The sequence below is a fragment of the Flavobacterium sp. KY-23415 genome (assembly GCF_055384985.1).
Window position 1 is genome coordinate 1,614,803 of the sequence record NZ_AP044001.1, and the last position, 115,343, is coordinate 1,730,145.

The 115,343-nt window shown below is 30.7% G+C and carries 90 protein-coding genes, 2 tRNA genes and 1 pseudogene (2 of these 93 running past the window's edge); 53 read left to right on the forward strand and 40 right to left on the reverse strand.

What is annotated here, in order from left to right; all coding sequences use genetic code 11:
• Nucleotides 1–332 carry the 3' portion of a hypothetical protein gene (locus tag ACZ49Z_RS07200; protein ID WP_464307506.1) on the forward strand. The gene continues 103 nt to the left of window position 1, outside the view, so 332 of the gene's 435 nt are visible here — the last part of the coding sequence; the start codon falls outside the window, past its left edge; it ends in the stop codon at nucleotides 330–332.
• 7 nt (nucleotides 333–339) lie between these two features.
• Here ACZ49Z_RS07200 and ACZ49Z_RS07205 read toward each other — a convergent pair whose 3' ends face one another.
• The 5 genes from ACZ49Z_RS07205 to ACZ49Z_RS07225 form a co-directional block, all read right to left on the reverse strand.
• The gene (locus tag ACZ49Z_RS07205; RefSeq protein ID WP_464307507.1) at nucleotides 340–468 is read right to left on the reverse strand and encodes a FeoB-associated Cys-rich membrane protein; all 129 of its coding nucleotides are present in this window, start codon (nucleotides 466–468) and stop codon (nucleotides 340–342) included.
• Nucleotides 469–477: 9 nt separating this feature from the next.
• Nucleotides 478–1,266, reverse strand: coding sequence for a hypothetical protein (locus ACZ49Z_RS07210; RefSeq protein WP_464307508.1), 789 nt, complete (start codon nucleotides 1,264–1,266; stop codon nucleotides 478–480).
• A 96-nt stretch (nucleotides 1,267–1,362) separates the two neighbouring features.
• A complete protein-coding gene (feoB, locus tag ACZ49Z_RS07215; RefSeq protein ID WP_464307509.1) occupies nucleotides 1,363–3,471 on the reverse strand; it encodes a ferrous iron transport protein B in 2,109 nt (702 codons plus the stop codon).
• Between the two features lie 4 nt (nucleotides 3,472–3,475).
• Nucleotides 3,476–3,712 (reverse strand): FeoA family protein, encoded by a 237-nt coding sequence (locus ACZ49Z_RS07220; protein WP_464307510.1) that lies wholly within the window; start codon nucleotides 3,710–3,712, stop codon nucleotides 3,476–3,478.
• A 75-nt stretch (nucleotides 3,713–3,787) separates the two neighbouring features.
• Nucleotides 3,788–4,456, reverse strand: a complete 669-nt coding sequence (locus ACZ49Z_RS07225; RefSeq protein ID WP_464307511.1) for an SCO family protein — start codon at nucleotides 4,454–4,456, stop codon at nucleotides 3,788–3,790.
• Nucleotides 4,457–4,581: 125 nt separating this feature from the next.
• Between ACZ49Z_RS07225 and ACZ49Z_RS07230 the strand changes: the two genes are divergently transcribed.
• From ACZ49Z_RS07230 to ACZ49Z_RS07240, 3 genes are all read left to right on the forward strand, one after another.
• Nucleotides 4,582–7,143, forward strand: a complete 2,562-nt coding sequence (locus tag ACZ49Z_RS07230) for a T9SS type A sorting domain-containing protein (RefSeq protein ID WP_464307512.1) — start codon at nucleotides 4,582–4,584, stop codon at nucleotides 7,141–7,143.
• A 72-nt stretch (nucleotides 7,144–7,215) separates the two neighbouring features.
• Nucleotides 7,216–10,029: a M4 family metallopeptidase gene (locus ACZ49Z_RS07235; protein WP_464307513.1), complete on the forward strand. Its 2,814-nt coding sequence runs from the start codon at nucleotides 7,216–7,218 to the stop codon at nucleotides 10,027–10,029.
• 74 nt (nucleotides 10,030–10,103) lie between these two features.
• The gene (locus tag ACZ49Z_RS07240) at nucleotides 10,104–12,167 is read left to right on the forward strand and encodes a M13 family metallopeptidase (RefSeq protein ID WP_464307514.1); all 2,064 of its coding nucleotides are present in this window, start codon (nucleotides 10,104–10,106) and stop codon (nucleotides 12,165–12,167) included.
• 49 nt (nucleotides 12,168–12,216) lie between these two features.
• On the opposite strand, the gene ACZ49Z_RS07245 is transcribed toward ACZ49Z_RS07240, so the two are convergent.
• The 8 genes from ACZ49Z_RS07245 to ACZ49Z_RS07280 form a co-directional block, all read right to left on the reverse strand.
• Complete coding sequence (locus tag ACZ49Z_RS07245) at nucleotides 12,217–13,140, reverse strand: DMT family transporter (protein WP_464307515.1); 924 nt, start codon at nucleotides 13,138–13,140, stop codon at nucleotides 12,217–12,219.
• Between the two features lie 2 nt (nucleotides 13,141–13,142).
• Entirely contained in the window at nucleotides 13,143–13,979 is an 837-nt protein-coding gene (locus tag ACZ49Z_RS07250) for an NAD(P)H-binding protein (RefSeq protein WP_464307516.1), read from the reverse strand.
• Complete coding sequence (locus ACZ49Z_RS07255; protein WP_464307517.1) at nucleotides 13,972–15,399, reverse strand: hypothetical protein; 1,428 nt, start codon at nucleotides 15,397–15,399, stop codon at nucleotides 13,972–13,974. The genes ACZ49Z_RS07250 and ACZ49Z_RS07255 overlap by 8 nt, the downstream gene beginning before the upstream one ends.
• A gap of 14 nt (nucleotides 15,400–15,413) precedes the next feature.
• Complete coding sequence (locus ACZ49Z_RS07260) at nucleotides 15,414–15,764, reverse strand: hypothetical protein (protein ID WP_464307518.1); 351 nt, start codon at nucleotides 15,762–15,764, stop codon at nucleotides 15,414–15,416.
• A gap of 70 nt (nucleotides 15,765–15,834) precedes the next feature.
• Nucleotides 15,835–16,392, reverse strand: a complete 558-nt coding sequence (locus ACZ49Z_RS07265; protein ID WP_464307519.1) for a GNAT family N-acetyltransferase — start codon at nucleotides 16,390–16,392, stop codon at nucleotides 15,835–15,837.
• Nucleotides 16,389–16,931, reverse strand: coding sequence for a YfiT family bacillithiol transferase (locus tag ACZ49Z_RS07270; RefSeq protein ID WP_464307520.1), 543 nt, complete (start codon nucleotides 16,929–16,931; stop codon nucleotides 16,389–16,391). The genes ACZ49Z_RS07265 and ACZ49Z_RS07270 overlap by 4 nt, the downstream gene beginning before the upstream one ends.
• A gap of 1 nt (nucleotide 16,932) precedes the next feature.
• Entirely contained in the window at nucleotides 16,933–17,409 is a 477-nt protein-coding gene (locus ACZ49Z_RS07275; RefSeq protein WP_464307521.1) for a DUF6265 family protein, read from the reverse strand.
• A gap of 88 nt (nucleotides 17,410–17,497) precedes the next feature.
• Nucleotides 17,498–19,024, reverse strand: coding sequence for a GNAT family N-acetyltransferase (locus ACZ49Z_RS07280; RefSeq protein ID WP_464307522.1), 1,527 nt, complete (start codon nucleotides 19,022–19,024; stop codon nucleotides 17,498–17,500).
• Between the two features lie 172 nt (nucleotides 19,025–19,196).
• Between ACZ49Z_RS07280 and ACZ49Z_RS07285 the strand changes: the two genes are divergently transcribed.
• Nucleotides 19,197–19,520, forward strand: a complete 324-nt coding sequence (locus ACZ49Z_RS07285) for a single-stranded DNA-binding protein (RefSeq protein ID WP_464307523.1) — start codon at nucleotides 19,197–19,199, stop codon at nucleotides 19,518–19,520.
• 141 nt (nucleotides 19,521–19,661) lie between these two features.
• Here the strand turns inward: ACZ49Z_RS07285 and ACZ49Z_RS07290 are convergent, their stop codons facing one another.
• The 3 genes from ACZ49Z_RS07290 to ACZ49Z_RS07300 form a co-directional block, all read right to left on the reverse strand.
• Complete coding sequence (locus ACZ49Z_RS07290) at nucleotides 19,662–20,561, reverse strand: histone deacetylase family protein (protein WP_464307524.1); 900 nt, start codon at nucleotides 20,559–20,561, stop codon at nucleotides 19,662–19,664.
• 9 nt (nucleotides 20,562–20,570) lie between these two features.
• Nucleotides 20,571–21,977 (reverse strand): hypothetical protein, encoded by a 1,407-nt coding sequence (locus ACZ49Z_RS07295; RefSeq protein WP_464307525.1) that lies wholly within the window; start codon nucleotides 21,975–21,977, stop codon nucleotides 20,571–20,573.
• 88 nt (nucleotides 21,978–22,065) lie between these two features.
• Nucleotides 22,066–22,761 (reverse strand): HAD family hydrolase, encoded by a 696-nt coding sequence (locus ACZ49Z_RS07300; protein ID WP_464307526.1) that lies wholly within the window; start codon nucleotides 22,759–22,761, stop codon nucleotides 22,066–22,068.
• Nucleotides 22,762–22,919: 158 nt separating this feature from the next.
• Between ACZ49Z_RS07300 and ACZ49Z_RS07305 the strand changes: the two genes are divergently transcribed.
• The gene (locus ACZ49Z_RS07305) at nucleotides 22,920–23,390 is read left to right on the forward strand and encodes a ThiF family adenylyltransferase (RefSeq protein WP_464307527.1); all 471 of its coding nucleotides are present in this window, start codon (nucleotides 22,920–22,922) and stop codon (nucleotides 23,388–23,390) included.
• A gap of 11 nt (nucleotides 23,391–23,401) precedes the next feature.
• A complete protein-coding gene (locus tag ACZ49Z_RS07310; protein WP_464307528.1) occupies nucleotides 23,402–23,545 on the forward strand; it encodes a hypothetical protein in 144 nt (47 codons plus the stop codon).
• A gap of 43 nt (nucleotides 23,546–23,588) precedes the next feature.
• On the opposite strand, the pseudogene metG reads toward ACZ49Z_RS07310, so the two are convergent.
• Nucleotides 23,589–25,661 (reverse strand): annotated as a pseudogene (gene metG, locus ACZ49Z_RS07315) (methionine--tRNA ligase); the annotation flags it as partial.
• A 123-nt stretch (nucleotides 25,662–25,784) separates the two neighbouring features.
• Between metG and ACZ49Z_RS07320 the strand changes: the two are divergent.
• The 22 genes from ACZ49Z_RS07320 (at nucleotide 25,785) to ACZ49Z_RS07425 (ending at nucleotide 48,850) form a co-directional block, all read left to right on the forward strand.
• Entirely contained in the window at nucleotides 25,785–26,744 is a 960-nt protein-coding gene (locus ACZ49Z_RS07320) for a S66 peptidase family protein (protein ID WP_464307529.1), read from the forward strand.
• A 10-nt stretch (nucleotides 26,745–26,754) separates the two neighbouring features.
• Nucleotides 26,755–27,114, forward strand: coding sequence for a YraN family protein (locus tag ACZ49Z_RS07325; RefSeq protein WP_464307530.1), 360 nt, complete (start codon nucleotides 26,755–26,757; stop codon nucleotides 27,112–27,114).
• Between the two features lie 53 nt (nucleotides 27,115–27,167).
• Nucleotides 27,168–27,833: an aspartate kinase gene (locus ACZ49Z_RS07330; RefSeq protein ID WP_464307531.1), complete on the forward strand. Its 666-nt coding sequence runs from the start codon at nucleotides 27,168–27,170 to the stop codon at nucleotides 27,831–27,833.
• Between the two features lie 105 nt (nucleotides 27,834–27,938).
• The gene (gene porW / locus ACZ49Z_RS07335; RefSeq protein WP_464307532.1) at nucleotides 27,939–30,548 is read left to right on the forward strand and encodes a type IX secretion system periplasmic lipoprotein PorW/SprE; all 2,610 of its coding nucleotides are present in this window, start codon (nucleotides 27,939–27,941) and stop codon (nucleotides 30,546–30,548) included.
• A gap of 30 nt (nucleotides 30,549–30,578) precedes the next feature.
• Nucleotides 30,579–30,959: a bactofilin family protein gene (locus ACZ49Z_RS07340; RefSeq protein WP_464307533.1), complete on the forward strand. Its 381-nt coding sequence runs from the start codon at nucleotides 30,579–30,581 to the stop codon at nucleotides 30,957–30,959.
• 350 nt (nucleotides 30,960–31,309) lie between these two features.
• Complete coding sequence (locus ACZ49Z_RS07345; protein ID WP_464307534.1) at nucleotides 31,310–34,153, forward strand: TonB-dependent receptor; 2,844 nt, start codon at nucleotides 31,310–31,312, stop codon at nucleotides 34,151–34,153.
• Between the two features lie 79 nt (nucleotides 34,154–34,232).
• Entirely contained in the window at nucleotides 34,233–34,445 is a 213-nt protein-coding gene (locus ACZ49Z_RS07350; RefSeq protein ID WP_464307535.1) for an AtpZ/AtpI family protein, read from the forward strand.
• Nucleotides 34,446–34,603: 158 nt separating this feature from the next.
• On the forward strand, nucleotides 34,604–34,837 hold the full coding sequence (locus ACZ49Z_RS07355; protein WP_464307536.1) for a hypothetical protein: 234 nt from the start codon (nucleotides 34,604–34,606) through the stop codon (nucleotides 34,835–34,837).
• Between the two features lie 111 nt (nucleotides 34,838–34,948).
• Entirely contained in the window at nucleotides 34,949–36,106 is a 1,158-nt protein-coding gene (gene atpB / locus ACZ49Z_RS07360) for a F0F1 ATP synthase subunit A (protein ID WP_464308052.1), read from the forward strand.
• Between the two features lie 53 nt (nucleotides 36,107–36,159).
• Nucleotides 36,160–36,357, forward strand: a complete 198-nt coding sequence (locus ACZ49Z_RS07365; RefSeq protein WP_464307537.1) for an ATP synthase F0 subunit C — start codon at nucleotides 36,160–36,162, stop codon at nucleotides 36,355–36,357.
• 89 nt (nucleotides 36,358–36,446) lie between these two features.
• Nucleotides 36,447–36,947, forward strand: coding sequence for a F0F1 ATP synthase subunit B (locus tag ACZ49Z_RS07370; protein WP_464307538.1), 501 nt, complete (start codon nucleotides 36,447–36,449; stop codon nucleotides 36,945–36,947).
• Between the two features lie 2 nt (nucleotides 36,948–36,949).
• A complete protein-coding gene (atpH, locus tag ACZ49Z_RS07375; RefSeq protein WP_464307539.1) occupies nucleotides 36,950–37,483 on the forward strand; it encodes an ATP synthase F1 subunit delta in 534 nt (177 codons plus the stop codon).
• Between the two features lie 43 nt (nucleotides 37,484–37,526).
• Complete coding sequence (gene atpA, locus ACZ49Z_RS07380; RefSeq protein WP_464307540.1) at nucleotides 37,527–39,101, forward strand: F0F1 ATP synthase subunit alpha; 1,575 nt, start codon at nucleotides 37,527–37,529, stop codon at nucleotides 39,099–39,101.
• 87 nt (nucleotides 39,102–39,188) lie between these two features.
• Nucleotides 39,189–40,046: an ATP synthase F1 subunit gamma gene (atpG, locus tag ACZ49Z_RS07385; RefSeq protein WP_464307541.1), complete on the forward strand. Its 858-nt coding sequence runs from the start codon at nucleotides 39,189–39,191 to the stop codon at nucleotides 40,044–40,046.
• A 200-nt stretch (nucleotides 40,047–40,246) separates the two neighbouring features.
• Entirely contained in the window at nucleotides 40,247–40,933 is a 687-nt protein-coding gene (locus tag ACZ49Z_RS07390; RefSeq protein ID WP_464307542.1) for a hypothetical protein, read from the forward strand.
• Nucleotides 40,934–40,996: 63 nt separating this feature from the next.
• Entirely contained in the window at nucleotides 40,997–42,118 is a 1,122-nt protein-coding gene (locus ACZ49Z_RS07395) for a hypothetical protein (RefSeq protein ID WP_464307543.1), read from the forward strand.
• A gap of 30 nt (nucleotides 42,119–42,148) precedes the next feature.
• Entirely contained in the window at nucleotides 42,149–43,963 is a 1,815-nt protein-coding gene (locus ACZ49Z_RS07400; protein ID WP_464307544.1) for an OmpA family protein, read from the forward strand.
• Nucleotides 43,964–44,014: 51 nt separating this feature from the next.
• Complete coding sequence (locus ACZ49Z_RS07405; RefSeq protein WP_464307545.1) at nucleotides 44,015–44,785, forward strand: ABC transporter permease; 771 nt, start codon at nucleotides 44,015–44,017, stop codon at nucleotides 44,783–44,785.
• 4 nt (nucleotides 44,786–44,789) lie between these two features.
• Nucleotides 44,790–45,620: an ATP-binding cassette domain-containing protein gene (locus tag ACZ49Z_RS07410; RefSeq protein WP_464307546.1), complete on the forward strand. Its 831-nt coding sequence runs from the start codon at nucleotides 44,790–44,792 to the stop codon at nucleotides 45,618–45,620.
• 9 nt (nucleotides 45,621–45,629) lie between these two features.
• Nucleotides 45,630–46,361: a phytanoyl-CoA dioxygenase family protein gene (locus ACZ49Z_RS07415; protein WP_464307547.1), complete on the forward strand. Its 732-nt coding sequence runs from the start codon at nucleotides 45,630–45,632 to the stop codon at nucleotides 46,359–46,361.
• 4 nt (nucleotides 46,362–46,365) lie between these two features.
• Entirely contained in the window at nucleotides 46,366–47,784 is a 1,419-nt protein-coding gene (locus tag ACZ49Z_RS07420) for an AAA family ATPase (RefSeq protein ID WP_464307548.1), read from the forward strand.
• Nucleotides 47,777–48,850 carry a porin gene (locus tag ACZ49Z_RS07425; RefSeq protein WP_464307549.1) on the forward strand — a complete coding sequence of 358 codons (1,074 nt, stop codon included), beginning with the start codon at nucleotides 47,777–47,779 and terminating at the stop codon, nucleotides 48,848–48,850. Before ACZ49Z_RS07420 ends, ACZ49Z_RS07425 begins: the two co-directional genes overlap by 8 nt.
• A 49-nt stretch (nucleotides 48,851–48,899) precedes the next feature.
• Here ACZ49Z_RS07425 and ACZ49Z_RS07430 read toward each other — a convergent pair whose 3' ends face one another.
• Complete coding sequence (locus ACZ49Z_RS07430; protein WP_464305574.1) at nucleotides 48,900–50,570, reverse strand: IS1182 family transposase; 1,671 nt, start codon at nucleotides 50,568–50,570, stop codon at nucleotides 48,900–48,902.
• A gap of 237 nt (nucleotides 50,571–50,807) precedes the next feature.
• Here ACZ49Z_RS07430 and ACZ49Z_RS07435 point away from each other — a divergent pair, with 237 nt between their 5' ends.
• From ACZ49Z_RS07435 to ACZ49Z_RS07455, 5 genes are all read left to right on the forward strand, one after another.
• Nucleotides 50,808–55,055 (forward strand): hypothetical protein, encoded by a 4,248-nt coding sequence (locus tag ACZ49Z_RS07435; RefSeq protein WP_464307550.1) that lies wholly within the window; start codon nucleotides 50,808–50,810, stop codon nucleotides 55,053–55,055.
• Between the two features lie 173 nt (nucleotides 55,056–55,228).
• The gene (locus tag ACZ49Z_RS07440) at nucleotides 55,229–57,580 is read left to right on the forward strand and encodes a S9 family peptidase (RefSeq protein ID WP_464307551.1); all 2,352 of its coding nucleotides are present in this window, start codon (nucleotides 55,229–55,231) and stop codon (nucleotides 57,578–57,580) included.
• Nucleotides 57,577–58,005 (forward strand): GNAT family N-acetyltransferase, encoded by a 429-nt coding sequence (locus ACZ49Z_RS07445; protein ID WP_464307552.1) that lies wholly within the window; start codon nucleotides 57,577–57,579, stop codon nucleotides 58,003–58,005. The genes ACZ49Z_RS07440 and ACZ49Z_RS07445 overlap by 4 nt, the downstream gene beginning before the upstream one ends.
• Before the next feature lie 5 nt (nucleotides 58,006–58,010).
• Entirely contained in the window at nucleotides 58,011–58,493 is a 483-nt protein-coding gene (locus tag ACZ49Z_RS07450; protein ID WP_464307553.1) for a hypothetical protein, read from the forward strand.
• Nucleotides 58,494–58,542: 49 nt separating this feature from the next.
• A complete protein-coding gene (locus ACZ49Z_RS07455) occupies nucleotides 58,543–59,994 on the forward strand; it encodes a lipopolysaccharide biosynthesis protein (protein ID WP_464307554.1) in 1,452 nt (483 codons plus the stop codon).
• 73 nt (nucleotides 59,995–60,067) lie between these two features.
• On the opposite strand, the gene ACZ49Z_RS07460 is transcribed toward ACZ49Z_RS07455, so the two are convergent.
• The 5 genes from ACZ49Z_RS07460 to ACZ49Z_RS07480 all read right to left on the reverse strand — a co-directional run bounded on the left by ACZ49Z_RS07460 (nucleotide 60,068) and on the right by ACZ49Z_RS07480 (nucleotide 68,959).
• The gene (locus ACZ49Z_RS07460; RefSeq protein ID WP_464307555.1) at nucleotides 60,068–64,876 is read right to left on the reverse strand and encodes a DNA repair ATPase; all 4,809 of its coding nucleotides are present in this window, start codon (nucleotides 64,874–64,876) and stop codon (nucleotides 60,068–60,070) included.
• Between the two features lie 131 nt (nucleotides 64,877–65,007).
• Complete coding sequence (locus ACZ49Z_RS07465; protein ID WP_464307556.1) at nucleotides 65,008–67,020, reverse strand: flotillin family protein; 2,013 nt, start codon at nucleotides 67,018–67,020, stop codon at nucleotides 65,008–65,010.
• A 38-nt stretch (nucleotides 67,021–67,058) separates the two neighbouring features.
• Complete coding sequence (locus ACZ49Z_RS07470; protein ID WP_464307557.1) at nucleotides 67,059–67,709, reverse strand: hypothetical protein; 651 nt, start codon at nucleotides 67,707–67,709, stop codon at nucleotides 67,059–67,061.
• A complete protein-coding gene (locus ACZ49Z_RS07475) occupies nucleotides 67,709–68,413 on the reverse strand; it encodes a PspA/IM30 family protein (RefSeq protein WP_464307558.1) in 705 nt (234 codons plus the stop codon). Before ACZ49Z_RS07475 ends, ACZ49Z_RS07470 begins: the two co-directional genes overlap by 1 nt.
• A 147-nt stretch (nucleotides 68,414–68,560) precedes the next feature.
• Nucleotides 68,561–68,959 carry a type III secretion system chaperone family protein gene (locus ACZ49Z_RS07480; RefSeq protein ID WP_464307559.1) on the reverse strand — a complete coding sequence of 133 codons (399 nt, stop codon included), beginning with the start codon at nucleotides 68,957–68,959 and terminating at the stop codon, nucleotides 68,561–68,563.
• Nucleotides 68,960–69,074: 115 nt separating this feature from the next.
• On the opposite strand from ACZ49Z_RS07480, the gene ACZ49Z_RS07485 reads away from it, so the two are divergent.
• From ACZ49Z_RS07485 to ACZ49Z_RS07515, 7 genes are all read left to right on the forward strand, one after another.
• Nucleotides 69,075–69,686, forward strand: a complete 612-nt coding sequence (locus ACZ49Z_RS07485; RefSeq protein ID WP_464307560.1) for a helix-turn-helix domain-containing protein — start codon at nucleotides 69,075–69,077, stop codon at nucleotides 69,684–69,686.
• Nucleotides 69,687–69,820: 134 nt separating this feature from the next.
• Entirely contained in the window at nucleotides 69,821–70,255 is a 435-nt protein-coding gene (gene dut / locus ACZ49Z_RS07490) for a dUTP diphosphatase (protein WP_464307561.1), read from the forward strand.
• Between the two features lie 112 nt (nucleotides 70,256–70,367).
• Nucleotides 70,368–70,481 carry a GIY-YIG nuclease family protein gene (locus ACZ49Z_RS07495; protein ID WP_464307562.1) on the forward strand — a complete coding sequence of 38 codons (114 nt, stop codon included), beginning with the start codon at nucleotides 70,368–70,370 and terminating at the stop codon, nucleotides 70,479–70,481.
• Between the two features lie 218 nt (nucleotides 70,482–70,699).
• The gene (locus ACZ49Z_RS07500; protein ID WP_464307563.1) at nucleotides 70,700–71,710 is read left to right on the forward strand and encodes a sugar nucleotidyltransferase; all 1,011 of its coding nucleotides are present in this window, start codon (nucleotides 70,700–70,702) and stop codon (nucleotides 71,708–71,710) included.
• A 10-nt stretch (nucleotides 71,711–71,720) separates the two neighbouring features.
• A complete protein-coding gene (locus ACZ49Z_RS07505; protein WP_464307564.1) occupies nucleotides 71,721–73,070 on the forward strand; it encodes a tetratricopeptide repeat protein in 1,350 nt (449 codons plus the stop codon).
• 3 nt (nucleotides 73,071–73,073) lie between these two features.
• Nucleotides 73,074–73,838, forward strand: a complete 765-nt coding sequence (lolB1, locus tag ACZ49Z_RS07510; RefSeq protein ID WP_464307565.1) for a lipoprotein insertase outer membrane protein LolB1 — start codon at nucleotides 73,074–73,076, stop codon at nucleotides 73,836–73,838.
• Between the two features lie 70 nt (nucleotides 73,839–73,908).
• Complete coding sequence (locus ACZ49Z_RS07515) at nucleotides 73,909–75,141, forward strand: murein hydrolase activator EnvC family protein (RefSeq protein WP_464307566.1); 1,233 nt, start codon at nucleotides 73,909–73,911, stop codon at nucleotides 75,139–75,141.
• A gap of 1,487 nt (nucleotides 75,142–76,628) precedes the next feature.
• Here ACZ49Z_RS07515 and mfd read toward each other — a convergent pair.
• Both mfd and ACZ49Z_RS07525 read right to left on the reverse strand, forming a co-directional pair.
• Complete coding sequence (gene mfd / locus ACZ49Z_RS07520) at nucleotides 76,629–79,937, reverse strand: transcription-repair coupling factor (protein WP_464308053.1); 3,309 nt, start codon at nucleotides 79,935–79,937, stop codon at nucleotides 76,629–76,631.
• Between the two features lie 79 nt (nucleotides 79,938–80,016).
• Nucleotides 80,017–80,640: a hypothetical protein gene (locus ACZ49Z_RS07525; RefSeq protein WP_464307567.1), complete on the reverse strand. Its 624-nt coding sequence runs from the start codon at nucleotides 80,638–80,640 to the stop codon at nucleotides 80,017–80,019.
• Between the two features lie 153 nt (nucleotides 80,641–80,793).
• On the opposite strand from ACZ49Z_RS07525, the gene ACZ49Z_RS07530 reads away from it, so the two are divergent.
• Nucleotides 80,794–81,750 (forward strand): NAD-dependent epimerase/dehydratase family protein, encoded by a 957-nt coding sequence (locus tag ACZ49Z_RS07530; protein ID WP_464307568.1) that lies wholly within the window; start codon nucleotides 80,794–80,796, stop codon nucleotides 81,748–81,750.
• Between the two features lie 86 nt (nucleotides 81,751–81,836).
• Here ACZ49Z_RS07530 and ACZ49Z_RS07535 read toward each other — a convergent pair whose 3' ends face one another.
• From ACZ49Z_RS07535 to ACZ49Z_RS07560, 6 genes are all read right to left on the reverse strand, one after another.
• Nucleotides 81,837–82,184, reverse strand: coding sequence for a hypothetical protein (locus ACZ49Z_RS07535; RefSeq protein ID WP_464307569.1), 348 nt, complete (start codon nucleotides 82,182–82,184; stop codon nucleotides 81,837–81,839).
• A 436-nt stretch (nucleotides 82,185–82,620) separates the two neighbouring features.
• On the reverse strand, nucleotides 82,621–83,667 hold the full coding sequence (gwsS, locus tag ACZ49Z_RS07540; protein ID WP_464307570.1) for a grasp-with-spasm system SPASM domain peptide maturase: 1,047 nt from the start codon (nucleotides 83,665–83,667) through the stop codon (nucleotides 82,621–82,623).
• Nucleotides 83,664–83,843, reverse strand: a complete 180-nt coding sequence (locus ACZ49Z_RS07545; protein ID WP_464307571.1) for a hypothetical protein — start codon at nucleotides 83,841–83,843, stop codon at nucleotides 83,664–83,666. The genes gwsS and ACZ49Z_RS07545 overlap by 4 nt, the downstream gene beginning before the upstream one ends.
• The gene (gwsG, locus tag ACZ49Z_RS07550; protein WP_464307572.1) at nucleotides 83,827–84,786 is read right to left on the reverse strand and encodes a grasp-with-spasm system ATP-grasp peptide maturase; all 960 of its coding nucleotides are present in this window, start codon (nucleotides 84,784–84,786) and stop codon (nucleotides 83,827–83,829) included. Before gwsG ends, ACZ49Z_RS07545 begins: the two co-directional genes overlap by 17 nt.
• Nucleotides 84,783–86,390 (reverse strand): hypothetical protein, encoded by a 1,608-nt coding sequence (locus ACZ49Z_RS07555; RefSeq protein WP_464307573.1) that lies wholly within the window; start codon nucleotides 86,388–86,390, stop codon nucleotides 84,783–84,785. The genes gwsG and ACZ49Z_RS07555 overlap by 4 nt, the downstream gene beginning before the upstream one ends.
• Before the next feature lie 62 nt (nucleotides 86,391–86,452).
• A complete protein-coding gene (locus tag ACZ49Z_RS07560) occupies nucleotides 86,453–86,623 on the reverse strand; it encodes a hypothetical protein (protein ID WP_464307574.1) in 171 nt (56 codons plus the stop codon).
• A gap of 323 nt (nucleotides 86,624–86,946) precedes the next feature.
• Here ACZ49Z_RS07560 and ACZ49Z_RS07565 point away from each other — a divergent pair, with 323 nt between their 5' ends.
• The gene (locus ACZ49Z_RS07565; RefSeq protein WP_464307575.1) at nucleotides 86,947–87,315 is read left to right on the forward strand and encodes a helix-turn-helix domain-containing protein; all 369 of its coding nucleotides are present in this window, start codon (nucleotides 86,947–86,949) and stop codon (nucleotides 87,313–87,315) included.
• Between the two features lie 87 nt (nucleotides 87,316–87,402).
• Here the strand turns inward: ACZ49Z_RS07565 and ACZ49Z_RS07570 are convergent, their stop codons facing one another.
• The 9 genes from ACZ49Z_RS07570 to ACZ49Z_RS07610 all read right to left on the reverse strand — a co-directional run bounded on the left by ACZ49Z_RS07570 (nucleotide 87,403) and on the right by ACZ49Z_RS07610 (nucleotide 96,332).
• On the reverse strand, nucleotides 87,403–87,900 hold the full coding sequence (locus ACZ49Z_RS07570; protein WP_464308054.1) for a nuclear transport factor 2 family protein: 498 nt from the start codon (nucleotides 87,898–87,900) through the stop codon (nucleotides 87,403–87,405).
• Nucleotides 87,901–87,934: 34 nt separating this feature from the next.
• Nucleotides 87,935–89,269 (reverse strand): ammonium transporter, encoded by a 1,335-nt coding sequence (locus ACZ49Z_RS07575; RefSeq protein WP_464307576.1) that lies wholly within the window; start codon nucleotides 89,267–89,269, stop codon nucleotides 87,935–87,937.
• Between the two features lie 308 nt (nucleotides 89,270–89,577).
• Nucleotides 89,578–89,651 (reverse strand) — tRNA-Asn (locus ACZ49Z_RS07580).
• A 62-nt stretch (nucleotides 89,652–89,713) separates the two neighbouring features.
• Nucleotides 89,714–89,787: transfer RNA gene (locus tag ACZ49Z_RS07585), tRNA-Asn, on the reverse strand.
• A 71-nt stretch (nucleotides 89,788–89,858) separates the two neighbouring features.
• On the reverse strand, nucleotides 89,859–91,442 hold the full coding sequence (locus ACZ49Z_RS07590; protein WP_464307577.1) for a site-2 protease family protein: 1,584 nt from the start codon (nucleotides 91,440–91,442) through the stop codon (nucleotides 89,859–89,861).
• A 77-nt stretch (nucleotides 91,443–91,519) separates the two neighbouring features.
• Nucleotides 91,520–93,457 (reverse strand): M1 family aminopeptidase, encoded by a 1,938-nt coding sequence (locus ACZ49Z_RS07595; protein WP_464307578.1) that lies wholly within the window; start codon nucleotides 93,455–93,457, stop codon nucleotides 91,520–91,522.
• 49 nt (nucleotides 93,458–93,506) lie between these two features.
• Nucleotides 93,507–94,070, reverse strand: a complete 564-nt coding sequence (locus tag ACZ49Z_RS07600) for a 5-formyltetrahydrofolate cyclo-ligase (protein WP_464307579.1) — start codon at nucleotides 94,068–94,070, stop codon at nucleotides 93,507–93,509.
• On the reverse strand, nucleotides 94,057–95,301 hold the full coding sequence (locus ACZ49Z_RS07605; RefSeq protein WP_464307580.1) for a pyridoxal-dependent decarboxylase: 1,245 nt from the start codon (nucleotides 95,299–95,301) through the stop codon (nucleotides 94,057–94,059). The genes ACZ49Z_RS07600 and ACZ49Z_RS07605 overlap by 14 nt, the downstream gene beginning before the upstream one ends.
• A 59-nt stretch (nucleotides 95,302–95,360) precedes the next feature.
• Nucleotides 95,361–96,332 (reverse strand): succinylglutamate desuccinylase/aspartoacylase family protein, encoded by a 972-nt coding sequence (locus ACZ49Z_RS07610; RefSeq protein WP_464307581.1) that lies wholly within the window; start codon nucleotides 96,330–96,332, stop codon nucleotides 95,361–95,363.
• 60 nt (nucleotides 96,333–96,392) lie between these two features.
• Between ACZ49Z_RS07610 and uvrC the strand changes: the two genes are divergently transcribed.
• From uvrC to ACZ49Z_RS07660, 10 genes are all read left to right on the forward strand, one after another.
• Complete coding sequence (gene uvrC, locus ACZ49Z_RS07615; RefSeq protein WP_464307582.1) at nucleotides 96,393–98,186, forward strand: excinuclease ABC subunit UvrC; 1,794 nt, start codon at nucleotides 96,393–96,395, stop codon at nucleotides 98,184–98,186.
• 20 nt (nucleotides 98,187–98,206) lie between these two features.
• Nucleotides 98,207–100,420 carry a patatin-like phospholipase family protein gene (locus tag ACZ49Z_RS07620; protein ID WP_464307583.1) on the forward strand — a complete coding sequence of 738 codons (2,214 nt, stop codon included), beginning with the start codon at nucleotides 98,207–98,209 and terminating at the stop codon, nucleotides 100,418–100,420.
• Nucleotides 100,421–100,605: 185 nt separating this feature from the next.
• Entirely contained in the window at nucleotides 100,606–101,763 is a 1,158-nt protein-coding gene (locus ACZ49Z_RS07625) for a homogentisate 1,2-dioxygenase (RefSeq protein ID WP_464307584.1), read from the forward strand.
• A 50-nt stretch (nucleotides 101,764–101,813) separates the two neighbouring features.
• On the forward strand, nucleotides 101,814–102,974 hold the full coding sequence (gene hppD, locus ACZ49Z_RS07630; protein WP_464307585.1) for a 4-hydroxyphenylpyruvate dioxygenase: 1,161 nt from the start codon (nucleotides 101,814–101,816) through the stop codon (nucleotides 102,972–102,974).
• Between the two features lie 288 nt (nucleotides 102,975–103,262).
• Complete coding sequence (locus ACZ49Z_RS07635; RefSeq protein WP_464307586.1) at nucleotides 103,263–104,030, forward strand: DUF3108 domain-containing protein; 768 nt, start codon at nucleotides 103,263–103,265, stop codon at nucleotides 104,028–104,030.
• Nucleotides 104,030–104,962, forward strand: coding sequence for a tryptophan 2,3-dioxygenase family protein (locus tag ACZ49Z_RS07640; protein WP_464307587.1), 933 nt, complete (start codon nucleotides 104,030–104,032; stop codon nucleotides 104,960–104,962). Before ACZ49Z_RS07635 ends, ACZ49Z_RS07640 begins: the two co-directional genes overlap by 1 nt.
• A 24-nt stretch (nucleotides 104,963–104,986) precedes the next feature.
• A complete protein-coding gene (locus ACZ49Z_RS07645; protein WP_464307588.1) occupies nucleotides 104,987–106,225 on the forward strand; it encodes a peptidoglycan DD-metalloendopeptidase family protein in 1,239 nt (412 codons plus the stop codon).
• Nucleotides 106,226–106,232: 7 nt separating this feature from the next.
• Nucleotides 106,233–107,870, forward strand: a complete 1,638-nt coding sequence (pgi, locus tag ACZ49Z_RS07650) for a glucose-6-phosphate isomerase (RefSeq protein WP_464307589.1) — start codon at nucleotides 106,233–106,235, stop codon at nucleotides 107,868–107,870.
• 134 nt (nucleotides 107,871–108,004) lie between these two features.
• Entirely contained in the window at nucleotides 108,005–112,663 is a 4,659-nt protein-coding gene (locus tag ACZ49Z_RS07655) for an Ig-like domain-containing domain (RefSeq protein ID WP_464307590.1), read from the forward strand.
• A 62-nt stretch (nucleotides 112,664–112,725) separates the two neighbouring features.
• On the forward strand, nucleotides 112,726–115,343 hold the 5' portion of the coding sequence (locus ACZ49Z_RS07660; RefSeq protein WP_464307591.1) for a T9SS type A sorting domain-containing protein. Its footprint extends 2,548 nt past the window's final position; 2,618 of the gene's 5,166 nt are visible here — the first part of the coding sequence; the start codon lies at nucleotides 112,726–112,728; the stop codon falls past the right edge of the window.

The following is a 115,343-nucleotide window of genomic DNA, read 5'->3' on the forward strand; positions in this document are numbered from 1 at the left end:
TACTTTTGAACACAAAAGAAGCTGTGGCTATTGGAAACGACTATGAAATGAAAATTACCAAATTAGTTTCAGATTCTCGATGCCCTGAGGGTGTAAATTGTGTTTGGATTGGTCAGGTTGAGATGAATATTGGGGTTTATAAATCTAAAAAACTGATAGAAGAAAAAGTAATCTTGGTTACTTCTACTACTTTTGAAGAGAATAAAAAGTGGTTTGCTAAATATATTTTAGGCAATAATAAATCAATTATATCCATTGAAGTAAAACCAAATAGAGTAAAAGATATAGCGATTAAAGAAAACGAGTATTTACTTGAAATTTTAAGTAAATAACTAGTAATTAATGGCAAGCACAATCATCTCCGCAAGAACTTGATTTTTTAGATTTCTTTTTCCAAAGGAATTTTCGAATTAAAAATCCTATTGCAACAGCAAGTGTTATGTAAACTAATATTTTTTGAATGTCCATAATTTTTTTTTAAAAATAAATCCCTGCACCTAAAGTTACAAAATTATAAGTAGGTTCAGCAATTTTTAAGTGTTCAAATCCTAAAGAGAAAAAATAACTTTTCTTATGAAACTTACTTTGTAATTCAAAAGAATTTACAGGATGTGTATTAATAGTACTCCATTTTGCAGTTCCAGTAAAACTAATGTTTCTACTTAAGAAATAATCAGCATTCAATCCGTAGGCAAACCCCGCTTTCTTTACTTCATTACCAATATAAGTTGCTCCAAGGCTCCAACCTAAATTAAACCGATTAAATCTGATTCGATCATAGCAAAGGTTAAATTGAAAAATTGAAAGCCTGTAATTTTTATTATAGATTTTGTCAAATTCGTAAAGTTGATGAAAATCGGTTTGAAGATAAAAATACTGAAAAGGTCTTATTTTTGCTTTTAGATGATTACCAAATAAATTGTTACTATTATATATAAAACTATTCTCTAAATCCAGACGCATTTTGTTTCCGTAAAGAGAATCATTACTATCAAAATTGCCATAGCTTCCTTCTTTAAACGGATAGGGAGAAAGTTTGTTGTAAAGATGTTCTTCTTTGCTGTAATCGCCTATTAATCCATATTTAATTGTACCGTAAGTAATATAGATGAAACCATCAATAATTATATCTGCAAATAAATTATTTGAGGAAGAGGATGAAGACGAATTGTTTCTTGAAGACGATGTTGTTGAAGAATTATTGTTTACTCCAGAACTTTCCGTAAGGGCCTCTTTCGATTTTTCTATCTTTTTTTGACTATTCATGTTTGAATGAAATCCAAAAAAAACAATGACAAAAAAGAGTAACAATTGATTTTTCATAAGAAGATTTTCAATTAATGCAACAAAAACTAAGCCATTTTATTTTAAAATTTGATAAGCTATTAATGCTGTTAAATAGGCAAAACCACTCATAAAAACAAATTGAATCAAAGGCCATTTCCAAGAATTGGTTTCCTTTTTAACAATAGCAATCGTGGACATGCACTGCATTGCAAATGCATAAAAGAGTAATAACGAAACACCCGAAGCAAAATTGAATATTTTTTCACCAGTTGCAGCATGTACTTCAGCAGCCATTCTTTTTCTAATGGTCACTTCTTCTTCACCATGATTCCCAACGTTATAAATCGTTGCTAAAGTACCCACAAAAACTTCTCTTGCAGCAAAGGAACTCACAACTGCAATGCCTATTTTCCAATCATAGCCTAGTGGTTTAATTATTGGTTCGATGGTTTTACCCATAATTCCTATATAAGAGTTTTCTAATTTATAACTAATTGTTTTGTTTTCAATAGTTTCAGAAGAAAGTTCCTCTTTGTTTTTAGCCATTTCTTGAAGGACTATTTTTTCTGCATTTTTAAAGTTTGAAGTTGGTCCATGAGAACCTAAGAACCATAATATTATAGATAAGGCCAAGATAATTTTTCCAGCACCAGTTACAAATGATTTTGTTTTTTCTATAACATTTAAAGCTACATTTCTAAACATTGGAATTTTATAAGAGGGCATCTCGATTACAAAATACGACTTACAATTTAATTTTAGAAAATAGTTTAAAATCATTGCAGAAACTATTGCCATACCGAAACCAAGAAGATATAATAACATTAAAGTTAACCCTTGTAAACTTAAAAAACCAAAAACTTTTTCTTTGGGAATAATTAATGAGATAAGAATGGCATAAACAGGAAGTCTTGCAGAACAAGTCGTGAAAGGAGTAACCAATATGGTAATTAATCGCTCTTTCCAATTCTCAATGTTTCTTGCCCCCATAATTGCAGGGATAGCACAAGCAGTACCGGAAATTAAAGGAACAATGCTTTTTCCAGATAATCCGAATTTACGCATTATTTTATCCATTAGAAAAACCACACGACTCATATAGCCACTTTCTTCTAAGACAGATATAAATAAGAATAAAAATGCGATTTGAGGAATGAAAATCACAATGCCGCTTATTCCAGGAATAATTCCTTCGCTTAATAAGTTTGTAAATTCTCCTGCAGGTAAATGGTTTTTTGTATAGGTACTTAACGATGTAAATGTTTCATCAATAAAATCCATTGGTATAGTGCTCCAATCAAAAATAGATTGGAAAATAAGCATCAGAATACCAAAAAATATTAGATACCCAAAGACTTTGTGTGTTAGTACTCGATCTAGTTTGGCTCTAATATCTGTTGCTTTAGTTTTATCAATCTTCTGACCAATTTTAAGCGTATCGTTAATAAACTGATAACGCTTTATAGTCTCTTTCTGTTGTAGCCTTTTTAAATCACTATGCGATTTGGTAAAAGAGTTTTTAATTTCATTACGTTCTAAGTTTAAGAAATTAACATCTTGTGTAATAACCAACCAAAGTTTGTATAATAGTTGGTTAGGAAAAGCCCTTCTCAAGTTGTCGAAATATTCGGGGTCTATAACAGAAGCATTCAAACAAGGCTCGGTTGATAAAGAGCTATAATTGACTATTAAAGATTTAAGTTCGTCTATCCCTGTTTTTTTTCTAGAACTAACCAATGCAATTTTAGTGTTTAACTCTCTTTCTAGTGTTGGAATATCCAGTTCAATCCCTTTTAACTGCATTCTATCTGCCATATTAATGACAAGGATAGTTGGAATCTCTAAATCTTTTATTTGGGTGAATAAAAGTAAATTACGTTTTAAATTTTCTACTTCAGTTACTACAATCGCTACATCTGGGAAATCTTCATCTTTTTTATTAAGAAGAAGTTCAATAACTACATTCTCATCAATAGAACTAGCGTTTAAACTATAAGTTCCTGGTAGATCTATTATCTTAGCTTTTATGTTTTCTGATAATTTACAAATTCCTTGTTTTTTTTCAACAGTAATACCAGGGTAATTCCCAACTTGTTGATTTAAGCCTGTAAGTTGATTGAATACGGACGTTTTACCCACGTTAGGATTTCCTATTAAAGCAACTTTTATGGTAGAATTTTGCATTAGGTTAAATAGCGTTTTCGGTAATTATTATAATCTCTTTTGCTGTTTCTTTGCGAATAGCAACATGAGAATCATTAATATTAAAATAATAAGGATCGCCTAAAGGAGCAATTTGAATTAGTTCTATTAAATTGCCAGGTAAACAACCCATTTCTAATAATTTTAGCGGGATTTCATCAATGTTAATTTCATCGATTAATCCCTTTTCACCAATTTTTAAATCAGATAATATTTTTTTCAAGCTTATTTAGATTGAATTAAAATACAAAGGTACTCAATAATTAGAAAAGGAATCATAAAATAGGAATAAAAAAAATTATTCCTTATCACAAAGGTATAGAATGTCTTCGTAGAGTTTTTTTACATCTTCTTGATTTGTGCCATCATAGAATCCTCTAATTCGTCTTTTTTGGTCAATTAAAATAAAATTTTCAGTATGAACCATATCATACAATTCTTCTGGTTTACCTGTTTTAACTGCTAAATACGATTTTCGAGCAATGTAATAAATGTCTTTTTTGTTTCCAGTAACTAAGTTCCACTTAGAATCAATAACTCCTTTTTCAATGGCATATTTTTTTAGCACCGAAACACTATCAATATCTGGAGTTACAGAGTGGGAAAGCAGCATTACTTTAGGATTATTTTTTATTTTATCTTGAAGCCAAACCATATTGTCTGTCATTTTTGGACAAATAGAAGGACAAGTTGTAAAGAAAAAATCGGCTACATAAACTTTACCTTCATAATCTTTTTGAGAAATAAGTTTCCCGTTTTGATTGGTAAACTCAAAATCGGGAATAATATGATTGTAACCAATATGTTGTACTGTTGTGTCAACTAATTCAGGATTTACATCTCTTGGATTGTAAATTTGTAATTTTTTCTGAGGTTTTAAAAGTGTATAAATACCAACAAATATGCTTATTAAAATGGCACAAAATGCAACTATAAAACCAAAATGTTTTTTGTTGTTTATTTTCATAGTAGCTACAAAATTAAAATTTTATGTTCGATTTCTAACAAAACAATTGTTAATGTTATAATAATCAAATTATTCTATAAAAATTCTGATTATATTTGTCAGTTACTAAATAAAAATCATAAATAATGAAAAAAACCTACATTTTACTATTATTAACATCATTTTGTGGTTTTGCTCAATTTAATTCTTCTGCACCGTGGAATATAAACAGTGAAACAGCAAAAAAAGGTCAGATGACTATTGATGAAGAGGTTACTTTATTTAATCAATATTGGTCAAATAAAGATAAAAATGTTAAAGGCTCTGGACATAAGCCTTTTATGAGATGGGAAAATTATTGGAGAAATAATACAAATGCTCAAGGGTATTTGATTACACCTCAAGAGATTAGTACTGCGTTTCAACAAAAACAACAAGCAAAATTAAATAAAAGTGCTTCATTACCACCAAGTAATTGGCAGCCAGTAGGACCGTTCACCCATACCAATACAGGTTCTTGGTCTTCTGGACAAGGAAGAGTGAATATTGTCTATGTTGACCCTTCTAATCCAAATACAGTGTATATTGGTACTCCAGCAGGCGGTATTTGGAAATCTACCGATGCTGGAGTTAACTGGACTCCGCTTTCTGATAATTTACCTCAAATTGGGGTTTCAGGAATTGCAGTAGATCACTCAAATTCAAATGTAATTTATATTGCAACAGGTGATAAAGATGCGGGAGATACTTATTCAATTGGTGTTATGAAATCTATTGATGGTGGAGTAACTTGGAATACAACGGGGTTGTCTTTTGCAAATACCAGTTCAAGAGCTGGTGATATTATTATGCACCCTACAAATAATCAGATATTATTGTGTGCTACTAGTCAAGGAATTTTTAAAACTACAGATGCAGGTGCAACTTGGACTAATGTGCAATCTGGAAATTTTGCTCAAGGATCAATTAGATTTAGACCTTTAGTTAGCGCTCACGTTTATGCAGTATCAAACAATAGGTTTTATAAATCTACTGATACGGGATCCACATTTACAAGCACTGCAACTGGTTTACCTTTAGCTACTGATCCCTTAGTTCCTCCTTCAAGAATGATAATGGAAGTAACACCTGCGGATATTGGTTATATTTATATTCTTGCATATTCAGGAGATAAAGGAGAAGTTAGTGGTCTTTTAGGTTTGTATAGATCTACAAATGCAGGTCTAAGTTTTTCTTTAAGAACAAATACAGCTAGTCCAAACCCAACAGATATTTTAGAGTCACGTCAAGGTTGGTTTGATTTAGCATTAGCTGTGTCTCCAACGAATGCAGAAGAAGTATATACAGGCTGTTTAAATATTTGGAAATCTACAACAGGTGGAACAGCTTTTACAAAAATAAACAATTGGGATCAACCAACATCAAATCAATATACACACGCAGATATTCATTATTTAGGATATCATGGAAATAAATTATATTGTGGTAGTGACGGAGGAGTATATGTTTCTTCTGACAATGCAGGTAATTTTACCGATTTAACCGCAACAGCACAAATAGGTCAATTCTATAAAATAGCAGTTTCAAGCCAAACCTCTGCGAATATGGTAGGAGGTTTGCAAGATAATGGAGGCTATGGTTTTAGTAATGGTCTTTGGAAAAATTATTATGGTGCAGATGGGATGGATACTGCTGTGGATCCTACAAATCAAAATAAATATTATGGTTTCACTCAGTATGGGTCGTCTTTAAACATTTCAAATACAGCAGGAGATAATTTATCGAGTCAAGTTGGAGCCCCATCTGCAGAAACAGGAGCAAATGATAGAGGAGGAAACTGGATTACACCTTTGAAAGCAAATGGTTTAGGAGAAGTTTTTGCAGGGTATGAAAGATTATATAGATTAAGTGGCAACAGTTGGGTACAACAAAGTAATGCTGCTATTGGGACAGGAGATATTGACTATATTGAAGTTGCTCCATCTAATGATAATACTATGTATGTTGCGAATGGAGGTCAATTGTATAAAAGTTTTAATAAAGGAATAGCTAATTTCTTGTTTTATACCGCATCTAGCGCTATTACTTCAATAGAAGCACATCATTCGGATGTAAATATTGTATATTTAACAACTAGTGGAACAGGAGGTCAGGTTTTAAAATCTACAGATGGTGGTATTAATTTTACAGATTTTTCTACAGGATTACCAAATATTGCTAAGAATGTAATTGTTCATCAAGGGCAAAACAATAACAATCCTTTATATGTAGGAACTAGTTTAGGTGTTTACTATAGAGATGATAGTATGTCGCAATGGGAACCGTTTGACACTAATTTACCGAACGTTTCTGTAAGAGATTTAGAGATTAATTTAGTAGATTCTAAATTAATAGCTGCTACTTATGGTAGAGGTATTTGGCAAACAGACATACCTCAAGGTTCATTATCTAGTGAAGATTTTAAATTAACAAAAATTAGTATTTATCCTAATCCATCTAGAGGGGTGTTTACTATTGCTCTTGGCAATGTGCAACCAAAATTAATAGAAGTATATGATGTAACAGGAAAAATTATTCTCTCTAAAACAAAAAGTGTTATTACAAATTTCGAAACGAATTTAGATTTAACTTCTGCTTCAAAAGGAATATATTTTGTTAAAATAGATTCTGATACAGGAACAACAACAAAAAAAATTATTAAAGAATAAATTTTTTAAATAGAGTTGACAAAAAGTCAACTCTATTTTTTTGTACTCCATTCATAATTTAACCTTGTGCTTATGAAATATAAAATCAAACTTCTATTTTTTTTATTTATAAGTATTGCATTATTCTCTCAAGATAAAGCAATCCAGAAAAAAATGTATTTTTCTACTGAAAAAATGTCCGCACAAGAAGCAATTGCTGTCTTTTTGAAAGAATATAAATTAAATGGAGATTATGATTTCCGACTATTATACTCAAACATAGACAGAAGAGGTATCGAGCATAAAAAATTTCAACAATATTATAAAGGGATTAAAGTAGAATTCGGAATTTTAATTACTCATTCAAGAGAAGATCAAGTGTTTTTAATTAATGGGGAATTATACAATACCAATACAATTAGCACAAGTCCAAAGAAAAGTGCAAATGATTGTTTTCAAATTGCTATTCAAAAAATAAACGCGAATTCTTATTTGTGGGAAAATGAGATGCAATCTGTATTAATGGAATATAAAAAACCAAAAGGAGAGTTGGTCCTAGTTCCAGATATTAAGAAAAGAGAAGTTAATTTAGCATATAAGTTTGATATTTATGCAACTAGTCCCATTTCTAGGGAAGAAATATATATAGATGCAAAAACAGGAGAGGTGTTATTTTCGAATAAAATTATTAAACATGCTAATTCATTAATTTCTGATAATGATATTTTGAAACGAAAAAAAGAGGTAGAAAACACTATTTTGTTGGTAACAGGTTCTGCTGACACTAGATATAGTGGAACAAAGGAAATTGAAACTACATTTGATGGTACAAATTATATACTGAAAGATCAAACAAGAGGTCAAGGAATAGTCACATTTAATTGTGAGAGTACATTTAATTATCAGAATGTTGATTTTACAGATGATGATAATAATTGGTCTGCAGCTGAGCACGATAATGTTGCGAAAGATAATGGTGCTTTAGATGCACATTGGGGTGCAGCAACAACTTATGATTTTTGGTTAGATATTTTTGGAAGAAATAGTTTTGATGATAATGGAGCAAGTATTAGAAGTTATGTCCATTTTGGGAATAATTATAATAATGCTAGTTGGAATGGATCTTTTATGACTTATGGTGACGGAAACAGTTTTGATATATTGACTTCTATAGACGTTTGTGGACATGAAATTGGACATGCGGTATGTACTTATACAGCTAATTTAGTTTATCAAAATGAGTCTGGAGCTTTGAACGAAGGTTTTTCGGATATTTGGGGAGCATGTATTGAACATTATGGAAGAACAGGGAGTATCCAAAATCCAATTGCTAATTCGGTTTGGCAAATAGGAGAAGATATTTCAAGCACACCTTTACGTTCCATGAGTAACCCGAATTCGGTTAATCATCCAGATACATACTTAGGAACAAACTGGTATTCTGGAGCTGCAGATAATGGCGGTGTTCATACCAATTCAAGTGTTCTTAATCATTGGTTTTATATTTTAACAGTAGGAGAATCAGGAACCAATAATGCTCCAGATCCAGACACATATAATGTTGTAGGTATTGGAATGGAAAAAGCTTCAGAAATCGCTTATTTAGCAGAAAGAGATTATTTAACCCCAAATGCTACTTTCGAAGACGCCAGAAATGCAACTATCGAAGTAGCTAGTTCAATTTATTGTGCTAATAGTAGCGAAGTAATAGCGGTTACCAATGCTTGGTATGCTGTTAATGTAGGGGAACAGTATGTAGCTGTTACAGATGATATAGCTTTGTTTTCTATTGAAAACTCAAACAATATCTCTTGCAGTTCTTCAACGATAACAAGAGAAATAACATTAAGTAATCAAGGTCTAAATGCTATATCAACTGCAACCATTTCTTATGTTTTAGATGGAGATCCAGCAATAGTATCAACATGGAATGGAAATTTAGAACCTTGTTCTCAAATGGTTTATCCTATAACTATAAACGGATTAACAAGAGGAGCCCACACGTTAGAAGTAACCACATCAATTCTTAATGACGGAAGAGCAGAAAACAACACTAAAACCATTTTACTTTTAATAAATGATGAAGGTGTTATTAATCAAATTAATCCATTTACAGACATATCAGATGCTTTAGTTTCATACAATTCGAGTGGATTATCTTCGCAATGGATAAGAACAGAAAGAACTGGAGATGCCTTGGAAACCCCTGGAAATATGGTGTATTCTACAAATGTAACGGGAAATTACCCCAATAATATAAAAACCTATCTGGTTTCCCAATGTTATAATTTATCTGCTGTCACAAATCCTGAAATTAGTTTTTCGATGCAATATGATTTAGAAGAAAACTGGGATCTTGTTTATGTTGAGTATTCAACAGACTTTGGAGCTAATTGGACAGTGCTTGGAGAAATGGCATCGAACTGGTATAATAGTGATAGAACCTCACAAACTACAGGATCAGACTGTAATAACTGCAAAGGAGCACAATGGACAGGATCAGAAATTAATATGACCACATACTCTTATCCGTTAAGTAGTTTAAGTTCGCAAACAAATGTTGTTTTTAGAATTGTTTTTCATTCAGATCAAGCAGTAAATAAATTAGGAGTTAATATTGATGATTTTGTTATAAACGGAACTTTATCAAGTGTGAATTTTGAACAGAATATTATTAAAATTTATCCTAATCCCTCAAAAGGAGTTTTTAGTGTTTCTTCAAACAATATTAAATTAAATGCAATTGAAGTTTTTGATATAAGTGGAAAACTTTTATTCAGTATAGACAGAAATTTAGAAAGCACACTAGAAACAAGTGTAGATTTAAGAAACATTTCTAGTGGAATTTATTTTATTAAAGTGAGTTCTGAAAATGGAATTTTTTCTAAAAGAATTGTTAAAGAATAGTGCTTGTTTTTAGTACCTAGCTCAAAAAAAGTATATTTGTCGTTAAGACTACTTTAAAAAAACTAAACAATAAAATGAGAAATTATATTTTTAAAGGAAGTATTTGCTTCCTTTTTTTAGCATCTTTATTTAATTCCTGTAAGCCAAGTCAACCAGTTCAAAAGGCTTCGGTTGGAATAAATACGAATCATATGGATAAATCGGTGCGACCAGCAGATGATTTTTTTAGATTCGTGAATGGTAAATGGTTAGATAATACTGAAATTCCAGCAGACAGAACAAGATGGGGAAGTTTTGATGAACTTCGCAAAAAAACAGACGAAGACGTAATGCTAATTCTTAAAAAAGCATTAGTAGACAGAACAATTGATCCAAATTCTGATCAAGGGAAAGCCATAAGTCTTTATAAATCAATATTAGATACAGAAACGAGAAACAAACAAGGGATAACTCCTTTAAAACCTTACTTAGAAAAAATTGAAGCTGTTAAAAATTCAAAGGATTTAATTACTCTTATTACAGAAATGGAAAAAGAAGGAGGATTAGGTTTTTTGGGAACTTACGTTGGAACCGATGCAAAGAATAGTACTAGAAATGTAGTTTATTTAGGTACAGGAAGTTTAGGATTGCCAGATAGAGATTATTATACATCAGATGCAGCAGACAATAAAGAAAAAAGAGAAAAATACCAAGAGCATATTGCAAAAATGTTATTGTTTTTGGGAGAAACAGAAGAACAAGCCAAAGCAAATGCGAAAGATATTTTAGCATTAGAAACAAAAATGTCTGAATCTACATTTGACAGAGTTGAAAGAAGAGATAGGAGAAAGTCCTATAATCCAATGACAATGAAAGAACTGAATAAATTGGTTCCAGCGGTTGAATGGGAAAAATATTTTGAAGAAATTGGTATTGGAAAATTAGATACAATTATTGTCTCTCAACCTAAATATTTGGCAACAGTACAAGACATTATTAAAAAGAACGATGTTGCCACTTGGAAAGAATATATGAAGTGGACATTACTTCGCCGAACTTCGAGCTTATTAAGTACAGAAATTGGTGATGCAAATTGGGAATTTTATGGAAAAACATTAACAGGTGCTGTAAGACAACGTCCCGAAGATGAAAGAGCGTTGCAAACTGTTAACGGTACACTTGGAGAGGCTTTAGGAAAATTATATGTTGCTGAAAAATTCCCTGCTGAAGCAAAAGAAAAAGCACAAGCAATGATTGCAAATGTTTTTAAAGCATTTGAAAATAGAATAGACAATTTACCGTGGATGACTAAGGAAACTAAGGAAAATGCAAAATTAAAATTACGCAAATCAAGAGTCAAAATTGGTTACCCAGATAAATGGAAAGACTATTCGGAATTAGAAATTAAATCACCTAAAGATGGAGGTACTTATTTTGAAAACATGAGAAATGCTTCTATTTGGGGTACAAGAGAAAATTTTAAAAAATTAGGGAAACCAGTTGACAAAGAAGAATGGGGAATGTCTCCGCAGACGGTAAACGCTTATTTCAATCCTTCTTATAATGAAATTGTTTTTCCAGCAGCAATTCTACAGCCTCCATTTTATGATTATAAAGCAGATGAAGCTGTAAATTATGGAGGAATTGGTGCTGTAATTGGACATGAAATTTCTCATGGATTTGATGATTCAGGATCAAGATATGATGCAGACGGTAATTTAGTAAATTGGTGGAGTGAGCAAGATCTATCTCAATTTACAGGTTTAGGAACTGCTTTAGCAGATCAATACTCAAGTTTACAGCCTTTACCAGGTATTTTTGTAGATGGTAAATTTACATTAGGTGAAAATATTGGTGATTTAGGAGGTGTTAATGCAGCCTATGATGGATTACAGATTTATTTAAATGAAAATGGTAACCCAGGTTTAATTGATGGATTTACGCCAGAGCAACGTTTCTTTATTTCTTGGTCAACTATTTGGAGAAGTAAAATGCGTGATGAAGCAATTAAAAACCAAGTAAAAACAGACCCTCATTCACCTGGAATGTATAGAGCTTATGTACCTTTACAAAATGTGGATGCCTTCTATGAAGCGTTTGATATTAAAGAAGGAGACGGAATGTATATAGCTCCAGAAAAAAGAGTCAAAATTTGGTAATAAAATAGTATGATATAGTTAAAATCCTAAGTGAAAGCTTAGGATTTTTTTATGTCTTTTTTAGTGCTTTATTTACCATAAATAAGCCTGTTAAAGTAATGAAGCCCCCTATAGCTATAGCTATTGTTAAAGGTTCATTAAATAAAACATATCCAAAAAAAAGAGCTACAATTGGATTTATATAGGCATATAAACTACTTATTTCTTTTGGTAAATTTTCTAACGTATAAATAAAAGCAATAAATGTTAATACAGAGCCAAAAACAACGAGATATGCAATAGATAACCAAGATACAGCAGGGATTTCAGATAATGGAATAGCACTGCCATTTATATTTGTTACACTTAAAAGAACCGCACTAGAGATTAGCATTTGCAGTCCTAAACTAAAATAGGGATTAAAGTTGGTTCTATTTTCTCGAATATAAATAGAAGATAAAGCCCAAGTAAAAGTAGCAATTACAGATAGTAGGATTCCAAATCGAAATTGAGGGTTAAGAAAATCATTTAAATAATCATAGAAAATTACACATATGCCTAGGAAACAAATAACAAGCCCAACAGTAGCTCTCCAAGAAATTTTCTCACCTCTAAAAAAACTAATAATTACAATCCATAATGGAAATATTGAACCAATAATTGCACCCAAGCCACTAGAAATATATTTCACTCCCCAAGTACTCAAACCATTACTAAGCATAAAATTTAAGATGCTTAACACTAGGATATTCCTCCATTGCCGCTGTGTTGGCCAAGGAGCTTTTTTAATTAAGAAATAGATTAAATAGATAATGCCTCCAAACAGTTGTCTAAGTGCTACAAGTTGCATAGCATTCATATATTTCACCCCTTCTTTTGAAGCAATCCAAGTTGTTCCCCAAAAAAAACTAATCCAGCAAAGTGCAAAAAAAGGAAGACCAATTGCATTTTTTTTCTTTTTTATATAGTCGTGAAAAACACTAAAATAAGCCATTTTTAAATCTCTTTTTTGAAAGTATAAGATAAAAAAGATTCAATTTTTTTGCTTGAAATAATTTTACCTTTACTTGTAGTATTTTTTACAAATGTAGGTAAAGCCAAATTCATTTTTACAGCTTTTTTGTGATAATAATCTTGTCTCTTTGGGTGTTGAGGTGCAACGGCATTAAAGACTTGATTATTTTGCATTTTGTCGGATGGATTTAGTTCGAGTTTTTTCTCAATAACAGCTTCAATAATTCCAATACAATCTTCTTGATGAACAAAATTAATAGGAGCATCTGGATTTTCAACATTTTCTTTTCCAGCAAGATAGTTAATAGGATGTCGATTTTCACCTATTAATCCACCAAATCGGATTATAGTTGAGTCAAAATGAGTGTTTTTTACTAATAATTTTTCAACTTCAACCAATTGTCTGCCACTTTCAGTGTCTGGATTTGTTGGTGTTTCTTCTGTAATTTCTTGAATCGGAAAGGTATCACTATAAACAGAAGTGGAACTAATGAAAATTATTTTTTTTACACCAGACTTTTCAATTTCAGTAATTAATAATTTTATTTTATTAACGAATGAAATAGAAGTATCCCTCCTCAACCCAGGTGGAATATCGATAATTAAAATTTCAGAATCATTAAAAAAATCAGTTATATTTCCTTCTATCTTGTTTTCGAATAGAGAAACTAAATACGGTTGAATTTTATTGGTTTCTAATAGTGAAAGTTTGTCTTCTGAAGTAGTTGAACCTTTAATCGAAAAACCGTTTTCAATTAATGTTTTAGCTAATGGCAATCCTAACCAACCACAACCCAGTATGGAAATTTGTTTATTCATATACTTCTTCATCTTCGAATTCTAATGTTGGTATTGGTAAATTATTAAAATCTATTTTTGATATTAACTCTAATTGTTTTGCTTCAATCATATTAAACTTTAAAATTTCATACGGAAAATATTCTATTGTAAATTCATCTATTTCTTTTTCTTTACCAATAATTTGACAAGCTTTAAAATAACCTTCTTTTGAATAAGAAAGAAGTTGCATATAGTGCAAAAACAATGGTTTCTCAGGGAGTTCTATTGAAATTAAATAATTTTCATTTTCAATTATTTTTCTGGCAATAGTATTTGCAATTTCAGTACAAGAAATAGGATTGTTGTTTAAGAGAATTTTATTTTCATTTGTTAAATGTAAAGTAATAAGATTTTCATAGTTAAGCTTAAAAGAATTATTTTCAAATAGACCAACAGAATGTTCTTGGTAAATAGCCTCTTTTAATTTTATTTCTTTTGGATATGCAGCAAAAGCAATTTCATAATCAGAGTTGGCATAAATTATTTTTTCAATATCATATACTTTTTTCAGAGGGACATTTTCATCTACATTCAATTGCACAAAAGGTTTGAAAACACTATACTGAGGGTATTTATCTTTTTCCAAAATATTCATCAAAAATTCAATAGAATCTAATTCTTTGTTGTTATAGCTAATTTTTAAATCTTTTGTAATAAAGAACTCTTTCTTTTTGTGTCTTAACGAAAGTGATTCTGCAAAAGGAACTTTTGGTAAGCGAATATTTCCTTTTATATAAGGATTTTGAGAATGCTTTTCTTTGAAATATTTTTCAACATCCCAAAGATTAATTTTAGAAAAACTAAATGCTAAAACTGAAATTAATAGAAAAGAGCCCATTAAGTATTTGAAATAATTGCGAATGGTTAAACCTAACCCTTGCCACGATTGAAGAAATAAAACAAGTATAATTAACACAAACAAATAAGGATATTCTTCATAAAAACTAAAATACTCATAAAAAACAGGAGCATAATTTACTTTATGTCCAAAACTAACCATGTTTAAAAAGCTATACATGGTTGCGAATCTAAAAATCCACAACAAGAAAAACCAAATCCAGATATTTTGGTTGTGCACTATTTTTTTCCGTTTGAATTGAATTCGCTTTTCTCCAAATTTTTTATTGGTATCGAAAATAATTTTTAGAAAAAAACTTTGCCCAATGATTAAAGCTAAAAAAGCATAGAATAAATTATAGAAAAGTAATTCGTTTTTAGAAAATTCCAAATAATTGAAATGATCACTAAAAGTCAAAACACGTAGCAAATCTCTACCCAGAATAAAGAATTGGTACAAAAATAAACTTAATAAAACACTCACTATAAAACCAGCCCAAAATCTAAATTTTGAAATTGGAAGGGATTGTCTTGAAAGTATTTTTTTTCTTTTTTCTTTCATCTTTTTTCTGAAATCTAACTATCTTTTTTCACCAAAACAAAACCATCATTTTCAATTGCCATATACCCTTGGTCGTATAAAAAGTAATACATGTTGCCAGTTTTAGTTTGATAAATAGATGTGAAAAATTCAAAATCAAAACCTTTGCTTACCAATTTTGTTTTCGTAGTTTTAGTTTTATTTTCAGGGTTTAATTCAGAAAGAATACGATAATTTTTACGCAATTTGTTATTAATATTGCGCATTAAATTAGTTTGATCTTTATTTTGTCTATTATTGTAAGAATTTCTACAACCATCAGAACAGAATTTTTTATCTTCTCTTCCAATAATTTTTTCATTACATTCTAAGCAGTTTCTACTCATAATTATTCATTGTAAGGAACGAAGCAATCTAATCATTCCATTTTGGTATTATTTACTTTTTCAAAGGGTTTTAATTTTTATTCTTTCTAGAATCACTTTCTAGAATAGCATATTCAAAATTATCCGACCAACCCGATTTTAAAGGTAAAATTTGTCGGCAACGTCCTTCTCTTATCATTCCAACTTTTTCTAATACTTTAATCGAACCCAAATTTTCCACAGCACAACCTGCTTGAATGCGGTGTAATTTTAATTCATTGAAGCAAAATGTTATGATACTATTTAAAACTTCAGTAGCATATCCTTTATTCCAAAAATTGGAATGAATTTTGTACCATATTTCTGCACTTTTGTATTTCTTATTTCCGATTTTTATTCCAAACAAACCAATACTGTTATTATCACTTTGTTGTTCAATTATAAAAGTGTAATTTGCTATTTCAGTTCGTTGATTTTCTTTAATCCATGGTGTTATGATAGCTTTTGTTTCTTCAATATCATCTGGAATTCCTAAGGTATTGTATTCGTCTGTTTCTGCTAACGAATGTAAATTATGAATAAAATCTAAATCCGTATGCTGAATCAATCTTAATTTCGTTCTTTCAGTTACTAATTTAATTTCATTCATTCTTCAAACTGATTTTTATAGACTAAAGCTTGTTTAATATGTGCCAAATGATGATTGCAATGCCATGCATATAAACTCGCAACTTCTTTTAATTGAAAGGATTTTTTAGATTCCGGATGAAAATAGGTTCTTTCCCAATCTTCATTTGTCATTGCATTTAAGATTAAAGACCACTTGTGATGAATGGCTTTTAAAATCATCATAGAATGAGAAATATCATCGTTTGAACCATCAACTAAATTTGCCCAGACATCTTCTGCATAGGGCTTTATAGTTGGATGCTCTTCTGTGAGAGCCAATTTGAATCGCATAAAAGCATTGATGTGACTATCTGAACAATGGTGTATTACTTGTTTGATGTTCCAACCCTTTGGGCGATACATCCAATTTAATTCTTCAATAGTTAAGTTAGTCGTTATCGTTTCTACTTCTTTTGGGAAATTAGTAATTGTAGCTATCCAATTTTCTAATTCTTTTGTAGAAATGTTGCTTGGCGTTTCAAATTCTCCAATTGGAAATTTTAGTTTTTGTAGATTCATATTATTTCTTAAAATTAAACACAACTTCTTTTTTACTATCTTCAAAATAAGCATAGACATTCACTTCATTATCGGATACTTTTTCAAACGTGAAATGGTCAAAATACATTCTGTTTTTCTCTTTTTTAATGAATCTAAAATCTTCAGATTTATCTTTTTCTTCCCATCCTTTTAAGTCCTCATCAAAATGTTTAATTTGATATAATAATGTTTTGTCTTTCTCTATAATATGACCTAATTCATAGAAAACGATTTTACCATTAGCTACTAATTTGAAGTTGAAAAGCATTGAACCAGCAGAAGGTGTACTCCAATTTTCTTCAAATTGTCCTCCAAATGCTTCTCCTCTCCAGTTTCCAGCAAGCCATTTAATGTCTTCGAGCGTTGCCTTTTCTGAACCTTTTTCATCATTATAATGTAAGGTGTTTTGTGCAAAACAAAATGTTGAAAAACAAAGAATCAAAAATAATGGTTTCATTTTGCTCGTTTTTTTATTTAGTAAAACCCTTTGCAAAAGTTGTTAAACATCTAGTAAAGGGTTTGTATTATAAATTATTTATTAAGGACTATTTTAATTTCTTTAAGCTATATAAATCGTGTCTTCTATCTTTCATGATTTTCACACTTCCGTGAACATGTAGTTCTTTCAATAAATTAATATCGACATCAACAACTAAAGTCATTTCTGTGTTTGGAGTTGCTTCAGCTTTGATTCCGTTACTCGGGAAAGCAAAATCAGAAGGTGTAAACACAGCTGCCTGCGCATACTGAATATCCATATTATTTACTTTTGGTAAATTACCCACACAGCCAGCAATGGCAACATAACATTCATTTTCAATGGCTCTTGCTTGTGCACAATGTTTCACGCGGGTGTACCCGTTTTGAGTATCGGTAAGGAAAGGAACAAATAAAATATTCATACCCTCATCTGCCATTAAACGCGATAATTCTGGGAATTCAACATCATAACAAATTACAATTCCAATTTTTCCACAGTCAGTATCGAATGTCTGGATAACATCTCCACCAGTCATGCCCCAATGGAAAACTTCATTAGGCGTAATGTGAATTTTTCGATACATTTCATACGTTCCATCTCTTCTGCATAGGAACCCAACATTGTAAACATGTCCGTCTTCTATATAGGGCATGCTACCACTAATAATATTAATATTGTAGGCGATGGCATATTCTTGAAATTTTTTACGAATAGGATCGGTATATTTAGCTAATTCTTTTATGGCTTCAGCTTCAGAAAGGTGGTTGTAATCTGCCATTAAAGGAGCTGTGAATAATTCTGGGAATAATGCAAAATCACTTTCATAACCCGAAACAGCATCAATAAAGAATTCTACTTGTTCATAAAGTGCATCTAGATTAGACAAGGAACGCATTTGCCATTGAATGAGTCCCAAACGAACAATACTTTTATCTACATTGATTAGTTTTTTAGTGTCTTCATAATAGATATTGTTCCATTCTAAAAGCACTGCATATTCTAAAGATTCTGAATCGCCAGCTAAATAATTTTTTAATACACGAACTTCGTGAAAATCGTTACTCAATTGAAAAGATAAAACAGGGTCATATATTTCTTTTCTTTTTACTTTATCGATATAAACTTTCGGAGTAATTTCATTTGCATATTTTCCGTAGTTAGGGATTCTTCCTGCAAAAATGATGGAACGCAAATTTAATTGTTCACACAGTTCTTTTCTTGCGTCATAAAGTCTTCTTCCTAAACGTAAGCCTCTATAATTTGGATTTATAAAAACATCAATACCATATAATACATCTCCAAATTCATTATGAGTCGAAAATGTATAGTTACCAGTAATATCTTTATATGTTTTTGTTTTGAAAGCAAAGCCTTCTGTAACTAAAATGGACAAAGCAGAGCCAACAACAACACCATCTGCAACAATAACGAGTTGCCCTTCTGGGAAAACATTTAGGAGTTTTTTTATATGATCTTCTTTCCAGTAGGAGCCTGCCATTTCTGGATAAGCTTCAATCATAGATTTTTTTAATTCTTTGTAATCTTCAATCTGTAGATTTCTTAATTCTACTTTTTTAATTGCGTTTGACATATAAATTATTGGTTTGTAACCAAAGATAGTAAAAATATTATCCGTTTACAAACGGTTACAATTATTTACAACCGAAAGTAAGTAGGTAATTACCGAATAATTTTTAAAAGTTAAATAATCTTTGCACTGTCGAAATGAAAGAATATATAAACCATTTAAATTTTTACAAGCCATGAAAAATAGAGTACAAATAATTGGACACGTAGGTCAAGAACCTGAAATTAAAACATTAGAATTAGGAAAAAAATTAGCGAATTTATCTATAGCTACAAACGAAGTATATTATCGTGACAACGGAGATAAAGTTGAAAAAACAGAATGGCATCGTGTTACAGCCTGGGGAAAAACAGCAGAAATTATTGAAAAATATGTTACTAAAGGTAAAGAAATAGGTGTTGAAGGAAGGTTATCAACTAGGAGTTATGATGATAAAGATGGAGTTAAACGCTATATTACAGAAATTGTTGCAAATGAAGTGTTGCTTTTAGGGAAGTAATTATGAAAAGAGGCTATCCTAAAAGTAAAAAATCGACACTTTTTGTCACTCCGACGCAAGGAGGAGTCTTATAATCAGTGTTATGTGGTTTCTCCTTGTGTAGAAATGATAAGATTACAGGCTTTTAGGATAGCTTCATTATTAAAAAATATTTTTTGCCACTCTATAAGTATTTGCATGTGCTTCAATTATGGTTTTAATGTCTGGAGAATAACCACCACCCATTGAAACTTGTATCGGAATTTGGTATTTTGCACACAATTCAAAGACAATCTCATCTCGTTTTTTGCAACCTTCTAAAGTGCACCCTAAATTGCCTAATTTATCGGTTGCTAAAATATCAACACCAGATAAATAGAAGATAAAATCGGGTTTTTGTTCATTAATAAGTTTTGGAATTATGCTTTGTATTGTTGATATAAATTCATCATCAGTTGTATTATTTTCAAAAGCAATATCTAAGTCTGATTTTTCTTTTTTGAAAGGATAATTCGTTTTCCCATGTGTGGAAAAGGTGAATACATTTGGATTGTTTTGAAAAATTTCGGCTGTTCCGTTGCCTTGGTGCACATCTAAATCTAAAATTAGAATTTTAGTAGCTAATTTTTTGTTGAGAAGAAATTGTGCTGCAATGGCTTGGTCGTTTAATAAACAAAATGCTTCACCATGAGTAGAATAGGCATGATGTGTTCCTCCAGCAATATTAAATGCAACTTTAGTAGTTAGTGCTTTTTGAGCACCTATAATTGTTCCTTCCGCAATTCTTAATTCTCGCTCGACTAATGCAGCGGAAAGAGGAAAACCAATTTTTCGAGCAGCTCTGGGGTTTAATGTTAGATTTAATAGATGATTTACATATTCTTGATTGTGCACAGCTAAAACATGTTCCAATGCACATTTTTTGGGTTCAAAAAAATCAGATTTTAAAGCAGTTCCTTCATGTAGTAATTGTTGTGGTAACAATTCATATTTTAACATAGGGAAGCGATGCCCTTCGGGTAAAGGATGTTTATATATTGGATGATAAGCAATTGAAAACATAGAGACTAACTATTCAAATCCGTCTTTAAACTTTGCTAAGACTATTTCTTTATTTTTTTTGTCATAATAGCATAAAATGTAATAGTCTTCAAACGGAAAATAATGTTCGTATTTGATATTTTTAGTTTGGGTTGTAAATTGATTTATTTTATCAATAAATAAAGGGTCATTAATTTTAGTTTCCTCGAAGTTAGAGTTTAACACAACTTCAAAAGTTGTGTTTTGCACAATATAATCACCACCAAAAGTATCATAATCAAAGTTGTTATATCCAGCAGCTACAGAAGTCATTGCTAGTCCAATGCCAAGAAGTAAGTCTCCATTGCTTCTAATGTTTTTTGAGCCACCAAAATTAGCAATATAATTCCCGTTATAATTATAGATTAAACCGCCAATAGATGTATCGAAAATTCTATTAATAAATTTTTTAGTGTCTTTTAATTTTCGAGGAGCATTATTTGATGTTTGACTATAAAATGTGCTGTTTTTAAAAGGAGAAGGGTTGATTTTATCAATTGTATAAGTCTTAATAAGGTTTTTATTTATATAATCTTGTATTTGTATTTCGAATATATCTTTACTAGATTTTAATTGAAACAAATGATTGTTAATTAACAGTGAGTTGGATTGTTTTATGTTTTTTTCGGAAATATTTTGTAAAAAAACAGATTCATTACATTCTAAAGTAGATAAATTTAATTCTAATAATTGGGTTTTAGTAGTAACATGATCTAAAGTAAAAATAAGCATGTCGTTGTGTAAATAGTATTTCAATTTACTTGTTCCTACTTCAAAAGAATTAAATCCTTTTTTTTCCATTTTTGATAAACCAAATTTTTCAATTAGTTTTAAAAAGGTAGTTTCATTTTGTCTTTCGTCTTCAAAGTTACATTTTGAAAAGTCTAAAGTATTTCTTTTAATCGAATTGCCGTTTAATGTTATTAATTCTAGTGATTTAGATTCTTTATTTCCTACCAAGAAATATAAAACTCCTTTATCGGAGAATTCTGCAAAAACTTGTTCTTCTTTTAAATTTAAATTATATTCGATTGTTTTCGTTATTCTATTATTGAAATCAAATTCAATTCCTAAAAAACGTTCATAATTTTTTGTTGTCCAATAGGAAACAGGATTATTGTTGTTTACGAAGCCACAACCTATTAAATAGTTAAAATCATTAGGTTTTTTAATGGTTAAACTATCTGAAAAAAAGATGAAACTATTAAATTTTGCACCAAAAACAGATTGTTTGTCTGATGCAAAAGTGAAAATTTCTGAAGTAATAGGATTGACGGTAGATATTAATTGATGGTATTCGTTATTCTTTTTGAATTCAAAATTCACATCGGTTAGTCGTACTTGACAATGAAGCAAATTAATAAGGAAATAAAAAAATAATAGTAAACTCTTTTTCATTTTAATAAGAATCAATTAGTAATCAAATATAAAGGAAAAAGAGTTTAATATGCGTTAAATGTTTTGTAAAACTATAACCAAAAAAAGATTAAGTTTTTAAAATGCTCATAATATCTTTAATACTTTTTAAAGCAATAAAATTCTCGTGTTCAATTTTAAAATCAATTTTTTCATATTCCCAAGTAGTATGATAAGGCACATGTATGCCATAGCCACCAATATTTAGAATAGGCAAGACATCAGATTTTAGAGAGTTTCCAATCATCAAAAAATCTTTTGCCTCAATATCTAAACGACCAAGCATTTTTTTATAGTCTAATTCTGTTTTATCGCTTAATACTTCAATATGATGAAAATAATGACCTAAACCAGAATCATGAAGTTTTCTGTGTTGATCTTTCAAGTCTCCTTTTGTAGCCACAATTAGTTTGTATTTTCCTTTTAATATATCTAGTACTTCTATAACATCTGGAAGTAATTCTACAGGTTTTTCTAATAAATCTTTACCAATTGTAATAATCTTATCAATACCATTACCAGAAATTTTATGATTGGTTAATTGTAATGCTGCCTCAATCATAGAAAGAGTAAATGCCTTTATACCAAAACCATATAAGGGTAAATTTTTAACCTGATGATTTAAAATAGTTAGTAAGATTTCTTGACTAGAAGCATAATCTTGAAATAATTCACAGAATCGTTCTTGAGCTTCATCAAAATAAGGTTCATTATGCCAAAGCGTATCGTCTGCATCAAAGGCTATAGTTTTAGGTGAAAAAGTCATTATATATATTTTTTTTAAGATAGTGGACATTCAAAATTACTATTTTTGAGAGGATAAAGAAAGAATATAGCAGGTAAATTATTCATTTGAAGAAAACTACACTTTTGTGTAAAATGGTATGTTAGTCAATATGTTATTTTTGTAATAAAATTAATAGAATGGAAAAGCGATATAGTAGGAATAGAATTTACATAACCAAGCAAGAACAGGCGTTAATAAAAGATTATTCTATTTTGCTTGGAGGTAGTGGAATTGGCAGTGTGATTGCAGAATGCGCATTACGTTTTGGATTCGAAAACATAACTATTATAGATGGGGACCAAGTAGAGTTAACCAATTTGAACAGGCAGAACTATACAGAAGAAGATGTAGATGTAGATAAGGCAGAAGCACTTTTCAAAAGATTGAAACAAATTAACAAAAACGCAAAGATTACATGTTATAATTGTTTTCTAACGGTAGAAAATGTAGAAGAATATATTAGCGGGCATAAAATTGCAATTAATGCTTTAGACTTCACTTCGGATGTTCCATTAGTATTTGACAAAGTTTGTCAAGAAAAAAATATACCCGTTTTACATCCTTACAATTTAGGATGGGGAGGTTTAGTAACGGTAATTACACTCTAGATAGTTTATCCTTGAGTACTTTAGCGAAAGCTAATGAAAAATTTAATGAGGTTAATATGGTAGAATATGCTTCTAGTTATTCGAGATTTTGGGGAAATCCACAAAAATGGTTAGAAGAAATTATTGAAGAGTATAAAAAATCCCCAAATAACTAAAAGTCATTTGGGGATTTTTTGTTCTACTATTTAATAGCTTGACTTAACTAATCAAAGCACCATTCATAACTCCATCCGTATCTGGATTAACAAATACTAGTTTTCCTTCAGCATTATTGGTCATTAAAATCATTCCTGCACTTTCTACACCTCGCAAAGCTCTTGGTGCTAAGTTTACTAAAACGGTTACTCTTTTACCAACTACTTCTTCTGGAGAAAAATGCTCAGCAATTCCTGAAACTATAGTTCTAACATCAATTCCTGTATCTACTTTTAAAACTAAAAGTTTATTCGCTTTTGGCATTTTTTCAGCTTCAAGAATTGTACCTACACGAATATCTAATTTCGTAAAGTCGTCAAACGTAGCAATCTCTTTTTGTGGTTCTGCTTTAGTATTTTCTATCTTATTGGCAGTTTTTGTGGCTTCTAGTTTATCCATTTGTTTTTGAATTTCAGCATCATCTATTTGAGCAAATAAAATTTCTGCTTGTCCAATTTGATGATCGGAAGGAATTAAATCTGTTTTCTTAGAAATGTCATTCCAGTTTATTTTAGAATCATTTTGTTTTAATATTGATTTTAATTTAGTTGAAGTAAATGGTAAAAATGGTTCACATAAAACACTTAAAGCCGTTGCAATTTGTAGCGCAACATACATTTGTGTCTTCACTCTCTCTGGATTCTCTTTAACCACTTTCCATGGTTCTTCATCTGCTAAATATTTATTCCCTAAACGAGCCACATTCATAACTTCTCCTAAAGCTTCTCTAAAACGATAACGCTCAATTGAAGAGGCAATAACTGCTGGATACGCTTTTAATTCAGTCAAAGTTTGTTCATCAATTGCGGTAAATTCGTTAGGAGTTGGAACAATCCCATTATAGTATTTATTGGTAAGCACCACCACACGATTGATGAAGTTACCATAGATAGCCGCCAATTCATTATTATTTCTTGCTTGAAAATCTTTCCAAGTAAAGTCATTGTCTTTTGTTTCTGGAGCATTTGCAGTTAAAGTATAGCGTAATGCATCTTGTTTATCTGGAAAGTCTTGTAAATATTCGTGCAACCAAACCGCCCAATTTTTAGAAGTAGATAATTTATTACCTTCTAAATTTAAAAATTCATTAGCAGGAACATTATCTGGCAAAATATAGCTTCCTTCCGCTTTTAACATCGCAGGGAAAATGATACAATGAAAAACAATATTATCTTTCCCAATAAAGTGAACTAATTTAGTGTCTTGATCTTTCCAATACGGTTCCCAATCTTTTCCTTGTTTTGCAGCCCATTCTTTAGTAGCAGAGATATAGCCAATTGGAGCATCAAACCATACATATAGTTTTTTACCTTCAGCACCTTCAACAGGAACATCAATCCCCCAATCTAAATCACGAGTTACAGCTCTTGGCTCTAAACCAGCATCAACCCATGATTTTACCTGACCGTAAACATTAGATTTCCAGTCATTTTTATGTCCCTCTAAAACCCATTCACGTAAAAAGGCATCATATTCATTTAATGGTAAAAACCAATGTTTTGTTTCTTTTAAAACAGGAGTTTCTCCAGTTATGGTCGATTTTGGATTAATTAAATCAGTGGCATTCAATGATGAACCACATTTTTCGCATTGATCACCATAAGCTTCTTCATTTCCACATTTGGGACAAGTACCTGTCACAAAACGATCGGCTAAAAATTGATCTGCTTTGGCGTCATATAATTGTTCTGTAGTTTGTTCTATAAATTTACCATTTTCATATAATTTTCTAAAAAACTCTTGAGCAGTATCATGATGGATTTTTGCAGAAGTTCTTGAGTAATTATCAAATGAAATGCCAAAATCTTTAAAAGACTGACGAATAATTCCGTCATATTTATCAATAACTTCTTGTGGTGTAATCCCTTCTTTTTTAGCCTTCATCGAAATTGCAACTCCATGTTCATCACTTCCACACATAAAAGCAACGTCTTTTCCTTGCAAACGTAAATATCTTGCATAAATATCACTTGGAACGTAAACACCTGCTAAATGTCCAATATGAATTGGACCATTAGTATAAGGTAAAGCAGCGGTAATTGTGTATCTTTTTGGATTCTCTAACATGTTTTTATAAAAATTTGAGTTGCTGAAATTTCTTCAGAATTGATGCAAAAATAAATCATTGATTGTGAATAAGCGAATTTTAAAACGAATTTGTTTATTTTTGAAAGAAAGTATTAATTTAACTTCTGCTAAATGATAAGATTATTAATTTTACTTTTTTTAATTTCAAATACAAATTACGCTCAAACTAAAATGAAAATTCCACCATTTCTAAAAAAAGGCGATACTATTGCTATTGTATGTACAGCTCGAAAATTTATGCCTGAAGAGGCTAAACCAGCGATTGAATTGTTAGAATCTTGGGGATTAAAAACGAAGATAGGAAGAACTATTGGTTTGGATAGTTGTCAATTAGGAGGAACCGATGCAGAACGTGCGGCTGATTTGCAAGAACAGATGGACGATGAAAATGTTAAAGCAATTTGGTGTGCCCGAGGAGGATATGGTACTGTTCGAATTATTGATTTATTAGATTTTGCAAAATTTGTAGAAAATCCAAAATGGATCATGGGTTTTAGTGACGTTACTGTTTTGCATAGTCATTTAAATACTCTGAGAGTGGCTTCTTTGCACTCTATAATGCCCTTTACTGTACCAAAAGCCCCAGAGTTGGTTAAAGAAACTTTTAGAAAAGCAATTTTTGGTGAAAAATTAGACTATGTAATTCCTTCTAAAGATTATAATTTAAAAGGTAAAACAAAGGGCGAATTAGTTGGAGGTAACATTTCTATTTTGTACAGTCTTTTAGGCTCAAAATCAGCTATAGATACAAAAAATAAAATTCTTTTTATTGAAGATTTGGACGAATATTTATATCACTTGGATAGAATGATGTATAATATTAAAAGAAATGGCTATTTCGAAAATGTAAAAGGAATCATTGTTGGGAGTTTATCAGATATGCATGATAACGAAATACCTTTTGGACAAAATGCAGTGCAAATTATATCAGCAATTGCTAAAGATTACAACATACCAATAGCTTTCGATTTTTGTGCAGGTCATCAAAAAGACAATCGCACTTTAATTTTAGGAAGTCAAGTCGAATTTGAAGTTAACGAAAATGAAACCAAATTAGTTTTTAAAAACTAATAATTCAAAAATGGCAGAACACAATGATTTAGGAAGAATTGGTGAAGAGAAAGCAGTCGCTTTTCTTCAAGAGAAAGGATATGATATTTTAGAGACAAATTGGGTTTTTGATAAAGCAGAAATCGATATTATAGCACAAAAAGCTAATGTTTTAGCGGTCGTAGAGGTAAAAACACGTTCAAGTTTAGATTTTGGTTTGCCTCAGGATTTTGTTAAACCTAAAAAAATTCAGTTATTACTAAAAGCTGTAAATGAATATGTTATTTCTAAAGACCTAGATGTTGATGTTCGTTTTGATATTATTGCGATTCACAATGAAAAAAATAAATTTAACATAGAACACATAGAAGAAGCTTTTTATTATTTTTAGTTATAAATATAACATTTTGTGTTTTTTTACTACATTTGTAAAAAAGATACACAATGAAAACTATTTCTTCTGTTGTTGAACAGTACATTAAATCGAAACCATTTCTATTAAATTCCTTATCGCAAGGAATAATAAATTTAACTTCTTTAGCAAGAGTAATGATGCCTTATTTAGAGAAAGAATTAGGAAAAGATATTAAGCAAGGAGCAGTAGTAATGTCTTTGAAAAGGCTTTCTGAAGAATTAGATTTTAAAATTAATCATAAAATATCTAGGGTATTAAAAAATACAGGAGAAATTACTGTGCGTTCTTCTTTAACAGACTACGCTTTTGTAATCTCAGAAACCCTATTAGATAATCAAGCTAGATTACTATCTGAAATAAATAAAGAGGCAGATGTTTTTTATACTTCATCTAGAGGTGTAAATGAATCAAATATTATTATTAGTACTTCAATGTCCTATTTAGTTGCCGATTTGTTAAAGATGGAGAAAATTACTCATAAAATAGAGAATTTATCTTCAATTACTGTCAAATTACCTCAAGAAAATATTTCTGTCCCTGGTGTTTATTATTATATTTTTCAAAGATTAGCTTGGGAAGGTATCATTATTCATGAAGTTATTTCAACAACAAACGAGTTTACCATTATTGTTAGCGATAGCCAGATAGATATTGCATTTAAAGTAATTAAAGATTTGAAAACGATACAAGACTAGTAAAAAAGGTCTTGTTTTTTTTTACATCAAAAAAAGAAGTGTATTTTTACCAATCTATTATACTAAAAATAGAAAATTGAAGTTAAAGAAATAAAGCTTTTTATCTTGAAAAACAACATAGTAAATTATTCATGCACTCTTGGCTTATTCTTTTTTTTGATAGCATGTTCTGTCAAGAAGGATAAGTTCGTCAATCGAAATTTTCATGCCGTAACAACAGAATATAATGTTTTGTACAATGGAAATATTGCACTCGAAGCGGGCAAGGTCGACTTGATTCAAACTTATAAAGATAATTTTTGGGAAATATTACCAGTTGAAAGAATTGCAGATAAAGAAGAGGAAATACTTCCAGGGCAAGCAAAAAATCCAAATTTTGAAAGAGCAGAAGAAAAAGCGGTAAAAGCAATTCAAAAGCATTCCATGAATATTGATGGTTCTGAAAGAAATCCACAAATGGATGAAGCCTATTTGCTTTTGGCAAAAGCAAGGTATTTTGACAACAGATTCCTTCCATCATTAGAAGCACTCAATTACATTCTATATAAATATCCTAAAAGTGATAAAATTTATCATGCAAAAGTTTGGCGAGAAAAAGTAAATATTCGCTTAGATAATGAAGAAACAGCAATTAAAAATTTAAAAAAACTTTTAGAAGATAAGAAAATTGATGGTCAAGATCTGGCAGATGCTAATGCAATGCTAACGCAAGCCTATATGAATGTTGGGGCTAATGATAGTGCTATAGCAACAATAAAAATAGCTAAATTAGAAACAAGAAGCAACGAAGAAAGAGCCAGATATTCATTTATTTTAGGTCAATTATATGAATCATTTGAATATAATGATAGTGCTTTTGCTTCTTTTCAAGAAGTGATAGATATGAATAGAAAATCTCCAAGAAGATATGTTATTCAAGCACATGCAAAACAAGCATTACAGTTTGATTATAAAAATGGAGATACTTTAGTTTTTACAGAGAAATTCAACAAATTAATTGAAGATAGAGAGAACCGACCTTTCCTAGATGTTTTGTATCATCAAATGGCAGTTTTCTATGACAAACAAAAAATAGACAGTACAGCAAAGAAATTCTATAATAAGTCTCTCAAATCAATTTCGCAAGATAAATACTTAATAGCTTCAAATTATAGAAATTTGGGGGAAATGTATTTTAAAAATGCCGAATACAAAATTGCTGGAAAATATTATGATAGTACTTTATTGCGTCTAGATAATGCTACAAAAGAGTATAGAAAAATTAAGAAAAAAAGAGATAATCTAGATGATGTAATTAAATATGAAGATATTGCTAGAGAAAATGACAGTATTCTTTCTGTAGTTGCAATGTCCAATGTGGAGCGAAACGCATATTATCAAAAGCACATTGATAAAATAAAAAAAGAAGACGAATTAAAAGCTAAAAGAGAAGCAGAACAAGCAGAACGCGAAGCCAATAAATTGGCAAACAATGCAACCTTATCGCAAACAAATTTGCCAAAAGGAAATCAAAACGGAAATCTATCTGTGTTTTCACCAAAAGGAATGCCTAATTCTTCTGCTAATGATGAGCAAAGTACATTTTATTTTTATAATCCAGTTACAGTTGCGTTTGGAAAAAAAGAATTTAAAAGTAAGTGGGGAAATAGAGCGCATAAAGAAAACTGGAAACTGTCTAGTGCTGTTTCAGATAATAAAATTGAAACATTAGAAAATCAAGAAACAGATTCAGCAGATGAAGATTCATTGAACGAAACCGTATTCAAACCAGAATATGAAATAGATTTCTATACTTCTAAATTGCCAACAGAAAAGAAAGTTCTGGATAGTATTCATAAAGATAGAAATTTTGCCTATTATCAATTAGGGATTATATACAAGGAGAAGTTTAAAGAATATGAATTGGCAGCATCAAGATTGGAAAAGCTTTTGGATAATAATCCAGAAGAAAGATTAATATTGCCAGCAAAATATAATTTGTTTAAAATTTATGAAATAATTGATGCATCAAAAGCAGCGCAATATAAAAATCAAATTTTAACAGAATACCCTACAAGTCGCTATGCACAAATTATCGCAAACCCTTCAATAACACTTGAAGACGAAACAAATCCAGAAAATATATATAATAAATTATATAAAAAATACGATGAAAATTTACTTAGAGAGGCGTTTGTTGAAGTAAATGAAAGAGTAGATCAATATTTTGGAGAAGAAATTTTGCCAAAATTTGAAATGTTAAAAGCGAACCTTGTTGGACGATTAGAAGGAGTGGAAGAATATAAAAAAGCTTTAAACTATATAGCATTAACCTATCCAGATATAGAAGAAGGTAAACAAGCAGAACAATTATTACAGACAGATATACCAAAGTTAGAACTAGTTGATTTTGGAATATCAGACCCAACATCTTGGAAAATAATTTTTCCAAAAAATGTTGAAGAAAAAGAAGAAACAAAAATATTGATTGAAAAAATCACTAAATATTTAAAAGCTCGAAACAATGAAGATCTTTTTTTATCTACAGATATTTACAATCTAAATCAAGACTTTATAGTTGTTCATGGTTTAATAACAGAGGAAGTTGCAAAAGCAACATTAAGTGTCTTGCAAGAATATAAGGATTATAAAATAAAAGACATAGCCTATATTATAGGAGTAGAAGATTATAGAGTAATTCAAATTAAGAAAAAATTTGATGAAAAAATAAAATAAAACAACAACCCCAAAAAAATACTTAGAGACATGTTTGAAAAAACTAAAGAAAAAGAAAACCCACTTGGAAAAACCAACAGAATTGTTCAAGGAACTATAATCAAAGGAGATATAGAATCTAAAGATGATTTTAGATTAGATGGGGTTCTTATCGGTAATTATAATTCGCCTGGCAAATTAGTAATAGGAAATACTGGAGAAGTGCAAGGAGATATCAAATGTAAAAATTTAGATATTGAGGGGAAGTTTATTGGAAAACTAGAAGTAGATGAATTATTAACAATAAAATCTACTGCACATATAAAAGGTGATGTTGTTATTGGAAAGCTATCTGTAGAGCCAGGAGCTCTTTTTGAAGCTAGCTGTGCTATGAAATCTAAGTCTAGAGAAGTAGAAAAACATCAGAAATGATAATTTTAAATTTAAAACAAGAAAAGCCTGTCAAATTAACAGGCTTTTCTTGTTTTAATAGAATTCTTTTTTACGAGGATAATTGATTATTTAGAATCAATCTATTTACTGTGATTTTGTCATTTGCTGTTATTTTTGACAATAATACATCAAAAGTAATTTAAAATTTAACTATTATCATTTTAAGTCTTGTAATTTGTAAAAATTCAATATTTTTTTAACAAAAAAAATACATTCTAAAATCGCGAGTTACCGTTAAAAGATGTTATTGTGCACTTTATCGAGTAGCTTAGTTTGCTTAATACATTTTTTTTCTAAAATCTTTGCACTTTAATACAAAGTACAATTTTATGAAGAAGAATTTTTTTTACTTATTAATGGTCTTTTCCATTTTATGTGTATTTCAAACCAATGCACAAAGTAAATTTAAAGGTATTGTTAAGGATAATCAAGAAAGACTTAGTCTTTACGGTGCGACTGTAAGAGTAGTATCTCCAGGTAGTAATTTAGAAGAAAAAACTGCTGTGGATTTTGATGGAACATTTAAAATTAGCTCTGTTAAAGCTTTTGGTACAATTGAGATCTCTATGAACGGTTACATAACCAAGGAAATTCCATTCTACAAAACGCAAGACGAAACAGTCGATTTAGGTACTATTTATTTAGAAGAAAATTTAGTAGTTGAAAGAGATGTTGTCGTAACTACTTCTAGTATTGACGTTATTAAAGATAGAAAGACACCAATATCGTCTTCTACAATGAGAAATTATGAAATGCGTGAAAAAGTTTCTAACAAAGACTTTATTGAATTAACTAACGAAATGCCAGGTGTTTATACGTCTAGAGTAGGTGGTGGTTTTGGAGATACAAGAATTAATGTTAGAGGTTTTGAGCAAAATAATATTTCGCCTATGATTGATGGTATTCCTGTGTATGATTTAGAAGCAGGTATTGTTGACTGGGCAAACATAACATCTATTAATGATGTTGCAACATCCATTCAGTTGCAAAGAGGATTAGGAGCTTCGAAGCTTGTGAACTCATCTGTAGCAGGGACAATGAATATGATCTTGAGAAATGCAAACCACGATAAAGGAGGATTTGTTTATAATTCTACAGGTAACGATAGTTATAGAAAATTTGCAGGATCTTATGCAACAGGATTGTTGAAAAACGGATTTTCTGCAAATATCTTGTTAAGTGCTACTTCTGGAGATGGTTATGTAAAATCTACAAATTTTGAAGCATATTCATATTATTTAGCTTTAGGATATAAAAAAGGGAAAAACGATTTCCAATTTAAAGTTTTTGGAGCACCAGAAACACGTAACCAAAGAATATCAGATATTAGATTGTCTGATTATATTAGAAGAGGAAACGGAGTAGATGAGCCAAATTATAAATACAATCGTGATTGGGGGTATTTGAATAATAAAGAATATGCGACGAAAGTAAGTTTTGGGCACAAACCATTAGGGATTTTTCAATGGGATTTAAACTTTACTGATAAAACACAGTTATCTACAAAATTATATACTTCTAAAGGAACTAGTGGAAATACTAATTTCTCTGGAGGAATTTTAGGAAGAAGTGCAATGAATTGGATTGACGGAAATGAACAAATTGCATTAGATTTTATAAATCAATATAATTCTAATACATTTACTGCTGATCCTAATAGTATCTATTTTAGAGATCCTAATTATAATGGACAATATATAAATTCTCCTTTTAATGGAGCAGTGTATGATTCTAATGGGAATTTTCAAGGGTACACTTATAATTCTGGGATAAGTTTGTTGTCAGAAATTACAAACCAGACTTTTTATGGAGGTATTTTGAATTTAAGTACAGAATTGGCAAAAAATTTAAAGCTAAACTATGGTTTAGATGCTCGTAAAACAGTTTATAATAAAACAAGAATTGTAAATGATTTGTTTGGTGCTGATGGCTACTCTATTGATTATACAGGTGCGATAAGTGCTGGTGTTCCGGGTATTAGATATTCGTTAAATACTAACAACACAGCTTTGCCTGAAGCGAATATTGATTTTACTAAGAAAAACTTAGGAGCAACTCCAGTAGATTATAACTATGATGCGAATATTGCCTATTTAGGATCTTATGCGCAAATTGAATATGATATTTGGAACTTAAATTTATTAGCACAAGGTGGTTTTAACAGACAGTTTATTCAAAGAACAGATTATTCTCTAATTGATGGTTCTCAAGATAAAACATCTGAATTACCAATCGATGGTTATAATGCTAAATTTGGAGTGAACTATAATATTACTAACAAACATAATATTTGGGCAAATGCAGGTTTTGTATCTCGTCCTCCTGTATTCGTTACTGTATATAGTGGTTTGAATAATGATATTAATCCATACTTTAAAAATGAAAAATTTAAATCTATTGAGGTAGGTTATGGATTTAGATCTAAACATATTAGTTTAAACTTGAGTGCCTATTCATCGGATCATAAAGATGCTGAGACACCATATTATTCTCCAGAATTAGGTAACTTTGGTACTACTTCAGGAATCAATAGAATCAACAGAGGTGTTGAGTTGGCTATGACTGTTGCTCCAATTAGAAAATTAATTTTTGATGGTGCTTTATCTATGGGAGATTGGAAATATAGTTCTAACGCTATATTTTATGATTTGTTACCTGGAAGTACTACACCTGTTTCTACATTATATATTAAAGATCACAAAATTGGAGGAGCTCCACAATTGATGGCATCGTTAGGTTTTAATTATGAGGTTTTTAATAACTTTATTTTTGGTTCTAAAGCGAGATATAACGATAAAATGTATGCTTCTCCTTCTTTGGAAAGATATGATCCGGAATTTTATAGAGCATCAGCTACATACTTTACAAATCCAATTGAATTACCAGACTTTACAGTAGTAGATGTGCATGCGTCTTATAGATTTAAAGTAAATGTTAATGATGCTATTGATTTACGTTTAAATATTGATAATTTCTTCAATAGAAAATATATTTCAGAATCTAATTCAAGTTATGAAGTAGATAGTGCAGACCCTTCTACATTCGATATTAATAATGCTACCAATCCAACTTTTAGAGATAACGGAAATGTATATAGAGGAATTGCTGGTGGTAATAATGCATTCTTCGGTTTTGGAAGAACGTGGAACTTTACAGTTAGATACGAATTCTAATCATTTAAGATTATAGTCTAGAAAAGGAGTTGCTTTTGCAGCTCCTTTTTTTTATATTTACGCCTAACTAAAAAAGGAAATGAATAACAAACCAAATAAATGGTTGTCGCTCATAACAATCCCATTTCAAATGGGATTTATTATTTTTATTGCGAATAGATTAGGGGTTTATATTGACGAACAATATAAAACGGTTAACTATGCTAAAATAATTACTTTATTAGGGGTGTTTATTGCAATGTATCAAGTAATACAACAAGTGAATTTTATTAATAAGAAAGATAAAAAATAGTGAAAGAGAATATATACATAAGGTTTTTGTTATTATGCGCGGTAATTTTGTTTGTTAATCTTGGAATGCTATATGGTTTCGGGTGGAATGTAAAAATAGAAGCGGAAAATGTGCAATTGTTTAAAATGATAGCTTTTTTCCTTTTTACAAGTTTGCTAATGTTATTAGTACATGTTTATATTAACAAAGAAAAAAAAGACATTTTAGGGTATGCATTTTTGGTAACATTAACGATAAAAATGATTTTTTCCTATGTGTTCATCGCATCAATAAAACAGTCAGATGTTTTGGGTGAATTAGAGAAAATTTGTTTTTTTGTTCTTTTTGTTGAATTTTTGTTTATAGATGTGTTTTTTACAGTAAAATTGTTGAATAAAAATAATTGGAATTAAAAAAAAATAACAGGTCGCAAAAAAAAGTTTGTATAAAATAAGACAGTGTTAATTAATATTGTACTTTTGCAAAAAATTTTAACGACCGTAAAAATTATATTTTATAACGATATGGTGATTTCAAGAAAACCACTTAGTTTAATTGTAGCTATCGCATTTTCGATACTACCATTCTTTAGTACAGCTAACACGACATCGGATAGCACATCAGTTGCTGTTGAACATGCTCACGAATCTCATGGAGAAGATCATTCTGGCCATGAAGGTTTGTCGCAAAAAGAAAAAGTAGATGCTCATATTGCGCATCACTTACAAGATTCTTATGATTTTATTTTCTTTTCAGATGAAGCAGAAGGAAAACATTATGGTTTTTCATTGCCAGTTATCTTAATTGATAATGGGCTTAAAATGTTTTCTGCATCTAAATTTCATCATGGAGAAACAGTTGCCGAAGTTGATGGTCAACATTACAAATTGTTTCATAATAAAATTTATAAAACAGATGCAGAAGGAACGCTAAAATTCGATGAGCATCATCATCCAACAAACGAAAAGCCATTGAATTTTTCAATTACAAAAAATGTTTTTTCTTTGTTTGTAACTGCTATAATTATCTTCTTCTTGTTTTATGGTTTGGCAAAAACATATAAAACAAGTCATAATAATTTACCAAAAGGGTTTAATAGAGTTTTAGAGCCTTTAGTAATCTATGTGAGAGATGAAATAGCAAGGCCTAATATTGGTGAGGCAAAATATAAAAAATTCATGCCATATCTATTAACTGTGTTTTTCTTAATATGGTTATTAAACCTTATTGGTTTAACGCCTTTAGGAATTAATGTTACCGGAAATATTGCAGTAACTATGTGTTTGGCAATATTTACGTTTCTTGTTACTCAGTTTAGTGCAAACAAAGACTATTGGGGACATATTTTCTGGATGCCTGGAGTTCCGGTTCCAATGAAAATCATCTTGGCTCCAATAGAAGTTTTAGGTATGTTCACAAAACCATTTTCTTTAATGATTCGTTTGTTTGCTAATATAACAGCAGGTCACACGGTAGTTATGGGATTAATTGCAATTGTTTTTGTAATGAAAGAACAATTAACAACAGTTGGAGCAACAACAGTTTCTTTGGCTTTGACATTGTTTATTTCTGTAATTGAAATTTTAGTTGCATTTTTGCAAGCCTATATCTTCACAATGTTATCGTCTTTGTTTATCGGTATGGCAGTACAAGAGCATCATCATGATGATGATCATCATTAAAATGTAAAAAAAAGAGAAAAATAAATTTTGTTTAATTATATATATCAATTATTATGGAAATTCCAGGTTTAGTAGGTGCAGGTTTAATCGTAATCGGAGCTGGTTTAGGTTTAGGTAAAATTGGTGGTTCAGCTATGGACGCTATTGCTCGCCAACCAGAAGCTGCTGGTAAAATTCAAACTGCGATGATTATCATCGGTGCATTATTGGAAGGTTTAGCATTCGGTGCTTTAATCTTAGGGAAAAACTAATTAAAGAGAAAAACTACACCTTTAGCGGTTGGCTGAAGGTGTTGTTCTATTAAACAATTTTTTTTGAAACATATTTTAAAGTTTATATAATGGATAAATTAATTAATGATTTTTCATACGGTTTGTTTTTTTGGCAAGCTATTATACTTGTAATTTTAATTATATTATTAGCTAAATTTGCGTGGAAGCCAATCATAGCTTCTTTGTCAGCTCGTGAAGAAGGTATTTCTAATGCTTTGATGGCTGCAGAAAATGCTAAAAAAGATTTAGCAAATTTAAAAGCAGATAATGAAAAGTTACTAGTTGAAGCGAGAGCAGAAAGAGATGCAATGCTTAAAGAAGCACGTGAAATGAAAGAGGCTATGATTGCAGAGGCTAAAGAAGAAGCAACAGAGCAAGGAAACAAAATGATTGCTCAAGCAAAAGCAGCCATTGAAAACGAGAAAAATTCAGCTATGGCAGAATTGAAAAATCAAGTTTCTTCACTTTCATTAGAAATTGCAGAAAAAATATTAAGAGATGAACTTTCTAACAAAGAAGCTCAAACAAAATTGGTTGAGAAAATGTTAGGAGATGCTAAATTAAATTAATTATGGCAGGGACTAGAGCAGCTATACGATATGCAAAAGCTATTCTGGATATGGCTAAAGCAAACAACAATGAAACAAATGTAAATACCGACATGAATGCGGTGCTTGCAGCTGTTAAAGAGAGTGATGAGTTAAAAGAATTTTTAAATAGTCCTGTAATCTCAGGACCATCAAAATTTGCTGCTTTATCAGAAATTTTTGCTACAGCTCAAAATGAAATGAAAGGATTATTTCAGTTACTTTTAGAAAATAAAAGGTTTGAAATATTACCAGCAATAGCTTCAGAATATAATAAATTATTTGATGAAGCTAATGGTTTAGAAACAGTTGTTGTAACAACAGCAGTGCCTTTAACTTCAGATCTAGAATCAAAAGTGTTAGCGAAAATCAAAGAATTTTCAAATAATAAAGTTACCATTAATAATATAGTGGATTCATCAATAATTGGAGGATTTATTATAAGAATGGGAGACAAACAATATAATGCGTCTGTAGTGAACAGATTGCAACAATTAAAAAGAGAGTTTAGTAATTAATAATATAGATCGCACTTAATTGGTGTTAAAATTATAAATTAAGATGGCTGAAATTAAACCTGCTGAAATATCAGCAATATTAAAAAAACAATTATCAGGTTTTCAATCTGGTGCTACATTAGAAGAGGTGGGAACAGTTCTTCAAGTAGGAGATGGGATTGCTCGTGTTTATGGGTTATCTAATGCTCAATATGGAGAATTAGTACAATTCGAAAACGGATTAGAAGCAATCGTTTTGAACTTAGAAGAAGATAATGTTGGTGTAGTATTATTGGGTCCTTCAACTGGTATTAGAGAAGGTTCTACTGTGAAAAGAACACAACGAATCGCTTCTTTAAAAGTTGGAGAGCAAATTGTTGGACGTGTTGTAGATACATTAGGAAACCCTATCGATGGTAAAGGACCTATTGGTGGTGAGTTATACGAAATGCCATTAGAAAGAAAAGCTCCTGGAGTTATTTACCGTCAACCAGTAACAGAACCATTACAAACAGGTATTAAGGCGGTTGATGCTATGATTCCAGTAGGAAGAGGACAACGTGAGTTGGTGATTGGTGACCGTCAAACAGGAAAAACTTCAGTTTGTATTGATACGATCTTAAATCAAAAAGAATTCTACGATGCTGGTAAACCAGTATATTGTATATATGTTGCTGTTGGTCAAAAGGCATCTACCGTTGCTGCAATTGCAAAAACATTAGAAGAAAGAGGAGCAATGGCTTATACTGTTATTGTTGCTGCAAATGCATCTGATCCTGCTGCAATGCAAGTTTACGCTCCATTTGCTGGTGCATCAATCGGTGAATATTTCCGTGATACAGGTCGTCCTGCATTGATTATTTATGATGATTTGTCAAAGCAAGCAGTTGCATATCGTGAGGTGTCTTTATTGTTAAGAAGACCACCGGGACGTGAGGCTTATCCTGGAGACGTATTCTATCTTCACTCAAGGTTATTAGAAAGAGCTGCAAAAGTTATTGCTAATGATGATATTGCTAGAAATATGAACGATTTGCCAGATTCATTAAAATCTATCGTTAAAGGTGGAGGTTCATTAACTGCATTGCCAATTATTGAAACACAAGCGGGTGACGTATCGGCTTATATTCCAACAAATGTAATTTCGATTACTGATGGTCAGATTTTCTTAGATGGAGATTTGTTTAACTCTGGTGTGCGTCCAGCAATTAACGTAGGTATTTCCGTATCTCGTGTTGGAGGTAATGCTCAGATTAAATCAATGAAGAAAGTTGCGGGTACTTTAAAACTTGATCAAGCTCAATATCGTGAATTAGAGGCTTTTGCTAAATTTGGTTCAGATTTAGATGCTGTTACATTAAGTGTTATCGAAAAAGGAAAGCGTAACGTTGAAATCTTGAAGCAAGCGGTAAATGACCCATCTACTGTTGAAGATCAGGTTGCAATTATTTATGCAGGTTCTAAAAACTTGTTAAGAAATGTACCAGTAGAAAAAGTAAAAGAATTCGAAAAAGATTATTTAGCTTTCTTGAATGCTAAGCATAGAGATACTTTAGATGCTTTAAAAGCTGGAAAGTTTGATGATAATATCACAGACGTATTGGCTAAGGTAGCTAAAGAAATTTCATCAAAATATTAATTTATTGAGTGAAGAGTAATTAGTGAATAGTAACTTACCCAAAAGGGCAACTAATCACTAATTACTAACCGCTAATTACTTAAAAAAATGGCAAACTTAAAGGAAATTAGAAATAGAATTGGTTCAATTTCATCTACGATGCAAATAACATCGGCAATGAAAATGGTTTCTGCTGCAAAATTAAAAAAGGCACAAGACGCAATTACTGCCATGCGCCCTTATGCAGAGAAATTAACTGAATTATTGCAAAATTTAAGTGCAACTCTAGATGGAAATTCTGGAGGAGCTTTTGCTGAGCAAAGAGAAGTTAATAAAGTTTTGATTGTTGTTGTAACTTCTAACAGAGGTTTGTGTGGTGCTTTTAATTCGAATGTAATTAAAAGTGTTAAAAGCAGAACAGAATTTTATGCTGGAAAAACAGTTGATGTTTTTGCAATAGGTAAAAAAGGAAATGATGTTTTACGTAAAACGAATACTGTTATTGAAAATAAGAGCACAATCTTTGATGATTTAACATTTGATAACGTATCTGAAATTGCTGAAACATTGATGAAAAAATTTGTTGAAGGAGAGTATGATAAAATTGAAATTGTATATAATCATTTCAAAAATGCAGCAACTCAAATTGTAAAAACAGAACAATTTTTACCTTTAGAACCAATAACTGGTGGAGAAGTAATTGCGTCTGACTACCTTTTTGAGCCATCAAAAGAAGAGATAGTATCAACTTTAATACCGAAATCTCTTAAAACTCAGTTGTATAAAGCTATCCGTGATTCTTTTGCTTCAGAGCATGGAGCACGTATGACGGCAATGCATAAAGCTACTGATAATGCAACCGCATTAAGAAATCAATTAAAATTAACATATAATAAAGCGAGACAGGCTGCAATTACTGGAGAAATACTTGAAATTGTTGGTGGTGCAGAGGCTTTGAATAGTTAATCATAATTTTAAGAATATTTAATTAAGCTCTTATTATCTTATTAGATAGTAAGAGTTTTTTTTATACTTTAATTCGTTTTTTTATTTCTACTTGAAATTCTAAATTTCATATATTTGAGAAAGTAAAGATTATTTTTTTTTTAAAATGTAACTTTAACAAAGTTTTTGCGTATAATTAAAAACAACGAAATAATTAATCAATGTCGAAAGAAAGTTTTAATTGGAAAAGTCTATTTGTTAATGACGAAGGTAATTCTCCAAAAAAAGAAGAGAAACCATCTAAATCTCTAGAAAACAATTCATCTTCTGTGGAAACAAAAAAATTCCCAGATGAGAAAGTAGTAAGCAGTACTACTAATATTGATTCATCAAACAACCCGTTTGTTGCTGAAATTTTGGAAGTATATGAAAAAGGTTTTGATTCATTGAATTTAGAAGATTTTGATTTTTTTGAGATGTATAAATCTGTAGTAGCTGTTGGAATTACAAATCCACAGAGTTATCAAATGGCTTTTACAATGGGGAAATCAATAAAATCAGATTTAACCAAACAATTTCTTCTTGAAAAAGCTAAATTTTATATTGACGAAATTAATAAAGTCCATACTAAATATGACGCAACAGGAAATGCTAAAAGCCAGGATTTAAATAACTTGGTTCATAAGGAAAAAGAGTCATTAACAGCTTCAATTTCAGATTTAGAAACTAGAATTGCTCAAATGCAAGAAGAATTACAACAGAAAAAATTGTTGTTAGTTAATGTAGATAGTAAAAATGAAAAAGAATTAAAAGAACTTCAATTAAAAATTGAGGCTAATAATTTTGCAAAGCAGAAAATACTAGACTCAATTAATTTAGTTATAAGCGGAATTAATCAATATTTATAATCTTTAAGATAGTTTTTTGGAATTAAGACTATAGAAAAGATAAAAAGCAATTCAAGAACAAATATGAATAAATTTGAACAGGAAAAAAGCACACTATTAGAGCTACCTATTTTAAAACATTTTGACGAGTCTAAAGGCGAAATAGCATTAAACACTCAAACATTAAAAAAAGGTGAAAAATATATATTTTGGGCAATTGCTCTTGGTTTATTAGGAATTGGAGGTTATTTAACATGGACCTATATTATTCCACCATTATTTACGATGCTTGGACAAGTAATTGCGCTTTCTGCAACTGCAATTTTCTTGATTTTTTTGGTAATGATGTTTCCAGTAATTATGAAAGCACTTCGTTTCGCTACTAAGAATTTGCACAAAGCTTTAATACAAAGTAACCCATTCAATGAGTTAGAAGAACAAAAGCAGAAAATGGTTAAAAACCGTGAAATTTTTAAAAACACCAAAGCGAAGCTTAAAGGGTTAAAAAACGAAATGGAAATGGAAGCGGCAAAATCTGAAAAAGAGGCTAAAGATTATCAAGAAGAACTATTAAGTTTACAACGTCAATCGGAAAGATTAAAATCGGCAATGGATGAAATGGTAAGAATTAATGGTTTGGGAGCCAAAGATACAGATGAGTATGTTGCATTGCAAAGTGAATTAGCTAAAAAGCTGAGTAACTCACAAAGAATATCAAATCAGTACGAGCAGAGCAAGAGTTTTATTCAGAAATATGGTGTAAGAGCAAATGTTTTAGGGAAGATGGATCGTAAATTAACCCTTGCTGGAACTGCAATCGATATTAAGATTGCCGATTTTGATGCTACGATTACAATGCTTAGAAAGGAGTATGAATTTGCTAAAAATGCTAAAGCAGCAACAGAAAGTGCTAAAAATGCAATGATGTTTACCAAAGATTGGGAGTTAGAATATGCCTTAGAAGTAGTAACTTCAACTATTGCTCAAGATATTGCTAGAACATCTGAAAACCTCTTAGATATCGATACGTTAACATCTCAATATTCTGTAGATAACGATGAACTATATTCAAGATTAGATTCTTTAGCAGATAAAATTAAAACAGGAGATAATACTATTCCAGATTCTACTAGATATTCTAATCCAAATTATAAAATGTCTAAAGAAGACAAACAGAATGCGGGTGGATTTGGAGATATTTTTTAAAATTACTAAAACTAAAATATTTATATAAACATGGGAAAAATTCTTAGAACAAAAAAATTAACTACATTATCTGAATTACTTATTGTGATTTTTGGTATAGGAGGAATTTTAGGAGCAATCTATTATTTGGCTCCAGGAATACTCACACCGCCATCCAAACAATTAGAAGGAATGACTTTAGATAAGGCGGTTGTTGATAATGTCGTAAATGCAGATAAAATTGAATTGCCATCTAAAGATATTTCTTCAGAAGTGGCTAATGCACCTAAAATTAGAATTGCTGGATATGCTTGGAATGCTCAATCTGGAATAATTGTTTCTAATGGAGGGCCAAAGACAACGAAAGGTTCATTAATGGAAAAAAACGGGGTGAATCTTGAAATTATTCGTCAAGACTGGTTGTCAGAATTACGCAATATGCAAATGAAATTTATTGAAGAATTTGATCAAGGAACAAAATATCCAACTTCAGATAAGTCGGCTTTCGCAGTTATGATTATGGGAGATGGTGCTCCATTCTATATTAGTTCTGTTCAAAAATCATTAGACGATAAATATGGGAAAGATAAATACCATCTTCAAGTAATGGGAGCTGTTGGAATGAGTTATGGAGAAGATAAATTAATCGGACCACCAAGCTGGAAATCTGATCCTCAAACAATGAAGGGTTCTGTTATATCTGCTGTATTAGGAGATGGAGACTGGGTAACCACAGTAAATTATTGTTTTGCGAATGGTTTAAAAGTAAATCCAGACCCTTCTACTTATGATGCAGATGCGGTGAATATTTATGCTTCTGAGAATGATGATTATATTAAATCTGCAGAAGAATTGATTAAATCGCAAACAACGGGATGGACAGTATCTTTGAAAGAAGTGTCTAATGGAAAATTAACAGGTAAGACAGTAAATAGAAAAATTGATGGTTGTGCAACTTGGACGCCAGGAGATAAATTAGTTTTTGATAAATTATCTGGATTTGTAGATATTGTGTCAACTAAAGAATTTAACAACCAAATGCCAACGGTTTTAATTGGGTTAAAAGAATGGGCTTCTCAAAACCCTGCAATTGTTTCAAATATTTTGAAATCGGCTTTAACAGCATCGAATCAAATGAAAAATTATGACGATTGGAGAGTAAGAGCATCAGAAGCAGTAACAGATACCTACCAAATGGAATCTCCTAAATATTGGTATGATATGTTTAAAGGACAACAAGGCACTAAAAACGGATTAACTTATAATATGGGAGGTTCTAAAGTGTTTAATTATCTAGATGCTATGCAATATTTTGGATTATCAGATGGTGTGAATAGATATAAATCAGTTTACAACCAAGTGTCGAATTATTTGACAGAATTAAATCCATTTGGGTTTAATGAAAATGTGGGTAAAGTATCATCTTATGAAGATGCAGTAAATTTATTCTATTTAAAAAATATTAATGATATTCAATCTACTGCTCCAGAAAAAGCAGATTATACAGAACAAGCTACAGAAGTAATGGCTTCTGGAGAGTGGAGAATTAATTTTAATACTGGAAGCGCTCAAATTTCAAATAGTTCAACAAGTGAGTTAGAAAAAATTTACAATCTTTTAATTCAAGCAGAGAATACAAAATTGACGATTGTTGGACATACAGATAATGTTGGTAATCCAAATTCTAACTTAGTTTTATCTAAAAACAGAGCTGAATCTGTAGTAGATTATTTAAGAAAAAAAGGAATTCCTTTAAATCGTTTCCAAATGATTGATGGGAAAGGATCAAACGAACCAACTGCAGATAATAACACTGCAGATGGAAAAGCAAAAAACAGAAGAGTAGTAATTACTTTGTTGAAATAATAAATTAAAGCAAAAGAGCTATCCAACAAGATAGCTCTTTTAATTCAATCCATGATAAAACTAGTAACACCATTTGAGAAAATTTCCAAATCAAAAAAGATGATAATTCTTTTTGCTTGGATTGCAATCTTAGTCCTTATTTGGATTATAGGTACTTCTGGAGAGAAACATTTGTTTCCAAATCCAAAACAAGTATTTCAAGGTTTCACAGAATTATACAATGAAGGTTTAGTGGTGCATATTTTCAATTCTTTGAAATTGTGTTTTTTGTCTATATTTCTTGCCACGGTAATTTCATTGTTTTTTGCCTATAGTTGGCCAATTCCATTAATGAAACCTGTTGCAGAGTTTATAACTAAATTTCGTTTTCTTCCTTTTACGGGTTTGTCTTTCTATGTAACTCTTGTTGTTCACGATGCTAGAAATATGCAAATTTGGATAATGGTGATATTTCTAACTACATTTTTAACCACTTCATTAATTTCGGTAGTGAAAGATATTCCTCAAGAAGAATTTGATCATGCAAAAACATTGAAATGCAACCGTTTTGAAGTGTTATGGCAAGTAATAGTTTTAGGAAGATTAGATTATGTGATCGATGTTATTCGTCAAAATTTAGCGATTACTTGGATGATGTTGGTAACCATCGAATCAATAGTAGTTGCATCTGGAGGGTTAGGTTTTCTAATCAAAAATTCAGATAAATTCATGAATCACGGGCGAATTATTGCATTGCAAATAATCATCTTAGGAATTGGTTTGTTATTAGATTGGTTTATAAATTACTTAAGAAGAGCTGTTTTCAGATACTCTAAAATATAAAAATATGGATTTCGAATTTAAAGAAACGCTTTTATATGTGGAAAATCTTAGTGTTGCCTATGATGACACTGTTATTATTAAAGATATAAATTTAATTGAAAAAGATGTGGTTCGAAAAAACCATAATAGTACTTCTCAAGTTATTGCAGTAGTTGGACGATCAGGTAGAGGGAAATCAACTTTTTTTAAAGCCTTAACGGGTTTGGTAGCACCAAAAACTGGAAAAATTTTAATTAAAGATTTTAAAAGTAATGAAGAAGGTGCTGCTAAAGATATTAAAGAAGGAGACATTGGTTTTGTAGATCAAAAATACACACTGTTTAGACATAAAACAGTGGCTCAAACGTTAAAATTCGCCTTAAGAAAATCTACCTTAACAGAAGAAGAAAAAGAAGAAAAAATAAAAGATTATTTGCATAAATGGGGATTAGACACTTGCGAATCTAAATATCCAAATGAGCTTTCAGGCGGACAAAGGCAAAGAACAGCAATTATTGAACAGTTATTTTCTTCAGATCAGTTTATTGTAATGGATGAGCCTTTTTCAGGTTTAGATGTTGGGAATATTCAAGAAGTAAAAAAATCATTTGATTTGTTAAATTCTACGTCAGAATATAATACTGTGATTTTTTCTTCACACGATATAGAATTGGCTGTTTCATTAGCACAAGTCATTTATGTAATTGGTTATCCAACCGTTAATGGAGAAAAACAATCCTATGGTTCTATAGTTGCAAAATTCGATTTACGAGAATTGGGTTTGGCTTGGCAAGAATTTGGAGAAGCACATTTGAAACTAACAAGAGAAATCATTAATCAAATGATGCTTTCGTAAAATTTTAAAATGAGTAACAATATTCGATTGAACTACAAACAAGAAGTAGAAGATAAAGGTTATGCAATAGTTGATACTGTTTTTACCACTAAAGAAATAGAATTAATTATTCACGAAATTGAGAAAATTTGCACTATAGAAAGTAAAAGTTTCCGAAAGTCAAAAGATCTATTTGCAATAAGACAATTTCTAAAAGAAATTCCTTCAATAGCAAGTTTGTTGTTTAATGATACTATAAAAAATATTCTAGAAGAGCTACTAGGGGGAAACTATTTTGTAATAAAGTCTATTTATTTTGATAAACCCGAACAGTCCAATTGGTTTGTAGCTTATCACCAAGATTTAACAATTTCTGTAAATAAGAAAGTGGCTCATGAAGGTTTTGTGAATTGGACTGTAAAGCAAAATCAGTTTTCAGTACAGCCAAAAGTTGAAATTTTAGAAAATATTTTTACAATTAGAATTCATTTAGATGATACTAATGAAAAGAATGGGGCTTTAAAAGTAATACCAAAGTCACATAATAAAGGAATTGTTCGATTAGAAGATATGGATTTTGATAGTGAGGAAGAAAAAATTTGTTGTGTTCCCAAAGGAGGTATTATGATAATGAAACCGTTAGTATTTCACGCATCCAATAAAACAATTAATAAATCCAGACGAAGAGTTATTCATATAGAATTTTCTAATTTAGATTTGCCAATGGGAATTCATTGGTCAGAAAAATACAATAGGAATTAAAAAAATGAAAGGAGTATTTACTAAAGAATTTATTCAGAAACTTAAAACAACAACTACTACTGTTTTACAAGTAGGAGAGTCTTTAAATTCTGACATAAAATGTATTACAGCATTGAATGATCTTTTACCACAAAAAGGAACAACAAAACAGTTATTAAAAGCAGAGCACTTTTTTATATCTGATTTCATTTTTGTGTACAGTAAAGTTAAGAACCTTTCAGTAACATCTCAATTTGGGCTAGCCTATTATTATGATGCAATACGAAACCAACATTTCGCAGATGAAAATGAAGTAGAAAGTTTAAATAAATTGGTAGGAACCAACACCTTTAAAAGTCATTTTAATACAATAATTCAAAATAATATTTTATTTGATTTAGAGAAAAGCAAAACGTACTTGCTTAATTATTTAAAAGAAAATAAGCATCCAAAATTTAAAGAAACACTTGGAATTTTTAATGTTTTTTTAGAATTGGTTTGCGAAATAGAAAATCAAAATAATGTAGCAAAAGACGAAGTTTTAGGAATTGATTTTACAATAAATAATATTACAGAAATAGAAGACGATACTTTAGAAAAAGTTTTAGAAGAGCTCAATGGGTTAATAGGTTTAGAAAATGTAAAGAAAGATGTTGCCGAATTAGTTAATCTTTTAAAAGTGCAACAAAAACGCACAAAAGAAGGTCTGAAAAACATAGAAATCACACTTCATACAGTTTTTTTAGGGCCTCCAGGCACAGGAAAAACAACGGTAGCAAGATTATTAGGCAGAATTTTTAAGCATTTGGAATTTTTATCGAAAGGACAATTGGTTGAAACCGATAGAGAGGGAATGGTGGCTGGATATGTTGGTCAAACCGCTACAAAAGTAGATGCTATAATAGCTGAAGCAAAAGGAGGTGTTTTGTTTATAGATGAAGCCTACGCTTTAAGTCAAAATGCTCTAGGAAATGATTATGGAGGAGAAGCTGTGAACACACTATTAAAAAGAATGGAAGATTTTAGAGACGATTTTGCGGTTGTTGTTGCAGGATATGATGAACCAATGCAACTATTTATAGATTCCAATCCAGGATTGCGTTCTCGTTTTAATCGTTATTTTCATTTTGATCATTTTAGCCCTTCAGAATTATTTGCCATTTTTGAATTAAATTGTAAAAAAGGAGATTTTATTTTAACAGAAGAAGCAAAAGAAAAATTAAAAGATGCTTTTGAATTACTCTATGAAAAAAGAGATGATAGTTTTGGTAATGCGAGAGTGATAAGAAATATTTTTGAAAAATGCATTCAAAGACAAGCTAACAGAATTGTATCAATTAAGAGAATATCAAAAAAAGCATTAAAAACATTGACAGAGGAAGACATTCCAGAGCCAAAAGAAATAATAGAACAAGTATTTTATAAGCACAATAACAATGAATAGAAATTTTTTAAAAACAGCTGCTTTATTAATAACAGCAACGGTGTTTTCACAAGAAGAAGTAAAAGAAGAGAGTAAATTAAAAATAGATTTTTCTGGGTATCTTGAAGCTTTTTATGGATATGATTTTAATAAACCAACATCAGATAAAAGATTAGATTGGATATATAATCATAGCAGACATAATGAGTTTAGTATCAACATGGGAATGTTACGCACAAGTTTAACCTATGAGAATGTATATGCCAATATTGCAATTCAAGCAGGAACAAATGTAGATGATAATTATAGTGCAGAAAGTATGAAGTTATTTCATGAAGCTTTTATTGGAGTCTATTTAGATAAAGATCAAAAACATGTAGTTGAAGCGGGAATTATGCCTTCCTATATAGGGTTTGAAACGTCATCATCCTATTCCAACTTAACATTAACACGTTCTATAATGGCTGAAAGCTCACCGTTTTATTTTACAGCAGTAAAGTATAATTATGTCCCGAACGATAAGTGGAGTTTAGCTTTTATAACAACAAACGGTTGGCAGAGAATAGAAAAACCAAATAATAAAGCACTACCAACATTTGGGTCGCAAATAGTATATACTCCAACAGATAAAACAACAGTAAATTGGAGTACTTTTATTGGAGATGAGCCAGTAGATACAGATGTTTTGAGAACTAGATATTTTAATAATTTATTTGTAGATCACGGTTGGAACGAGAAATGGAGAACTATTTTAGGATTTGATATGGGTTTCCAAAAAAGCATAGTTGATGATGCTTTTCAAGATTGGAAAACGGTCACTTTAATTACTCAATATGCAGTTTCTAAAAAATGGAATTTAGCAGCTAGAGCAGAGTATTTTGAAGATAAAGAGAATGTCATTATCGGAGCAATTTCGCCAGTAGAAGTTTTTGGAGCATCTTTGAATGTAGATTTCATACCGAATTCAAAATTGAAGTTAAGAACAGAGGCCAAATGGTTTGATGCTAAAGAACCAATATTTAATAAGGAAACAGGTATGACAAATTCAAATTTTTTCTTAGTAACATCATTAGCATTTGAGTTTTAAATGGATCCAATTTTCAAAAAAAGGGGCTGTCCGAAAAGGACAGCTTTTTTTATGTAGCTATTTTTAAGCTATTTTGTTTTGAAGAAAAAATAATAGCAAAATAACTTTGAGTTACTTTAACAAGGCAAATTTTAGTTTTAAAATAGGCTAGATAAGTGTGAATTTTGGTTTTGAAAACAAATTTTAGCAAGTCTGCCTTGAATGCATTCATTTTTCTAAAGTTGTGTCCAAGGGCCATTAGTAAAAACTCTAATGTTACTTTTTCTAATCCCTTCATTGTGAATCGATTGAATTTATTATTGCTTTTAAGTTGACCAAAAACCGCTTCTACCTCTATTGGACGTTTACTTCGATGTTCTAGTCCTTTTTCACTCATTAGTAGCTTTCTTGCTTTTTCTTTTAATTCATTTAATCGATGATTGACTGATAAAATTCTATTACCTTTTGATTGATGGCATTGACTTCGTAAAGGACATCCTTGGCATCTTTTGGCTTGATAATATGTAATTTGTGATTCATATCCAGTACTGGTTTCACGTTTTCCTACTCCTGTTTTTTGCATGATTTGACCCATTGGACAAACATAAAAATCGTGTTCTTTGTTGTAAAATAAATTTTGAACAAGAAAAGGATTGTTTTTTATCTTTCTTTTTTGTTCTTGATGAAAATAGTTATATTTCACATAAGCATCAGCTTGTTTTTCTTCCAGCATTTCATAGTTTTCTTCACTTCCATAACCTGCATCTGCAACGATTTCTTTGCTCTGTTTTTGATAGGCTTTTTCAAAACCTTCAAGATGAGAACTTAAGGTTGTAGTGTCATTTGTTGTTTGATGAATAGAAACATGTGTAATAAATTGGTTTTCAGTAGATATTTGCGGATTGTAAGCAGGTTTTAATTGACCGTTTTTCATATGATCTTCTTTCATTCTCATAAAGGTAGCTTCGGGATCTGTTTTACTATAGGAGTTCCTGTTTCCCATTGTAACCAAGTCTTTTTCATATTTTTCAAGCTTTGGAAGATGTTCCTCTTGAAGTTTTTGCAATTCTCTTGCCTGTTTTTTGGTAGGTTCTTTGAGTTTTTTATTAAGAATCGAAAGCTTTTCTTTTAAACTTTCTGAATCAATCGACTTTGGTAATTCTTCTATATTTAGTTCTTGATTATCAGATTGAATACTGTTTTCAATAGTCGATAAAATATGACTAATTTTAATTTCTAGTTTTTCTTTATATTTCTCAACGGAGCCTCTCCATACAAAAGTATATTTATTAGCTTTAGATTCTATCTTTGTACCATCAATATACTGAACATCTAGGCTTACATATTTCATTTCAACCAACATTTTTACCACTTCTGCAAAAAGAGTTTGAATGTGATTTTTTAGAACTTTACCCCTAAAATCGTTTATCGTTCTAAAATCGGGAGTTGAATTACCCGAAATATACATAAAATGAATGTTTTCCTGAAGTGCTTTTGCAATTTTTCTGCAAGAATATACATTAGATAAATAACTATAAAACAATACTTTAACCATCATTCTTGGATGATAAGCAGAAGTACCTCCACCTTTATAGTGTTTTAAAATTTCACTTATATCTAACTGATTAACAACTTGTTCCACTAAGTGAACTGGATGGTTTTGCGGTATTCTATCGAAAATATTGATAGGAAATAACTCTGGAGAATTGCCTGTTTGATTTTTAAAAACTATCTTAGCCATTGTGTATTTTTGTGTCAACTCTAAGATACTAATTTTAGAGATAAAATACAACAAAAAAAGGCTGTCCTTACTTTTTGGACAGCCTCATTTTTTTTATAGAAATAGTGAAAATCTCTACTTTTTCTTAAAATAGGGTAATATTCTACAATCTTGAGGTAATATTCTACCATTTTACCTTTTTGTAAACTACTATTTTTGGCATTAAAGTTTATTAACCGTATTAAAATTGTTAATATTATGAAAAAAATACACTTTTTTTTGGTTTTTTCTTTATTTGTCATTGTGAGTTCTGTTCGGTCTCAAAATCATAAATCTCATACCTGTACATCTCCTAAGGAACATATTAGAGATGAAAACGAGATTATAATGTTCAATAAATTAAATAAAGCTAATGTTGCCAAAGCAGTAGGAGTAAATGCATGGGTAGAAAGTATTCATAGTTTTGCGGCGACTTGGGTATCGGGGGGATATGATTCTTTTTCAATTGGAACAGGAGGAACACCAAATGGCCCTAATCGTCAAAATATTAGATATACGCAAGGGTTATATATTACAGATAAGACTATTTATGGTTACAGTTATGAAGAACTTAGATTAGCTGCATTGTCAAATCCTTTAGGATCAACCACTTTTAACTTAGGTCAAAATTTTTATTTGCATTTATATAATGGAGGTATAGATGATGTTTATGGCCCTTTTCAGTTTAATTGGGAAAATTTAGGTGATGCTGCAAATAATGTAACAGTAAATGTTGAAACTCAATTTGGAATAAATGGAGTAGGTCCTTTTGCAAATTGGCAGCAAACTAAAATATTGGACTTTTATAACAAGGTTATCCCTATAATTAAAGCAGTATATGGTCCACCTTCATTAAACCAGACTTTAAATGTAATTAATGATGGAAACTCAGTGGGGATTAATACATTCTATAATGGACCAAATTGGATTACATCATCTTATTTTGTTAATGCTTCTGGTGATTTAGATCAGCCACGATTGTTAATCCACGAATTAATTCATGGATGGAGAGATAATGTTGGGTTGTCCTCAAATAATTTATGGCATTATGACCCAACTCTTTCAGGTTTTGAAGAAGGAATGGCAGAAGCAGTTGCCGTGATAGTTATGGATAAATTTATTGAACAATACCCAAACTATTTTAATGATCCGAGATTTAATATTCGATGGGGAGCAGAACCAGGTTACGCTTTTGATTGGGATTACGATTTTCAAAATCATCAACAAATAACAGGAACAGATTTTTGGTCTAGCGATCAAGGAACTGGAGTGCATTGGGAGCGTTATGGAACAGCTTCTGCAGCATTCTACAAAATGTATATTGAAGACAATAATGTGTTTAAAAATTTCAATGCAGAATATTATAAACGAATGAATAATGATCATTCGTTATTAACCTCAAGAGCTTTAATAGTTGATATTTTAGCGACTGTTTTACCAAAAGTAGAAGAAGAAGAAACGTTAACTTGGATTAATAATCAAAGAATTTTTGATTGTACCGTAGTACCTGGTAAAAAAATTCATATGTTGAGTTTTCAAGGAGCAGATGGTGTTAGAGATATGGGACATGATAATAGAATTCAGGTGATAGAAACCCAAAATTTACCTGGAGGAAATGAATGGTCTTGGGATGTCTATAATGCAGGAAACCTATCTCAAAGATGGTATCAACAACTTAACAACTTGTCTGGTACAATTACAATAAGAAGATATGATGGAACTACTTTTGCAACACGAAATATTAATAATAATCTAGATGCTTACGGAACTGTAAACGGAAACGGAGGACCTCACCAAGGCCCTTGTCTGCCACCAAACATAAACGGACCGGGTGCTTGTTTTCCAACTGGAATTAGTCAATATACTTTCTATTCAACCTCTGCTGATCCAGCTATAAATAACGGGGGTATTAATGACGGAACTTGGTATACAAATATGGGAGCTCAAGCTTCTGCAAGAAATATTTATAAGATTCAAGCTAGAGGTTTGTACTCATATAATATTTCGTTCACCGACCAAGGTCAGCAGATAACAGGGAAATATTATCGACTTCATGGAAATGATTTTATTAGTAATGACGGAGTCTATGCAGGAATTAGAAATAATAACGATACACCTGTAACAGGGAGAATGTATATTGAACAAAAAAATGATGCTGTGGCTGCAACAGCAGATGAAGAGCCTGCAATTCCGATTGTAAATGGAACTGTATTAGCCTCTAGAATATGGGGTTCTGTCCCAGAAACAAATGTAATTCGTCAAGCGGGAAGAACAGATAGAAGATATTCAAAGTTAGGAAAAGTACATGCTATTTATATTAGTGAAGATCCAACAGCAGCAGATCCAAATATTCCGGAAGATAGAAGTGTTAAGAAAATCGGATTTAGAAATATAGCTTATGGTGCAGGATTAAGTGGTACTCAAATGTTTTTGTTTAATGTTGATGAATTAAAGGAAATTGTTTTTACAGCAGAGTCAACAACTGCAAGTTGTGAAGGAGAATCGGTTAACTTAATGGCTAAAAATAATTTCCCTACCTATTTAGATACAGATACACGTATAAGTTACCAATGGGAAGATCCTCAAGGGAATATTATAGCAAATACTAGAAACTATACTATTCCTTCAATAAATAGTACTAATACGGGACTATATAAACTAAAAGTAACATTTTTCGGAAATGTTAAACCAATTATTATTGATAAAATGGTAGATATTGGTAGCAAAAGATGGAGTGGAGTGGTAGATGGTAATTGGGATAATCCTGCAAACTGGGTACCTAATGGTGCTATACCAAACAATACAGATTGTGTAGTCATTCCACCCGCTGTAAATGAACCTGTTATTTCGGGTACAAATTATGTTGGTTTTGCAGGAACACTGAAAGTATTATCGGGAGGAGTGTTAACAGTGAAATCTTCAAACACAATTGCTGTTACAGATAAAGTTACAGTAGAAACTGGAGGAGTTTTTGAAATAGAAAATGCAGGAAGTTTAGTTCAGATTAATGATGTGGTCAACTCTGGTGAAATAATTTATAAGAGAAATACAATTGTTAGAAATTTAGATTATACGTTTTGGACTTCACCAGTTGCTAACTTCAATGTTAGTAATATAGCAAGCCCGTTGACATTGGGACCAATCTATAAGTGGGATCCAATCTATGCCAATCCAAATGGAGGACAAGGATATTGGTTAAATGCATCGGGTAATATAATGGAAATTGCAAAAGGATATATCGTTAGAGCACCCGACTCTTTCAGTCCATCAGTTCCAACAACTTTAGGTGGTAGTTTTATTGGTGTACCTAATAATGGAACAATAGACGCGACTATTATGAGAGGGAATGATACTAATACAAATCCACATTTTGGTCTAAATGGAATTCAAATTACGAACTTAAGTGATAATTTAAATTTAATTGGAAATCCATATCCATCTTCAATAAGAGCAAATCATTTTCTATACAATAATACATCAAAAATATTAGGTAATGTAAGATTGTGGAAGCATGAAAGTTTGCCTTCATCAGCGGTTCAAAATCCGTTCTATGGAAGTTATGGTTCAAACTACAATCCAAACGATTATTTGACCTATAATTTATTAGGAGCAAACTGCTGTCCAGCAATAGGCTCGGATTTATTAATTGGATCTGGACAAGGATTTTTTGTTCAAATGATTGATGGTCCAACGGGAACAGATACAGTTACTTTTGAAAATCAAATGAGAAATGCAAGTTATAGTAATAGTCTTTTCTATAAAGGAGCAAACACGAACTCTTTTGAAAATTTAGAACGTCATAGAGTTTGGTTAGATTTAACAAACTTGTCCAATAATCAATTTGACAGAACTCTTTTAGGGTATATTCAAAATGCAACAATGGACGAAGATAGTTTCTTCGATAGTAGGGTTATTCCAAGTAGCGATGCCATGACTTTTTATAGTATAATTGGAAATAACGCATTCACAATTCAAGGACGAACATTCCCTTTTAATGAAAATGATGAAGTGCCTTTAGGAATGGATATAGTTACTCCAGGGAATTATTCTATCGGAATAGGTTCATTAGATGGACTTTTTCAACAACAAAATATTTATTTAGTAGATATGGAATTAAATAGAATTCACGATGTAAAACAAAGTCCATATCAATTTTCATCAAATAAAGGAAAAATTACAAATAGATTTAAAATTGTATATATAAAATCAACATTAAGTTTAACAGATTTTGATAGAGATAATGAAGTTTTTGTAACATATAGTAATAATGATATTAAGGTTATATCAAATATTGAGCTATTAGATTCAATTGTGGTTTATGATGTATTAGGAAGGCAACTGGCTAATTATAGGGAAATTAATTTGAAAGAATTTACATTGGACAGCTTAACCAAAAACAATACAACACTACTATTACAAATAAAACTACAAGACGGATCTATAGTAAATAAAAAAATGGTTTTTTAATTCAGGTTCATAGGTAATGTTTATTAGATAATTATTTTGGGGGCAAACTTAATTATATTTTACAACTGAATGTTCAATGTTTTAGATTTAACAAATTTTTATTATTACTTGAAAGAGCTGAAGGAATTCGGCTCTTTTTTATTTTTATATTTGTTGAAATCAATTAGTCTAAAATGAAAAAAGTATTTTTCTACCTGTTTATTATTGCCTCATCATTTTCAAATTCTCAATCACTCCAATTAGAGCAAATAATGAAAGGAGATGGTTTTATAGGAAATCAACCAGAGAATCAGCGTTGGGCTGTAGATGGGAGTGTGGTATATTTTGAATGGAACCCAAAAAATGATATTGGAGAAAGTACTTATTATTGGGATGAAAAGTTACAGAAAGTGCAATTATTAGATGAAGCTCAAAAAGAATTTTCAGAAATAAATGCAGAAGTTCAAAAGGAATATGACATTGTTTATTATTCAAAGAAAGGTAATCTGTATGCTTATGTTCGAAAAACAAAAGAAATTAAAAAACTATATATATCTTCAGATAAAATCTACGGAATTGAAAGAAGTAATAATCCAGATGTGATATTTTATCAGCAAAACCGTAATTTATTTCAATTGAATGTGAAAGACTTTGCTATAAAACAATTAACAAATTTTAAAAACGGTAATGAATCAACAAAGAAAGCTAAAACAGATAATTATTTAGAAAAGCAACAAAAAGAGCTCTTTCAATTTGTCAAAGATACTAAGGCAAAACAAGATTGGTACGATAAAAAATATGAAAACAGTAAAAGTGATTTACCAAAAGCAATTTATTATGGCAGTGAATCTTTAGAACAAATTCAGGCCTCTCCAAATGGTAAATTTGTAACCTTTAGGCTTTCTACTTATCCTTCACAAACACATACAAAAGTAGAACATTTTATTACCGCAGAAGGTTATACTAAAAATGAAACAGCACGTCCAAAAGTTTCAATAGATAACTTGAGTAATCATAAAATGGGTGTTTTTAATGTAGAAAAAGATACTGTATATTATGTTTCATTCTCTAATTTATCAGGCATAAAAGAATATCCAACATATTATGAGGAATATCAAGAACTGAAAGAAAAAGAAAAAACAGAAAAAGCAATCGTAATGTTAAGTCCAATCTATAATAAAGATGGTAGTAAATCTGTTTTCGAAATTAGAAGTCAGGATAACAAAGACAGATGGATTGTTCAATTAAATTTGGATTCAGGTGAAATAACAGAGCTAGACCACCAACATGATGAAGCATGGATTGGTGGGCCAGGAATACCAAATTATTCTTTTTGGGGAGGAAATTTAGGTTTTTTAAACGATAATGAAACGATTTATTTTCAATCTGAAGCTTCTGGTTATTCCCATCTATATACCATTAATTTAAAAACAAAAAAGAAAAGACAGTTAACTACTGGAAATTGGGAAGTGAGAAATGCGACACTTTCAAGAGATGGGAAATCGTTCTATTTGACTACCAATACTAATCACCCTGGAAACAGAGAGTTTCATAAATTAGATATTGCTTCAAAAAAAATGACAGCAATTTTAAATACTGATGGAGCACATGAAGTTGTATTATCTCCAGACGAGAAGCAATTAGCCGTTCGATATTCCTATAAAAATAAACCGTGGGAATTATATATTGCAGACAACAAACCAAACACAACGTTAAAGAAAATAACACATTCAACTACACCAGAATTCGAAGCCTATAATTGGAGAAATCCAGACGTTATTACTTTTAAAGCTGCAGATGGTACAAATGTAAATGCAAGACTCTATAAGCCAAAAGAAGAAACAAAAAACAAAGCCGCAATTATATTTGTACATGGTGCAGGATACCTTCAAAATGCACATAATTTTTGGAGTTCCTATCATCGTGAATTCATGTTTCATAATCTTTTGTCTGATTTAGGTTATACTGTTTTAGATATTGATTATAGAGGAAGTGATGGTTACGGTAGAGAGGTTCGAACAGGAATTTACCGTCATATGGGAGGTTTGGATTTATCAGATCAATTAGATGGGAAAAAATATTTAATAGAAAATTTAGGAATAGATGAGAATAGAGTAGGGATTTATGGAGGTTCATATGGTGGATTTATTACTTTAATGGCTTTGTTAACCAAACCCAACGAATTTAAAGCAGGTGCAGCTTTGCGTTCTGTGACCGATTGGGCACATTATAATCAAGGTTATACTGCTAATATTCTAAATTTTCCAGAAACAGATAGTATTGCCTATAAACAAAGTTCCCCAATTTATTTTGCAGAGAACCTTCAAGATCGGTTATTGATGTTGCATGGAATGGTAGATGATAATGTTCAATTTCAAGATGTTGTTCGTTTATCGCAGCGTTTCATAGAATTAGGGAAGAAAAATTGGGACATTGCTATTTTTCCAGTAGAAGAACATGGTTTTAAAGAAACGTATTCTTGGATTGACGAATACAGGAGAATATTGAATTTATTTAACGAGAACTTATTACAAAAAGAAAAATGATTCAGGTAAAAGAAATAACTACAAAAGTAGAAATGTTGCAACAAATGGAGCTCATCCAACAAATGTATCCTCATTATACTTTGGAAAAATATGAAGCATTGTTAAATGAAATGTTACCTTTACAATATAAACAAGTTTTAGTTATTGATAATGAAGTTTGCATTGGTTTGGCAGGATTTTGGATAGCTACTAAATTATGGTCGGGCAAGTATCTTGAATTAGACAATGTAATAGTGCACACCGCACATCGTTCAAAAGGAGTAGGAGAACAAATTGTTAAGTATTTGAATGAAAAAGCAATGGCAACGAATTGCAATGTTGTTGTTTTAGATGCATATACCTCTAATTATAGAGCACAAAAGTTTTTCTTTAATCAAGGTTTTGTACCGCAAGGTTTTCATTTTGTAAAACATTTAAAAAAATAGAAAAGATGAAATTTATAATGAATTTATTATTAGTCAGTTTATTTTCGTGTTCAACTGTTAAAGAAATAAAACAAGATACGAGTATGATGAAAATACAAGAAGTCTATTTTCAAAAATGGGTAGCGGGAATACAAGGAGGAGGAAGCGGGATAGATGTATATATAAATCTTGAAAAGCCATTAGAAGAAGGAGTTAGTTTAAATAAAATTCAAATGAAGGACATTGAAACAACTGTAATTCAAAAAATAGACGATTTGAAATATGCAGCTCGATTTAAAACGAAACTAAATCAACTAAATTTAGATGCGAATCCTGAAAAAGAGTATGGGAATGAAGCACCAGAAAAAAAGAAAATCAACTTAAAAGAAGGAGAAGTAAGGATTTATTTTGCGAAAAACGAAAAAGAATTCTTTAAAACCATAGCAAATGTACAGGAGAAACCAATGTTGGCCTATCCTACTATGAAGCCACAAACCAATGAGGAATAAACAAAAGAATTAGTTACTTTTGCCTAATAAATTAGAAAATTAATTTCCTTTGAATCTATATAAAAAATTACTGAATCAGACTGCCATTTATGGTATAGCAACTGTTTTGCCAAGAATGCTGAGTTTTCTTTTGGTAAGATTATATACAGATTATATGCCTACGGGAGAATATGGAGCTGTTTCTGTTATTTTTGCCTATTTAACTTTTTTCAATGTTGTTTTGTCTTATGGAATGGAAACTTCGTTTTTCCGTTTTTATAATACCGAATTAGATAAGAAAAAAGTAGTTTCAACTACTACAATTTCACTTTTAGTTTCAACATTACTATTCTTGTTTTTAGGTTTATTTTTTAAAGGAAACATTGCTTTGTTGAGCGATATTAAAGTAGATTACATTTTCTATACAGTACTAATTTTAGCCTTAGATGCTTTAGTCATTATTCCTTTTTCAAAATTAAGAGCAGAAGGACGTTCTTTAAAATATGCTGTTATAAAAATTACAAATGTTGTTATTAATTTAGGATTAAATGTTTTTTTTATAGTCTTTTTACCAGTATGGTATTCGGAAAGTTCTATTTTAGAAACTATTTATATTGCTGATTTTCAAATTGGCTATATATTTCTGTCTAATTTAATAGCGAGCTTATTCACACTGGTTGTGCTACTTCCTGATTACTTCAAACTAGATTGGAAATTTGATACTGCCCTTTGGAAAAAAATGATGCATTATGGTTTTCCAATTTTAATTGCAGGAATTGCCTTTGCTATTAACGAACATTTTGATAAAATTTTGCTGGAATGGATGGACGTTTCTTTGTCAGATATAGGGGCATATTCTGCTTGTTATAAAATAGGAATGTTTATGGTGCTTTTTAGAACCGCTTATACTTTAGGTATTGAACCTTTTTTCTTTAGCCATGCTAATAATAAGAATGCCCCCAAAACCTATGCAGAAATCACCAAATATTTTGTCATTTTTGGTTCTTTCATCTCATTAAATGTTATTGTTTTTGCAGACGTACTCAAATTATTTTTAGTACCTAAGCCCGAATATTGGATTGCAATGAATATTGTTCCTTTAATTGTGATAGCCAATTTCTTTCTTGGGATATATACGAATCTTTCCGTTTGGTATAAATTAATTGACAAAACTAAAATTGGAGCATATATTTCTATTGTTGGAGCTATTGTTACCTTGATATTAAATTTCATTTTAATTCCGTTTATTGGGTTTGTTGGTTCTGCAATTGCAACGATTTTAGCCTACGGTACAATGATGCTTATTTCTTATAAACTAGGACAAAAAAAATATCCTATTCCTTATGATAAAAACAAAATCGGACTTTATTTAGCACTTTCAACTGTGTTGAGTGGGTTCTCTTTTTATGTTCCTATTTTAAGAGAAACCTTTGTTTTTGGAATTGTAGCCATTTTGTTTTTTGCTTATTTTGTTTATAAAAATGAGAAAGAAGTGATAATGAAAATTGTGAAAAGGAAATAAAAAATCCTCATTCACACAATCAGATTTCATGAATCAAATTATATAAATGAGGATTTTAAATAATAGTATGTTGCTACTTTCTTAGCACATCTTTAATTCCGTTTAAACCTTCTGAAAATTCAGATAGCAAAGCAATAACTTGAGCCATTCTATCGTCTCCACCAACTCCTTTTAAAAGTTTGTTTTTCATAAAAGTGGTTTTGATTTCTTCCCAACGTTTTTGTTCGTCTTCCGTTTGAATTTGCATCAATTCTTTTAACTTTAACAAATTAGCTTCTGCACCATTCGTCAATGTTTGTGATTCATTTTGATAATGATTTAAAACAATAGTTTCTACTTCTTTTTCTGTTAAAATAGGTTGGATTTTTGCTACTAACTTATTCATATCACGATACGAACCTTGTAATTTAAAATTAGGCTCATTACGATAATCATCAGACATGGCAGCCGATTTGATATAAAGTGCATTTGCTTTAAGAACAGTATCTCTCACTTGAATGATTTTTAACAGAACTTGTTTAAAGTCTTCTATTTCTTGGGAAGAGAAGTTTCCTTCTAAATCAAAATTTGTGTCATTTTGATTGATAGCATCATACAATTTATACAAGTTTTGATAAGATGGTTGCGTTAAACGAACCATATATTCATTCGACATTAAAGCATTTTCAATTAAACTCAGTTCAAACAAGTCTCCTCTTGAACCAGAAATATCTCCTAAGTTATAAGTATCTGCTCTGTTGGCCAACATATCTGGAATCTGGAACTTGTCACCACTTTCGGTGTATGGATTACCTGCCATCACTAAGCAGAAACGTTTGGAACGTAAATCGTAGGTTTTGGCTTCTCCATTATAAATCCCTTCAATTTTTCGTTGTCCATCTGCTAAAGAAATGAATTTCTGTAAAAACTCTGGATTGCAATGTTGAATGTCATCTAAATATAACATCACATTATCACCCATTTCAAAAGCTAGATTTAATTTTTCTAATTCTTGCCTTGCTCCAGCATTTTTAGCTTCACTTGGATCGGTTGACGTAATTTCGTGACCAATAGAAGGGCCATTAATCTTCATAAAAACCAATCCCATTCTGTCGGCTAAATATTCCATTAAAGTTGTTTTTCCATAACCAGGAGGAGAAACCAATAATAACATGCCCATTCTATCGGTTCTTTTATTGTCTCCAATAGCTCCTAATTGTTTCGCCAAATTGGCTCCAATTAATGGAAAATAAACATCATTAATTAATTTATTTCGCACAAAGGAAGTTAACACCTGACTGGAAAAGGTGTGTAATTTTATTTCTTTCTTTTTAACGTCAACCCATTGTTTTTTAAGTTGTTGTAATTCTAAGAAAGCAGGTTTTAATTTAGAATGAAAATAATCCAAACGAGCTGAAAATTCGTAATAATCTAAAGTATACGTTAGGTTACTCTCTATAGATTTTAAACCTGTAATTTCAATTGATGAATTAACATTTATGATTTGGTTTTTATGATAATTCTGCGTTACTATAAAAGCAGCGATTTCTTCAATAAACCCTTGAGAAATAGTCGTATTTTCTTCTATAAAAAATGTTTTTAAAGCATTTTCAACAATGTCATAACAAGCGGAAGGATAATTATACAAATCTTTCACTTGGTTAACAAAAACAACGTCTTTTCCTTTTTCTTTCAACCCTTTGAAGAAACGTTCATAAGCATCAGCTGCAATTTTTGAAATGGAAAATGCTTTACGGTTTTCTTTTTTCAAATAAACAGCAGCACGATAGGCAGAAACATGATCAAAGCCATCGAAAGTAACATTGAATTCTTCAACTTTTTGCGATAAACGTTTATTTAAATATTTGAATTGTTCAGCGTTTGTAAATGTTTCCTTTAATAGGCTAACAGCACTAAACTGTTTTTCATAGAATTCTTTGTCTTCTTCGTTTAAGAAAAACCAAAACAATTGTGCTAAAGCTCTTTCAGAAGGCGTATATTTTAAAACACCTAATTCGTTATTAAGTTGTTGTAGATTTTGTAAAATTAATAAAGCATCTATATCATGTACTCCTTTTACTAGGCCTTCTCCAAAATGTGCAGCCATGAACTCTTGCACTCTTTGTAAATTCACAGATTCAGGAACAATATTTTCTTGTTGCAAGAAGACTTCCCAAGCCATGTATTCAAAACGTTTTACCTTTTGGTTTTCCGAAATATATTCTTGATCCCAAACTTCTTTGTATTGTTCAATTGCTGAAAATTCAACAGCTTGGTAAAAATTAGTTCCTGTTAAATGATAGAAATACTGTTGGTCTTTTAAAACTAATGTTAAATCTAATTTTTGTTTGTTAACCGCAAATTTATAATCACCAAAAGCAATTACAGTATCACCATCTTCATAAATTTCATTCTTATCTTTTAATTTTCTAACCGATTCTTGTTGAGCTGTTTTTAGTAACGTATTTACTTCTTCTGCTTTATTGCTATCGTTGAGATTTTTTAGCTGATTTGCGATATCACGCACCTTTTCGATCATTAAATCTGAAGCAAAATAACCGTTAATTTCGGTTTCTGTTGCAAATGAAGTTGCCTTGTTTTTAACACTCTTCAAAATACGTTCAGCCGATTGAAACAACATTGTTGTTCGCTTGTTTTTAGCTTCGGTCAATTGTACACTCTTGGTTTGAAAATGCCCATAAACTTCTTCCCGTTTTTCACCAATTTGCTGTATAAAATCGTCAAAATCAACAAATTTAGCTTCCATTTCCTCCAATTGAATGGACAATTTATTTAGAAAATCGTCACATTTTTCGGCAGTATTGGCTAATTCTAAAAAGTTGATAACTGTTTGATCGAAAAGTGTAATTTGTGCTTTAAAATCGGCAGAAAGTTCTTTGCCTGAAATTTGTCTTTTCTTATTGTTCAATTCAATACGTTGTTGATTGATTTGAGCAAAAATCAAAGAAATATTTTCAATTATTTGGGTTGAATGAGACGCATCTTCAATCTTTAAATTATTAACAATATCTACCAATAATTCTAATTGCAAAGCCAATTCATCAATGTCTTTTTCGAGTGTTTTGGCATCAATAGTCTTTTTAAGATCGGTAATTTGTTGGTTAATCAACGTTACTTTCTCTTGATAAGGAATTAAAGCATTGTCTTGCAAAAGAAAAGAAACACAAGCATTGGAAAGCTCTTCTGCTCTGTCGTGTAGTTGTTTTTCTAAGGTTTCAATTAAAGCAATGTCAGCATATTTTAATTCTTTGGCACTAATTAATTCACCACGCAATGCTCTAATTTGTGCTAAGACTGCAATAAATTGATCTAAAGATTGATAGGAAATAATACTAGTGTCGGTGAGTATTTTTTCACATTTTTCTTCTAAATCTGCAATAGTTTGTGCGGTTTTGTTTTTAATTTCTTGTGCTTTCTCAAACTCATTAATCGCAGCATGTGCAATTTTTCTAATTTCGATTAAAGGTTCATTGAGTTTATGAATTTCCTTTTCGCCTAAGAAATAATAACTATCTAAGATGATAGTAGCTTGTTTCACAATGTCATTATACAAACCAGAATAGGAATCTTTTTTAGATAATAAGATATTGAGTTCTTGACATTCTGCCATTACACGCACTAAATCTTTATTCCCAATTTTATATAATAGATTGTTTTTTAATGTGTCATCAATTGAAACTTCTTTAGTAAAGGGTGTTTGCCAAATTTGAACCAGATGATGTTTCGTTTCTTCATTTGATTTGAAATAGGCTAATTTTCCATTATCAAACAACGTAAAACCATTACAATTGATAGGGGTTTCTATTGTTTGTTTAATGATATTATAAGGAATTAATAGATAATCATGCGATTGTTCGTCGTAGAAAACAAACATGAAATTCTCTCCATTGACACCAATAATTCTTCGATTGAAATAAACAGGTTTGTCTTCTGTGGCAATCACCTTTATTTCTCCGGTTTGTAATGCATAGCCATTTGGATAAATAACACCTTGATTCTCGGGTAAAAGGATAATAGAATATTGTAAAGAATCTACTCTTGCTACTCTCTTTTCTTTATGATTGTAGATAAAAAAACGTTCTTTTTCTTGATACGGTTTAATCTTAAAAATTACTAAATTATTGTAATCAAAATAATGAATTTCAGCATCATCAAGCGTTTGATCTTTGTGTGTAACATCTTCGCTATAAATTCCTTTTCCAGTACTTGTATTGTCTTCAATTTTAATGGTAATATCGCCACCAATAGCTTCAACGAAAACTTTATCGGCTAATGAAACGTGAGGATGGCTTCCTTTACGCTGCATGTCGCGAGTTGCTTTTGTCCAAGAAAACTCTTGTTGATTTGGATATTTTACTTCTGCCGCACTTCTAGCATCCACAAAAGTAAGTGTATCGTCTTTAATTAACCATTTAAATGCTTTTATATCTGAAGGACTGTTCGATAATTGAAACACAAAATATAAATAGTTCTGTGTTATGTGAAAACGAACAAAAATGGTGTTTCGGTAATATTTATATAAATTTCTAAACTCTTCTAGGAAAGTAGCATCTTCTATGAACTGTATAGGTTGTGGCTCAAAACGATTGTCTTTTAATAAATAAGCAGAAAAAACATCGCTTAAATTAATTTCTGTGCGTAGCCCTAGATGTGTATTGTATCCAACTAAGCACAATCTCCCTAAAGAAAAAATGTCTTTTATGTTGCAGTTTTGATCCGTTGAAATACGTTCATTGGCAATTAGCGAGAAGTCAACACCTCCAAAAACTTTTTTTCGGTCTTCATTTAAAGATTGAATGCGTTGAATTAAATCTTCTTTTTGTTCATTCAGTCTATTTTGAATGATTTCGTATGTACCCGTATTTAATTTTTCGTTGCTCATTAATTTTTGGTGAAAGTTTTTAATGCAATACTTTATAATTTGCTTAAAAGGAAGAGAGAGTAAATGTAAAACTAGAACAATCCTCTACAAGAGAGTAGAGAATTATTCTTAGTATAGTATTTGGTTAAATGTTACTTTAAAGGTTTGTTGTCGATGCCTAAGTGTTTAGCCATATCCATAGCCTTAGCTAAAATACCCTGTTCTTTATCGTTAGCAACTCCTTTTAATTGGAAGATTAATGATGCTACACTTAAATTTTTGATATCCTCTGATGAAATTTTATATTTTTCTACCATTGTCATTACTTTTCCAATAAGGTTTTCATCACCATCATTGCTTAGTAATGCATCTTTGACTATTTGAGCATTTTCACTATGTTGAATGAATTTATCAATTCCTTTTCCAGCAGAAATTTGTCTAACCACATTGTCAAAGAATGAATTATCTCCACCAACAATGTCAATATTTGCAGTTTTGAAAGCTTCTGCCAATACTTGTGCTTGTGCTTGAGCAATGTCTTTTTGGATAGAAATTTGGGCCAATTCTACTTCTTTTTCTTTGGCTAATTTTAATCTAAATTCTTCATGTTCTTTACCAGCATCGTTCAGTTTTTTCATTGCTTCCGCTTTTTCAGTAATTCCAGCTGCTTCAGCAAATGCTTTTTCTTTGATTACTTCTGCTTGTGCCAAACCTTCTTGTTTGTTTGCATTAGCTTTCTTTTCAATTACATTAGCTTCAATGAAACCTTGTTTTTCCATTGCTTCTGCTTTAGCATGCATTACTTGTGCTTCAGACAAACCAACAGTAGCTTCTTCTTTTGCTTTTGCCTCTGCAATAATCTTTCGTGCGTCTGCTTCTTTTTCAGCAGCATCTCTTTTTGCTTGTGCTTCAATTACATATTTTTGAGCGTCTTTTTCTGCTGCTTGTTTTCGTGCTTCAGCTGCACGAGTTTGTGCTATTAAGTTTTCTTCGGCTTCTCTAGCGGCTATAATTAATTGTACTTGTTTTTCTCTTTCTGCTGCTTTTAAAGCTTCAACGTCATAAATGTTTTGTTGTTCTTCAACAACTGTTTTTTCTTTTACTAACCTTTCACGAATAACATCTTGAATGTTTTTCTTTTCTACTTCGACAGCTTTATCCTTTTCAATATCAGCTAGAGCAACTACTCTTTCTCTTTCTGTTGCTTCTAATAAACGATCTTTTTGGACTCTTTCTGTTTCTACTAATTCTGCCCTTTCTTTGTTTTTAGCTGCAATAACTACTTGTCTTAGTTTGTTTTCTTCAGCAACTTGTAGTGTCTCTTCTGTAGCAATTCGAACAGTTTCCGACTTTAATCTTTCTTCTTCTGCAACTTTTAAAATTTCAGCATTTTCTCTAGCTTGAATATTAGCTATTTCTCTTCTTTGTTGTTCTTCTTTTTCAGCTAATTGTTTTTCTAATTCAAGAATGGTTTCTCTTGCTTCAACATCTTGTTTTTTTATTGTTTTTTCTTCGTCTCTGCGTACTAAATTTGCTTTTATGTTTTGATTAGCTGTTAATTCAGTAATTTTCTTAATACCTTCAGAGTCTAAAATATTGTCTTTGTTTAAATGTTGTAAAGAGGTTTGTTCTAAATAATCGATAGCACAATCATCTAAAACATATCCATTTAAATCGGTACCAATAATGTTTAAGATTTCCTGACGAAATTCACTACGTGCTTCATATAATTCAATAAAATCGAATTTTTTACCCACTGTTTTCAAAGCTTCAGAGAATTTAGCTTCAAACAATTCTCTCAAGGTAGCGATATCTGAAGCTCTTTGACATCCAATGGTTTGTCCTACATTCACAATATCATCAACCGATTTGTTTACACGAACAAAGAATGCTACTTGAATGTCAGCACGCATGTTGTCTTTACAAATTAGTCCGTCTTTTCCTTCTCTCGATATTTCTAATTTTTTTACAGAAATATCCATATATTCCAATCTGTGAATTACTGGAATTACAACACCTGCATTAAAAAAGACTTTGGCACCACCATATCCTGTTCTAAGAAGTACTACTCCTTGAACGGTTTTTTTATACATGGATAGAACCCAAAAAATTAATCCTAAAAAGGCAATAACTATTATTGCAATAGTAATATAAAATGTAGTCATAAAGCTATTTTGATTGTTTTATTTTAATATTTAATTTTTTAAATTTCATATGATTTCTCTACAAAGTAGAATTTTTTGTCTGGGTTTTCATCAACGATGCAAACATTTTCCCCTTCTTTTAATAAAGAACCATCTTTGCTTTTTACTAAAAGTTTTATCGGGTCTTTATTTATGATTAATTCTAACATGCCTAATTTATCTTTTTCAATGGTTGATTTTAGTTTCCCTATTCTTCCTAAATAATCATAGGCAATTTCTCCTTTATGATTAATTTCTTTAAAAATAGGTTTTAAGGGCATGCTAATATATTTGGTAACAAAAAGGCTAATAATAAACGCTGGAATAATAGTTATAAAATACATCCAAAAAGGCAAAGGTATTAAATAACTAATATTTACATTAATGAGCCAAGTGAATAACAAGACTAGAGTTAAAAAAAAGGTTATCGGTATAATATCTAAATTTAAAAACTTCAAAAACTGAATAAATGAAGATGGATCTTGTGGAACTTCAATCATTCCATCTGGTGTATCTATATCAGCGTCTAAGTTGGCATCAAAATCGATGTCAAATTCTCCAACACCTGAAAGAATTGTAAAAATCCAATAGAGCACACTTAAGATTAACAAAATAGAAAGTATACTATTAGCAGGGTTGAATGAAACCTCTATTAACTCATCATAACTCATTAGCCTTTATTATTGAATTGTTCTTTTAATTTTAATAATTCATTTTCTGCATGTGCATCGGAAGTATCAACTGCAGCATTAATTTCTTGATCAATACTTTTAGAATGATCTGCAATATGTCCATAGGCATCAGCAAGCGCTTCTTGTTGTAGTACTTTGTCTTTCATTTTTTCTAACATCGATATAGTACTATCAGAATCTATCTGTGTCATTTTTTTATTAATATCTTGTGTCGCCTGACTCACTTGCACACGAGCTCTAAGCGTTTTCAATTCGCTTTCCCATTTGGAAATACTCGATTTTAGAGTGTTGATGTTAATTTGCATTTTTTCAACATCACTTTCTAGTTTTTCACGTTCTTTATCAGCTATTTGTGCGTCTAATAAGGATTGTTCTTTCTTTTTTAAAGCTTCTTTAGCCAATCTGTCTGCATCTTCAATTGGCATTTCTTCTTTAATTCCTTTTTGAACTAAAAGCATCGCTTTGGTTTGGTAATCTTTTGATTGATTTATTAAAGCTTCTTGTTCGTTTTTTCTTCTTATAGATAAGGCTTTCACTTGTGCTAAGGCTTGAATGCTTTTGTCTAGCTGCTCTTTCATTTCTCTAATGCCTTGCTCCGTCATCTTAATAGGATCTTCAAGGCTGTTGATTGCCGAATGTGCTTCGGCTTTTCCTATTCTAAAAAGTCTTTTTATAATGTTCATAATACTAAATGAATTATAGTGTTAATACTACGTTTTTTTTTCGAATTATCTAAAAATTAGATATAATATTTTAGTTAAAAAACAAACGATATGAAAAATGAGATATACCATATTGATTTTGAGTTTTTTATTGCTAATCTTAGTTCTTTATTTACTAAATGAAATCATTTCCGAAGAATATTCACTAATGAGTAAACTTAAAGAGTTGATAGTTGCAATCAATTCATTTTGATTTAAGTTCTCTGCTTGTAGTGTGTCTCTAAAAATCACTTTTTCTCCAGTTTCATCTAAAACGAAGGCACCGTGCACAATGTCTCTGTTTTTAATCAGTAATTGTTTGTAAACATTTTGCTGATTATTTTTGCAACGGAATAAAAATTGCTCAATAATTAAAATTTGAGGAGCAATTACAATCATCATGTTTTTTATTCCTTCGCTCTCTTTTTCAATGATGAACGATTGATGCTCTTCACTTTCTAAATTAATATTATATTCAAGTTCGAGTAACCAATTTTTAACTTTTGAAAACAATTTTGAATGATCCATAAATTGACAGATTAGTTTATTGATTAAGCAAATTTATGTAAAAAAAATAATTTTGCAAATATTTTTAGCAAAAAAATAAAGTTTACTTTGTATATTTGCAAAAAAGAATAGCGAAATGACATATTTTGGAACCAATTTAAAGAAAATAAGACAAATAAAAGGACTGAGTCAACAGGCTTTTGCAGAGCTTATTGATTTGAATAGAGGTGTGATTAGTTCTTATGAAGAAGGAAGAGCCGAACCAAAGATAGAAACACTTTTGCGAATTGCTACTTATTTTGGCATTTCTACAGATGATATCATTTCAAAGCCACTTACAGTAAACCAGTTGTCTAACTTTACACTTATTGAAAATAGCATTTCAAGTTTAGAAGAGCAGAATGAGATAAATATTCAAGAACTAAATCTTGATGGTACAAGTGAAAATATTGAGTTGCAAAAAATATTTGCACAGTTTGATTTTGTGTTTTCTGTAGATGAAAGTTTAGCGAATAGAAGTGTTTTTGATAAAGAATCTCTATTGTTTTTGAAAGCAATTGAAAAAGAGTCAAATAAGTTTACTAATTATTTTACATTGCAAAAAGGTGTAGCTAGCATTTCAAACACATTAATTTCAGAAGTTCAAAATTATGCTATTGTTGGTGTTTTAGGAAGCCAATGCTATGCTGAACAAAAAACAATATTACAACGAATTGAATTGCTTGAAAAGAAGGTTTTTGGTAATTAGCCTATCATTTTTTTATGCAAAATGGTTAACAAAAATCGAAAACAGTTAATATGTCTTTATTTTTTTTAACTTTGGTGATTAAATTAATTTAAACCCTATATAAATTAGTATAATTTACTGTCAAAGTTATCAAAATGAATATTAAAATCATCAATAAATCACAACACGATTTACCCAACTACGAGACTATTGCTTCGGCTGGAATGGATATTAGAGCCAATATTTCTCAATCAATTATCTTAAAACCTTTAGAAAGAGTTATTGTTAAAACAGGACTTTTTATTGAGTTGCCTATTGGTTATGAAGCACAAGTGCGTCCACGTAGCGGTTTAGCTGCAAAGAATGGGATTACTGTTTTAAATGCTCCTGGAACTATAGATGCTGATTATAGAGGCGAAATTGGTGTGATTTTGATTAACTTATCTAATGAAAATTTTACTATAGAAAACGGTGAAAGAATTGCGCAGCTAATAATTGCAAAGCATGAACGCGCAGAATGGATAGAAGTGGAAGAATTATCTGAAACAACCCGAGGAGAAGGCGGGTTTGGGAGTACAGGAGTGAAATAAAATTCCTGCTGAGGCAGGAATCTCGTGAATTGATTTTTTTTTGAGTAGTAATAAATATTATAAATAAGATTCCTGCCTTCTCAGGAATAAGAATTTATGGTATATTTATATCATGACGAACAAACCTCAAGGGGTTATTTATATTGGTGTTACCGATAATTTACAAGAACGAGTTAAAGAACATAGATTGAAAATTTATCCAAACTCATTATCCAGCAAAATATAATTGTGTTAAATTAGTTTATTTCGAAGAGTGGTATGATGGATTTGAAGCCACTAAAAGAGAAAAACAATTTAAAAAATGGAAAAGAGATTGGAAGATTAAATTAATTGAAGATATGAATCCATCTTGGATGGATATTAGTATAAATTGGAATTTCAATTTCAGTAAAATAAGAGAATAACGTTTAACTAAAAAGATACCCGCATTCGCGGGCATGAAAAATGAAAATAATAGTACCAATGGCAGGTCGTGGATCAAGACTTCGCCCACACACATTAACAGTACCAAAACCATTAATACCTGTTGCAGGAAAACCAATCGTTCACAGGTTAGTAGAAGATATTGCAGGAGTTTTAAATCAACCTATTGAAGAAGTTGCGTTTGTAATTCATGAAAGCTTCGGGAAACAAGTAGAGAATGATTTAGTTGCAATTGCAGAAAAACTTGGAGCAAAAGGAACAATTTATTATCAAAATGAAGCATTAGGGACAGGTCATGCAATTATGTGTGCCAAAGAATCGTTAAGCGGACCAGCAGTTATTGCTTATGCAGACACGTTAATTCGTGCCGATTTTGATCTTGATACTTCTGCTGACAGTGTAATATGGGTAAAACAAGTAGATAGTCCAGAGGCATTTGGAGTGGTTAACTTGAATGCTAATGGAGAGATCATTGAATTAGTAGAAAAACCAAAAGAGTTTGTTTCAGACTTAGCTGTCATAGGGATTTATTATTTTAAAGATATTGCAGTTTTAAAAAATGAGCTACAATCTGTGTTGGACAATAACATTATTCATGGAGGAGAATATCAAATTAATGATGGAATTAAACAGATGATGCAAAATGGCATGAAGTTTGTTCCGGGGAAAGTAGATGAATGGATGGATTGTGGAAACAAAAATGTTACTGTCGAAACAAATGCGAGAATGTTGAATTTTCTTCAACAAGATGGAGAAAATTTAGTGGCTAAAAATGTTAAGCTTGAAAACGCAACCATTATTCCACCTTGTTTTATTGGTGAAGATGTAGTCTTAATAAACGCAACAGTTGGACCAAACGTTTCTTTAGGAAATGGTTCTCATGTTGAAAATGCACAGATTAAAAATAGTTTGGTGCAAACTAATGCTACCATAAAAAATGCTACATTAGATAATGCAATGATCGGTAATTATGCTAGCTTTGATGGGAATTTCACAAACATAAGTATAGGAGATTATTCCGTATTAGAATAAAAAATAAAGAATGAGTAGATTTATAAAGTATGTTTTTTTGACCACTTTGCTCACATTCGGTTGTCAGCAAATGCTATGGGCTCAAGAGAATCCTGAAGATATTGCTTTGGTAGATGATGAGGTAGAAAATGAATTTTATGAATCATTGAAGCAAAGGGCCATTGAAAATTATGACAAGGCAATTGTGGCAATTGAAAAATGTATTTTAAAATCAGATAAGAATCCTGTTTTTTATCATGAATTAGGAAAGAATTTATTGGACTTAAAGCGCTATCCAGATGCAGAATTAGCATTTCAAAAAGCTATTGATTTGAATCCGAAGGAGCGTTGGTATTGGAACGGATTATATGATGTATATTATCAATCAAAAGATTATCAAAAATCAATACCTGTTGTCCAGAAGTTAGTCACATTCGATAAAAATATGAAAGAGGATTTGGTATCTCTCTATATGTACACTAATCAACGAGATAAAGCATTGACTCTCCTAAAAGAAATGGAGAAAGAAATGGTTTTGAGTAAAACAATGGAATTCTATAAGTTAAAAATTCAAGAATCAAATGCATACGCAAAACCAGAGAAAAGTAATTTAGAAAAAGCTATAGAAGAGAATCCGTTAGAAGAACAGAATTATATTGATTTGATGTTGCTTTATTCAGATAGTAATCAGGAAGAAAAAGCCTTTGAAGTTGCTAAAAAATTAGCTAAAGAAATTCCTAATTCAGAATGGGCAAATGTAAGTTTATTCAAGTTTTATTTAGTAGATAAAAAAGGACAAGAAGCTTCAGAGTCAATGTTTAAAGTTTTCAAGAGTCAAAAAATTGACATGAAAATAAAGCAAAGAATGTTAAATGAGTTTTTAATTTATGTTGCAAACACAAATACATTCAATGAAGAACTCACAAAAGCCATTGATTATTTACAGTCTGATTCAAAAATAAATACCGCTAAAGAAGTAGGTAAATTTTTCTATAATAGAAAAGACATGGTTAAAACGGTTTATTATTTAGAAAAAGGATTGAAAAATGATGCAGAAGATTTTGAAACTGTAATGCTTTTAATGCAAAGTTATATTGCCACTCAAAATTATGAAAGTTTAGCAAAATTAGCTGAGGATTACTTAGAACGCTATCCTTCACAATCATCACTCTATTTTTATGCTGGATTATCTAATAATAAATTAACAAATTATAAGAAAGCAATAGATTATTTAGAAACTGGGTTAGAGTTTATAATTGAAGATCCAGAATTAGAAAAACAAGTATATAATCAATTGATACTATCTTATAAAAATACAGGAAACAAGATTAAAGAAGAGTATTACACAGTAAAACTTCAAACTTTAGATAAAAAGAAATAAATAATGAATAAAATCTTCCCTATTTTATTAGTTGCACTTTTGTGTGCTTGTAAAACAAAGAAATCAGTTGGAGAAGCAAGTGCAAATAAAGAGCTAGCAACAATTAAAGTGATTCAAGGGCACTATAAAAATCTGAAAGATTTCTCAACAGTTAATATTAGGGCTAATGCAAAATATAAAGATGAAAAACAATCACACTCTATCAATGCAGACATTCGTATAAAAAAAGATGAAATTATTTGGATTAATGTGAAGGTTTTTGGATTACCCATTGCAAAAGCTTTAATTACTCCAGATAAAGTGAGTTATTATGAAAAAATAAACAATACTTATTTTGAAGGGGATTTCACTTTATTAAGTAATTGGTTAGGAACAGATTTAGATTTTCAAAAAGTGCAGAATTTGTTTTTAGGAGATGCAATAGATGACTTAACAAAGCAAAATTATACAACCTCTATAGAAGAAGGCTTGTATAAACTAGTATCTAAAAAGAAGACCACAACAGAAAAAGAATTTTATTTTGAAGCCGCAAATTTTTTACTAAAGAGAGAAAGTATTAATCAAACAGATAAAAATAGAAAGTTAGAGATTGCTTATCCTACACACATAAAGCATGATGCTGTTTTTTTACCCGACGAAATTAATATAAAAGCAATTCAGGATACTCAAATATTTATTGACTTATTCTATAAATCAGTGACATTTAATGAGGATTTAAATTTTTCGTTTTCAATTCCAAGTGGATATGACAGTATCAAAGTAGAATAAGTAAGTGTTTATACGACTTCTAAATCAAATAAATCAAAACAAAAATTATCTTTGTAAAAAAAAAACAATAATGAATCGCATATTCCTTTTTATCTGTTCACTTTTATTATCGAGCATGATGTTTGCACAAACTTCTTCAGAGCAAGAAAAATTAGAAGCACGAAAAGAGCAAATTAATAAAGAAATTGCAGCTTTTAAAGCCTTGTTGCAAAGTGAAAAGAGTAAAGAAAAATCGGTTCTTAGCCAAATTGCGGAACAAAAAGCAAGAATTAGATTAAGTGAAAAGTTAATAAGTACAACTTCTAAACAAATGCGTTTGTTGGAAGATGATATATATTTAAAACAATTAGAGATTAACAAACTAAATAGGGAATTAAAAGTACTCAAAGAAGATTATGCAAAGATGATTGTAAAATCATACAAAAGCAGAAATGATCAAAGTAGAGTAATGTTTGTCTTGTCTTCTCAGAATTTTTTACAAGCCTATAAGCGTATTCAGTATATGAAGCAATATGCAAGTTTTAGAAAAATGCAAGGAGATGAAATTGCAGAAAAACAAGACAAACTTGCACAAGCAAAAGTTAAGCAAGAAGCAAGTAAGAAAAGCAAAGAAAAAGCACTAGAAGAAAATAAAGCAGAAAAAATAGAATTAGAAAATCAAAAAAAAGAACAAGAACAATTAGCAAAAGAATTTCAGAAAAACAAAAAGAAATATGCTGCTGAAATTGATAAGAAAGAGAAAGAACGAAAAGAAATTGACAGACAAATCAAAAAAATAATTGCAGATGCAATTGCAGAAGCAAATAAGAAAAATGCAGTAAAAACAGGAACAAAATCGTCAGGGTCGTCTTCAAAATTTGATTTAACACCAGAAGCGAAATTGGTTTCAGACAATTTTAAAACTAATAAAGGAAAATTGCCTTGGCCAGTAGAAAAAGGATATGTTTATTTGAAATATGGAGACCAACCACATCCTGTTCATAGTAATTTAACAGTACATAATAGTGGTGTGGAGATAGCAACAGAGCCTGGTGCCATTGCAAGAGCTGTTTTTGATGGTGAAGTGTTACAGATACAATTAATAAAAGGGAGTAATAAAAAAGTAGTATTAATTCAACATGGTGATTTTATAACAATTTATCAAAACTTAGAGAGCGTAAACGTTAAAGAGGGAGATAAAGTAACAAGAAAGCAAAATCTTGGTAGAATTCAGACAGATCCATCTGGGAAGGCTATTTTAAAGTTTATGGTTTCTCAAAATGCAAACACACTGAACCCAGAAATCTGGTTATCAAATATGTAGATAAAAAATTTAACAAAAAAGGTAGTATTCACGCATACAAGTTAACATATAATTGTTTATCTTTGAAATAGTTAATAGCAGTAAATTTTTTCCATAACAGGAAAGGGTGAAAATTAAGAAAGGTCGAACATCTCATTTCGACCTTTTTTTGTACATTATGTTTTGTTACCTTTTTTTGAAAATCAATTTAAAAATTAGAAATTTAAAAAAGGTTGAGTTCAATTTTTTTTGCTTCGCAACTATTTTGTGTTCATTTCTATCATAACAAAGTCTAATGCATAATCTAGGATTATAGTATCTCAGTATTTTATGGAGTTTGAATAGTAAGAAAGATAAGTTTTAACAAATTCGGCAATTATGTTGTATTTAACTTTAGAATAATCTGCCTTATATTTGTCTCGGTTAATAGCAGTAATTTTTTCTACTCAAGAAAAAGTTTAAAGGTCGAGGTGTTCACTTCGGCCTTTTTTTTTAAATTAAACAATACCATTTGAGATTTGAATTTACTGTAAAAGAAAATGATTTTTTTTTCTTGAAATGAAATTGCCATAAGAAAAGCGTTTGCTTGCAAACACCAATGAAAATATGCGATTCCATATGACCAATTAAAAACAAATAATTATCTACACATAAAATAGTAAATTAAAGCATAGCATCGCTACATTTTTATTTTATATTGAAATAACGAGGAAAAAAGAGTGTATTATTCCACTAAATTCAATTGATAAAGGTATTAAATAATTTATACTAAAAAGTTTAACAAGAAAGGCAGATATGTTGTATTTATTTATATAGAAATACTACTTATCTTTGGTGTTAGTTAATAGTAGTAAATTTTTTCCTCAAAAGGGAAGGGTAAAATCAAAAGGTCGTTTTCTCATACCGACCTTTTTTTGTGTGAATAAATTTAAAAATCCAATTTTAAACATTTAACAAATTCGGCATTTTTTCTGTAACCAGTTTAACATAATCATTCCATATCTTTGTCTCGGTTAATAGCAGTAATTTTTTCTACTCAAGAAAAAGTTTAAAGGTCGAAGTGTTCTCTTCGGCCTTTTTTTATGCTATTAAAACCAAGGAAAAATAAAATGTTGTACATAAACAACATAATCTTAATCTTTCAGAATACAATAGATGCGCCCATTATTTTTTCTATTATCTTTCAGGATTAATGCTTTGACAAGTTTAACAAAATAGGCATTTATTCTGTATTTAATTTATAATGGATATTAAGTAGTTTTGCATTGGTTAATAAGGGTATATTATCCAAATTAGTTAATAAGGTAAAGTAAAAAAAAAGGGCAGTAGGAATATTGTCCTTTTTTTATGAAAAATTATAGGAACAAAATAATTTTAACAAATTCGGCAATTTTGTTGTATTTAACTTTAGAATAATCTGCCTTATATTTGTCTCGGTTAATAGCAGTAATTTTTTCTACTCAAGAAAAGGTTTAAGGGTCGAAGTGAGAACTTCGACCTTTTTAATTCTATATCTTAGAAATCAAATCAAGAGCTTTATGTATTGTTTTTACATTGTCAAATGTTAAAAGTAATCGTAACCCGTTTTTAGTTTGTTTTTCTTTCATTTTACAAATGTTTCCGTTTTGTTGAACAAATTGTACCACTTTCATAAAACGATTACTTTGGTAGAAATTACTTTGTTGATCACTAATAAAATAACCAATCATTTTTCCTTGTTTAATAAGTACTTTTTCAAGACCAAGAGCAGAAGCTTTCCATTTTAAACGAACACTGTTTAAAAGTGCTATAGCAGGTTTTGGAAGCGCTCCAAAACGATCTATCAATTTTTGTTCAAAAGCTTCTAATTTGGTTTCGTCTTTTATAAGGTTTAATTCGTTATAGAGGTTTAAACGTTCTGTAATATTGTTGATGTATTCATCTGGGAAAAGTATTTCAAAATCGGTATCTATTTGAATATCTTTTACAAATTCTTTAGTTTCAATGTTGTTTTCTTCTACATATAAATCTGCAAACTCATTTTCTTTAAGCTCTTCAATTGCTTCATTCATTATTTTTTGATAAGTATCAAAACCAATTTCATTAATGAAACCACTTTGTTCACCACCTAATAAATCTCCTGCACCACGGATTTCTAAATCTTTCATGGCAATATTAAAACCACTTCCAAGTTCGCTAAATTGCTCTAACGCTTGAATACGTTTTCTAGCATCTTCTGTCATGGCAGAGTATGGAGGAGTAATAAAATAGCAAAAAGCTTTCTTGTTGCTTCGTCCTACGCGCCCTCGCATTTGGTGCAAATCAGACAAGCCAAAGTTGTTGGCATTGTTAATGAAAATAGTATTTGCATTTGGAACATCTAATCCGCTTTCAATAATTGTTGTGGCAACAAGAACATCAAACTCACCTTCAATGAAAGAGAGCATTAACTCTTCTAGTTTTTTTCCATCCATTTGACCATGTCCAATACCTACTTTAGCATGAGGTATTAATCGTTGAATCATTCCAGCAACTTCTTTTATGTTTTCAATTCTGTTGTTAATGAAGAAAACTTGTCCGCCACGTTCAATTTCATAGGAAATGGCATCACGAATGGTTTCTTCATTAAAACTCACCACATTTGTCTCAATTGGGTAGCGATTGGGTGGAGGAGTGGTTATTACCGATAAATCTCTCGCTGCCATTAAAGAAAATTGAAGCGTTCTAGGAATTGGAGTTGCTGTTAAAGTTAAAGTATCAACCGTTTCTGAGATGGTTTTTAATTTATCTTTTACATTGACACCAAATTTTTGCTCTTCATCAATAATTAATAATCCTAAGTCTTTAAATTTTACATTCTTATTAACCAATTGGTGTGTTCCAATAACAATGTCTAATTTTCCAGATTCTAGTTGTTCTAATGTCTCCTTTTTCTCTTTAGCCGATCTAAACCGATTAAGATAGCTAACCGTTACAGGCATTTCTTTTAGACGTTCAGAAAAAGTTCTGTAATGTTGATAGGCTAAAATTGTTGTAGGGACCAAAACAGCAACTTGTTTGTTATTATCAACAGCTTTGAAAGCAGCTCTAATAGCCACTTCTGTTTTACCAAAACCAACATCTCCACAGACTAACCTATCCATAGGTCTCTCACTTTCCATGTCTAATTTTACGTCGTGAGTTGCAGTAATTTGATCTGGAGTATCTTCATAAATAAAGGAACTTTCCAATTCTTTTTGTAAATAGCTGTCTGGAGCACATGCATGCCCTTTTTCTAATCGACGTTTTGCATAGAGCTGAATTAGGTTGAAAGCTATGTGTTTAACTCTTGCTTTTGTTTTCTGTTTTAAGACTTTCCAAGCGTTACTACCCAGTTTGTAAATTTTAGGAGGAGTACCGTCTTTACCATTGTATTTTGAAATTTTATGTAAAGAGTGAATGCTAACATAAACAATGTCATTGTCTGCATAGACAAGTTTTATCGCTTCTTGTTTTTTTCCTTCCACATCAATCTTCTGCAAACCGCCAAATTTTCCAATTCCATGATCAATGTGGGTAACATAATCGCCTACAGACAGCGAAGTGAGTTCTTTTAAAGTTATAGTTTGCTTTTTTGAATACCCATTTTTAATACTAAATTTATGGTAGCGTTCAAAAATTTGATGATCGGTATAGCATGCTATTTGAAGTTCTTCATCTATGAAACCTTGAAAAAGCGGAAAGACTAGTGTTTTGTATTGTTTTCTTGTACTTTCATGTTTTTCAGAATCAATGTCTTCGAAGATATCATGAAAACGTTCTGCTTGATTTTCATTGGAACAGAATAAATAATTGGTGATGTTGTTGAAATGATTATCTCCCAAGTTATTTAAAAGTAGGTCGAATTGTTTGTTAAAAGAAGGTTGCGGTTGAATATGAAATTCAAATGCCTTCTCCATTTTAAAAACGGGTTTATTGTGTAGCTCAACAACCGAAAAATCTAATGCTTTTTTTAAAAATTGTTTTTGATTGACAAAAAGTTCTTCGGGTGTTGCATGTTTAATGTCTGGAGAAAGTTTGCCAAAAGCTTCATTTGCTTTTTCAAATAGTTTATCTAATTGGGTTCCTAAAAGTTCCGTGTTTTGAATGAAAAGAACAGTTCTCTCATTGATATAATCTAAAAAACTTTCCCTATTTTCTTCTAGGAGTTTGTTTTCTACATTAGGGATAATGCTTATTTTTTTTAGTTTTTCAACAGAAAGTTGTGTTTCTACATCGAATGTGCGAATACTATCTACTTCATTACCGAAAAATTCAATTCGATAAGGATGGTCGTTGGAAAAAGAAAAAACATCAACAATACCGCCACGAACAGAGAACTCACCAGGTTCAGTTACAAAATCGGCTCTTTTAAAGTTATATTCAAAAAGGGTTTCATTAATAAAATCTATAGAAACTTTGTCGTTAACACTTAACTTTAATGTGTTTTTTTCGAGCTCTCTTCGTGTTACAACTTTTTCAAAAATAGCATCGATATAGGAAACAATGATTGCAGGTTTCTTTCTTGAATTAATTCGATTTAGAACTTCTGCTCTTAAAAGAATATTTGCATTATCTGTTTCTTCAATTTGATAGGGTCTTCTGTAAGACCCAGGATAGAACAAAACATCTTGGTCGTTAATTAATTGTTCTAAATCGTTTAAATAGTATGCAGCTTCTTCTTTATCATTAAAGAGAAGCAAGAATGGAAGTTCGTTTTTTTTAAAAAGTGAATCAGTAACAAACGATAGCGAAGACCCAATAAGTCCAGAAATATTTATTTTTTTTCGATTATTAATGTATTCACTAATTTGAGCGATCTTTGGTTGTTGCTCGTATTTTTTTACTATTTCGGAAGCTTTCAAGTTATTGTGTAATTTGAACCTGAAGAAATAAAAGTTATTCTTTCTTTTCTTCAGCTTTTTGTTGATCTTTATTTTCTATAATTTCGTCCTGAAGTTTTTTTCTTGCCAAACGAGTTGTGTCTAACGCACGAATCATAATTTCTTCACCAATTTCTTTTGGGATAGCTTTTTTAATTACAACTTCATCCATTTGGTTATAGACACCTTTTATTTCTTCGTTGATTTCACTAATTAATGAAATTATTTTTTTTTGGGGAATATCTTCAAGATGAATATAAGTATCCAGCGATTTAATTTTGGTGTTTAGTGTAACAAGTCTGCTTCTTACTTGTGGAATATTGAAAGCTTCGGGTACAGTTAAACTTAAACTATCTGATCTTTTAGATACATTCTTAACTTTTAGTTGAAAAGCTAATAGAGATGTTTTTGGTTTTTCTTCTAATTCTCGTTTAATTTGTTGCCATTCGTTCCAATCTGCAATAGTTGTTTTTACTTCGGGCTTGGAATCGGGAAATGTAAATTGCCATTTTTTTGAGATTGCCTTAAAAATAATCTCGTTTTTTTGTGCTATTTTAACAGATTCTTCGTTCTGTTTTTCATTGTCTTCGCAAGACAATAATGTTAGGAACAGAAAAAATATAGGAATTAAATATTTCATTTTGATAACTTATTCTAGCAAAAGTAATAATGTTTATTGAAAGTTAGATTATTTATGTGTTTTCTTAACATTTGATAGTAAAATAAAACTTAAAAAATCATTAAATGATGCAGCTGAAAGCATTATATTTGCGTATTAATTACACCTAGTAAAATGGATACAAAAGTTTTAATTATCGGTGCTTGTGGGCAAATAGGAACCGAACTAACCGCTAAATTAAGAGCAACTTACGGAGTAGAAAATGTAGTAGCTTCTGATATTAGAAAATTAGAAAATGATGTTGTAAATGATGGAATATTTGAAGTTGTTAATGCATTAGATTATAATCAAATTGAGCATTTGCTTGAAAAATATAAGATTACAGATGTTTATTTAATGGCTGCACTTTTATCTGCAACAGCAGAAAAGAATCCTGCTTTTGCGTGGGACTTAAATATGAATTCCCTTTTTCATGTGTTAAATTTAGCAAAGGCAGGAAAAATAAAAAAAATATTTTGGCCTTCAAGTATTGCTGTTTTTGGACCAACAACACCTTCGCAAAATACTCCTCAATATACCATCATGGAGCCAACAACAGTGTATGGAATTTCTAAACAAGCAGGAGAAAGATGGTGTGAATATTATAATAAACAATATGGTGTAGATGTTAGAAGTATTCGTTATCCTGGGCTGATAAGCTGGAGTACAGAGCCAGGAGGTGGAACTACCGATTATGCAGTTGATATTTACCACAAAGCCATCACAGAAGGAAAATTTACTAGCTTTTTATCTGAGAACACAGGCTTACCAATGATGTATATGGACGATGCAATAAAAGCAACCATTGGTATTATGCAAGCACCAGAAGAGCAGATAAAAATACGTTCTTCATATAATTTATCGGCAATGAGTTTTACACCAAAAGAGATTGCAGAAGAAATTAAAAAACACTATCCTAATTTTACCATTGACTACAATCCAGACTTTAGACAAAAAATAGCAGACAGTTGGCCAGCAAGTATAGACGATACTTTTGCAAGAGAAGATTGGAATTGGAAAAATGATTATGAAATGGAAAACATGACGGTAGCTATGTTTGAAAATTTAAAGAAACACGTTTATAATACTTAATGATTAGTACACGATTGTTTTTAAAATAGTTGATAACTAGAAAAACCACATTTTTTAGATGTGGTTTTTTTTGTTATTTGTTTTTCTTATTTCTTAGGAGTTGGTTTTTTTCGTTCGCTTTTTTTCTTTCCTCCTGCCATTTCATATTGCGAGCTGTTTTTTCCATATTTTGTGGCTACTCCAGTTAAGATGCGTTCGTTCCAATCTTTTATCATTTCAATTTGACTAATACATTCATTGTATAAATCATCAATTGTACTTAAGGCAGTATTGTAAACACTTAGTTTTGTTGAAAGAGCAGTAATTGCTGCTTCATAATTTGGAACTGTAATATCGTTCCCTAAATCTAATGTGCTGCTAATACTTTTTACAGCTGCTAAACGAGTATTTGCCTTCTCAAGATCTAATACTCTGGTCAATTTTCTTCTTGCCATGATTTTCAATTTTTAATTATTATTTATTTTATTCGTTAAAAATGATAAAACAAATTATGTGCCAAATTGAAGTAAAAATCTACAAAAAAGCATTGTTAGCTACTTTTTTATTACAAAAAGCACATTTTCTTGTTGTCTTAATTTGAAAGCAATAAGTCCAATTTAATGAGCATTAAACCCAATTAAGTAACTATTAAACAAATATTAATTAGCATTAAATGAGATTAAATTCATAATAAGCCAAACTAGATTCATAATAAGCATAATTTAATTAAGCTTAAACAAAACTTAATTTACTAGAAGTAACATTTAATTTGTATTAAGTAGAATTATGTTAGTATTAAACCCAATTAGATTTATAATAAGCATAATTAACCACATAATAAGTCATAATTGATTAGTAGAAAGAAAAATTGGGATTGTAAAATAAAGTTATTTATCCGTTTTTTGTTTGAACTAAATCTTGCATACCATAATAATCGATTGCTTTTTGTTTTAATGGGTTAGTGCTCCATTCTTCCCATTCGTTGGTATAGGGACTGTAGCCACATTTTAAAGGTTTGGAATATTGGTTTTCTGGGTCTTCAATATAGGCACGACAATCGGTGCACATATAACGGAATTCACAATCTTTGCAAACCTCTATTTGGTCTTTGGTAATGTTCCAATATTTTTTAAAATCCCTCTGCTGCAAGGCTTCTTCTAATGTGGTGTCTTTAATGTTGCCAAAACTTTGCACCATAGAGGGGCAGTTTTTAATGTTTCCGTCTTTGTCTATAGCGATTTTTTTGTTTAAGCAGGAGTTGTGGTTTAGGGATTCTAAATAAACGTCAATATTTGCAACAAAATATCCATTAATTGCACCGCAAAAATTGATGTTTTTTATCTTAGTTGTTGTATAGGTAATAAAATCTTTACTATTAGTTTTTGGAGAGGAATGTAGAATAACTTTACTTAGTCGCTGGTATTTTTTTCTAATTTTTATAAAATCAATATTATTGTCATATTCATTTAAAAGTTGAATTGACATTAATCTACTTTCGTTGAATTCTTCTAAAAAACGTAATAGTTCTTCTTTTTTACTTTCATAGAATATTAAAAAACAATCTTGAATTCCTAATTTATCGAAGCTCTCTTTTATTTTAGTTAAGTTATAGAATACTATTTCAGAGTATTCTATAACTGCATTAGTGATTTTGTATGGTTTTTCAAATGTAGTAGCTATTCTAGGAAATTTTTGGACTTCATTAATTGAACATTCAAATAAAAATTCATTTTTGATTAGAAAATTTTTATATTCATTTATAATATTGGTATTATTAAATTCAATTTTCAACTTTTCAAAATCTAAAATTTCATTTTGAGATAAGATTTCAAATAAAGAATTTGGAATGTTTTTATAGTTATTCCTTTGAATATCCATTATGATACTTTTACTTGATCCTTTTACAGGAATACAATTTGCGAAAAGTTTATAGGTCATAATTCAAATTTTACAATTGGTTTATAGTGAGGTATAACAACCATTTCTGTGCTGCCTGTTTTTTTTGATCCTTTTGCAATATAAATCTCAGCACTCAATTTTTTCTCTTCAAAACTTTCTCCTTTAGTTAAAAGTAATGTTAATGGAGAAATGATATTTTTAAAAATTTTGTTCATATTCAATTAATTTTTCAAAAACTTTTTTTTCTAAATTATAATTACAAGGTTTAGATGTCATACCAAATTGTCCAACAGGATTAACTTCTAAAAAATAGTATTTGTCATCTTTCCCTTTAATAATATCAATAGAACCCGTTTTTAAATTCATGTCTTTCATTAATCCCCTTAAACTATCTTCAACATCATTTGGTAATTTATAAGGAACAGTTCTATTAGGTTTTTTATAATTATATTGTCTAAAATCTACAGCCGTTTGTTTATCACTTTGAGAAAAAATAGCCATACTATAACATTCACCATCTAAATAAAATGTTCTTATTTCATACCTTTTGTCAATTTTTTTTTGAAACAAAGAAGGTAAAAATTTATGTTTTACTTTCTTTACGATTGTTGTGTAGGTAGAGTAAAACATATTTCCATGTTTAAAGCCTACAGTTTGAGATAACGGTTTAGTGATATAATTGCTATTTATTTCAGCATGGGAATTTGAGATAATAGTTTCTGGAATTGTTAATCCATTATTTTTGGCGAGTAATAAAACGTCTATTTTATCTTCTTTTACAAAAGGATAGTCAAACCAAAATGTATTTTTTGACAAACTATTTACAAAAATTTTAAGAAAGGCCTCCCATTCTTTAAAAACAAAATGTGAAAAGAGCCTTAGATTATCAAAATCAAATTTTTTATCTATAAATCGATCAATATTTGTTCTTTTTGATATTCTCCTATTCCAAATCACTTTCTTTGCATCTAAATTAATTTCAACATTATCAATCTTCATTGTAGTAGCATTTTCATTTAATTTATATCTAAATGAAAAAAAATCACTATCCTTTAAATTATCACAATTAATACGTATAAAATCCTTTTTATGAAATAAAAAATAATCTACAATTTCGTCTGAAGTTCTTTCATAACCTAATGTTAGTAAAATAATCATACTCGTTTATTGTTTTTATCCTTATAAATTATTTTATACGGAATATTTTCTGGTATGTAAATTTCATAGCCTTGTAAATCTTCTTTCTTACATTTGAATATGGGAAAATATATTTCTTTATTAGTATAGATAGGGATAACTTCTACACTGTAAAATTCTTTCTCTCTCGGTAAGGTAATTTTATGATTCATAAAAGCATTAGGCTTATAATACCATTCATAATATTTTTCATAATAGGGACTTACTATTCTAGCATCAAATTGTCCGTCGTCTTCATCATAAATTAAGGGTTGGTTATTGTTAATTTCATTTTCATATAAATTAATATTTATGATTTTTGTTTGGTCTACTGAAAAGAATTTCTTTTCAGGATATAGTTCCTGAAGCCTTACCCGCATAAATTTCCAGTCAAATCGTTCTTTTTTTTCTATGTGTGCGTGACCTCCAAAAACAACTACTTTTGCCTTTTTATCTTGTTGATAAATTTTAGCAATATTTAAAGCTTGTATGCTATCGCGGCAATTACCAACTCCTATCATTCCTTCATTTTTTGCATTAGCACATTGTTCTGCTTCTTCATAAGCCACAATTTTAAATCCTAGACTAATGGCATAGTTAATCATTAAAGAACAAGTAGGCTCTTCTACATAATAACCCGATATGTTTTCTGGAGCAACAAATACACTACCTTCTTCTTCTGGAGGTGTAAGTGCTTCTAGCGCTAGGTAATTATAGCCTTTTTCTTTTAAATTTTTCAGAACATACATGAAATTGTATCTGGTGTGTGGAAAAGTATGAAACTCGTTAAACATTACGGCATCTAAATCTTTAGGCAATGCATCTAAATAAGCATCTAAATCTCTTAAGAGGGTAGTATCAATCTCTCTTCTTTTATAAGGTTTTACAAAATGTTTGATATCATCGAAAGCCCCATTATTTGTGTGTAAACTTACCAAAATGGAACCATAAAGGGATTCATTAGAATATACATTTTTATCAAAAGTTTTTATTAAATCGACTTGTGCATAATAGTCTTTGTATAAAAACTTATCGAGAACTTTTAAAAACAGATAGGGTTGCGTTTTATTTGTTAATAAAAATTTTTCAAACCCTACAAATAATCTGTCTTTTATATTTTTAAATAAAGAAGTGTCATTAGTTACTAATCGTAAATATTCGTGATTGTTTATTTCAAAAAACAACTCGTTTGTTTTATTTTTTTTGTAGTGATATGAAACGCTATATCCTTTTACAGAATCTTCTTTGGTTTGATGCTGATAGAATAATTGCAAATTATTTTTTTTATAAAAACTATTTTCCTTAAAATTAGCAGTAGTAATAAAAAAATCGATATACTCTTTTTTTTCGCTATTTACTTGGCTAAACAGATACTTGTCTTTTGCTTTGCTTTGAGTTTTTAAATATGGTTTTTTATTTGTAAAACTGGATTTTTCGACACCTTTAAATAAAAAATCATAGGGAATAGTAGCCACAGCTGTTACCAATTTGCCATCATAACTATATCTAAAGTTTATCTTTTCAGCGTTTTGGGCAATAGTATAACTTGCAACCAATAGTAATACTACTAATATGTTTTTTTTCATAATTTTTATATCTAGTAAAAGAGGTTGCAATTCACAACCTCTTTAAATTAAAACATTTTTAATTAACAGTCACTACAAATGTCATCAGTCCTTCTTTCTGCTACTGTCCAAGTAACGGTAACACCAGTGCCTGTGTCTTGAGCCAAATTAATATTGTTTCCACCATTAATTTTGCCTAATTCATTGCTTTCTAATTTTCTGAATTTTTCAGATTTTAAACTTTCTAATTTCATAATTGTAAATTTATTTATTATACTACTACAAGCATTTAAAGTCAATTGTAGTTTTTGACTATCGTTGCAACAATATTTTTAATTTTTTTATAATCAGAATAATGCATTCGTAAATGTAAGTAAAAACTTCACTTTACTAAATACAGAAAATCTGTAAAAATTGTTAAAGTTTAAGGTTGATTCTAGTTTTTATATCTTTCCTATTATTTCTATGACGAATGTCGTTACTATTTTTTAAAAAAGGGAAGATTCATATTGCGATTATTTTGCAATTATTATGTACATCATTTATTTTTTTGCACTTTTGTATAAAGTAATACAACATGATTAAGGAGAAATTAAAAACTGTTCGTAAGAAAAAAGGATTTACTCAAGAAGAAATTGCTAGACATATAGCAACAGATACTTCAAACTATAGTAGGAAAGAAAATGGAGAAGTAAAAATTACGCCAAAGGAATGGCAAAAAATTGCCGATTTTTTAAATTGTGATGTGGAAGAAATCTATGAAGAAAATGAGCCTAATATTACGTATAAAAACAAAGGGAATAGTTCAGTAAACAATTCGGGAACAATTCATTATTTTAATGTTCCGGATTTTGTTTTAGAGCATTTAGAGTTAATTAAGAAAGAGAATAAAAGATTAGAGGAAGAAAATGAAAAGTTAAAGGAACAATTAAAAAATAAAGAATAAAAACAAGTTACTATTATTCGGTTTTAGAAAAAAACAGTTCTCATTTGGACTATTAAATGAGAACTATTTTTTGTGTTTTATTGTTGTTTAAAACTTTTCTATCAACGCCTCTTCAATAGGAGTTTTAATTTTAATAACTTCGGCTGTGTTGTCATTGGGTATGGTCATAGACAAGACATAGTGTTTGATCTTCCAAGTCTCATTTTCTTTTATTAAAACACCACTGCCTCTGCAAATTTTCATTTGGGTGTTCAATAATTCATCAAACCAAGCCATTTTGCCATCAGAAGAGAAATAAACATTTCTTTCTAGTGCGGTAAAATTCCATGCTTTTCCTTTGTCGAAATAGGGTTTTGCAAAAGCCATGAATGCTTTCTTGTTCCAGTTTTCTGTTGCATCGGTACCAATAAAGATGGATTCATCGGCCATTGCATCAAAATAGCCTTTAAAATTTGTCTCTGCAGCATTTTTATGCCATTGATCTAGTAAAGTGTTTATTTCTATTTTAGAAGGGGCTGCTACTTCTTTATTAGTAGTGCAATTTAAAAATAGAAATAATAACAAAATAGAATAATATCGAGTCATAATGATGTGTTTAAAAGAATGATGTGTAAAGATATTATAATTTTTCATCATGTTGCGACAAATCTAATCCAATGCTTTCGGAGTCAGATGATACTCTTAAGGGAATGATTTTGTTGGTAATTTTATAGAGAATTAATGCACCAAAAAAAGTAAATACAGCGACTAGAACTAAAGCGATCATATGATGTAAAAAAACGCTCCATCCACCATGTAATAGACTTGCGTTTTCTCCTTCGGCAAATAGTGCTGTGAGTAACATTCCCATAATGCCTCCAACACCATGACAAGCAAAGACATCTAATGTGTCGTCTATTGTTTTTAATTTTTTCCAGTTTAGAACAATGTTGGAAACAATTGCCGCAATAAAACCAAAGAAAATACTTTTAGGAATGGAAATGAAGCCTGCTGCGGGAGTAATAACCACCAAGCCAACAACAGCTCCAATACAGGCTCCTAAGGCAGAGACCTTTCTGCCGTTTATTCTATCAAAGAAAATCCAAGTCATCATGGCAGAAGCAGAAGCAATTGTAGTGGTTGCAAATGCCATTGCTGCGGTACTATTAGCGGCCATTGCAGAACCAGCATTAAAGCCAAACCAGCCAAACCAAAGCATTCCGGTGCCTAATATTACAAAAGGAATATTAGTAGGAATATGATCTTTGTCTTTTCTTTTCCCAAGAACCATTACCCCAGCCAAAGCAGCAAATCCGGCACTCATGTGCACAACAGTTCCGCCGGCAAAGTCTTTAATGCCAAAATAAGCCCCTAAAAGCCCATTAGGGTGCCAAACCATGTGGCAAAGTGGAGCATAAATGAAGAGCGTAAAAAGACAGATGAATAGGAGGTAGGAGATGAAGCGCACTCTTTCTGCAAAGGATCCTGTAATAATGGCTGGAGTTATTACTGCAAATTTCATTTGAAAAAGCGCAAAAAGGATAAAAGGAATGGTGTTCCCAATATATTTATGAGGTAGCGTTGAAACATTATTGAAGAACATAAAATCAAAAGGATTGCCAAACAAGCCATAAGCGACTCCGTTTATTTCAACACCAATAGATGATCCAAAGGATAAGCTAAAGCCAACAATGACCCATAGTAAAGAAACAATGCCTAAAGAGATAAAACTTTGTAGCATTGTAGAAATAACATTTTTCTTTCCTACCATTCCTCCATAGAAAAAAGACAATCCAGGAGTCATTAATAATACAAAAGAAGATGAGGTTAATAACCAAGCAATGTCTGCATAATTTGTGGTTTCGCTGGGTAAAAAATCATTTTCAAGATCATTTGTGCTTTTCCAAAACAAACTTACTAATGCTATTGTTGTGATTAATACAAAAGAAACGATCCATCTTTTTTCAATTTTCATAAGTATAAGTTTTAAGGTTATTGGTTATAAAAATAGAATTTAATAGAATTAATCTTTTGAAAAACAGTAGTCTAGGGTGTATTTTTGTTATAAAATGAAAATTAATCTTTTAAAATGAAGAGTTCTAAAAAAGTGATATTGTTTTTTGAGATATTGTTTTTTGAATATTGTTGCGTTAATTCCTAAAATAAGTAGTAAAAGAAAGTGGACTTGATTCAAGAAAGGTTGTAAGCTTTTGAAAAGTATATTTTTGTTTTTTTACAAAAAGAAAAAGACCTTACATTTTTGTAAAGTCTTTTTAAAATTAGCTCCCTCTCTTGGGCTCGAACCAAGGACCCTCTGATTAACAGTCAGATGCTCTAACCAACTGAGCTAAGAAGGAATAACCAATATTTTGCAATTTTAAGATATTAAAAGCCACTCTTTAGAATGGCTTTTAAATTGCTCCCCCTCTTGGGCTCGAACCAAGGACCCTCTGATTAACAGTCAGATGCTCTAACCAACTGAGCTAAGGAGGAAGGTGTTTTACCTTTATTGCGGTGCAAATATAAGCCGAATATTTATTTTCACAAACAAAATATGAAAAAAATTAGAAAAATTTATCGGCAACTAATTGATAAATATCTTTTCCAAAGGTTAATGCCATCAAAGTCAGTAAGATAATCATTCCGGCAGTTTGAACATATCCCATAGCTTTATCGCTTAAAGTGCGACCAGTAATCATTTCTGCAATGGTAAATAGCGCATGACCACCATCTAATCCAGGAATAGGAAGTAAATTCATGAAGGCTAAACCAATTGAAAAAAGAGCAGTAAAGTTCCAAATGAACTCCCAGTTCCAAGTATCTGGTAATCGTCTTGCAATTCCAACAGGGCTTTGAATTTGAGTATAGGCTCCGGTTTTTGGACGTGCAATTAATTTTAAACTTTGAACGTTATATTTAAATAATGCCCAAGATTGACTCACAGCTTCTGGGAAAGCCTCTCCAAAGCTTAGTTTTTCTGTAATGGTATATTTTTTATCTTCTTTTTCGTCAAAACCAATTCCTAATTTACCTTTTTGATTCAATTTACCTTTCAGGTCTAATGCTTTCCCTTTTCTTTGTATGTTGATTGTGATCTCTTTTCCTTTATTTTCGGAAAGTAGTCTCTTTAAATCTTTCTCTGATTCTGTTTTTATTCCGTTAATACCAATGATTTCGTCTTTAAATTCAATCCCAGATTTTTCAGCAACTGAGTTTTCTTCAATACCACTTACAAAAGCATTTTTTAAATTAATGTTTGGTCTTAAAAAAATATTCTTGTTAAAGGCATTGGCACCTGTTGTATCTATTTTGATTTTTAATGCTACTTCTTGGTTGTTTCTTTTAACAAGTAGGGTTACAGAATCGTTTTTATGAGCTTTAATTGCATCTGAGAATTCATCAAAATAAACAAAACGCTTGTTGTTCATTCCTATAATTTCGTCAAAGCGTTTAAAAACCGAAGTACTTTTAGTAACAGAATCAATATAAGCATCAGAAATTGCACCTCTTGCATGCACAAAACCTTTTCCTTCTTTTTTGATAATTTCTCCTTTTTGTTCGTCTGTTAAAAGCAGTTCTATTTTTTTTCCATCTCTTTCAATTTCTACTTTATCGCCAAAAAGAACGCCCATATTCATGAATTTAAAATCATCGTGATGTTTCCCATCGATGCTAACTATCTTATCTCCATTTTTGAACCCTACACTTTGACCTATTTCCCCAAATGCTAAACCATTTTTTTGTAGTTCGTCAGTTGAAATGATTTTTTTTCCAACAGTAACATACATTATAGTAAAAATTAACCATGCTAACAGAATATTAACGATAATACCACCTAGCATAATGATTAATCGTTGCCAAGCTGGTTTGGAACGAAATTCCCATGGTTGCGGTTCTCCTTTTAGCTGTTCTTTATCCATGCTTTCATCCATCATTCCTGAAAGTTTTACATAACCTCCAATTGGAAGCCACCCAATTCCCCATTCTGTTTCTCCGATTTTTTTCTTTATAATAGAAAAACCTGCGTCCATGAATAAGTAGAATTTTTCAACTCTAACTTTAAACATTTTTGCAGTTAAATAATGTCCGAATTCATGAAGAATTACTAATACAGAAAGGATGAATAATATTTGTGCTAATTGAATCATTTTTTAAGTATGCTTTTTAATTTAAAAGACAAAAGTAAGGTTTTCACCTTACTTTTTATCATTATTTTTAGTTGGTACTAGTTTTTTATAAAATTTTTATGAATCACACCTTTGTTAGTGGTTAACTTTATGATATGCATTCCGTTTGAAAGGTGATTGATTGTTATTTCTTTCTTATTTTGAGTGAGTACTAATTGCCCTAAAGTATTATAAAATTCCACTTTTTCTAAAGTAATATCATTTGGAATAGTAATGTGAATGGTATTCGCACTCGGATTAGGATAAATTGAAACGGTTTGTTCTAAAGTGAATTCATCGTTTGATAAAGTAGCCGAGTTGTTCCTTGATATGATGTCTTTATTGGGATCAAACGCTACATTCGTTATTTGAAAGGGTACATTAACAATAAATTCTTCATTATTTACAGTATTGTCGACTGTAAAGTCTTGCGATTGTCCACCGTTTCCAAATAAGCGTATTACTAATGGCATTTCGAAATAACTTACGGAAGGGTCGGATTGAGTTTGATTAACTGTTATTTTGGCTTGACCTGCTCCCCAGTTTTGGGCAGTAATTGTGTAGGTTGGGTAACCCTCATTATAGACCCAATCGTTAAAAAATTCAGTAAAGTCTAATCCAGAAGCAGTTTCTAGATGGCTTTGAAACTGTGGGGTTACTGCATATTTATAGGCTAAATTAGGATCAGCTAAATAGTTTCTTAGCGCTTGAAAGAAATTAGTATCTCCCATTTTATAACGAATCATATTAGTAACCATAGCCCCTTTATTATAGGTTATTCTACTACTGAAAATTCTGTTTACATCGGTTATTTGAGAATCGGTTAAGTATAAATTTCCAGTTGGTTGAGAAGTGATATTACTTGTTTTTAAATCTTTCCAATTTATAAATGAAGCATTACCGTCTAAGTTTTCTACAACTATTCCAGACATGTATTCTGTGATTCCTTCATTGAGCCAAATATCTTTCCAAGTTCCACAAGTAATTTTATCACCAAACCATTGGTGTGCCATTTCATGAGCAATTAATCCTCTAGACCATCCTCCCATGAAGGAAACAGTTGTGTGTTCCATGCCGCCTCCCCATCCAAATTGAGCATGGCCATATTTTTCATTTCTAAAGGGATAGTCTCCAATTAAGGTTTCAAATAAATTCATTATTGTTGGCGTAACCGCTAGACTGTTTTGAGTTGTTGTTGCTGTTTCTGGATAAATATAATTTACTATTGGAAAAAATGGACTTGCAGTAGTTCCTAGTCCTCCTTGTTGATTATAGATTTCGTAGTTTGTAACTGCAATTGCAACTAAATAGGCGGGTATAGGATAGCTATGATGATAGTGGGTTGTTTTAGTGCCATTTCCATTATCATTTGCACTTTGTTCTAGTCCATTTGAAACACTAATATATTGTGATGGGGCAGTTATATAGACATCGATACTTTCAATTTTATCATTTAAGTCTTGTTTACAGGGCCACCAATCTCTTGCCCCATAGGGTTCTGATAATGTATAAATTATGGGTGTTCCTGCATGTGTTCCTGCAGTAAATGCTTGTTCGGCAGTAGAAGGTGCTCCGCTGTATATAATTTCTATTGTTGCACTATTCCCAGTTGTTAAAGTTGTTGGGAGTGTTATTACTAATTCGTGGGTACTATTATGAGAAAAGCTAAGGTTCGTTCCATTTTTTTTTACTGAAGTAATAGTAAAAGGATTGGTGGTTTTTTTGTAAAAATCAAAAACAACAGTATTCATGTTTTCCAATGCTGTAAATGTAGTTGTAACTTGTCCTTCAATGTTAAAAACAGCAGGGTTAACCGTAAATCGTAATTCTTGATGTGTTACGTCATAATTTAACGTATTGGGATTGGCTTGAAAAGTGCTTAATGAGGAAGCAGATTTCATTTCTGCTTCAACCATTTGGTCAAAATCATTATTTTCTACTTGAGCAAAGATGAAAAAAGATGAAATTAATAAAAGTGATAGTAGTGTTTTTTTCATTTTTTTTAGCTAATGTATTGAATTTATGGCATAAATAAAAAAAGCGATTCTAAAAATTGAATGTTTTTTCATGTGTAACACAAAAATCTAATTTAATATCGTTTTGATTAACATCTTCAATACATTCTTCGGGTTCAAAAAAAGACAATCCTATTTTTATGGTTTCTGGATTACATTGGCTTAAGAAATTATCATAGAAACCTTTGCCGTATCCAACACGATTTCCTTGATTGTCGTAGGCTAATAATGGAATGAAAACAACATCGATTTTATTTGGAGGAACTTCTATTCCGTCAACGGGTTCAGGAATGTTGTAGTTGTTTTTTTTAATACGCGTATTGTCGGTTAGTAGGAAATGTGTCATAGTTATCGTTTCAAAATTAGATTTTGAAACGATAACTTCTTTGTCTTTTCCTGCTAGAATCTGTAGTATATATTCTGTATTAACTTCTTTTTGTTCTTCTATGGGTAAGAAAATATGATAATATATTTTTTCCCAAATATCCAAACTAAGTAATTGATTTGCAATTGCAAGACTTTTGTCTTCAATTTCTTCAAAAGTTAATTTTTCTCTTTCTGCTTTATACTTTTTCCTTAGTTCATTTTTTATCATTTATAGACAGTTTTAATTCGTCTATAAAAGTAGTTAAATGTTCTATTTCTACATGATACATCAATACAATTTTATACCATTTGTTGTCTTCATTATGTTGTTGAGGTACTAAATCGTATTTTTCTGCCAAATGATGAGGAATGTTTTCAGCATGAATAGTAACAATATTCATTTTTGGTTCACGAAAATAAGCAATACCTAGTTTGTCTAATTCGCTACAAAGGAATTTTGTTCTCATTTGTAAGATACTAATTTTTTCAAACCAACCAAAAGGACCGTAGGTAAACAGAATCATCCAAACTGCTACAGCATTTGCTCCAGAACGACTCCCACAAAGTGTTAAATCCATTCCTTCAACATATTCTGCTTCTTTTGTTAATACATTTTCTATTAGTCCTTTTCGGCAAATAAAAACACCTGTTCCATATGGAGCTTGTAGCATTTTATGAGCGTCTATTGTTATAGAACTAATCTTTGGATTGCTGAAATTTATTGACGAATCTTCATTGCTAAAAGGGTAAACAAATCCTCCATAGGCACCATCAATATGCAGTTTGTATTCTAAATTATGTTTTTCTAGAATGCTAATATAGTCGTTAGGATTGTCTACAGACCCAAACATTGTAGTTCCCATGTTTGCTACTGCAATAAAATATTTTTTCCCATTAGATTTGGCTTCAGAAATGACTTTGTCTAGGTTTTCAATTTCAATAGCTCTAGTGTTGAAGTTAACTGCAACTCTAATCCAGTCAATTTGTAATAAATTTGCAGCTTTGGGGATTGAGTAATGTGTGTCTTCAGAGGCAAGAATTGCTATTTCATCAGATTTAGCATTCAAATGGTTCATGAAGTAGTTTCTGAAAACCCAAACAGCTTGAATGTTAGCTTCCGTTCCTCCAGGAGCAATGTAGCCATCAAATTCATTTTCCTTTGCTTTGAAAACATCTACAGCTAATACGTTAAGAACTTCTCTTTCAATTTCTTGAGTTCCGCTAAAGGCTTTTTCTGAGGTGCCAAATGTATGGCAGCCAATGTTATTAGGGTTCGCGACATATGTTTGTAACGTTGGAGCATCTTTTAGAAAAGGAGCATCGTCATAAAAAACTTGTCCGTCTAATTTAGAGGCTGGATAGCCTAAAGAAGCATCATTAGAAAAATTTACATTCTCTTGCAGTGCTTGTTGAATTCTAGCTTTAAGTTGTTCTTGTTTTAATTTTTTCCAAAATATCATTTGTCTAGTAATTTTTTGCAAAGTTAAGGCATACTAAACGAACAAAAAGATGATATTTGTTAGTTTTCTTGCTCTAGATGAGTTGATAGATGGAAAATAGCATCTCCTTGATAAACTATTGGAGCATCGTTTATATTGATTAAATAGCCATCATTTGGTGCTTTCACTTTATTTTCTGTTTTTCCAAAAGGATCTGAAATTGTAGCGAGAACATCTCCTTTGTTTACGAAATCACCAATTTTAACATGGCCAATAAACATGCCTGAAAAATGTGCTCTAACCCAATTAGATTTTTCAATGTAAATTGTTTTTTTAGGGTTTAGATTGGCGTTTTTTTTAGGATTTAGCATGTCTAAGTAGAAAAGAAACCTTTTTGAGCCTTCTACTCCTTCTTTAGTAATGTCAGTATTTAAGTCTAATGATTTTCCACCTTCAAAAAGGAGCATCTTTACGTTTAATTTTGTGCAAGCATTTCTGAAAGATCCTTGAATGTTCTTTGAGTAGAGTGTGAAAGGAGCATTAAAAATCGTTGCAAGTTTTTTTAATTCAATGTCATTTGGTATAATCCGAATTTGAGCAGCATTAAAGCGACTGGCTCCACCAGCATGAAAATCGATAGCATAATCAATTATAGGGATTATTTCTTTTACGAGAAAATGAGCAAAACGGCTTGCTAAAGAACCAGTCTTACTTCCAGGAAATACTCTGTTTAAATCGCGACCATCGGGGAATTGCCTACTTTGGTTTACGAATCCAAAAATATTAATAATAGGAATACAAATTATAGTGCCTCGTTTCGGTTTGTTTATTTTTCGAATAATGAGTTGTCTCACAATTTCAGTACCATTAATCTCATCGCCATGCAATCCAGCGCTAAACAAAACAACGGGTCCATCTATCTTGGAACGTTCAATTATTATTGGTATTTTAAGTTTAGTAGTAGTATGAAGTTTGGCAATTTCTACATCGATAGTTTTGCCTTGTCCAGGTAAGATACGTTCTCCCAGTAATTCAATTGCTTTGTTTTTCATCTCATTAAATTGTGAAGTAGTAAAAATAGGAATTAAATTCGGATTTTGTAAATTTGTTCAATGCAAACACCACTCGAACTTCAAATACAAACATTGCCAGATAACCCTGGAGTTTATCAATATTTTGACAAAGATGATAAGATATTATATGTAGGTAAAGCTAAAAATTTAAAGAAGCGTGTGCAGTCCTATTTTACTAAGAATCACGACAATTATAAAACGTCGGTTCTAGTAAAGAAGATTGTTTCCATTAAACATATCGTTGTTCCAACAGAAACTGATGCCCTTTTATTAGAGAATAACTTAATTAAAAAATTACAACCGCGCTATAATGTTCTTCTAAAGGATGATAAAAGTTATCCTTGGATTTGTATTAAGAGAGAACCATTTTCGAGAATTTTTTCCACTCGGAACATGGTTAAAGATGGTTCAGAATATTTCGGACCATATACAAGTTTTAAAACCGTTAATACACTTCTTGATTTAATAAAAGAATTATATCCTCTTCGAACGTGCAGCTACGATTTATCTAAAGGGAATATAGATTCAGGAAAATACAAAGTGTGTTTAGAATATCATATAGGGAACTGCAAAGGACCTTGTGAAGGGTATGAATCTTTAGAAGAATATCAAAAACAAGTTAATGCAATCCGCGAAATCTTAAAAGGAAATTTTAAAGAGAGTTTAAAAGAGTTTAAAACTTTAATGACTACTTTGGCTTCAGAAATGAAATTTGAAGAGGCTCAAAAAATTAAAGAAAAAATAGAAGTTTTAGAAAATTATCAATCCCGTTCAACAATTTTAAACCCTAAAATATCGAATATAGATGTTTTTTCAATTGTGTCAGATGAAAGTATGGCCTATGTGAATTTTTTGCAAATTTCCCATGGAGCAATTATACGTTCTCATACTATGGAAATAAAGAAAAAATTAGAAGAAACAGACGAAGAATTACTAGAATTGGCAATTGTAGAACTAAGAGAACGTTTTCATTTATTAACTAGAGAAATAGTTGTTCCTTTTGAACTTGATTTAGGAGAGAATGTGAAAGTAACTGTTCCTAAATTAGGCGATAAAAAACAAATATTAGATTTGTCCGTTAGAAATGCTAAATTTTACAGAATGGATCAATTAAAGCAAATTAAAATTGTAGATCCAGATAGACATGCGAACAGAATAATGGCTCAAATGAAAAAAGATTTACGACTCTCTGTTGAGCCAAGGCATATTGAATGTTTTGATAATTCAAATATTCAAGGAACAAATCCTGTTGCAGCTTGTGTGGTTTTTAAAAATGGAAAAGCTAGTAAGCAAGATTATCGACACTTTAATATAAAAACGGTTGAAGGTCCTGATGATTTTGCATCGATGGAAGAGGTGGTGTATAGAAGATATAAACGCTTGTTAGAAGAAAACGAATCATTACCTCAATTAATTATTATTGATGGAGGTAAAGGACAATTGTCGTCGGCTTTAAAGAGTTTAGAAAGTTTAGGATTAAGAGGCAAAATTGCAATAATTGGAATTGCAAAACGATTAGAAGAACTTTTTTATCCAGATGATCCAATTCCTTTATATCTCGATAAGAAATCAGAAACCTTGAAAATTATTCAACAATTAAGAAATGAAGCGCACCGATTTGGTATTACACACCATCGAGATAAAAGAAGTAAGTCGGCTTTGAAAAATTCATTAGAATCTATTCCAGGAATTGGAGAAAAAACAATGGTAACGTTATTAAAACACTTTAAAAGTGTTAAAAGATTGCAAAATGCAACTGAGAATGAAATTTCTGATGTTGTTGGTGCTTCAAAAGCCAAAAAAATTACCGACTTTTACAAGACAATTCAGTAAAATCTAAAAAAAATACAATAATGAAAAAAATGTTCTTGTTAATAAGCCTATTTATAACGTTTCAAATCTGCTTATCTCAGGAAGATTCTATTCAAGTTTTTAGGCCAAAAGTAGGGCTTGTGCTTAGTGGTGGGGGGGCAAAAGGCTTGGCTCATATTGGTGTTTTAAAAGTAATTGATTCATTGGGGATAAAAGTTGATTATGTTGGAGGAACTAGCATGGGAGCAATTATTGGAGGGCTATATGCTTCCGGTTATTCTGCAAAAGAACTAGATTCTATTTTCACGATGGTAGATGTAGATGCACTACTACAAGATTTTACTCCAAGAGATTCTAAAAGTTTTTATGAGAAAAGGAACGATGAAATTTATGCTGTTTCTCTCCCTTTCGATAATTTTAAATTGGGGCTTCCTTCTGGTTTGTCTAAAGGACTTTATAATTACAATTTACTCTCTAGATTAACCATGTCTGTAAATGATATTCACGATTTTAGTGAGTTGCCAATTCCTTTTTTTTGTGTCGCAACAGATATAGAAACAGGGAAGGAAGTGATTTTAAATAAAGGTATTTTGCCTCAAGCAATGATTGCAAGTGGGGCAATTCCAACTTTGTATAGTCCAATAGAGATTGATGGAAAAGTTTTAGTAGATGGAGGTGTTGTTAATAATTATCCTGTTGAATTGGTTAGAGAAATGGGAGCAGATGTTGTGATTGGAGTAGATGTTCAAGACGGGCTAAAAAAAAGAGAGCAGTTAAAAGAAGCTACAGATCTATTGGTTCAGGTGACTAATTTCTCTATGATTGAAAAGATGGAAGAAAAAAGAAAGTTGACAGATATCTATATTAAACCTGACATAAGAGGTTTTACTGTTGTTTCTTTTGATAAAGGGAAAGAAATAATTCCTAAAGGAGTAACAGAGGCATTGAAATTTATGCCTCAACTACAAAAATTGCAATTTCAAAAAAGAAAAGAAAACATCACTAAGAAAGTAGATGATTCTATAAGTATTAAAGCTATAAATATTAATGAGTTAGCTAATTATACAAGGGCGTATGTTTTGGGAAAGTTGAAATTTAAACCAGATTCTAAAATCAGTTTTAAAACTTTTGAAAAAGGGATAAACAACCTAAATGCCACTCAAAATTTTAGATCAATTACATATTCGTTTCACGAAAATGGGACAGGGGAAGATGTTATTTTTGATTTAAAAGAAAAAAGAAGTAGTATGTTTCTAAAGTTTGGAATACACTATGATGATTTATTCAAAAGTGGGGTTTTAGTAAATTTTACAAAACGAAAATTGTTAGCCAGAAATGATGTTTTATCATTAGATGTTATTTTGGGAGATAATTTTAGATATAATTTAGACTATTATATTGATAACGGTTTTTATTGGAGTTTTGGAGTGAAATCTAAGTATAATTATTTTAGTAGAAACGTTCCTAACGATTTTAATAATGGAGTAACATTATCAAGTTTAGGACTTCGATCTGTGAATATTAATTATTCCGATTTTAGTAATCAAATTTATTTACAAACTATTTTTGCTCAAAAGTTTTCTATCGGTGCTGGGGCTGAATTAAAGCATTTAAAAATTAAATCGCCCACATTGGAATCGGTTCGACCTGTTTTTGATAATAGTGATTATGTTTCATTGTTTGGTTATATGAAGTTTGATTCATTTAATCAAAAATATTTTCCCAAAAAAGGATGGTTTTTTAATGGAGAAGTTAGATCATATATTTATTCTTCTGATTATAATAACGATTTTGAAAAATTTATAATGGCAAAAGCCGATATGGGGGTTGTTTATACTTTTTTTAATAAAGCAACATTTAAAATACTCTCAGAAGGAGGTTTTTCTGTGGGAGAAAATATAAATAATTATTTGGATTTTTCATTGGGAGGTTATGGTTTTGCTCCAATAAATAACATTAGACCTTTTTATGGTTATAATTTTATTGGATTGTTGGGAGATAGTTATGTAAAAGGTACTTTTGAGATAGATTATGAGTTGTTTAAAAAACATCATATAAACTTTAGCGGGAACTATGCTAATATTGGAAATAAAATTTTCAAAAATTTAGAGGGATGGTTTTCAAAGCCAACCTATAGCGGTTATGCTATAGGCTATGGTTATGAAACATTAATTGGTCCTTTAGAAATAAAGCATTCTTGGTCTCCAGAAACAAGAGAACATCATACATGGTTTGCAGTTGGCTTTTGGTTTTAAATATTAAAAAATATTTACGATATTTGTATCATTATGAAACTACACTGGTTAGACTTATTAGCGCACCTTAAATTCCTCATCAAGAGAAATCCTGAATGAGTCGCATAATTGAATAAATTTAGTAAATGCAGGTATCTAAAGGATTATTGCATTCGTTTATTGTTAAATTTTTAAATTAAAAAATTATGCCATTTTATCATAAATTAGGAGAAATTCCACCGAAACGTCATACTCAATTTCGAAAATCAAATGGAGATTTATATTATGAGCAATTGTTTGGAACAGTTGGTTTTGATGGTATGTCAACAAATTCATACCATGTATATAGGCCTACTCAGGTAAAAGAAATTAAAAGACAATATAATATTGCTCCCAAAATTGCAAAAGAAAATAATATTCAATCCTATAGATTAAGAGGCTTTCAAGTTCCACCAGAAAATGATTATTTAGAAAGCAGAAAAATTGTGTTGACTAATTCAGATTGTCACATCGCTTTGGCAGCACCTAAAAAGTCAACTACAGAATATTTTTATAAAAATACCGATTCAGATGAGATGATTTTTATTCATCGCGGAACAGGTAAATTAAGAACCATATATGGTAATCTAGATTTTAAATATGGTGACTATCTAATTATACCTCGTGGAATTATTTATAAAATAGATTTTGATTCAGAAGATAATCGTCTTTTTATTGTAGAATCTCATTCGCCAATTTATACTCCAAAACAATACAGAAATTGGTTCGGTCAATTATTAGAACATTCTCCATATTGTGAAAGAGATATTCGTCGCCCGTACGAATTAGAAACGAACGACGAAAAAGGAGAATTTCTAATTAAAGTAAAAAAGAAAGATGAAATTTTCGATATGATATATGCAACACATCCATTTGATGTGGTTGGTTATGATGGATTCAATTATCCATATGCATTGTCAATTCATGATTTCGAACCAATAACAGGAAGAATTCATCTTCCACCACCTATTCATCAAACTTTTGAAACAAATGCTTTTGTGATTTGTTCTTTTGTTCCAAGACTTTATGATTACCATCCATTATCAATACCTGCACCTTATAACCATAGTAATATAGATGCAGATGAGGTGTTGTATTATGTAGATGGAGATTTTATGAGCAGAAATGATATTGAAGCTGGTCATATTTCTTTACATCCTGCAGGGATTCCTCATGGGCCACATCCTGGAGCTGCAGAAAGGAGTATTGGCAAAACTGAAACTCAAGAGTTAGCGGTTATGGTCGATACTTTCAAACCTTTGAAGGTTACAGAAGAAGCTATGAAAATTGCAGATGAAAAGTATTTTCAATCTTGGTTAGATTAATTTAATAAACACAACACTAAGAACATTTATTGTTCATAAAATATATTATTATGAGTAAAGAAGTAAAATCAGTAAACTACGGTTTAGAAAAAATATTTGAAGGAGCACAAGATTTCCTTCCTCTTTTAGGTACAGATTATGTAGAATTTTATGTGGGTAATGCAAAACAAGCGGCTCATTTCTACAAAACGGCATTCGGGTTTCAATCATTAGCTTATAGAGGTTTGGAAACGGGTTCTAAGGACTCTGTAAGTTATGTGTTAGTACAAGATAAAATACGTTTAGTGCTAACTACTCCATTAAACAGTTCTTCTCCAATTAATGAGCATATTGTTAAACATGGAGATGGTGTTAAAGTAGTTGCTTTGTGGGTAGAAGACGCAAGAAGTGCCTATGAGGAAACAACAAAAAGAGGAGCAAAATCATTCATGGAGCCAGTAGTTGAAAAAGACGAACATGGAGAAGTGGTAAGAGCAGGAATCTATACTTATGGAGAAACAGTGCACATGTTTGTGGAGCGTAAAAACTACAATGGAACATTTATGCCAGGATTTAGAGAATGGAAATCAGATTATAATCCAACAAGTGTTGGGTTAAAGTATATTGACCACATGGTAGGTAATGTAGGTTGGGGAGAAATGAATACTTGGGTAAAATGGTATGAAGATGTAATGGGATTTGAGAATTTCTTATCTTTCGACGATAAACAAATCCATACAGAGTATTCTGCTTTAATGAGTAAAGTAATGAGCAATGGCAATGGAAGAGTAAAGTTCCCTATTAATGAACCAGCAAAAGGAAACAAACGTTCTCAAATTGAAGAATATTTAGATTTTTATGAAGGTCCAGGTGTGCAACACATTGCAGTAGCTACAGATGATATTATTAAAACAGTTAGTGAATTAAAAGCAAGAGGAATTGAATTTTTACCACCACCACCACAAGCCTATTATGATGCAATTCCTGAAAGATTAGGTGAGCATAAAGACATGATGAAGGAAGACCTGAAAGAATTACAAAAACTTTCTATAATGGTAGATGCAGATGAAGAAGGGTATTTGTTGCAAATTTTCACTAAGCCAGTCGAAGATAGACCGACCTTGTTTTTTGAAATAATTCAAAGAATGGGTGCTAGAGGCTTCGGAGCAGGAAACTTTAAGGCACTTTTTGAGTCGATAGAGAGAGAGCAAGCATTGCGAGGTACATTATAAAAAAGCAATATTTTTTCATATTATTAAAAAATAACCAATTTTGTTAAAGATATTTCTGTTAAAATGGTTAAAGTTGTTATTTTGGTAAGAAATGTTTAAAAAACTATATACATTTGCACTCGCAAAAAAAGAGATAGTTAGAGTCTCTAAATTTGTTAGTAAGTTTTCATAATTTATAGTTTTTGGTTGGTTAATAGCATAAAAACTCAGTCATAATTTTGACTGGGTTTTTTTGTTTCTTATTTTTGGAACAGATATTGTACTTATCTTCTAAAAAAACCTCAGATTATGAAAAAAATTATTTTACTTTTAGTTGTTTTCGTTACTACAAACTCATTTGTAGAAAAAGAAGATTCTTTTGGAACAGGAGAATTCATAAAGCTTAGAATTCATTATGGGCTAGTTAATGCAGGTTATGCTACTTTAGAAGTTAAAGAATCTACACGTAATAATAGAAAAGTGCATCATGTAGAAGGAAAAGGATGGACCGTTGGAATGACCAAGTTTTTCTTTGAAGTTAAAGATGATTACCAGAGTTTCTTTGATAAAGAAACAGGAAAACCTTATCAGTTTTTAAGAAAAATAGACGAAGGTGGTTATACTAAATATCAAGAAGGTTTCTTTAATCAAAGTAATGGTACTGTTCGTGTAAAAGATTATAAAAACAATACAGAGAATACCTTTTCAGTTCCTGAAAATGTGCAGGATATTGTTTCTGCTTTTTATTATTTAAGAAATCATCCACAAATAGATAATTTAAAAAATGGAGAGTCAATAGCTATAGACATGTTTTTTGATAATGAAACAACAAAGTTTAAGTTAAAATATCTTGGTGAAGAAAATATAAAAACTAAATTTGGAAAAATTTCTTGTAAAATATTCAGACCATACGTTCAAGCAGGTAGAGTTTTTAAAGAAGAAGAGAGTTTAACTGTTTGGATTTCAAATGATGACAATAAAATACCAGTTCGTGTAAAGGCGAGTTTGGCTGTTGGTTCGTTAAAAGCAGATTTGGATGGATATAATAACTTAAAGCACGCTATTAAATTTAAATAATGGAAATAACACCGGAAAGAATTCATCAATTAGAACAGATTGAGAAAAAATATAACGCAATTAATCAGAGTACAGAAACGCATTTAGAAGGTTTGCTTTGGTCTAAACCAATGACCTATTGGGACTATATTCAAACAGATGCTTTGTTGAATTTGCAAATTCAAAGAACAACATTGCCAGACGAAATGGTTTTCATTATGTATCATCAAGTAAATGAACTTTTGTTTAAGATGGTTCTTTGGGAAATAGATCAATTGTCTCATACAGAAAAGCCAACTACATCTTTTTTTGAAGAAAGATTAGGAAGAATTAGTAGATATTTCGATATGTTGACAACTTCATTCACAATAATGACAGATGGAATGGAGCCAGAGCAGTATCTGAAATTTAGAAATACTTTAACACCTGCAAGCGGATTTCAAAGTGCACAATATAGATTAATAGAATTTGCATCAACCGATTTGATTAATTTAATTGATTATCGATTTAGGGCAACCATAGATAGAAATACATCCTATGAGTTTGCTTTCGAACATTTGTATTGGCAAGCAGCGGGCAAAGATTATAAAACAGGCGAGAAATCTTTTCTTTTGCAACAGTTTGAAAAAAAATACAAAAAACAGTTTTTAGACTTTATAGAAGAATACAATACCATAAATCTATGGAGAAAATACAAACAACTTCCAGAAGAATCTCAAAAAAAAGAAAGTCTAGTTAATGCAATGCGACATCTAGATAAAACAGTTAATATTACATGGGTAATGGGGCATTTTAATACTGCAAAAAAATATATTGAAAGTGTTCCTGGTAATCATGAAGCAACAGGAGGTAGCGATTGGAAAAAATACATGTTACCAAAATACCAAAAAAGAATTTTCTTTCCAGAATTATGGTCAAAAGAAGAATTAGAAAATTGGGGAGAAGAATTGTAAGAACACATTAAAAATACTGCTACATTGAGATACCTACCATTATTGTTTTTATCATTACTTTTATTTGTTTCATGTAATGATACTAAGGAAAAAGAGATAAAAAAAACAAAAGAGAAAGTAAAAAAAGAACCAATTATTAAAGAATATGGTTTTATTTTTAATGATTATAAAGTAATAAAAGATACTATCCGAACGGGAGATAATTTAAGCTTAATATTTGGAAAGTTCAATTTGCCAGATAGTATAAAAACTTTTGAAGCAGTTGAAAAGGTAAAAGATTCATTCAATCCAAGAATGATAAAAATTGGCAAACCTTATTTGTTGTTTTTAGACAAGAAAAAGCCAAATGAACTTCAAGCACTTGTTTATGTAAAAAATAAAATTGAATATACAGTAATTAATTTTAGAGACTCAATACAAGTAAGCAACAAGAAAAAACCAACATCTTTGAAGAGAAGAACAATTGCAGCAGAAATTGAAGGTTCATTGTCAGAGACACTCTCAAAAGAAGGAGTGAGTCAGGGTTTTGCTACTAAATTAGCAAAGGTATATGAGTATTCAATAGATTTCTTTAAGATACAAAAAGGAGATAAATTTGCGGTTACAATTAATGAAAGATATATTGAAGATTCCATATATGTTGGAATTGAAAGTGTAGAATCTACCTATTTTCAACATAAAGGCAATGATTATTATGCCTTTCCCTACAAGTTAAAAGCAGAACAGGCTTTTTTTGATTATTACGATGAAAAAGGTAAAGGCCTAAAAAGCATGTTTTTAAAATCACCATTAGATTATTTTAGAATATCATCTCGATTTTCTGGAAGACGTTTTCATCCAGTTCAGAAAAAATGGAAAGCACATAACGGAACAGATTATGCAGCAGCGCACGGAACACCAATTAAAACAACAGCTAGTGGAGTTGTAGAAAGAGCTGGTTATACTTCTGGGAATGGTAATTATGTGAAAATAAGGCATAATGCAACCTATTCAACACAGTATTTACATATGTCTAAAATATTAGTTAAGAATGGTCAGCATGTTTCTCAAGGGCAAGTTATTGGAAAAGTAGGGAGTACAGGTTTAGCAACAGGACCTCACGTTTGTTATCGTTTTTGGAAAAATGGTGTGCAAGTAGATCCGTTTCGTCAGCAATTGCCAAATACAGAACCAATGAATGATAAAGATAAAGAAGTTTATTTGAAATATATTGAGCCACTTAAAAAAGAACTTGATAGTGTATTGAAAGTAAAATTTAAATAATAATTAAATGGCATTAGCAATTAATAATCCGACTAATTCAGTCGCTTGGAAAAAACTAGAAGCGCACTTTGAAGAAATAAAGAATATTTCTATGAAAGAAATGTTCTTTCAAGACAATAAAAGAACGGAAAAATTTCATATTGAATGGAAAGATTTCGTTGTTGATTATTCAAAGAATATAATTACTGAAGAGACAAAAAGATTATTAATAGATTTAGCTAATGAAATAGGTTTAAAACAAGCTATTCAAGATTATTTTTCTGGTGATATAATAAATAAAACCGAAAATAGAGCTGTATTGCATACTGCGCTAAGGGCAAATGTTAATGATGAAGTTTATGTGGAGGGTAAAAATATTATTCCAGAGATTTTTGAGGTAAAGAAAAAAATTGAAATTTTTACAAATGACATCCTTAGTGGTATTCGTAAAGGATATACAAATAAATCTTTCACAGATGTTGTTAATATTGGAATAGGTGGTTCAGATCTAGGTCCTGCAATGGTAGTTGAAGGCTTAGAGTATTATAAAAATCATTTAAACCTTCATTTTGTGTCTAATGTAGATGGAGATCATGTGAATGAAATTCTAAAAAAAATAAATCCAGAAACAACACTATTTGTAGTTGTGTCCAAAACATTCACGACGCAAGAAACATTATCAAATGCACAAACAATTAGAGAATGGTTCTTAAAATCTGCTAATATTGATGATGTGGCAAAGCATTTTGTAGCGGTATCAACAAATGTGAAAAATGTAACAGAATTTGGCATTTCACAAGAAAACATTTTCCCAATGTGGGATTGGGTAGGAGGACGTTTTTCGCTTTGGAGTGCTGTTGGATTAAGTATTAGTTTATCGGTAGGTTTTGAAAATTTTAATAGATTATTGAAAGGGGCCAATGCAATGGACAAGCATTTTAGAGAAGTCCCTTTTGAAGAAAACATTCCAGTTATTTTAGCAATGTTAAGCATTTGGTATAATAATTTTTTTAAAGCCGAAACAGAAGCATTAATTCCTTACACACAATACTTGCAAAAACTTGCGCCCTATTTGCAACAAGGAATTATGGAAAGTAATGGTAAAAGCATAGGAAGAGATGGTAAAGTAGTTAATTACCAAACAGGAACAATAATTTGGGGAGAACCAGGTACAAATTCCCAACACGCCTTTTTTCAATTAATTCACCAAGGGACAAAATTAATTCCAACAGATTTTATTGGATTTAAAAAATCATTACACGGAAATAAAGAACATCATAATAAATTAATGTCTAATTTCTTTGCACAAACAGAAGCTTTATTAATGGGAAAAAGTGAAGCGCAAGTAAAGCAGGAGTTTAATAAAACAGGAATATCACCTGATCAAGCTAATTTTTTATTGCCATTTAAAGTTTTTCATGGCAATAAACCCACAAATACGTTATTGATTGAAAAACTTACACCAGAAACATTAGGGGCATTAGTGGCATTATATGAACATAAAATATTCGTGCAAGGTATTGTTTGGAATATTTTTAGTTATGACCAATGGGGAGTAGAATTAGGGAAACAATTGGCTAATTCTATTCTAACCGAGTTGAATGACAAAAAAATTAACACTCATGATAGCTCAACAAATTTCTTATTACATAAATATATAGAATAAATAAGAGTTTAAAAAGAATTTATTAAAGGAATTAAGCAGTTCATTACAATATTTTGTGATGAACTGCTTTTTTATTTTTTAAAAACCTTACAGTAAATCATTCTAAAAAAGTACTTTTGCAAAAAAAACAGTCCATGATTTCTAGGTTTTTAGCTTTTTTATTATTATCTACTTCTTGTCTATATGCAATAGAAAATAATCCATTATCAGATACATTAAGTCATAAGAAAATTGAAGTTTCAAAATTTTCTAAGCTTGATGCCAAAATAGCACTTAAGAAAGCTTTTAAAAACAATGAGAATCTTAAGTTGTCGCCTGTTAGTAGTTCAACATTTGTAGGGGATTCTTTAAAAGCATTTGCAGATGAGTTGTTCACTAAAAAAAATTTGAAATTTGTTGAAAAATTAACGGGTTTTGAAGAAGTACAATTGCCAATTGGTCTTTCAGGTTATACCAAAGATGCTTTTAAAGCAGAAATGGCAATAGTAAAAGCGAAAGTTACGCCTGCTTATTTAGAACTTACAGCTTTTGCAAGAATTGAAACAAAATATGAAAATGTCTACCTTTATTTTGCTGCTGATAAATTAAAACTTTCTCATGACGGTGGAGTTATTGGTGATTGGAAGCTTTATTTAATTGGTAACCAAACGCTCCCTCAATTTGGCGGTAAAATGCTTTTAAGTATTATTGGAGGTGATTTTAATAAAGAATCAGGAGAAATTAATAGCAAGTCATTTGTCGAGTTCGATTGTGATGGTTTTAAATCCTTTACTTTCGATATGGACATAAGATTAGCAAGGTCTTTAGTTGTACCAGTAGATAGCAATGGAGAAAGAATTAATCATAATAAAGATTTAAGTGATGATGGAATTAACGCAATTGATAATCCAAAATATGTAGGTGCTAAAATTGAAATGTCTGCCACTGGCTGGAGCGATATGTTAATTCAATTAAATTTACCAAATTTTGAAATAAATGATTTGGAAGGTTGGGTTTTTAATCTAAAAGAAATGGTTTTCGACATGAGCGATACGAAAAATTCAAGCTCGGTCGTTTTTCCTGAAATCTATGTTGCAAATCAACTCTTTCCAGGAGGAGATACAAATGCATGGCGAGGTTTCTATGCTAATGAGTTGAGTATAACCTTGCCAAAAGAGTTTAAGAATAAGAGTACTAAAGAAAGAACTAAGTTTGAATCTACAAATTTATTAATTGATAATTTCGGAGTTTCTGGAAAGTTTGCAGGTTATAACATATTAGATAAAGGTAATGCATCTGGTTGGCAATTTACTATTGATACATTAAGTGTTAATTTAGTTACAAATAGGTTAACAGGAGCAAAACTCTCAGGAAATATAAAACCAGCAGCATTAGATTCTAATCTAAAATACTCTGGAACTTTTAATAAAGATATATATCGATTAATTGTCAAGGTAGATAGTGCAGACTGTAAGATGTTTAAAGGAAAAATGGTTTTTCTTGAAAACTCTTGGATTAAAATGGAATTAGATAATAATACTAGAGAATTCAGAGGAGAAGCTTTTTTAAATGGTTGGATGAATTTAGGAGGTGATGTAGGTGATGCTCCATTGACTAATAATGATGGTCAAGTAACACAAAATGAAGAAGATTTTTATCAGTTTAAAGGGATTGTTTTCCAAAATCTTAGATTGAAATCCTATGAACAACCTTATATCCAAGCATCCTATTTTGGTTACCCAAGTGAAGCAAAGTTTGGTAATTTCCCTGTAAGTTTTGAAAACATTCATTTGGTAACACCAGATGCAACTACTGTTGGAATTGGTTTGAAAATTAAACTAAATTTGATGGAAAATTCAGGGATCTATGCTGATACAGAAGTTAAAATACTTGGAAAGTTTAAGGAAGAAGAATTCCAAAGTTATAAATTTGATAGAGTAGATGTAGAATCTATTACTATAGATATTGAGAAAAGCTCGTTTCGTTTATATGGGCATATTGATATTTTTAAGAACGATTCAATTTATGGAAAAGGTTTTAAAGGAGAATTAGAAATTAATTTAAAACAAATAAAAATAGAAGGAAAGGCAAAAGCAATGTTTGCTAAAAAAGATTTCAGATACTGGTTTGCCGATTTTCAAATTGTTAACACCTCTTCAAATAATAAATTTGGAATTGAAAAAATTGAAGGAGGATTGTCTTATCGAATGAAACGTTCTGATGGTAACATGATGTGGACGTATGAGACTTCAAGATATTTACCAAATGAAGAATACGGGTTAGGATTAAGGGCTGGTGCAAAAATTAAATTTGGAAAAACAACTTCATTTAAGGCTAAAGCATTTATAGAGTTAGAATACAATCAATATGGAGGATTAAACCGATTATATTTCTTAGGAGAAGGTGCAATGATGGCTGGTGATGGAGAAACAGAAGGATCATTAAGTAGTACGTGGGCAAGCTATGATTCAATTTTTGAAGGAGATGAAGCCGAAGAAATGAATGGATATTTGGCACAAGGAAATCTGTTAGAAATAGCTAAAACAGGGCATCCAGTTTCTGAGGTGGCTAAAGATGGGAAAATTGGAGTCTTTGTAAGTATTGAAAAAGACTTCCTAAATAATTCGTTTGATGGATTATTTGAGCTGTACTTAAAATTAGAAGGTATTAAAGGTTCGGGTGCAAATAATAAGTTTGGAATGGTGCATATGTATTCAAGCCCAGCGAAATCCTATTTGCATGTTGGAACTCCTTTAGATAAGTTGGGTGCAATATTTAAAATAGGTGTTTATGATGTTAATGTTCAAGCCTATTTTATGACAGGTGATGTACTTCCAACACAAACACCTCCACACCCAAGAGTATTACAAATTTTAGGCCCCGATATTTTAAATGATAATAGAGATTTAAGTTTACTGAATGATGGAAAAGGATTTGCTTTTGGATTGAATTTTTCGGTACAATTAGGTGGTGATTATGGTTTTTTCTATGCTTTTCTAGAAGCTGGTGGAGGATTTGATATTTTACACCGAAAATTAAACGGTGTTTCATGTGCTGGAATGGAAGGACCAGTAGGGAATGACGGGTGGTATTCAATGGGACAAGTATATGCCTATATTTATGGAGAAGTTGGAATAAAAGTAAAACTTTTTGGAAAAACAAGAAGATTCTCAATTTTAGAAGCTGGGGTAGCCGCAATGCTAAGAGGAGAATTTCCGAACCCAACACATATGGAAGGGTATCTAGGGATCTATTATAAAGTTTTAGGAGGATTAATAAAAGGAAGATTACGCTTTAAGTTTGAAGTTGGAGAAAAATGTGAGTTTATAGGAATGTCTAATCCATTAGGAGTACCTGTAATATCAGATGTAAGCCCAGATAATGATAATGAAGTAGATGTCTTTAAAAAACCACAAGTTGCTTTTAATTATGCAATGTTAACACCATTCTCAATTGAAGACACAAGTGGAACAACCAAAACGGTGCGAATTAGTCTTAAAAAATTCGAATTGATGCATGAGGGGCAAAATATAGTTGGAACATTAGAATGGATAGATAATAACACAAAAGTTAATTTTGTTTCAGACGATGTATTACCACCTAATACGACTATACAAGCAACAGTAGAAGTTGGATTAGAACAAAAAAACGGATCTACCTGGGGAGTATTGACCAGTGGAGATGGATCTGGTAAAGAAGTACGAACATTTTCATTTACCACAGGAAGCGCTCCTGAATATGTACCATTAGAGAATATAGCCTATTCATATCCTGTGATAGAGAGTAATAACTTTTATCCCGAAGAGCATAAGAATGTTTATTTAAAATTGAAACGTGGTCAAGATTATTTATTTGATGGAACAATTTCCAATTGGAATATAAAAGGAGAAATTAAACAAGGAGAGAATTTAAAAAGCAAGAATGACATAATCTATAATACTACCGAAAATAAAATTACTTTCCCATATGATAATATTGGTTTAAGTACTACAAATCATTTGCAAATCATAGCATATCCAGAAGCAAATGCTGAAACCATTACCCATTTAACCGAAAATGTTGTTACTGGAGACGTTTCAAGTTCTGCAAATAATACTACAGAGGTAAATGAAGTAACGGTTACAAATAATATGGCAAAAGCTCAGAATAATACAAATACAAACAAAATAATACTGGAATATAATTTCATAGCGAGTAAGCATCCAACATTTACGAGTAAAATGGAGTCCATTCAAAAAACAGGGGATTTATTAGAAATTATTTATGCTGATGTTCATGCTTTGTATTATAAAACTGTCCCATATGAAGTATTTAATGAAGCAGAATTATATGGCTCTCAATATACAGATGGTCAACCTTTAATTACTGTAGAAGCAATTTTGGATGATTCTTATTATAATGATTCGATTTATCCATTGGTTTACCAAAATTATCCACTGGATGGAAATATTATTATTACTAATAGATATGTTAACGAACTAGGTTTGCCAGCTACTCGTGCAATAGATATTCCAGGATATTACCAAAGTTATTTGCAATCGAATTCTACATCTTTATTAGTCAATCAAAGATTGCCTTTTAAATACAACTTGCCATTAACTTATAAAACGGACTACGTTAACCTAAGATATCAAGTGGTAAACAGGTATATGAATGCGCCTATTAATTGGGAGAAATATGAGCAATATAAATATTTGATTGATAGTAGTTTTCCGATATTGCCTATTGGGGCATATAAGTTTAAATTAATCTATTCTTTAAATAATGAGGAATTTAGAAGTGAAAGTGATAAAGTATTTAATAGAAAGTATTAAATGCTTATAGAGGAATCATTTAGTTATAATTAATAAAAAAAACATCTTAGATTTTAATTATTATGAATAAGAAAATATTATATCAATTTATCCTGTTTTTATTCTTTATTTGTGAAATACTATTTTCTCAAACTAAAAAATTTGTTGTTGAACTTCATTCTCCTTCAGGATATCATCCCAGTGGAATAGAATTTAATGGGATTAATTCAAATTCTCAAATTTTTTTTCAAAATTCATGTGGCGGTAATTCTAATTGCCATAGATTTTTTTATGTGGAAGTTTTAGATAGTGGATTTCCTTTAACTTTACAAGTAAGTGGTGATTTTATTGATACTTCTGGTGGAGAATGTAATCAATCATTAAATGACACATATTTTTTTGATGATATCAATATTGATAGAGAAATTAATTTTTCAGTTTGTGCTTCAGAAGCTAATTTTTATTCTTTTAATCTTTTACAATTACAAGACAATTCTATTGGTATTTGTGATAATATAGTTATTAACAAAAAATTAATTTCTAAATATCAGTATAATAGACAAGATAACCCTGGAGTTTGGGTTGATATTCCAAATTCTTATCAATCTGGAGATGTATTAAGTTTTTCTCCTTCTGATATACCAGACTTAGCAAATTATTATGGTTCTCTAAATATAAAAGGACTTTCTACTAATCCTCTAAATGCATTATCACAAGTTTTTGAAACCAACACAATCCTTTACGAAGTTATTCCCTGCTCTCCTCAAATAGTAGGCTCTCCAGTATTAGTTCAAAATGTATGTAGCGATAGTGATAGTGGTAGTGCGACTTTTACATTTAATGATGGTTTATCACAAGGAGATTATTTTATCATGACCTTATATGAGAATGATGGTACCAATGATATTTTTGTAAGTGATGAACAAGTCACAGCAGCTCAGTTTACTAATCAACAATACATTATTGGAGGTTTAGGGCCAGGAACTTATTTTATTAGATACCAATCGTATTTAAACGGAGGTAATACTTTTGCGAGTGATGAAAATAGCGATCCTTTCACCATAACAGCTCCATCAAAAGTAGAATTCTCAACAATAAAAACAGATATTATCTGTAAAGATGAGGCTACAGGAAGTATTACAGTTACCGCAACTGGAGGAACAGCACCTTATGAATATAGTAAAGATGGAGGAGTAAATTGGCAATTGAGTAATGAATTTGTAAACCTAACAGCGGGAAATTATAATATGCTTGTTAGAGATGGAAATAATTGTATAGCTCCAGATGGTTCACAGACGGTTACTGTTATAGAGCCTAATACGAGAGTTACAGTTGCCTCAAACCCAGTTATTGTTGAACCATTGTTAAACAATGAGAATTCAGGAAATATAGACATTACAATAAACAATGGAGCACCTCCCTATACTTTTTCTTGGTCGTTTGATAATATTTATAATATATCAGGTGCAACTTTTGCTACTACGAGTTCGGAAGATATTTCAAACCTTTACGCAGGTGCTTATACAGTGTTGGTAACAGATGCCAATGGCTGTACAGATACAGAAACCTATACGCTACAAAACCCACCATTATTAGTACCTGAAATAACAATAGATCAAAATATAACTTGTAATGGAGCAAATAATGGTAAATTAAGCGCTAGTGCTACAGGAGGAAGACCTGGATATACTTATCAATGGTTTAAAAGTAACCCAGCACTTATATTTTTATCATCAAATACACAAATTATTAATTTGTCAGCTGGGGATTATAAGCTTGTAGTAACAGATGCTGATGGTGCTGGTGGTACAAAAGAGATTTTTTATACATTGACACAACCCAATGTTCTTCAAGTAACAAATACAATAACCAATGTAAGTTGTAACGGTGGAACAGATGGTGAAATTGAATTAACAACCATTGGAGGAACAGCACCCTATACTTTTTCATGGAAAAAAAATGGAGTGTCAATTTCAGAAACAACAGCAACAATTAGTAGTCAAGGAGCAGGAAACTATAGTTGTACCGTTATCGATCAAAACGGGTGTAGTCAAAGTATAAATAATCTCGTTATTAATGAAAACCCTCCAATAGCGATCTCTTTAAATTATATAACTAATCTTCTAGACCCTGCCATAAATAACGGAGCAATTAACCATAATGTATCTGGTGGTACGGGTTCGTATACATATTTATGGAATACTGGAAATACAACTTTAAACTTAAACAATGTTACTGCGGGGAATTATAGCTTTACAGTTACAGATTCAAATGGTTGTTCCGCAACTCAAAATTATACAATAACAGCACCTCCACCATACCTGTTAACGATTCAGCAAAATAGTGAAATAAATTGCTTTGGAGACAGTACCGCTAGTTTAGAGGCAATAGTGTCTGGTGGAACACCATATTCATCAGGAAATGCGTATCAATATTTCTGGTCAGGGTCAAATATTCCTTTTTCAGAACCAACAGATCTAGCATCAATATCAAATCTACCAGCAGGAACTTACACTGTGGAAGTTAGAGATGCGAATAACATTATTAGAACACAGACTTTTACAGTTCAACAACCTCAAGTGTTAACGGCAAGTTTTATAAAGAATGATATAAGCTGTTTTGGAGCTAATGATGGAACTATAAATATATCAACTTCAGGAGGAACTCCAAATTATACTTATGAGTGGAAAAACCAACAAAA

Bases quoted from the DNA above. Each gene is read 5' to 3' on its own strand.
- ACZ49Z_RS07205 (WP_464307507.1), bottom strand. From the start codon at position 468: ATGGACATTCAAAAAATATTAGTTTACATAACACTTGCTGTTGCAATA.
- ACZ49Z_RS07210 (WP_464307508.1), bottom strand. From the start codon at position 1,266: ATGAATAGTCAAAAAAAGATAGAAAAATCGAAAGAGGCCCTTACGGAA.
- feoB (WP_464307509.1), bottom strand. From the start codon at position 3,471: ATGCAAAATTCTACCATAAAAGTTGCTTTAATAGGAAATCCTAACGTG.
- ACZ49Z_RS07225 (WP_464307511.1), bottom strand. From the start codon at position 4,456: ATGAAAATAAACAACAAAAAACATTTTGGTTTTATAGTTGCATTTTGT.
- ACZ49Z_RS07230 (WP_464307512.1), top strand. From the start codon at position 4,582: ATGAAAAAAACCTACATTTTACTATTATTAACATCATTTTGTGGTTTT.
- ACZ49Z_RS07235 (WP_464307513.1), top strand. From the start codon at position 7,216: ATGAAATATAAAATCAAACTTCTATTTTTTTTATTTATAAGTATTGCA.
- ACZ49Z_RS07240 (WP_464307514.1), top strand. From the start codon at position 10,104: ATGAGAAATTATATTTTTAAAGGAAGTATTTGCTTCCTTTTTTTAGCA.
- ACZ49Z_RS07245 (WP_464307515.1), bottom strand. From the start codon at position 13,140: ATGGCTTATTTTAGTGTTTTTCACGACTATATAAAAAAGAAAAAAAAT.
- ACZ49Z_RS07250 (WP_464307516.1), bottom strand. From the start codon at position 13,979: ATGAATAAACAAATTTCCATACTGGGTTGTGGTTGGTTAGGATTGCCA.
- ACZ49Z_RS07255 (WP_464307517.1), bottom strand. From the start codon at position 15,399: ATGAAAGAAAAAAGAAAAAAAATACTTTCAAGACAATCCCTTCCAATT.
- ACZ49Z_RS07260 (WP_464307518.1), bottom strand. From the start codon at position 15,764: ATGAGTAGAAACTGCTTAGAATGTAATGAAAAAATTATTGGAAGAGAA.
- ACZ49Z_RS07265 (WP_464307519.1), bottom strand. From the start codon at position 16,392: ATGAATGAAATTAAATTAGTAACTGAAAGAACGAAATTAAGATTGATT.
- ACZ49Z_RS07270 (WP_464307520.1), bottom strand. From the start codon at position 16,931: ATGAATCTACAAAAACTAAAATTTCCAATTGGAGAATTTGAAACGCCA.
- ACZ49Z_RS07275 (WP_464307521.1), bottom strand. From the start codon at position 17,409: ATGAAACCATTATTTTTGATTCTTTGTTTTTCAACATTTTGTTTTGCA.
- ACZ49Z_RS07280 (WP_464307522.1), bottom strand. From the start codon at position 19,024: ATGTCAAACGCAATTAAAAAAGTAGAATTAAGAAATCTACAGATTGAA.
- ACZ49Z_RS07285 (WP_464307523.1), top strand. From the start codon at position 19,197: ATGAAAAATAGAGTACAAATAATTGGACACGTAGGTCAAGAACCTGAA.
- ACZ49Z_RS07290 (WP_464307524.1), bottom strand. From the start codon at position 20,561: ATGTTTTCAATTGCTTATCATCCAATATATAAACATCCTTTACCCGAA.
- ACZ49Z_RS07295 (WP_464307525.1), bottom strand. From the start codon at position 21,977: ATGAAAAAGAGTTTACTATTATTTTTTTATTTCCTTATTAATTTGCTT.
- ACZ49Z_RS07300 (WP_464307526.1), bottom strand. From the start codon at position 22,761: ATGACTTTTTCACCTAAAACTATAGCCTTTGATGCAGACGATACGCTT.
- ACZ49Z_RS07305 (WP_464307527.1), top strand. From the start codon at position 22,920: ATGGAAAAGCGATATAGTAGGAATAGAATTTACATAACCAAGCAAGAA.
- ACZ49Z_RS07320 (WP_464307529.1), top strand. From the start codon at position 25,785: ATGATAAGATTATTAATTTTACTTTTTTTAATTTCAAATACAAATTAC.
- ACZ49Z_RS07325 (WP_464307530.1), top strand. From the start codon at position 26,755: ATGGCAGAACACAATGATTTAGGAAGAATTGGTGAAGAGAAAGCAGTC.
- ACZ49Z_RS07330 (WP_464307531.1), top strand. From the start codon at position 27,168: ATGAAAACTATTTCTTCTGTTGTTGAACAGTACATTAAATCGAAACCA.
- ACZ49Z_RS07340 (WP_464307533.1), top strand. From the start codon at position 30,579: ATGTTTGAAAAAACTAAAGAAAAAGAAAACCCACTTGGAAAAACCAAC.
- ACZ49Z_RS07345 (WP_464307534.1), top strand. From the start codon at position 31,310: ATGAAGAAGAATTTTTTTTACTTATTAATGGTCTTTTCCATTTTATGT.
- ACZ49Z_RS07350 (WP_464307535.1), top strand. From the start codon at position 34,233: ATGAATAACAAACCAAATAAATGGTTGTCGCTCATAACAATCCCATTT.
- ACZ49Z_RS07355 (WP_464307536.1), top strand. From the start codon at position 34,604: ATGTTATTAGTACATGTTTATATTAACAAAGAAAAAAAAGACATTTTA.
- atpB (WP_464308052.1), top strand. From the start codon at position 34,949: ATGGTGATTTCAAGAAAACCACTTAGTTTAATTGTAGCTATCGCATTT.
- ACZ49Z_RS07365 (WP_464307537.1), top strand. From the start codon at position 36,160: ATGGAAATTCCAGGTTTAGTAGGTGCAGGTTTAATCGTAATCGGAGCT.
- ACZ49Z_RS07370 (WP_464307538.1), top strand. From the start codon at position 36,447: ATGGATAAATTAATTAATGATTTTTCATACGGTTTGTTTTTTTGGCAA.
- atpH (WP_464307539.1), top strand. From the start codon at position 36,950: ATGGCAGGGACTAGAGCAGCTATACGATATGCAAAAGCTATTCTGGAT.
- atpA (WP_464307540.1), top strand. From the start codon at position 37,527: ATGGCTGAAATTAAACCTGCTGAAATATCAGCAATATTAAAAAAACAA.
- atpG (WP_464307541.1), top strand. From the start codon at position 39,189: ATGGCAAACTTAAAGGAAATTAGAAATAGAATTGGTTCAATTTCATCT.
- ACZ49Z_RS07390 (WP_464307542.1), top strand. From the start codon at position 40,247: ATGTCGAAAGAAAGTTTTAATTGGAAAAGTCTATTTGTTAATGACGAA.
- ACZ49Z_RS07395 (WP_464307543.1), top strand. From the start codon at position 40,997: ATGAATAAATTTGAACAGGAAAAAAGCACACTATTAGAGCTACCTATT.
- ACZ49Z_RS07400 (WP_464307544.1), top strand. From the start codon at position 42,149: ATGGGAAAAATTCTTAGAACAAAAAAATTAACTACATTATCTGAATTA.
- ACZ49Z_RS07405 (WP_464307545.1), top strand. From the start codon at position 44,015: ATGATAAAACTAGTAACACCATTTGAGAAAATTTCCAAATCAAAAAAG.
- ACZ49Z_RS07410 (WP_464307546.1), top strand. From the start codon at position 44,790: ATGGATTTCGAATTTAAAGAAACGCTTTTATATGTGGAAAATCTTAGT.
- ACZ49Z_RS07415 (WP_464307547.1), top strand. From the start codon at position 45,630: ATGAGTAACAATATTCGATTGAACTACAAACAAGAAGTAGAAGATAAA.
- ACZ49Z_RS07420 (WP_464307548.1), top strand. From the start codon at position 46,366: ATGAAAGGAGTATTTACTAAAGAATTTATTCAGAAACTTAAAACAACA.
- ACZ49Z_RS07425 (WP_464307549.1), top strand. From the start codon at position 47,777: ATGAATAGAAATTTTTTAAAAACAGCTGCTTTATTAATAACAGCAACG.
- ACZ49Z_RS07430 (WP_464305574.1), bottom strand. From the start codon at position 50,570: ATGGCTAAGATAGTTTTTAAAAATCAAACAGGCAATTCTCCAGAGTTA.
- ACZ49Z_RS07435 (WP_464307550.1), top strand. From the start codon at position 50,808: ATGAAAAAAATACACTTTTTTTTGGTTTTTTCTTTATTTGTCATTGTG.
- ACZ49Z_RS07440 (WP_464307551.1), top strand. From the start codon at position 55,229: ATGAAAAAAGTATTTTTCTACCTGTTTATTATTGCCTCATCATTTTCA.
- ACZ49Z_RS07445 (WP_464307552.1), top strand. From the start codon at position 57,577: ATGATTCAGGTAAAAGAAATAACTACAAAAGTAGAAATGTTGCAACAA.
- ACZ49Z_RS07450 (WP_464307553.1), top strand. From the start codon at position 58,011: ATGAAATTTATAATGAATTTATTATTAGTCAGTTTATTTTCGTGTTCA.
- ACZ49Z_RS07460 (WP_464307555.1), bottom strand. From the start codon at position 64,876: ATGAGCAACGAAAAATTAAATACGGGTACATACGAAATCATTCAAAAT.
- ACZ49Z_RS07465 (WP_464307556.1), bottom strand. From the start codon at position 67,020: ATGACTACATTTTATATTACTATTGCAATAATAGTTATTGCCTTTTTA.
- ACZ49Z_RS07470 (WP_464307557.1), bottom strand. From the start codon at position 67,709: ATGAGTTATGATGAGTTAATAGAGGTTTCATTCAACCCTGCTAATAGT.
- ACZ49Z_RS07475 (WP_464307558.1), bottom strand. From the start codon at position 68,413: ATGAACATTATAAAAAGACTTTTTAGAATAGGAAAAGCCGAAGCACAT.
- ACZ49Z_RS07480 (WP_464307559.1), bottom strand. From the start codon at position 68,959: ATGGATCATTCAAAATTGTTTTCAAAAGTTAAAAATTGGTTACTCGAA.
- ACZ49Z_RS07485 (WP_464307560.1), top strand. From the start codon at position 69,075: ATGACATATTTTGGAACCAATTTAAAGAAAATAAGACAAATAAAAGGA.
- dut (WP_464307561.1), top strand. From the start codon at position 69,821: ATGAATATTAAAATCATCAATAAATCACAACACGATTTACCCAACTAC.
- ACZ49Z_RS07495 (WP_464307562.1), top strand. From the start codon at position 70,368: ATGACGAACAAACCTCAAGGGGTTATTTATATTGGTGTTACCGATAAT.
- ACZ49Z_RS07500 (WP_464307563.1), top strand. From the start codon at position 70,700: ATGAAAATAATAGTACCAATGGCAGGTCGTGGATCAAGACTTCGCCCA.
- ACZ49Z_RS07505 (WP_464307564.1), top strand. From the start codon at position 71,721: ATGAGTAGATTTATAAAGTATGTTTTTTTGACCACTTTGCTCACATTC.
- lolB1 (WP_464307565.1), top strand. From the start codon at position 73,074: ATGAATAAAATCTTCCCTATTTTATTAGTTGCACTTTTGTGTGCTTGT.
- ACZ49Z_RS07515 (WP_464307566.1), top strand. From the start codon at position 73,909: ATGAATCGCATATTCCTTTTTATCTGTTCACTTTTATTATCGAGCATG.
- ACZ49Z_RS07525 (WP_464307567.1), bottom strand. From the start codon at position 80,640: ATGAAATATTTAATTCCTATATTTTTTCTGTTCCTAACATTATTGTCT.
- ACZ49Z_RS07530 (WP_464307568.1), top strand. From the start codon at position 80,794: ATGGATACAAAAGTTTTAATTATCGGTGCTTGTGGGCAAATAGGAACC.
- ACZ49Z_RS07535 (WP_464307569.1), bottom strand. From the start codon at position 82,184: ATGGCAAGAAGAAAATTGACCAGAGTATTAGATCTTGAGAAGGCAAAT.
- gwsS (WP_464307570.1), bottom strand. From the start codon at position 83,667: ATGACCTATAAACTTTTCGCAAATTGTATTCCTGTAAAAGGATCAAGT.
- ACZ49Z_RS07545 (WP_464307571.1), bottom strand. From the start codon at position 83,843: ATGAACAAAATTTTTAAAAATATCATTTCTCCATTAACATTACTTTTA.
- gwsG (WP_464307572.1), bottom strand. From the start codon at position 84,786: ATGATTATTTTACTAACATTAGGTTATGAAAGAACTTCAGACGAAATT.
- ACZ49Z_RS07555 (WP_464307573.1), bottom strand. From the start codon at position 86,390: ATGAAAAAAAACATATTAGTAGTATTACTATTGGTTGCAAGTTATACT.
- ACZ49Z_RS07560 (WP_464307574.1), bottom strand. From the start codon at position 86,623: ATGAAATTAGAAAGTTTAAAATCTGAAAAATTCAGAAAATTAGAAAGC.
- ACZ49Z_RS07565 (WP_464307575.1), top strand. From the start codon at position 86,947: ATGATTAAGGAGAAATTAAAAACTGTTCGTAAGAAAAAAGGATTTACT.
- ACZ49Z_RS07570 (WP_464308054.1), bottom strand. From the start codon at position 87,900: ATGACTCGATATTATTCTATTTTGTTATTATTTCTATTTTTAAATTGC.
- ACZ49Z_RS07575 (WP_464307576.1), bottom strand. From the start codon at position 89,269: ATGAAAATTGAAAAAAGATGGATCGTTTCTTTTGTATTAATCACAACA.
- ACZ49Z_RS07590 (WP_464307577.1), bottom strand. From the start codon at position 91,442: ATGATTCAATTAGCACAAATATTATTCATCCTTTCTGTATTAGTAATT.
- ACZ49Z_RS07595 (WP_464307578.1), bottom strand. From the start codon at position 93,457: ATGAAAAAAACACTACTATCACTTTTATTAATTTCATCTTTTTTCATC.
- ACZ49Z_RS07600 (WP_464307579.1), bottom strand. From the start codon at position 94,070: ATGATAAAAAATGAACTAAGGAAAAAGTATAAAGCAGAAAGAGAAAAA.
- ACZ49Z_RS07605 (WP_464307580.1), bottom strand. From the start codon at position 95,301: ATGATATTTTGGAAAAAATTAAAACAAGAACAACTTAAAGCTAGAATT.
- ACZ49Z_RS07610 (WP_464307581.1), bottom strand. From the start codon at position 96,332: ATGAAAAACAAAGCAATTGAATTACTGGGAGAACGTATCTTACCTGGA.
- uvrC (WP_464307582.1), top strand. From the start codon at position 96,393: ATGCAAACACCACTCGAACTTCAAATACAAACATTGCCAGATAACCCT.
- ACZ49Z_RS07620 (WP_464307583.1), top strand. From the start codon at position 98,207: ATGAAAAAAATGTTCTTGTTAATAAGCCTATTTATAACGTTTCAAATC.
- ACZ49Z_RS07625 (WP_464307584.1), top strand. From the start codon at position 100,606: ATGCCATTTTATCATAAATTAGGAGAAATTCCACCGAAACGTCATACT.
- hppD (WP_464307585.1), top strand. From the start codon at position 101,814: ATGAGTAAAGAAGTAAAATCAGTAAACTACGGTTTAGAAAAAATATTT.
- ACZ49Z_RS07635 (WP_464307586.1), top strand. From the start codon at position 103,263: ATGAAAAAAATTATTTTACTTTTAGTTGTTTTCGTTACTACAAACTCA.
- ACZ49Z_RS07640 (WP_464307587.1), top strand. From the start codon at position 104,030: ATGGAAATAACACCGGAAAGAATTCATCAATTAGAACAGATTGAGAAA.
- pgi (WP_464307589.1), top strand. From the start codon at position 106,233: ATGGCATTAGCAATTAATAATCCGACTAATTCAGTCGCTTGGAAAAAA.
- ACZ49Z_RS07655 (WP_464307590.1), top strand. From the start codon at position 108,005: ATGATTTCTAGGTTTTTAGCTTTTTTATTATTATCTACTTCTTGTCTA.